We start from the raw sequence: 114,508 nt of genomic DNA on the forward strand, positions 1-114,508 counted from the left end.
CACCATCGTGCTCTCCACGAAGTGGGAGAACCGCGTCGGTGAGCTGCCCGAAGAGGTCCAGTAGCCGGGGCGTTACGGTGGGCGGGGCCGGCGCGTGCCGGGCGGAGCGGGCAGAAGCCCGGACGGCCGGCCAGTAGGGCCGGGCCGGCAGGTCCGGACAGTCGAGACAGTCAGGAAAGAGGGATCCGCATGGACGTCGGGCTCAAGCGCGAGCTGGAGGAGAAGGTCCGCTCCGGTGAGCGGCTGTCCCGCGAGGACGGCATCGCGCTGTACGAGTCGGACGACCTGGCCTGGCTGGGCGGGCTGGCGCACGAGGTGCGGACGCGGAAGAACGGCGACGTCGTCCACTTCAACGTCAACCGTCACCTCAACATGACGAACGTGTGCACCGCCTCCTGCGCGTACTGCTCCTTCCAGCGCAAGCCGGGGGAGAAGGACGCGTACACGATGCGGATCGAGGAGGCGGTGAAGCTCGCCAAGGCGATGGAGGCGGAGAACCTCACCGAGCTGCACATCGTCAACGGACTCCACCCCAACCTGCCCTGGCGCTACTACCCGCGCTCCCTGCGCGAGCTGAAGGCCGCGCTGCCGAACGTGTCGCTGAAGGCGTTCACCGCCACCGAGATCCACCACTTCGAGACCATCTCCGGGATGTCCGCGTCCGAGATCCTCGACGAGCTGATCGACGCCGGGCTCGAGTCCCTCACCGGCGGCGGCGCGGAGATCTTCGACTGGGAGGTCCGGCAGCACATCGTCGACCACCGCACCCACTGGGAGGACTGGTCGCGGATCCACCGGCTGGCGCACGAGAAGGGGCTGAAGACCCCCTGCACCATGCTCTACGGCCACATCGAGGAGCCCCGCCACCGCGTCGACCACGTGCTGCGGCTGCGTGAACTCCAGGACGAGACCGGCGGTTTCCAGGTCTTCATCCCACTGCGCTACCAGCACGACTTCGTGGACATGAAGGACGGCAAGATCCGCAACCGCCTTCAGTCCAGGACGCAGATGGCGACCGGCGCCGAGGCGCTGAAGACGTTCGCCGTCTCCCGTCTCCTCTTCGACAACGTCCCGCACGTCAAGGTCTTCTGGGTGATGCACGGCGTCAACACCGCCCAGCTCGCCCTCCAGCACGGCGCGGACGACATGGACGGCTCGGTCGTCGAGTACAAGATCACGCACGACGCGGACGACTTCGGCACGCCGAACAAGCTCACCCGCGACGACCTGCTGGACCTGATCCGCGACGCGGGTTTCCGTCCGGTGGAGCGCAACACGCGGTACGAGATCATCCGCGAGTACGACGCCGCCGACCCCGCCCGCCGCGAGTCCCCGCAGCCGATGCGGGTCTGAGGGAGAACCCCCGTTCCATGCCGCTGACCTTCACACTGGATCCGCCCGTCACCCCCGGACTCCGGGACGGAATCCTGGAGTTGTGGGTGGACGTCACCGAAGCGGGTGGAGCCGTCGGCTTCGTGCCGCCGGTGACCCGGGAGGACGTCCGGCCGGAGCTGGTACGGCAGTTCGTGGCGATGGAGGAGCAACGGTCCCGGCTGCTCGTCGGGTTCGACGAGGAGGGGAGGGTCGCCGCGACGGCGTTCCTCACCCTCAATACCCACCGCCTGATGACGCACTGGATCTGGCTGTACACGGTGATGGTCCACCCCCGTCACCAGGGCGAGGGGTACGGCCGCGACCTGCTCGCCGCCGCCGAACGGGCCGCCCGCGCCCTTCCCGGCATCGAGGCGATCCGGCTCACCTGCCGCGGCGGCCTCGGCCTGGAGCGCTTCTACGGCTCCTGCGGCTACAAGGAGGTCGGCCGGGTCCCCGGTGCGATCAGGGTGGCTCCCGGCGACGACCGGGACGACATCATCATGCTGCTGGCCCTGACCTGATCCCGGCTCCGGCCTCGGGGCGGCTCCGGCTCCGGACCCGGCAGGAATGTCATGTACGCGCCTGTGCGGGGACCCCGCCGAGGGTGTACGGGCGCGGGCGTGCTTCACTGGAGGTGTCCCATTGAGAACCCCTTGGGATACGTTCTGGCCGTTCGTCCGGGAGAGTGGAAGAAGATGCTCCGCTACACGTTGATGCGCTTCGGGATCTTCGTGGGCTGTCTCCTGGCCGTCTGGGGCCTCGTCTACTCCGGCCTCGCCCCGCGCGGCCTGGGCGACTCCAACGGGCTGTGGATCATCCTGCTCGCCCTGGTGTTCTCGGCACCGATCAGCTTCGTCGTGCTGCGCAAGCAGCGGGACGTGGCCTCCGAGAGCATCGTGCGCCGGGTCGACCGGGCGAAGGCCGGCCTGGAGGCCAACCGCAGCCAGGAGGACGACGTCGACGACGACACCCGCGGCACGCAGGGCCGGGCGCAGGACCAAGAGCAGGAGCAGGCGAAGGCCTCGTAGGACCCCCGTGGACAGGTGTCCGGTTCGGACGGGACGGGTTTCCCGCGTTTTCCGCGCAGGCGGGCGAGGATGCCGCCGCCCCGTAGGGTGCTCCGTATGGGTGCCGTGAAGAGCAAGCGGATGCCGCGTGCGGTCCGTGAACAGCAAATGCTGGACGCCGCCGTGCAGACCTTCGGCCAGCGCGGCTACATGGCCGCGTCGATGGACGAGATCGCCGAACTGGCGGGCGTGTCGAAACCGTTGGTCTACCTGTATCTGAACTCCAAGGAAGACCTGTTCATCGCGTGCATCCGCCGCGAGGCGAAGGCTCTCGTCGAGGCGGTGCGCGCCGGTGCCCGTCCCGTGCTCCCCGCGGACCGCCAGCTCTGGGCGGGGCTGACGGCGTTCTTCACCCACACCGCGCGGCACCCGGACGGCTGGGCCGTGCTGCACCTCCAGGCCCGTACGCACGGCGAGGTGTTCGCCGCCGAAGTCGCCGCGATGCGCGCGGACATCGTGACGTTCGTGACCGAGCTGATCCTCGCCGCCGCCCGGGAAGCACTCCCCCAAGCTCTCGGCTGCTCCCCCAAGCTCTCGACTTCGCTCGAGCAGGGGGGACCCCCACGAGCAGGGGGGACCCCCACGGACCCCCACCTCCCCGGCGGCGAGGTCGCCGGGCTGGCGGAAGCGCTGGTCGGCGCCGCCGAGGCGCTCGCGGACTGGGCCAACAGCACCCCGGGCGTCACCGCCCGGCAGGCGTCGGCCACCCTGATGAACTTCGCCTGGGCGGGACTGGGTGACCTGATGGCCGGCCGCCCCTGGTCACCGCCCGACGGCGAAGGCCCGGACACCGGTTCCGGTGCCGATATGGAAGACGCCGGGGCCGGCGCGGTCGTTCACGCCGGGCGGACCTCCCCGGCGAGGTGAAGGAGGCCGCCGGGACCGCGCAGCTCGAAGCGCCCGTCCCGCGCCCCGTACGTCACCGTGCCCGGCAGCAGGACCGGCGCTTTGAAGTCGGCCCGGACCGTCACCGCTTCCGGGGCGCCGTGCGCGGCGAGGCAACGGGCCACGGTCCACATGCCGTGCGCGATCGCGCGGGGGAAGCCGAAGAGCCGTGCGGCGAGCGGGTGCAGATGGATCGGGTTGCGGTCGCCGGACGCGGCACCGTACCGCCGCCCCGTGTCTCCGGCCAGCAGCCACGCGTCGACGACGGGCAGCGGCCGCGCCGTCACCGATTCCTCCTCCGGACGCGGGACGGGCCGGGCGGGGGAAGACGGCCCGGAGGCGCGGTGCCGGGCCAGATACGTGCTCCGCGATTCCCATACGAGGTCACCGCCGGGCGACCGCAGCCCGGTGACCACGGTGGCTTCTGTACCGCGCCGGTGCGATGCCAGCCCTTCGACGTGCACACCCAGTCGGTGCGTCCCGGTGACGGGCACGGTCCGGTGCCGGGTGATCTCTAGCGACGTGTGGACGAGCCCCAGCAGCGGCAGCGGGAAGTCCCGGCCGCTCATCAGCCGCACGGCCGCCGGGAAGCCCAGCACATGGGGATACGTCAGCGGCAGCGCGCCGGAGCCCTCCCCGGTTTCCCCTGTCCCTCCGGTTTTTCCGGTCTTCCCGGTCTCCGCGTTCCTCCTGTTCTCCTGTTTTTGTCCCGTTCCTGAGGTAGGGAAGCCGCACACTCGCTCGTACGCCGCCAGCCTCGCGGGGTCCACCCGCAGGGAGGGCAGGACGAGCCGGGTCCGCGGGAACGCGGCGTCGGGGTGGGGGCGTTTGACCGGCGACAGCAGCGCACCGCGTGCCAGCAGGGGGGCGAGGGCGGGGGAGCGGGCGAGGATCACCGAGGTCGGAGGTGCGGCGGGGGGTACGGAGGCCATGGCGGTCACGCCCCCAGCAGGCTCTGGCCGCAGACCCGTACGGCCTGTCCGTTGACCGCGCCCGAGGGTGGGTGGGCGAGCCTGGCGGTGGTCTCGGCGGCGTCCGCGTCGGTGAGGCGGACCAGGTTCGTGGCGCGGCCCCGGCCGATCTCCTTGCCCAGGGGGCGGGTGAAGTCCTCCAACGCCTGCTGGACGGCGGCCTGGTGGTGGTCGGCGGCGTCGAGCGGGGAGCCGAGCAGGACGACCCTGCCGCTCGCGGCGACCGACCGTGCGACGGGATGCAGGGCCGCGTGTACCCCGGCGAGGTCATCCATGTCGCGCACCCCGGTGGCGTCCAGGACGGCGGCGGCGGGGCGGCCGGTGTCGTTCGCGTCGCCGGGCTCGCCCGTGGAGAGTCCGGTGCGGGCGAGGACGGGAGCGAGGCCGAGGCCGGACTTGCCCGCGGTGAGGTGGAGCAGACCGCCGCCGAGGTCCGGCCGAGCCGCTGACCAGCGCTTCGGCGAGGCCGGCCGGGGGAGACCCGGCCGACGGCTCAGGAAACGGCCGGGCATGGTCCCGGTGAAGCTCAGACAGCGGTCGGCCATGTGCGACTCCCAGCCCTGGACACGTCCGGTGTGCGTCTGCGCGTACGTGCTGGTGCACGTGTTTCAGCAGAACTTACTCTGAAGTAAGGCTACCGGCGGTAATCCTACGTCGGTGTGAGGAGCGGATCGAGATGAGTCCTCGGGAACCGAGCGAGCCGCGCGAACCGCGCGAACAGGTGGAGCCGCGCGAACCGGTGGGGTCCGCACGGTCGGTGGAGCCCGCGCGGCCGACGCGGCCGGCCGCCGTGCGCCGCGAAGTGATCCTCCGCGACTTCGTGGAGGAGGTGGAGGGGTTCTACCCGGGCTCATGAACCGTCGGCGGCCGCGTGGTCCGGGGAGTGGCCGGCCGAGCGGCCGACGTGCGGTGTGCGGGCGATGAGGAACGCCTGGGGGGTCGACTCGCCCTGTTCCTCGTCCGCGGCCCGCTCGGAGCGCAGGACGAGCGTGAACCCGGCCGCCTCCAGGAGCTCGGCCATCCGGTCCGGGCGGCGTCGCCGGAAGTCCAGGATGACCGGGTGGCCGAATGGACGTTCGAGGTGACGGACTCCTTCGCCTGCCTGGAAGGCGAGCAGCAGGTAGCCCCCGGGCGCCAGGAGCCGGCGGAAACCGGCGAGGAGCGCCGGCAGCCCGTCCTGCGGGGTGTGGATGCTCGAGTACCACGAGACGATGCCGGCCAGCGTGCCCTCCGGGATGTCCGGCTCCAGCATCGAACCCTGCTCGAACCGCAGGCCCGGGTTCTCGCGGCGGGCGATCGCGAGCATGGATGCCGACAGGTCGAGGCCGAAGACGTCCAGGCCGCAGGAGGCCAGATGGGCCGTCACCCACCCGGGGCCGCACCCGAGGTCGGCGACCTCGCCGCCGGTACCGCTCGCTCGGACGAGCCCGGCGAATCCGGCCAGCAGCGCCAGCTCCAGGTGCTGGGCGGCGAAAACGTCGCGGAAGCGGTCGGCGTAGTCCTCGGCGATGGCGTCGTAGAAGGTACGGGTGGCGACGACGTGGTCGAGGGCCGGGGCGGTGTCCGTCATGGGCGGGCAGCCTAGCCGTGCTCACACCGCTCCGAGGGGGGCCCGCCGTGATTCAGCCAGGGTTCCGCCGTGGTTCAGTGGCGGTTCAGCGGTGGGAAAAGGCAGGAGCCCCTTTTCGCCTGACGGCGGGGGCTCCTTGGGTACTGCTAGTCGTTCCCGGATCGGAGAGGATTAGACCGGGGTGACGTTCTCCGCCTGCGGGCCCTTGGGGCCCTGCGTGACGTCGAAGGACACCTGCTGGTTCTCCTCGAGGGAGCGGAAGCCGCTCGCGTTGATCGCGGAGTAGTGGACGAAGACGTCGGGGCCGCCGCCTTCCTGGGCGATGAAACCAAAGCCCTTTTCGGCGTTGAACCACTTCACGGTTCCGGTAGCCATAAGCCCTCCTTGGGCCCAAAGGGTTGCCCTGCTCCAGAACCCAGCAAGTGTGAAGACCAATTCTGCACAATCGCATCCGTCTGAGAACGACGAGAGCCCGCGGTCACATGCTCCGCAGGCTCTGTACTGCAAGGGAAACCAAACTGCAACTTGCGGACGAGCCTAGCACGCGACCCCCCGCGCGCAATAGAGGTCAAGATCACTTCACCCGAAAGTTTGAACGTCGCTTCCGCCGTATGCGCCAGGGCGCCGGCCGGGCCGGTGGCGGGGCCGGAGAACCCGCCCCGCGGCATGAGGGCTAGCCTCGCGATGTGGACAATTCTCGCACCCGGCCGCGCGTCGGACACATTCAGTTCCTGAACTGCATGCCCCTCTACTGGGGGCTTGCGAGAACGGGCACTCTCCTCGACTTCGAGCTGTCGAAGGACACCCCCGAGAAGCTCAGCGAGAAGCTCGTGCAGGGAGATCTCGACATCGGGCCGATCACCCTGGTCGAGTTCCTCAAGCACGCCGACCAACTGGTCGCCTTTCCCGACATCGCCGTCGGCTGCGACGGCCCGGTGATGTCGTGTGTGATCGTCTCGCAGGTCCCGCTGGACCGGCTGGACGGCGCCCGGGTCGCCCTCGGGTCGACCTCGCGGACCTCGGTACGCCTCGCTCAGCTCCTGCTCGCCGAGCGGTACGGCGTGCAGCCCGACTACTACACCTGCCCGCCGGATCTCAGCCTGATGATGCAGGACGCCGACGCGGCCGTCCTCATCGGCGACGCCGCCCTGCGCGCGACCATGATCGACGGGCCCCGCTTCGGGCTCGACGTGCACGACCTGGGCGCGCTGTGGAAGCAATGGACGGGGCTGCCGTTCGTCTTCGCCGTCTGGGCGGCACGCCGTGACTACCTGGAGCGCGAGCCGGTCATCACCCGGAAGGTGCACGAGGCGTTCCTCGCCTCCCGCGACCTCTCCCTGGAGGAGGTCGGCAAGGTCGCCGAACAGGCGTCCCGCTGGGAGGCCTTCGACGAGGAGACGCTGGCCCAGTACTTCACCACCCTCGACTTCAGCTTCGGCCCGCCGCAGCTGGCGGCGGTCGAGGCGTTCGCGCGCCGGGTGGGACCGACGACCGGCTTCCCGGCGGACGTGAAGGTCGACCTGCTCCAGCCGTGAAAGCCGGCCCGCCGCACCCGTGAGGAGGCGGGAGCCTCCCACTTGCCCTGCTGCCAGACGCCCGCGTACGGGGGGGGGGGGGGGGGGGGGGACGGGGGAGGGGTGGACGGGGGGCCCCGACGGGGGGCGGCACCGGACCGGCGGATGGCGGCGGACCGGTGGGTGGCGGGGCGAGTGCCCGGGGCCCGGGACGCCCGCGGCTTCCGGTGCCGCTCACCCTGAAGCAGGTCACGGAGAAGCGGCTCGTCGCGACCTCCGTGGGGGCGAAGTCCAACCGCGGCGTCTGCAACCAGGCCCGCCACACCGTCCACCTCACCCCGACCGGCGACGACCTCGTCTACGAGTCGGACAGCAAGGACTCGGGCAGCCCGAAGTCGCGGCTGTCGAAGAGATCCGGTAGCGCCTCACCCCGGAACCACCACGGTCCGCAGTTCTCCGTCGCCGAGGTGCAGCATGCCCTTGCCGGGGACGACCTGGCCGCCGACCATGCTGCGGGACAGGCGTACGCCGATGAGGTCGCCGCTGGACGACTCCTGCGGAGAGAGCAGGATGCCGCGGCGGGCCTTCTTGGCGTCGACCTGCCAGCCGGAGAAGCCGCTGCACACGTCTTCCTCGTCACCGGCGATGACGAGGGCGAGACCGCGTTCGGCGCCGCGCGAGACGAGCTTCTTCATCTGGCTCCCGGCATCGCAGTCCTCGAGGATCTCCCCGTCGTCGATGAGAACGGCGATCGGCTCCTCGGTCGACGCCTCGTCGATGAGCTCCTCGAAGTCGTCCTCGTCGATGTCGTCACCGGTGAAGACCTTCAGCACGCCGTCCGTACCGTCGAGTCGACGCAGCGGCGACTGGCGCGGCGCCGCGACGACCAGACGGGTGCCGTGCGCGAGGAACGACTGGGCGATGTTCATCAGCACCGTCGAACGGCCCGACTTGGCCGGCCCCGCGACGACGAACGCCGGTACGCCTTCCGCGAGATCGGGGCCGAAGCCGACGATCTCGTCACCGCCGATCCCGGCCAGCGCCCACAGCTTGGAGCGCGACGCCTCCGGGTCCCGCAGCTCCCACGCCTCCGGGAAGGAGATCCGGCTGGGCAGACTGTCGACCCTGAACGGGCGCCGGGCCCGCGGCACGTCGGCGTCGCGGGCGGCGGCCGCCTCGCCGATCGCGGTCAGCGCCGCGGCCTGGCCCTGACCGGTGGTGTCCTCGGCGAGCAGCGCGAACTGGGTCTCCGTGCCGGCCTCGTTGCGGAAGGCGCGGCCCGGTGGAATCTCCTCGGGCACCTTGCGGGCCGGAATGCCGAGCGAGGAGAAGTCGCTGCGGTCGGCGAGCCGCAGACCGTACTTGTCCTCGGTGAGCGTGGCGATCCGGCCGACGAGCAGGGTGCGGTCACCGGTCAGGACCAGGTGGATGCCGACGCTCGCACCCTCCCGCATCATCGTCTGCAGCTCGTCGGTGAGCGAGCCGTGGTCGATCTCCCCGAGCGTGGGCACCCAGCCCTCCCAGCGGTCGAGCAGCACCACGATGTGCGGCAGTCGCTCGCCCTCGGCCGCAGCGGCCCGCTGCTCGCCGATGTCGGCGTACCCCTTGTCCGACAACAGGTCCTGACGGCGGGAGAGTTCGCCCTTGAGCCGGTTGACCAGCCGGATCACCCGCTCGGTCTGGTTCCGGCCCACGACCGCACCGCAGTGCGGCAGCCGGGTCAGCGCGTTGAGGGCGCCGTTGCCGCAGTCGATGCCGTAGAGGTGGACGTCGGCGACGGAGTGGGTGCGGGCGAGGGAGCCCGCGATCGTGCGCAGCACCTGGGAGCGGCCGCTGCGCGGGGCACCGCCGATCATCAGATGCCCGAAGGAGGAGAAGTCGACGGCGACGGGACGGCGGGCCTGGTCGCCGGGCAGGTCCTCCACACCGTACGGGGCGGGCGCCAGCCTCCCGGCGGTGAGTGCGACGGCCGGGACCTCGATGTCGTCGAGCAGCAGCGTCTCGTCGAGCGCGGGCAGCCACGGGCTGTGCTGGGCGGGGACGCCGAGCGAGCTGTTGGCCTCGCGCACGGCGTCCACGAGCACCTTGAGGTCGGTGATCTCGTCGTCCTCCCGGGCCTCGGACTTCGGCTTGGCCAGCGCGGCCCGGCCGAGATCCTCCCAGCTCAGCGGGCCCACCCAGGGTGCGAGCGAGGCCGGGTCCGCCGCCCCGGGCCGGCGCCCGCCGACCCGCCCCGACTGGAAGGGCACCAGGGAGGCGTGGCCCAGCCGGGCGTACGCGCGACCCGGAGTGTTCTTGGAGATCTGCCCGGCCTCGGGCGAGTCGATGACGTCGCTGGACTCACCGCCGTCCGTCACGCGCAACGCGATACGGAGGTTGGTGTTGGCCCGGATCTCGGGCGAGACGACACCGCTCGGCCGCTGCGTCGCGAGCAGCAGATGGATGCCGAGGGAGCGCCCTCGCTGCGCGATGTTCACGAGCCCGGTGACGAAGTCGGGCAGGTCGCGCACCATCGACGCGAACTCGTCGATGACGATGAGGAGTCGGGGCACGGGAGCGTGCGAGGGATCGCGGCGCACCAGGTCCTGGTAGTCCTCGATGTCCTTGGCGTCGGCGGCGGCCAGGATGTGTTCGCGCCGCTTCAGCTCCGCGCCCAGCGACTCCAGCGCCCGCTCGACGAGATGGGCGTCGAGGTCGGTCACCATGCCGACGGTGTGCGGCAGTTTGACGCAGTCCTTGAACGCGGAGCCGCCCTTGTAGTCCACGAGGACGAAGGTCATGTTCTCCGGCGTGTTCGCCACCGCCAGCGCCGCCACGATGGTCTGCAGCAGCTCCGACTTGCCGGAGCCGGTCGTACCGGCGATCAGACCGTGCGGCCCGTCCTTGCGCAGGTCGATACCGAACGGACCGTCGTACGACTCGCCGATCACCGCGAGCGTCGACTGCCCGCCCATCCGCCAGCGCGCCGCGATGGCGTCGCTCGCCGGCGGCTCCAGTTGCAGTACGTCGAGCAGTCGGCTGGAACCGGGCAGCGCCGAGTCCTCGGACTCCCCGCTGATGTCCCGCAGCGGGGACAGGGAACGGGCGAGACGCAGACACCAGGCCGCCGGGACGAAGTCGGGCCGTACGTCCTTGATGCGCTCCGCGCCCGCCTCCTCGACGCGCAGCCGCAGTTTGTCCGGCCGGGCGGCGCGGTCGGGTTCGGGCGTGGCCGTGTGCCACGCCTGGAAGGAGGGGAAGCCCCCGCTCGCCTGCTGAGGCTGCGCGTGCTGCCGGTCCCGGCCGCCCCGGCCGTGTTCCTCGGGGCGGGGCTCGGCGACGACGAACGCCTGGCACTCGCCGGGCAGGAACCGCTCCTCCGAGTCGAGACAGATCGCGTACAGGGACACGGCCGGCCCCTCGCGCAGCAGCCGCACCACCCCCGGCAGCGACCGCAGCCGCCGCGACCCGTCCCACACGACGACGATGTCCGGGTCGCTGAACGTCGTCCCCTGGGACCGGTTCTGTTCGGCGGCCTTCTTGCGGGCGTCGAGGATCTGCGTCAGCTCGCCGACACGGGCGCCGACGGTCTCGGCGTCGGTTCCGATGAGGACATTGACGTCCTGCCCGCTGGAGGGGCGGGCGTGCGGCAGCCACCGCACCCAGTCCCACGACGGCTGCGCCGAGTTCTCGCTCAGCACGTAGAACTGCACGTCCATCGGGCTGTGCAGCGCGGCGGTCTGCGCGACCGCCCAACGCCCCAGGGCCCGTGCGCAATCCCCGGGCCCGGCCATGCCGACGACGCCCAGGGCCCGCAGATCGAGCGCGACCGGCGCGTCCTCGATCTTCCAGGTCACCTGGCGCCGGTGGTCGTCCTGCTCGGGATCGTCGAGCACGACCTCGGAGGGCAGCTGCCCCGTCCCGACCCGGATCAGCAGATGATCCCGGTCGGTGCGCCGCCGTTCCCAGAGCCGGGTGCGCGGCCCGGTGCCGAGGGACAGCACAGCCGCGGGGTCGGGGATCGCGTGCCGCCGGTCGTCCCGCTCCTGGACCAGCGCGTCCTGTGCGTCCTTCTCGATCCGCTCCTTCTGCTCCTCGTACTCCTTGACCTGTTTGGCGTGGGACTTGCGCCCGTGCTTCTTGTCGTTGAAGTAGTTGGCGAAGAGCAGGATGGGGCTGAGCCCCGCCATGATCAGGTAGTACCAGCGCTGAAAGATCAGCACGGCGACGACGGCACCGACCAGCGGCGTCAGCGCCATCAGCCAGGGCAGCGGCCGCGGCTCGTACTCGCGGGGCGCCGAAGGCAGCCGGAAGGTGGTCTGCCGGGTCGGCGGCCGCAGCCGGGGCGGCCGGTTGTAGTCGAGCCCGACCCCGTCCTCGGACCACTTGAGGGCGGCGTTGGGCGGCGTGTACCGACCGAGCTCGAACAGCGTGTTCCCGACCCCGACCTGAGCCCCGAGGGGCCAGTCGTAGGTACCGGCGCTCGAGCTCTTCCCACCGCCGCTCTCCGCGCCGCCCTTGTTCCTGCCCCTGCCTTTGGCCCCCTTCTGCTTCTTCTCCTTCTTCTCCGCCTTGTCGTTCTCCTTCTGGCCGTCGCCCTCGGAATCCTGGATGGGCACCCCGTCAAGGGTGACGTGCTCCTGGTCCCGGTCCTGGTCCCGGTCCCGGTCCTGCTCCTGGCCGTCACCGTCACGATGGATGGTGACGCGGCACGTGCCGTCCTTGGCGACGGAAAGGGTGAGGGCTCGGGCGTCGACCTCGGGGTCGTCGACGCGGACGGCCGAGGCGGCCCCGCTGCCGATGTCGTACCGCCCGACCCCGAGCCGGTGGACGAAGCCGGCGGCGGGACCGCCGACGACGCGCAGCTCGACCAGCCCGGTGGGCTCTCCGGGCAGGCACCCGGAGGGATCCTGGAGCGAGACCACGGCCCCCTCGCGCAACGGCGACCCGATGACGGTCGCCGAGGGATCGACGGCGTACCCGTCCACGTACACGAGCGGCGCACTGCCGACCGGCCCCTGCCGCTGCTGCCCGATGGGAATCACCTGGGCGCCGCTGTGCCCGACCTGGGCGGCCAGCTCCGCCGCGATGTCCCCCACGGTGGACTCGGGATCGGCGTCGAGTACGACATCGGCTGCGTCCCCGCCGAACGGATCGACGACGGTCAGAGTCAGGCGCACGCTTGTCCTCCCCAGGCGGCCCTGTGTCCGCTTCCACCCCGCGAGCCACAGTCCTGGTGACGATATCCGCTGAGAACGGGACCGGGGCAGTGGGGAGGAGACACGACATTCCCCTTGGCAATGCCGTACACGACTTCACAACACCGCCTCCACAAAGCGGGTATGTGGCATCGCAGTTGCCCCCCGTAAGCTGCTGCCGCAAGAGCGGACGACCACACCGCTCGCCACAGGCGGCTCCTGTGTCGCAGGGGGCGCGGTGGCGGACGGGCAGTTCCGCACACAAGGGAGCCACGGGGGTTGGCCCTGCGGCGTTGCGAGAGGAAACGGCTTCATGGCCAAGGACCTTGACATCACATATCAGGACATGCGCGAGGCGGCCAAGCATGTCGTGAAGGAGAAGGAGAAGCTCCAGGAGAAGCTGGACGGCCTCCGCAAGTACATCAACAACCTGGTCAACTCCGGCTACGTCACGAAGAGCTCCTCCAAGGCCTTCGACGAGAACTTCGACGAGTTCACCAACGGCGCGAAGACCACGCTCGACGGCCTCGACGGCATGGGCGACTACCTGACCATGGCCGCCGACAAGTTCGAGCAGATCGACGACGAACTGGCGAAGGCCGCTCGCAAGTAGGACTCCGTCCCGACCTTGAGGTGCGGCGAGGCCACGGAGCCTTGCCGCACCGCCGGTCCGGGGGCGCGGGGGCGCGGGGGAGCGCAACGGGGATGGGAAGACGGGGGCGCCATGTCTGGTGAAGGTGACCACACTCGGGCTGATCTCGATGTGATCAAAGAGATGGGAACCGGGTTCAACAGCGTGAGGAAGGCCTTCGAAAGGCTGGAAAAGCTCACAGGGAAGTGCGGGGACGACTTCGGGCACCGGGATCTTGCGGGCACTTTCGAGGACTTCGTCGGCAGCTGGGAGATCAACCGCGAGAAACTGACCGATGAGGTCAAGGCGCTGGCCAAGCTCGCCAACGATGCGGCCAAGGTTTACGAGGACATCGACCACGCGCTGGCCGGGGCGATCCGGGGTGCCCAGAAGCCGAAGACGCCCAAAAAGGGGGAAGTGGGAGTGTCCGTACGGCCCCGTGATTGGCACCCGGTTGCCGATAGTGACCCTGTGCCCGGCGACCCTGAGCAGGTTGCCGCCCTCGGTCAACAACTCCGCCGGACCGCGGAGGAGTTGGACCGGCAGATCAAGAACCTCAGGGCGGTTGCCGAGGTGGACGCCTGGGACAGCAAGGCAGGATAGGAGTTCCGCGCGAAGGTAAAGGGCAACGTTCCGTGTCGACGCGCAGCCAGGAGCCGTCACGGAAACGGATCAGCAGTATCTGCGTCTCGAACTCACCGGAGAAGGGGTCGACCAGGGTGGCTTCGTCGGCGGACAGGCGGGCGACGACCTGCAGGTGCTTCTCCCGTCCCATGCTGACGCGCTGGGTCGGAGCCGCGAAGACGATCCCGTCCGGAGTGGCGAGCAGTAGTCGCTCGTGGTGGGTGGAGTGGCCGTACCAACACAGCAGGAACTGACCGGCATCGCCGTGCCAGTTCCCGTCGAAGACGTTGTCGAGACCTTGGTGGGCGATGGTGGCGTCCCGGCGCTTCTCATCCTCCTTCTTGGCCCGCCGCCGCTCCTTCACTTCCTTTACGTCGAGGAAACGCTTGACGGCTTTCTCCGCCTCCGCCAGAAGGCTCAGCAGCATGATGAGCGGTATGAAGGGTGTACCGAATACCACTCCGACCATGGCCAGTGGGGGGAGCCTGGCAGGGCGGAGCCGAGGGCTGCCCGCAGCCTGGAGGAAATCTGCGGGGGATGCGGGATCTTGCCGATCCAGCACCATTTGCCCGCTTCGGCATGGATGTCAAGGCGGTCCTCTGTCATGTGCTGCTTGGCCCTACGTGCCAAGCGAAACTCTCCGTATCAATGCGAAGAAGAAACGAGCCCGTACTTCCGTTCTCAGTTCTCTGGCGGAGGGAAAGCCCGTGAGGTAATTCGACCAGGGCGCGATACGAGACCAGTAAAGCCGGTGACAACATGCCAGTCTCTCCCTTGAAATTCTCATAGGTCGATTTGAGCGGCTTGTCGGGAAAGTATGACTTTCATCGAACGTCTTGTCGGCGACATCCGTGGTTGCGCCCGTCACTGCAGCACCTACCGCTACCTTGTAATAGGTCTCGGACTTCCCTGCCGCTGCTGCGGCACTGGGAAAAGTTTCACTGTTCCGACGGATTCTGTTGATCACGGAGCGGGCATCCGAATTCCCGAACCCGAGTTGCTCAAGGTGACTGGGACGAAGAGGCGTTTCATCGGCAACGCGTCTCGCATTCTGCGACCTTTCCTTCCGCATGCGATTAAGCGCTTGCCGTCCGATCAATGGGCCGCCTCAGGAATCCGGAGCGTCCGCGCGAAGTCGTCCAGTGCCTCCATTGCCGCGGCGATCACTTCCGGATCGTCGTGGTGCCCGCGGAGCAGGACGTCGGGGAGGCCGGGCGGGGTGTGCCAGTGGTACGTCACCGAGGTCATCATGATGGTGCTGTCCGCAGGGTAGGAGCGGGTGACCCGGACCCCGTCCGCGCCCAGGTGTGGCGAGGCGAACGGAATGCTGCCGGTTCGCTGCTGCCACTCGGGGATGTCCGGGTGCGGCACCGTGAGCGCGGTGATCCCCTCGCAGGAGGACGCGTCACGGGCCTCGCACCGGATGCGGGTGGCGTGCATCACCAGTGGCATGTAGGTCAGCGGAACGGGGTGGTAGACGAACGCCTCGTCGGCCTGGAGCTTGTCCCGGAGCGTGACGATCGTCTGCTCGTAGAAGCTCTTGTGGAATCGGCGGAGTTTGCGGGTGAGTTCGACCTCGTGGATGGTGGCCAGGCCGGTCAGGTGCAGGTCCAGCCATTCCTTGAAGATCTTCTTGTCGATCTGGAGGTGGAGATAGCCCCAGAGGTCTGGGTTGGCATCCGTGTCGATGTGGAGCGGGGCGCCGAGGTCGGTGCTCCACAGGGTGCCTTCGGACATGAGTGGTCTCTTTCTTCGGGGGGCACGGCAGAAGGGAGCCTTCAGGCATAGCTCCAGCGGAAGGTGCCCATCACGGCATCGAACAACTCCACGAGCATGTCGTAGAAGGCGGGATCCGAGCCGGGCGCGATCAGGGCGCTGAGAGCTCGTAACACGATCTTGTTGAGATGTCCTGGTCGGGCGTGACCGGTCGGGTGATTCGGCCGTTCGGGAGGGTGTGAGTACTCGGCCGTGGATCGTGGACGACGACTTGTGGGCGCTGATCGAGCCGCTGCTGCCGCCCTGGCCCGAGCGGGCGCCGGGGCCGCGGCCGGTGGACGACCGGCTGTGTCTGCAGGGCATCCTGTACGTCCTCCACAACGACATAGCCTGGCAACTTCTGCCGCTGGAGCTGGGGTTCGGCTCCGGACAGACCTGCTGGCGCCGCCTGGAACGGTGGCAGCAGGCCGGCGTCTTCGACCAACCCCACCGCATCCTGCTCGCCGAACTGAACGCCGCCGGCCAGCTCGACTGGTCCAGGGCGTGTGTGGACGGTTTCCACATCCGGGCGAAAAAAGGGGTGCCGACACCGGTCCGTCGCCGGTCGACCGGCGCAAGACGGGCAGCAAACACCACCTGATCCGCGACGGACGCGGCACCCCGCTCAAGGTCATCACCACCGCGGCCAACGTCAACGACGTCACCCAGACCCTCGCCCTGGTCGACGGCATCCCGCCGGTGGCCGGCCGCCCCGGCCGTCCTCGCAGACGTCCCGAAGCCCTGCTCGGCGACAAGGGCTAAGACTCCAACCCCAACCGCGACGAGCTGCGCAAGCGGCGGATCCTGCCGGTGATCTCCCGCAAGGGCGCCCCCAACATCAAGAGCATGGGCAGACTCCGCTACGTCGTGGAGCAGACCTTCTCCCTGCTCCACCAGTTCAAACGGCTCGCCGTGCGGTGGGAACGACGCACCGAACTTCACGACGCTTTCGTCTCCCTGGCCTGCAGCCTGATCTGCTGGCGCCGCCTCAAGAAGGCCTACTCATGATCGTGTTACGAGCTCTTATCGGAACCCACCGGTTTCGCTGCGTAGGCGGGTTCAGCGAGGACGAGGGTACTGAGGACCAGCGTCAGTGAACCGTTTTCATCCTGTCCTGCAGGGGTGAAATGGGCTGGTCAGCAGGGTGAGGTGACGAGACGAGGCTCCTGGTCGTTGCGGTGGTGTTCTCTACGCACCACGCCTCGTCCGAGGAGCCTCGCTTGGTCCCGTATCGTGCCACGCTCGACGTCCCCCATGAGCTGGTCGAGCATGTCTCGTGGCTCATCTACGCCCGAAGGTGTGAACGCGGCACGCGATGGCGCAAGTTGGGCTGCTTCCACCAGGCCCTGCTGGCGCTGGTGCACCTGCGCAAGAACGAGACGCTGCCCCAGCTCGCGGCGGGCTTCGGGGTCTCCACCGCGACCGCATGGCGGTATGTGGACGAGACCCTTGAGGTCCTGGCCTCCTGGGCACCTGGCCTGCACGAGGCGCTCGTCGGCCTGGGCGAAGGAGACTTCGTCATCGTCGACGGCACGCTCATCCCCATCGACCGCATCGCCGCGGACGAGCCGTACTACTCCCAGAAACACAAGAAGCACGGCATGAACGTGCAGGTCGTCGCCCGCCCGGACGGCACCCCGCTGTGGTTCTCCCGCGCGACGCCGGGCCGCACGCACGACCTGACCGCGGCCCGCGCTCACGGCATCGTCCAGGCCTGCCTCACCAGGCAGATCCTCGTGCTGGCGGACCGCGCCTACCAGGGCGCCGGCGCCACCTTCCGTACGCCCTACTACCACCACCATGAACAGCCACAGCAGTACCAGCAGTTCAACCGCGACCACGCCCGGCTCCGAGCCCCCGGCGAACGCGCCTTCGCCCAGCTCAAAACCTGGCGGCTGCTACAACGAGCCCGCTGTTCCACCCGCCGCATCGGCACAGCCGTCCAAGCCGTCCACACCCTGCTGACCTGCATATATTCAGGATGAAAACGGTTCAGTGAACCGTTTTCATCCTGTCCTGCAGGGGTGAAATGGGCTGGTCAGCAGGGTGAGGTGACGAGACGAGGCTCCTGGTCGTTGCGGTGGTGTTCTCTACGCACCACGCCTCGTCCGAGGAGCCTCGCTTGGTCCCGTATCGTGCCACGCTCGACGTCCCCCATGAGCTGGTCGAGCATGTCTCGTGGCTCATCTACGCCCGAAGGTGTGAACGCGGCACGCGATGGCGCAAGTTGGGCTGCTTCCACCAGGCCCTGCTGGCGCTGGTGCACCTGCGCAAGAACGAGACGCTGCCCCAGCTCGCGGCGGGCTTCGGGGTCTCCACCGCGACCGCATGGCGGTATGTGGACGAGACCCTTGAGGTCCTGGCCTCCTGGGCACCTGGCCTGCACGAGGCGCTCGTCGGCCTGGGCGAAGGAGACTTCGTCATCGTCGACGGCACGCTCATCCCCATCGACCGCATCGCCGCGGACGAGCCGTACTACTCCCAGAAACACAAGAAGCACGGCATGAACGTGCAGGTCGTCGCCCGCCCGGACGGCACCCCGCTGTGGTTCTCCCGCGCGACGCCGGGCCGCACGCACGACCTGACCGCGGCCCGCGCTCACGGCATCGTCCAGGCCTGCCTCACCAGGCAGATCCTCGTGCTGGCGGACCGCGCCTACCAGGGCGCCGGCGCCACCTTCCGTACGCCCTACTACCACCACCATGAACAGCCACAGCAGTACCAGCAGTTCAACCGCGACCACGCCCGGCTCCGAGCCCCCGGCGAACGCGCCTTCGCCCAGCTCAAAACCTGGCGGCTGCTACAACGAGCCCGCTGTTCCACCCGCCGCATCGGCACAGCCGTCCAAGCCGTCCACACCCTGCTGACCTGCATATATTCAGGATGAAAACGGTTCAGTGTCGCGGTGCCGAGGAATGTGCGAAGTGACCCCTTCACTGGCACTTTGTCGCCTTCGTCTCAACAAACACCTTGGACGCCTGCCACAGGCCGGTGCCTGTGGGGTACTTGACCATGATGATCTTGTAGTGGTCGAAGTCCTCGATGCTGGGCTCGGTCTCGAGGATCTTCTCGGTTTTGATTTCCTTGCCGTAGAATTTGCCCGAGTCCGCACAGAACGCCACCTCCACCGATGTGCCGTTCGCGGCGGACCGAGTGGTGGCGTCGTAGTGGCGCAATGTGCCGGTGGCGGTCCAGCCGCCCTCGATCCAGGCGTTGATCTGCGTTTTTGCGTAGTTCAGTCCCTCGCCGGTGGCATAGGCGGTCACGGACGCGTCCTTGGGCGTGCGCTTGTCGACGCCCCGGTAGATGGCGTGGAAGAAGTTGGCTGCGTCGTCCATGGCGGCCGCCTCGTTCTCGTCCTTCGGTTTCTCCCAGTCGAAGACCAGGTTCATGTCCGCGGGCAGGGACACGTCGACGCCGTCAGGCTTGTCCTCTGCCGGTGCTCCCGAGGGCTCCGCCGACTTCGTCGGCTTCTCTGTGCCCTGGTCGGCGCCGGCGATTTTGTCAGCGGCCTTCCCGTTGTCGTCCCCGCCCCCGCAGGCGGTCAGTAGCAGGGTTGCGGCGGCGGCGAACGCGGCAGCAACGGGCAAAGAGCAGCGCTTCACAGTGGGCTCCCCGTGAGATGAAAGTTCAATCGAGGGAACTGACGATATCGGTGGTGTTCTCGGTTTCGCCACAGCGAACTATCCGAGGAAAGGGGGGAAATGGAGGTTTCCGGGAAGGTCGATGGGCGCGTACGACGGGAGACTGAGCATTCTCAACACTGACGCTCCAGGGTGAGGAGGGCGGCGAAGATTGGCGACAGACGGTTCGGGCTGCATTGGGGCCTGCGGAAGATCCGCCGGGAATTGAATCCTGCGGCACTCCGTTCGACCGGTGCTCGCGCCGCCGACAACACCTGATTCATCGTGCGCTGGGTCGGTGTGAGTTCCCGGCTGGGCGGGCGTCTGACCGGTGTGGTCACCCAGGGGCCGACTCTGATGTAGGCGCGGTCGGCGAGGACGGGGACGCCTTGGCTTTCGCAGATCCGGATGATGCGGTGGTGCGGCCACGGTCAGGTCGTGGGTGCGTCCGGGCAGGGTGGGCGAGATCCACAGCAACTTGCCCGTGGGGTCGGTCACGACCTGCACGTTCATACCGCGGTGGCGATGCTTCTGGGAGAAGTCGGCCCGGCTGTCGCCGATGCGGTCGTACTCGGCGAGCGTGCCGTCGAGCAGGACGTGCTCGGGATCGGTCTCCCGAAGGACACGCAGCAGTCCGGGCACCCGGCGGGACAGGTGGTCGACGAGGGCCGTCACATAGGCGTGGGCGGTGCCGACGGATATGCCGAAGCTGGCGGCGATCTGGGCGAGCGTGTCGTGCCGACGAAGGTGGACCAGGCCGACGAGAGCGCGTCGGTGAGGCCGGCGCTTGCAGCGGCGGTCATCTTCGCGGGTGACGATGAGCATGGTTACCCACTCGACCAGGGTGTGAGGCAGGTCCAGTGCGGCAGCGTGGAGAACCAACGAGGCTCCTGCGCTGATGAGTTGAGACGCCGAACACCTCTCTCAATGGCACAGGAGCCTCGTGATTTGCGGACCCCGGACCGTCACCCGATCAGTGGCCACTCTGAAAACGCTCATTCGGTGGAGCAGGAGTCCGTGCCGGGGAAGAGCATCGCGGCCTCACTCTGTGTTGCTCACCCAGAGGCTCCTCGTGAATTCATCCACGATGTCCGTATAGGCGGCCATCCTTCCGGGGTCATCCCAGACCATGTAGAAACACAGGTCGACGCCGGACGCCTCGACTCGCCAGCCGTATCGGACGGTGACCATGAGCTGGCCGTCGGGAGTGGACCAGTAACGCGTGGACCGGAGTCCCTCGCCCAGCCGTTCCGTGGCGAACGGCTCGACCTCGACAGAGCGGACGACGCTCTCCGCGTCCGCTTGGACGATCTGCCGCAGAGTCGACTCCCGGTCCCCCTCGCACTCGGCCATGAGGATGAAGGCCGGCACGGGCACGTCGTCGGGCAGTGGAATGAACAAGAACGTCTGATCTGCCGGAGCAAGCTCTGACAGGACTTCCGCAAAGGAGTCCAACTGCTGGCGGACAGCCTTGATCCGTCGCCGTTTCGGCCTTTTCTCATGCGCGCTCAAAAGAGCGAGCGCGCACAATTCCGCCCACTCCTCACGTTCGTTGTCGCTGTTCCATCGCATATGGGTCGGGAACCATTGCAGTGTTTCCGAATCCGTTTCCACCAGCTTCATGCATAGCTCCATCGGAACGTGGTCATGACGGCGTCGAACAACTCGACCAGGATCTCTGCCATTTCGCTGTCCGGCCGCCCGTCCGCAATGGTGCTGAAGGAGACGGTCAACCACCTCGGGGTGGCGGAGTTGGGGATCTGCAGAATGTATTCGATCCGCCGTGACGGGTGCTCCACCTCGCGAGCGGAATCCGGCTGGGCCACGCCGTCCACACGGAATCCGGCAGCGCCGTCGATGGTCACCTCCTCGCTCTGCGAGGCGTCCGGGCGCAACGAGCTCAGCACCATTCCGGCGTCCATCCCCAGAGCCGGTGCGGACAGCGGCTCGGAAATAATGAAGGAGGCCGGAAGGGCCACTCCGTCGATGCGCTCCACCGGCAGATGCAGGTCCATCGCACGGGCCTCACGGGCCTGTCGTGCCACCTTCTTCAGGCGCTTGATCAGCTCCAAACGCGCCTTGGTGAGGTCATCTCGTGGGATGTCGGTAGGCAGTTCCTGCACGGAACCGTCCACGATCCGCTTGATCGCCTCGCTGGTGCCCTCGTGCAGCGGAATCATGTCCCAGCCCGGCGGCGGGACGAGCGTGTAACCGGTAGGCGCTTGTGCCGTGGTTTCGCCGGAGGTGGTTTCAGTGGTGCTGGACACGTCGAGCCCTTTCCCAGAAAGCGGAGCCGGCCACGAGGAGCGGCGTGATGAATGCGCCTAAGGCGCCCACCCAGTAGCTGGTCACGATGGCGGGAAGGACAAGTACGAAGGAGATGCCCATGGAGTGTGTGAGGCCCCCAGGACGCTGACTGGCCCGCGGGTGCTGAATGAAGATGACGAACAGGCATACGAGGGCGGCCGACACCACGCCCCGCTGGAGCCACACCCAGGCCCAGCCGAACGATTTGGGCACGAGGAAAGCGCCGCCGACGTACACGATGAGGTAGGCGAAGGGGATCATCACGCACAGACGTGCCAGCGCCACACTCCCCCCGCCCAGCCGGTCGATCAGAGAGCCGGAGCTATTCCCGGGTGATGTCACGTGATTTCAACTCCCCTTGCCGGTGGTCACCACGAGGATCCGATCGGAGCTTTCCACGTGTTCTCTTTCCAGTCGTTGTAGCCTTCGCTCGACCATTTGTCTGGGATTATTCCGTCGGTCGCCTTTGATGTAGCACTCCAGGCGTCGCTTTGCCCGAAGATCTTGTCTGTCGTGTCGACTCCGGCACCAGCGTAGATGGCGGCGAGAGAAATGCCGTACCCAGCCCGGGCTTTCGCCGTGTTGCCGACGGCCGCCTCCGGGAAAGCAGCCTTGTTCTTCGCAAACTGAGAGTAGACACCGTGGAGCTCACCGTCACCGAGATGCGCCCACTTGGCACCCGCGCTCGATTCGGTCGCCTCCTTGGCCACCCGTCCGGCATCGTCTGAGATCTTCTTGCGGGTGAAGGTCAACAGGTCCTTGTAGAACTTCTTCGCGCCTTCGTCGGTGGTGTTGGTGATGGCTCGCTGCAGTGAATTCATCATCGACTTGTGAGCACGCAACCCGGCCTTGAGACCGACCTGGCGGCCGGCGACGGCGCCTGCCTTGGTGGCGGCGTTGGCTCCCTTGAGTATCGTCAGTCCAGCCCGCCCGGCGCCCATCGTGAGCAGCCCGAGTGAATCCATGGCCACTTCCATCCAGCTGGCCTCGCCGGCCGCCGCCAGCAGGGCTCTTGCGCCAAAAATGATTCCGCCGAGAGCCAGGGCCAGGACGTTCAGACCGGGGATGAACAACGCGATGACACCGATGATGGTGGCCGCCCATCCCAAGGCATCCAACACGACCTTGATCGTGTCGATGTTGTCGTGGATCCAGCCCTTCAGGTCGTCCCACCAGCTGTCCTCGATGGCGTCATCGAGCTGGTCGCGGATCTTGCCCGCGTGGTGGCGGGCCCGTTCGTCCCGGTTGCCCTTGATGCGTTCGAGCTGGGCCCGGAACTCGTGCAGCGGGTCGCTTTCGGCACCGTTGGGCGACGGGTCGGGGGTTTTGTCCTCCCCGCCCCCGGACTCCTTCTTGGCCTTCTCGGCCTCGAGGAGTTCCTGCTCCTTCTTGGCGTTGGCCAGGACCTTGTCGGCCTCGGTCTGGAAGTCTTCGAGGTCGTTCGCCCAGTTGGTCAGGTGGCCATGGACCCGTTCATAGCGACTCGCCACCTGACCCAGGCGCTTCTCCAGGCCCTCGGCTCCTTCCTTGAGCTTTGTGGCGTACTTGCCCTTGAGCTCGTTGTCGTTGCCGATACCTCGCAGCAGCCTGACCTGTTCGCGTAGCGAACCGGCCACGGACTTCATGTGCTTGACCTCGCTGCGTACCTCCTCCGGGTCGCCCGGTAGGGGGTCGGATTCGGCGAGCGGGTGCCAGTCGCGGGGGCGAGACTTGGACGACGGTGTCACTTCTTCCTCGCCTTGCGAAGTTCCTCGGCCAACTGCGCGTCCGCACCGGAGAATCCGTCAATGGTGGACTTCACCAGTTCTCCTACGGTCTTGACGCTGTCGAGAAGTTTGCCGCGGTGGTCATCCCAGTTGTCGACGAATTCGCCCATGGCGTCGGCTATTTCGCCGCTGCCCCAATAGGGGCGCATGTCGTCCTTCCGGTTGTTGAGATCCTTCAACTCCTTCTGGATGCCTTTCAGTCGGGATTCCGACTCCACCAGGAGGTCGACGTTGACGATGAGGTCCGAGTCGCCAGCCATGCTGTCCTTGGGTCTTCCTGGTCTAGTTCTTCGAGGCGGGTGTGTGGTCGCTCCCTGTCGCTGGGGCGTCTCACCGGTTGACCGCCTGGATCTCCTGTACGACGACCTCTTGGCCGTTCCCGAAGGTGCCGTCGGGCAGGTCGCCGCCGGTGCCGCCGGTGCCGGTCCAGGCGATCTCCCACGTGACCGTGGCCTGGAGGTCGAACGCGCCATCACCGGAGCTGCGCAGGTAGGTGATTCCGCAGGGTGGGTTCTGGTCGGCCTTGCCCTTGGCGTAGGGCTCGCCGATGGAGCCGTCGGCGTTGATGGTGCACTCGCCGGAGGCGGGGTAGGTCTCGGCGTCGTCGGTGCCCGGCTCCAGTTTCAGGGACACCGGCTTGGCGGTCGTCGTGGCCTGGAGTGCGAAGCCGGGGGCGTTGATGGCCGCCGTGGCCTGGACCTCGTCGAAGACGGCCTTGTCGAGCCAGGCCCAGGTCGGCAGATTCACCTTGGTGGTCTCCTCGGGGGCGAGGCTGACCTCGGTGTCGGGAAGCTGCATGTGCTGGTAGGCGAGGGCGGCGAGTATCTCCGGGGTGATGGCCTCCTCGTACTGGGGCGGCGGGGCCTCGCCGTTGTCGACCCAGAAGGGGAGATCGTTGCAGGAGCTCCGCTTGAGCAGGTCGGGTTCGTCGGGGTTCTCGACGGCGGCCCAGAACATTCCCTCGCCGTCCTTGTCGACGTTGTAGTCCTTGTAGCCGGGGGTGTCGGTCCAGCCGTACTCGTCCTCGTAGTGGCGCTGCAACTCGCTGAGCGCCGCGCCTGCGTGGCCGCCCATGCCGGGCGCATTCATCTGGCCCTCGATGTCCTTGGACATCTCCTTCTTGAAGTCCTCGGCACCGAGGTACGGGGCGTACCAGCAGGGCGGTGGAGCCCAGTTGACGTCGGCGGACGTCACGTTGCCGGTGCCGCCGTTCTTGGCGACGGAGCCGGAGTACGTGATCCGGGCGGCTGCGTAGATGCCGGTTTCGTCGCCGCCCCCCGACTCCTCTGTGCCGTCACCCTTGCCGTAATCCACCGGTTCTGCCGCAGAGTTGGGAGCCGTGAGGATGAGGGCGCTGAACGCGATAGCCAGAGCAGCAGTGCTTGTGCAGAGGAGCGTGCGCCGTGATCCGGTCACTGGCACTTCTCCACCCCCGTCTCGACGAACACCTTGGACGCCTGCCACAGGCCCTCACCCGTGGGGACCTTGACCATGATGATCTTGTAGTAGCCGAAGTCCTTGAGACTGGGCTCGGTCTTCAGGACTTTCCCGGTCTTGACCTCTTTGCCGTAGAACTTGCTGGCGTCCGAGCAGAACGCGACCTCTACGGAGCTGCCGTTCGAGGCGGATCGTGTGGTGGCGTCATAGTGGCGGCGGGTACCGGTGGCGGTCCATCCACCCTTGAGCCACTCGTTGATCTGCACCTCCCCATAGTGGAGACCCTCGCCGGTGGCGTAGGTGGTCAGGGCCGCGTCCTTGGTCGTGCGCTTGTCGACACCCCGGTAGACGGCGCGGAGGTAGTTCCCGGCATCCTCCATCGCGGCAGCTTCGTTCTTGTCCTTCGGCTTCTCCCAGTCGAAGACCAGGTTCATGTCCGCGGGCAGGGACACGTCGACGCCGTCCGGCTTGTCCTCCGCCGGTGCTCCCGAAGGCTCCGCCGACTTCGTCGGCTTCTCTGTGCCCTGGTCGGCGCCGGCGATCTTGTCAGCGGCCTTCCCGTTGTCGTCCCCGCCTCCGCAGGCGGTCAGTAGCAGGGTTGCGGCGGCAGCGAACGCGGCAGCAACGGGCAAAGAGCGGCGCTTCACAGTGACTCCCCCGTGAGACAGATGCGTGGTCACGGGCAACGACGGTATCGGTGTGCTTCTTGGTTTCGCCACAGCGAACTCTGTGGAGATATCCGCACTTCTTGACGCAAGGGACTCGTAGCTGTGTTCAGCCTCTCGGTGGGATCCTCGGGGGCAGGGTTGACGTCACTCTCCTCGCCGGTCCCGATGTCCTCCGAGGGCAGCTCGGTGTGCCCGCTCACCCCAGCTTCGCGTTCTGCGCCTTCACCACCGCCGCCGGCAGCTTCGCGTCGCTCGGCCTGCTGTTGGCGAGGGCCATGCCGTCGACGGAGAAGTACACGGCGAGGACGTCGCCGCTGCGTACGGCCTGGGTGTGCACGGTGTGGGAGACGCCCCGGAACGTCAGTGTGGATCCGAACGCGAGGGACTCGTCGCCGGCCTCCGCCACGGGCTTCTCGGCGGTCACGGAGTCGTACGCGCTCGTGTTGCCGTTCGCCTCGGCGGTGAAACCTCCGCCGCAGGCGTCGACCGCCTTCGAAAGGTCGGCCATGGTGGACTCGGCCCGGCCGGACCCGTACGTCGTGAGCGTGACGTACGTGAACGCCTGGTTCGGGCCGCCGTTCACGACGCGAGTGAGGTCGGCCTGAGGTTCCCCGAGAGGGAGTTGGTTCATGGCGTAGGCCAGCGGGGCGCAGACCGGCTTCTTGACCGTGACCTCCTCCTGGGACGCGGCGAAGGCGAACTCGCTGTCGGTCTCGTCCACGTTCTTGCCGGACACATCGGCCTTCGTGACCATCAACTGCTTCAACTGCTCTGCCGGAGTGGCCTGCTTCTCCTCGGATGCGGTCGCCTTCGACTTGTCGGCTGCCGCGCCCCCGTTCGTGCCCGAGTCGGAATCCCCGCCGCAAGCGGTGAGCGTGGCGAGGGAGATCAGGGACAGAGCGGTCAGGACGGCCGACGCGGCGCGCTTCATGAGGTCTCCTCAAGGTGGGTGATGGGTAGTTGATGCCGGTTGACCGGCAGGGGGTTGATCTGCCGGTCGTCCTCCACCAGCTTCCGCGGGGCGTACGGCTTCCAGCGGCGGCGGCATCTGGGTGAGTGGGATGCCTTCTTCGCCCTGTCGCGGACGAAGGTCCAGCGGGGGCCTTCATGCCCTCTCCGTCGCCGATCCGACAGAAGATCATGGCACGTCCCCTCCCGGCCCCCGTGAGCGAATTGTGCGGTGTTCGTGGGTGAGGTGTGACGGATCGGGTGGTGGAGGGTGGGCAGTGGGGCGTTTTGAGGGTTCGCTGGCGCATAGGGGGTGAGCTGCGGTTCGGTGTTGCTGCCAACTGGGTTGTTCAAGAGTGAAATTGCAGATCAGTAACGGTGTGTCATGTGGTGTCCGTGACGTTGGGTGTGCCTTGAGGGGCTGATGTGTGACTGATACGGTGCCATGGCTTGACACTCACCCCGGCGCTGGATATCGGCCCAGGTCGGGCCGGTAGGTCCGGCGGCGTCCCGCATGTCTGTGTGCGAGTGGACGTGGGTGAAGTGTCTGAATTTCCGGGGTACTTGGCAGACATCGTCTTGGATGTACGGGGAGCGGTTGCGTGAAGATCCAGGAGCGTACGGGGGCGGGCGCGGGGCGTTCTGCCGCTCCGGCCCAACCGGCGGTCGGCGACCGGCTTCCCACTCCGCCTCGTGAGCGCAAACCCGCGTTGGCCGCGCTCGCGGTGCTGCTGATCCTCGTGGGCGCGCTCGGTGCCACGATGCTGGTGCTCCAGGTGGGGGACCGGATCGAGGTCGTGAAGGTCACCAAGGAGATCCCGGCGGGGCAGTCGGTCAGCGGCGGCAGTGTCGAGTCGGTGCTCGTCGTCGAGGATCCGGAGATCAACTACATTCCGTGGACTCAGCTGGACACACTGAAGGAACTCAAGGCCGTCAGCACCATCCCGGCCAACGTCGTCGCCGTCGGCGAGATGTTCGGCGACGAGGCCAAGGTCCCGGACGGCAAGTCCGTCGTCGGGCTGTCCCTCAAGGAAGGGCAGTACCCGGCCGGGATCGAGTCCGGCGACACCGTCGCCGCGTACCGCGTCGGCGGCAGGGCATCGAGTTCCGGGAGTGAGGCCGACGAGGACGGCGGCGCCGCGGCGGGCACCGGCGGTTCCGTGATCGTCGAGCAGGCTCGCGTGGCCTCCGCTCCGGAGCAGAAGGGCGGCGACGGCAGCATCGTCAGCAGCGCCAACCTGCCCGTGACGCTGGTCGTCGACAGCGCCCAGGCCGCCGCGCTCGCCCAGGCCGCCTCCAACGGCGAGGTGGCTCTCGTCCTCGTCCCTGGCAACTAGAAGGCGGCACCCCACTCATGGCCTTGATCGCCCTCGCCGCCGACAAGGGTTCCCCCGGCGTCACCACCGCGGCCGTCGCTCTCGCGGCGGTCTGGCCGCGGCGTGTGTTGCTCGCCGAGACCGATCCGGCGGGCGGTGACCTCGTCTACCGCAGCGCCGCCGCCCACGGCGGTCCGCTCAACCCCAACACCGGCATGCTGTCGATCGCCGCCACCGCGCGGCGCGGGCTCGTGCCCGACCAGCTGTGGGACCACGTCCAGCCGTTGAGCGGCGGCCTCGAAGTGCTCGTCGGACTCGGCAACTCCGAGCAGGCCGCCGGCCTCGCCGGGCTGTGGCCGACCCTCGGGCACGCCTTCGCCTCCCTCGCCGACTCCCCGCACGCCGCCGCCGACGTCATCGCCGACTGCGGGCGGATCAGCGGCGACACCCCGGCGGCCGAGCTGTTCCCGCACGCTTCCCTCGTCCTGCTCGTCTCGCGTACCGAACCGGAGGCGCTCGCCCGGGTCCGGGACCGTGCCGCCGCCCTGGCCGGCAAGCTGAACGGCGGTGCGCGCGTCGCCGGGCCGGGCAGCCCGATGGTCGGTGTCGTCCTGATCGCCGACACCGGCAGCGCCGCCAAGCTCGCCTCGCAGGTCAACGACATGCTTGTGCACGCCCAGACCGGCGCCCGCGTGGTCGGCACCCTCGCCGACGACCCGGCAGGCGCCGAGCAGTTGGCGGGCCGCAGGCGGGGGCGGCTCGACAAGTCGTTGCTGATCCGCACCGCCCGCAAGGTGACCGCCGACCTGTACCAGCAGTACGGCGCCGCCTGGTCCGCGTCCGCCCACGCCGCGCAGCCTCACCAACCCCATCAGCCTCAGCAGCCCCAGCACCACCAGTCCTCGCCTCAGCAGCAGGGTCGGTACGCACCGTCCGCCCAGCAGTACCAGCCGGGTCAGCCCGGTCAGCCCGCCCCGCAGGGCAGCCCGCAGGGCGGCGGCCGGCCGTCCGACGGTCGTGCCGCCGGAGCCGGACGATGACCGCTGTCGACCATCAACTGGTCAAGCGGTTCCGCCAGGACGCCGGTGACCGCATCTCCGAACAGCGCCGCCTCGACCAGGTCAGCGGCGTCACGCCGATGTCCACCGAGGACGAGCGCCAGTTCGCGCGGGCGGTCATAGCACAGATCCTCGAGGAGCAGGCCCGCTCCGAGATCAACGCGGGCCGTACGCCGCTGGACGCCGAGACCGAGGAGCAGTACGCGGCCGCCGTGCACGCCGCGCTGTTCGGCGTCGGGCGACTCCAGCCGCTGCTCGACGACCCCGAGGTCGAGAACATCGACATCAACGGCTGCGACCAGGTGTTCGTCGGCTATGCGGACGGCCGCGAGGTGCAGGGCGAGCCCGTCGCGGAGACCGACGAGGAGCTCATCGAACTCATCCAGGTGCTCGGCGCGTACTCCGGTCTCTCCTCCCGGCCCTTCGACTCCGCGAACCCGCAGCTGGACCTGCGACTGCCGGACGGTTCCCGGCTCTCCGCCGTCATGGACGTGACGAGGCGCCCCGCGCTGTCCATCCGACGGGCCCGCATGGGCAAGGTGTTCATCTCCGACATGGTCGGGAACACCACGCTCACACCGGAGTTGGGACACTTCCTGGCCTGTGCGGTGCGTGCCCGCAAGAACATCATGATCGCGGGAGCGACCAACGCCGGTAAGACGACGCTGTTGCGGGCCCTCGCCAACGAGATCCCGCCGCACGAACGCCTCATCACCGTCGAACGCGCCCTGGAGCTCGGCCTCGACTCGTTCCCCGAACTCCACCCGAACGTGGTGGCCTTCGAGGAGCGGTTGCCCAACTCCGAGGGGCAGGGGTACATCTCCATGGCCGAGCTGGTGCGCCGGTCGCTGCGCATGAACCCCTCGCGGGTCATCGTCGGTGAGGTGCTCGGCGACGAGATCGTGACGATGCTGAACGCGATGTCGCAGGGCAACGACGGTTCGCTGTCCACGATCCACGCCAACAGTTCCAGCGAGGTCTTCAACCGCATCTCGACGTACGCCCTGCAGGCGACGGAACGGCTGCCCATCGAGGCCAGCCAGATGCTGATCGCGGGCGCGGTGAACTTCGTCGTCTTCATCGAACGGCGCAACGAGTTCCAGAACGGCGGCCGGCTCCAGCGCATGGTCACCTCCGTCCGCGAGGTCAACGGCGTCGACGGACGCGTCCTGTCCAGCGAGGTGTTCGCCCAGTCGCCCGACGGCCGGGTCATGCCGCACGCACCCATCGCCTGCCTGGAGGAACTGATGGCCTACGGCTACCGCCCCAGCGGAACGTGGGGGTGACCCGGTGATCCGTACGACCACGGACCTCGCTGCCGCCACCGCCACCGCTGATGCCGCCGTCGCCGCCGCTGATCTCGCCGCCGGCTCGCTCGGCTCGATGGGCGGACTGTTCTCCACCACGGTGCTGTACGCGCTCGCGTGCGGCATCGCCGTCGGTGGCGGACTCGCCCTCCTCGTCGTCGCCGTACGCGGACTGCCCGCCAAGCCCGCGCACGAGAAGCAGAAGGCGAGCGCGCGGGCCGCCGAGCTGATCCGGTTCGCGGGGCAGCGGGGTTCCCTCGCCGCGATCGTCGGCCTCGTCGTGCTGCTGCTGACCCGGTGGACCGTCGCCGGAGTCGCCGCCGCCGTCCTCGTCTTCTTCTGGGACCGGCTGTTCGGCGGAGCCGCGGAGGAACGGGCCGCCATGCGGCGCGTGGAGGCCCTGGCCTCCTGGACGGAGTCGCTGCGCGACACCATCGCCGGCGCGGTGGGCCTCGAGCAGGCCATCCCGGCGTCGGCACGGGCCGCCGCGCCCGTCCTGCGCCCCCATCTCGACGCGCTCGTCGACCGGTTGCGTTCCCGTACCCCGCTGCCGGAGGCGCTCCAGCATCTCGCCGACGAGATCGACGACGCCTCCGCCGACATCATCGTCGCCGCCCTCATCCTCAACGCCAAGCTGCGCGGACCCGGTCTGCGGCAGGTGCTGGGCGCGCTGGCCAAGTCGGCGCGCGAGGAGGTCGACATGCGGCAGCGCGTGATGGCCCAACGGGCCTCCACCCGACGCTCGGTGCAGATCGTCGTCGCGGTGACGATCGCGTTCGTCCTCGGACTGGCAGTCTTCAACCGGGACTTCGTCGAACCGTACGGGACGGCCGTGGGGCAGCTCGTACTCGCCTGTGTCTGCGGGTTGTTCGCGCTCGGCTTCTGGTGGCTGCGCAAGCTGTCCACCATCGAGACACCCGAACGCTTCCTGGTGCGCGACGAGGCGGCGGTCCAGTTCGTACGTCCCCGTACTCCGGGGGTGGCGACCGCCGCGGGACAGCAGCAGACGGAATCGGGGACCGCACCGTTGCTGTGGCTCCCGCACCAGCAGGGCCGGGACCCGCAGGGCGGGGACCAGCAGGGCAGGGGGGTACGACGGTGAACGACGAACTGACGATGCCGGTGGTCGTCGGCGCGGTCCTCGGACTGGGCGTCTACGTCCTGATCCGGGCCCTGATGCCCACCAAGCGCAGCGCGGTCGCCCAGGTCGCCCGGATCGACGCGATGCGGGCGAGGGGCGCGGCGTACGAGTCGGCCCGCACGCAGAAGGACACCGGCCGGTTCGCGTCGCTGCGGGCCGAAGTGGGCTCGCGTATCGCCGAGTTCTATCTCCAGCAGGGCTGGGAGCAGCGCTCGCTGCGCGCCGATCTGGCCGTACTGGAACGGAGCTGGGAGAAGTTCCTGGCGACGAAGGTGCTGCTGGCGGCGGGCGGCATGTTCTTCGGGCCGTTCCTCTTCGCGGTCGTCTGGACGCTCGGCTTCAGCGAGAGCCCGATCGTCCCGGTCTGGCTGGCCCTGCTCTGCTCAGTCGTCTTCTTCTTCCTGCCCGACCTGGAGGTGCGCCGGGACGCCGCCGAGAAGCGGCGCGACCTGCGCCGGGTCATCGGCGCCTACCTGGACCTGGTGTCGATGAGCCTGGCCGGCGGGCGGGGCCTGCCCGAGGCGCTGATGGCGGCGGCCGAGGTCTCCGACGGCTGGGCGACGCAGCGCATCCGCAACGCCCTGGCCGACGCCCGGATCACCGGCGTCAGCCAGTGGCAGGCGCTCGGGCAGCTGGGTGAGGAGCTGGGCGTCGAGGAGCTGAAGGACCTCTCCGCCTCCCTCGCCCTGGTCGCGGACGACGGCGCCAAGGTCCGCGAGTCCCTCGCCTCCCGCGCGGAGACCATGCGGCACCGTGAACTCTCCGAGATCGAGGGCAGCGCGGGCGAGAAGTCCCAGTCGATGCTCGTGGCGCAGCTGCTGCTGTGTGCGGGGTTCCTCGTGTTCCTGATCTTCCCGGCGGCGATGAGGGTGTTCCAGGTGTGAGAACCGTGAACGGAAAGCCGTGGCGCTGTGAACCATGGGTCACACACGGCCCCTTGCGAACCGACAGTCGTGAACCGTACGTCAGAGCATCTGTGAACCGAACACGAGAGGACGAAGCGTCATGAACGGACGTACCTTCCACACCGGCATCCCCGCCGTGGACTTCCTGGTCACCTTCATGCGGGCCCGTGTGGAGCGCGCCCGCTCCGGCGAACTGGACCGCGGCGCCTCCGCGGTGGAGTGGGTCATCATCTCCGCGGTCGTCGTCGCGATCGTCGGCGTGGTCGCCGCCATCATCAACGCCGCGCTGAGCGAGGGCGCCAACAAGGTCGGCGACTGCATCAAGGGCGCGAACGCCGGTAGCACCTGCTGAGCGTACGTACACCGAGGTCGGGGACAGGGCTGGGACGGGACGGGGAATGCCGGTGCGCGTACGTCGCTGGGTACGCCGACGGGTGGAGGCCGCCTCCGCCCGCGGCGACTCCGGCATGACCGCGATCGAGTTCGTGCTGCTCACGCCCGTCCTGTTCTTCATGATCTTCGCGACGGTGCAGTTCGCGCTGTACTTCTTCGCGGACCACGTCGCCCAGGCGGCGGCGCAGGCGGGTGCGCGCAAGGCGCGTGCGACGGCGGACGCCCAGCCGGGCGGCTGGCGGGGCGAAGCGCGGGACGTGGTGGACAGCTACATCCGGCAGCTGGGCCCGCAGCTGGTGCTGTCGCCGGACGTGAGGATGCTCCAGCCGGAGCAGGACACGGTGGGCGTGGAGATCACGGCCCGCATCCCGACGGTGTTCCCGGGCTTCGACCTGACGGTGCACGCCCGGTCGGCGGGGCCGGTGGAGCGGTTCGTGGAAGAGGGGGAGAACTGAGTGGAAGCGCCCTCTTCCCGCATGCGGAGACACCTGAGTCAGGACGAAGGTGTCGGCGTCGGCGGTGTCGGCGGCGACCGCGGCCTGTCCACCGTCGAGGTGGTGATCCTCGCCCCGGTGATGATCCTGTTCATCCTGGTGCTGGTGGCGTTCGGCCAACTGGTGAGCGGTCGCGGCGCGCTGGACGGCGCGGCCCGGGACGCGGCACGCGCGGGCTCCATCCAGAAGGACCACGTACGGGCGATGGCCGAAGCACGCCAGGCGGCGGAGGCGAACCTCGCGGACATCTGCTCGGGCCCGGTGAACGTCGTACAGACCAGCCAGGGCTTCGAACCGGACACCCTCTTCACGGTCGAGGTGAGCTGCGAGGTCCGCGGCCTGGCCACCCTGGGCCTGAACATCCCGACGACCCTGTCCGCGAGCTTCAGCTCACCGCTGGACCCGTACCGGAGGACGGCGTGAGAGCACGTGTGCGCGGGCGGCTGGAGCAGTACCCGCCCCGTTTCGACGACCGGGGCTCGGGCGCCGGCGCGGTCATCGTCTTCGCGCTGGTCTTCATCTCCCTCGCGGCCTTCGTCATCGACGGCGGCCTCTCCATCTCCCAGCGCGAGCGCGCCGCCGACATCGCCGAACAGGCCGCCCGCTACGCCGCCCAAGACATCGACCGTGAGGCCCTGTACGAGAACGTGGACGAGCCCGCACCCATCAACTACGAGAACTGCGACGCCCGGGTGAAGGCATTCGCCCGCGAGATGGACATGTCCGGCGCGGACGTCGCCGGCACCCACTGCGTGGCGGCGAGCGCCCAGGGTGTCGAGGTCCAGGTCCAGTTGACGTACTCACCCGTCTTCACCGGTGTGTTCTACGGCGGTGACGTGGTGGTCCGCGGCCAGGCGGTGGCGGAGAACGAGGTGGGCTGAGCCGAGGGCGGGAGTGAGGGCGCGGGATGAGGGATGAGAAGGCGGGCACGGCCGCCCCGGTCTTGACGGTGTCGAGCCGGCTGCGCGGGAACCGCCCCGCGGTCGGCAACGCGCTGAACCACTTCACCGGCCGGACCGACGTCTGGGCCGACGCCACGGTCACCGGCGTCGCCGCTGACGCGGAGAGTGTCCACGGCAGGGTCGCCTCCCTCTGCGAAGGGGTCACCCGGTGATTCCCGAGCCCGCCCTCAGACCGGCCGCCTCGCGCGGCCCCGGCCTGGAACGGTGCCACGCCTCCCGGCTCTTCGCGCAGGACGGCGGTCTCGTCCTGCGCACCCGCGGTCGTACCCGCCGCTTCCCGGTCGGCGGGACCGCCGGAATCGCCCGTGCCGTCATCGTCGACGCGGCGGCCGGGGGCAGGACGCGCGGGGGACCCGACCTTCCCGGTTCCTGGGGAGAGGTGCAACTGCAGGACGGGAACGGGGCGCTGATCGGCCGCTTCGACATCCAGGACTGGCTGCCCGAGGCGCCCGCGCTGCCCGGACGGTCCGTGCAGGGGGAGCAGCTGCTCGCCCGGTCGGGCGTGGCCGGGCTGCTGCGGGCCGCGGGGGTGCCGCTGCACGTGGTACGGGACAGAAACGATCCTCTGGTGGCCTCGAAGGGCGCGGGCGCCTCCCTCGGCCCGGGAGGTTCCTTCCCGCTCTGGTACTGGGGAGTGCGCACCGTCGCCGGGAGCGTGTGGTTCGCCGTGTTCACGTGGGTCGTCTTCTCGGACACCACGGTCCCCTGGGTCGTCCTGCTGCTCGCCGCGACCGCCTTCTCCGCGCCCGTGGCACGGCTGGCGCTGCGGGCCTGGACCCGGCTGCGGGCGGGACGCCACGACCCCGTCGTCCGTGAACGCGTCCGGCCCAGTCCCGCGCGGGGGACCGGGGAGACGGTCAGGTTCCGCCGGGACACCGAGATCCGGATACAGGACCGGGACCTCGTCCTGCGCGACCTGGGCGGCCAGGAGTACTGGTTCGCGCTGTCCGGCCCGCACGCGGTCACCTCGCTGGTCCGGGTGGAGGACCGCGCGGGCCGACCGGTCGGTGTCGAGCTCCGGGGCCCCGGGGAGCAGGTACGGGCGGTGTTCCCGTGGGACCTGTGGTTCGGTGGCGAGGAGGGCGCCGACGGGTGGTCGCGGCTGCGCCGGGCCGCCGGGCTGGCGGTGTCCGAACGCCGCCTGGGCGGTAAGGGGCCCGGGGCCTGGCCCAAGGGCCCGGTCCTGGGCACGGGGCTGCTGCCCGGCTCCGGTGGGGAAGCCCGTCGCATGGCGCGGTTCCCCGGTACCGTCGCCGGGGTCTCGTCCACCGCGGTCATGGCTTTCGGCTCCCTCTTCTCCCTGATCCAGGGCCTGCGGATCGAGGAGACGGCCCCGGGACCGGCGGCCGCCGCGGTCCTCATGGGGGTTCTCGGCCTCGTCCTGCAGGCCGTGCCGTACGCGGTCCACCAGCTGCGCAGCCGGCTCCTGCTCGACCGGCCGACTCCGGAACGGACGACATCCAGGGAAGCCACTCGATGACACGCACCGAGAAGACCTCCCGGCCCGCCGACCACCGCCTGCTCCCGCCCAGGGGTCGGGTCCGGATTCTGCCGCACCCGGAGCAGCGGGACAGGTCGATCGACGCGCAGATGGACGGCATCGCGCGGATGCTGTCCATCTGACCCCGGAGACCGGGCATGCGGGGGTGGATTCCGGGCGCAGGGCGCGCGGGAGCAAGTGCATCGCGTTCCGGGATGCTCCAGTTCTGGAAGATCCCGATGATCTGCACACCGTTCACCGCGCAGTCGTACGACGGGCGCGAGACCTCACGAGATCCGGGGCAGCCGCGCCGTATTCCCCTCCCGGGCCGCCGACGGGCCGCTTTCGGACGTGTGCGAGTGAAGGAAGTGAGACGTTCGGCCGACCGCCTCACCACACTCGTGAATTCCACGGCGCATGGACGAGGAGCGCGGTCCGTACGCCGCTGGTCGCCTCATTCCCCGCGTGCTTTGATCGGGTCGCGCGGTTCGCCGATCGGCTGGTTTCCCGACGGGTAGTCCTGGGTTCGGGGATCGGGTGAACTCCGCGCCGCTCATTTCGGATACGAAGGGAAACGCCCGCCATGAACCTCGCCCCCCAGGTCGACACCGCCGAAATCCCCGACGCCGACCTGGACTTCATCTCCGGTGGCCAGGCGGGCGCCGGTGCCGCCGTGAACCTCGGTCTCGGGGTCCACGCCGAACCGGGCGCCCTCGGCGTCCACGTCGAGGCCGGGAACATCGGCATCACCGCAGGTGCGGACGCCTCCGTCTCCCCCGAGGGCCTCGCGGTGGGCGGCGTCCTCGCTGTCAGCCGGTACTGACAGGACATGCCCCGTGGGCCCCGGTTCCATCCTGGAGCCGGGGCCTACGACACATCCGTGGAACGGCGTACAGAGGCGTGGGGGGACGCTACTTGTCGCCCTTGCCGCCCCGCTCGTCCTTGACCTTCATCTTGTCGTTGACCTGCTTGGTGAGTTCGTCGTCGAGTTTCTTGAACTCGCGGACCACGGCGTCGGACATGCCGGCGAGGGCGTTGAGTTGCTGGGTGATGTCCTCGCGGCCGTCCTCCCAGTTGGACTCGAAGTCGGAGAGCGCGTCATTGACGCTGCCGTCGCCGATGTCGTCCCTGTAGGACTCGAAGAGCTTCTTGGTGTGGTTCAGCCGCGTCTTGAGCGACCGCAGCCGGCGCCCGTAGTCCTCCATCTCCGTCAGCGGGAGTGCGAGGTCGCTCTTGCCCATGGCCCGGAGTCCTCTCTGCGGATCGGCTCAGACGAAACGGAAGGTGCTGGTCACGGCGTCGAAGATGTCGTGGAACGCCTCGGCCAGGTCCAGCACCGGGCTGGCTCCGGAGATGAGAACGACCTGGGCGGTGGTTCCCGGGACGGGAACGTATGTCTGGGTCAGCACCATACGGAGGGTACGGCTGTCGCCCCGCGCGACGGGCACGTCCTCCACCCCGTAGGTCCGCGCGGCCGTGCCCACCTCGGGGATGTCGACGGTCGTGACCTTGCGCCAGGCATCGCCTTCGCGGCGCGGAGTGATCGTGCCCAGGCTCTCGGCGATGGCCCGGGGATCGGTGGAAAGGGCCACACCCTGCTTGTTCCTGGCGCCGAGCACGGACAGCGGCACCGTCCGGGACCGTCGATCACCGCCGATCCGCTGCTGCTGCGGATGATCCGCAGCAGCCACCTGCCCTCGTCGTCGGTGGTCTCCCGGACCCGCACACGTTCAGCCACGTGATCATTTCGACCGTCCGGCACCGCTCGTCGTAGCAACCGGGTGACACATCACCACGGGGCGAACGGTGCCTGATGCGGCCCTGGTCGGCACCGGTGACTTCCAGCCGACTTCGGGTGGGCCGGCGGCCGATCGGTGCGCTCGGGTGGCGCCGGCGCCGAAGATTCCCGTCGACCCATTACCAAGCGTTTACTGAGCAGATACCTTTCTCCTTGCCGGTGGCAGGGGAGGGCAGAGCGATCCGGCCGTTCCTGCCTGCCCGGAGTACCGCTGCACGTCGTTCGGCCTGTTTTCGGTTTTACGCCCATCCCTCATGGACCGCCGAAAGGAAGCGTTTTGAACGCTCGGAACCGCCGCACCACGGTAGCCGCCGTATCCGTCGCAGGGCTCATAGCGCCGCTGCTGCTGATCGGATCGAGCACCGCCTCCGCCCACAGCGACCCTGCCAAGGAGGCTGCCAAGCTCGCGAAGAAGCTCGTCAAGAAGAGCGACGCCAAGGATGCCCACGAGCATCTGAGACAGTTCCAGCGAATCGCCGACAAGAACGGGAACACCCGGGTGGCCGGGTCGGAGGGGCACCGGCAGTCGGCCAAGTACGTCGAAGGCCTGCTGCGGAAGGCCGGGTACTCGGTGACCCGGAACGAGTTCGACTTCCCGTTCACCGAGACGCTGGCGCAGAGCCTGCGGGTGGTGTCGCCGCAGCAGCAGGACGTCCCGGTGATCGCCATGACGTACTCCGCCAACAGCCCGGTCGGCGGCATCACCGCCCCGGTCGCGGTGGTGCCGGTCGACGACACCACCGGCTGCGAGCCGGAGGACTACGCCTCCGCGACGTTCACCGGCAAGATCGCGCTGATCAAGCGCGGCGGCTGCAGCTTCGCGGAGAAGCAGGAGACCGCCGCCGGTGCGGGAGCGGTCGGCGCGATCATCTACAACAACACCGAGGGCGCGCTCAACGGCACCCTGGGAGACCCGTCCGTCGCCAGGATCCCGGCAGGCGGCGTCACGCAGGCGGACGGCGAGGCGCTCGCGGCCAAGGCCGCCGCCAGCACCGTGACCGTCAACCTGGAGATCCGCACCTTCTCGGAGACCCGGCGCACCCACAACGTGATCGCCGAGACCAAGGGCGGCAAGGCCGACAACGTGGTGATGTTCGGCGCCCACCTGGACTCGGTGGCGGACGGCCCGGGCATCAACGACAACGGCTCCGGCTCCGCCGGCATCCTCGACGTGGCCCTGAACCTCGCCCACGAGAAGACCAAGAACAAGGTGCGCTTCGCCTGGTGGTCGGCTGAGGAGTTCGGCCTGCTGGGCTCGGAGGCGTACGTGAACGGCCTCTCGGCCGCGGACCGTGCGAAGGTCAAGCTGTACCTGAACTTCGACATGATCGCCTCGCCTAACCACGCCCAGTTCGTCTACGACGGCGACGACTCCGACCAGGTCGGCGCCGGCCCCGGCCCGGAGGGCTCGGCGCAACTGGAGCGGCAGATCACCGACTACCTGGACAGCCGGCGCACCCCGTACGAGGGCACCGACTTCACCGGCCGGTCGGACTACGGGCCGTTCATCGAGGTGGGCATCCCCTCGGGCGGCACCTTCACCGGCGCCGAGGGCATCAAGACGGCCGAGCAGGCAAAGCGGTACGGCGGTAAGGCCGGTGTCGCGTACGACGCCTGCTACCACGCCGCTTGCGACAACCTGAAGAACATCAGCATGAAGGCGTTCGACGTCAACGTCGACGTCATCGCCAACGCGGTGGGCCAGTACGCCTGGGACACCAGCCTTCTGAGCAAGCCGGTGGCGCCGCGGAACACCAAGGGCTCGGCGGGCAGCGGTGGTGGCCTGCACGAAGGCCACGACCACGAGGTCGCCGAGTAACTCCCGATAAACACAGAGGGGAGGGCCGGACTGTCCGGCCCTCCCCTTCGATGCTGCGGCGGGAGGCGCCGTCGCTAAGGTCCCTTGCGGAGGGAGACCCCGGCGGGTGCCTCCGCCCTGCGGCAGGCGCGCCGCACCCGCCGCCGCGAAGAAGATGCCGCCGCACGTCCGCATCTGGACCTGCGAGTAAGGAGTTGAGCCTGGGTCACCTGACGGTCGGCCACGCGGACCCGAAGGGCGAACTCGTGGATGATCGTCTCGTACGGCGGGAAAGCAGGCCACCGCCATACTGAAGCCGTTGGCTACCGCCCTGCGGACCATCGATGCCGAGAGCGCGGCGGTGTTCGTTCAGTTCGTCGACTCGTGCCTGGTCGATCCCCAGGCGAAGGAAATCTGGAGGGACCTGATGGCGGCGATCCACTACTTCTTCCGACACCCGGTGGCCGAACAGGTGCGCGAGGAGGGTCGGGAGGAAGGCCGGATCGAGGAGGGTGCCGAGATGACGCTCCGCATTCTGGAGTGGCGCGGCATCCCCGTCCCGGACGAAGTCCGGGAGCACGTGCTGGCATGCACCGACCTGGAGCAGCTCGAGGTCTGGGCGCGGCGGGCGGTGCACGCGGAAGCGGCGGAGGAGCTGCTTCGCTGACGGGGTTCGTGTGGCTGTCGGAACCGCTGCGCCTGAGCGGTTCCGGCGTATGACGTCGGGCACTTGAAGGTGTTGGAGGGTTGCGCGGGAAGTCTGGCGTGGTGAGGGTGAAGACGCCCTTCGGCGGGGCCGGTGCGAGTCAATAGGATCTCTGTAGGCTCAGTACGCTCAGTGCGCCCTTCATCACCTGATCCCGACTCACCCCACGCCATCACCACGACTCCTCCCCCACCACACGACCCGGGACACCCGCCATGCCACGACGCCGTAGTTCAAGCTCGTCCAGCGCGACGGGAGACCACAGCGGGGGTTCCGCCGCTCCGCGGAACCGGACGCCTCAGCCCGTGCGGATACGGAGGCGGACCTTCGGGGACTTCGTCAAGGCGTTCTTCGCGTTCGTGGCGCTGCTCGTGCTGGTGGTGGGGGTGCCGGCCGCACTCGCGATGGTGGCGGGCTGGCCGTTGCCGAGCACGTTCGAGCCCATGAAGTGGCTCAAGACGGAAGTCTCCGTCGAGACCTTCCAGAACATCCTGATCTTCTTCGTCTGGCTCGCCTGGGCCCAGTTCACCGCCTGCGTGCTCGTCGAGATGAAGGCCGCGCTGTCCGGGGTCGGGGTGCCGGGGCGGGTGCCCGGGGCCGGGCCCAGTCAGCTGCTCGCGCGTCAACTCGTGGCCGCGCTGCTGCTCGTCGGCGCCGCCGCGGCGAGTTTCACGCCGGGACTCTCGCAGTGGGGACAGGGCATCGAGGGGAACCAGCAGCCCACCGCCGCCACCGCCCAGCAGACGCCGGGGCTCTTCGCCCAGCAGCAGGAGCAGGCCGCCGGGACCGCCGCCGCTCTCGCCGAGCAGGCGTCCCACGCCGCCGCACAGGCCGAGGCGGGTGGCGGCACCGCCCGGCAGGACGACACGAAGTTCTACCGGATCCAGCCGCCCGAAGGCCGTCACCACGACTCCCTCTGGGAGATAGCCGAACGGCACCTCGGGGACGGGCGCCGCTACAAGGAGATCTTCGCGCTCAACAAGGACCGCACCCAGCCCGACGGTTCCAAGCTCTCCGAGGCCAGTCTCATCCGGCCCGGCTGGATCATGGAAATGCCCGGCGACGCGCGCGGCGGCGACCTGGTCGAGATGCCCGACGCGGCCCCCGAGGTCTCGCCCGAGGCGCAGCAGCAGATCCACGACTACGCCAGGACCGGCGACCACGCGCAAGGGGGCGGGGGAGCCGGAGCCCAGAGTGGCGGCGACGCCCATGTCTCCCTTCCCGAACAGCGGCCCGCACCCGCCCCGGCGAACCCGGCTCCCGCGCCTGCCCCCGCCCCCAGCGCCGGGCAGGAGCACGCCACACCTGCCGCCGAGGCCGGGCACTCCTTCGGCCTCCCCGAAGCCCTGCTCGCCGCCCCCCTGCTCGCCGCCGGCCTCCTCGGCGCCCTCGGGCACCGGCGTCGGCAGGCGCTGTGGCAGTCGGCGTTCGGGGCGGTCGGCGGGCGGCGCGGGATGGAGCCGCCCACGCCGGAAGGCGACGCCCAGGACATCCAGGACGCGCTGCTCGTCGGCGCCGACCCCGAGGGCGTACGGCTGCTCGACCGGTCTCTGCGCGGGCTCGCCGCCTCCCTCGCCGCCGAGTCGCGCGCCCTGCCGGTCGTCTACGCGGCCTGGCTCAGCGCCGGCGACCTGCACCTCCAGCTCGCCCAGCCGGCCGGCAAGCCCCCGGCACCGTGGCGGCTCGGGCAGGACCAGACGTTCTGGATGCTGGCCGAGGACGACGCCGGGCAGTACGAGGACGTCGACACCGCCGCCCCCTACCCCGGCCTGGTCAGCCTCGGCACCATGGACGACTCGCGGCTGCTCCTCAACCTGGAGTCGGTCCCCGGCATCGTCTCGCTGAGCGGCAGCGAGGCCGACCGGGCGGCCGTGTTCGCCTCCGTCGCCGCCGAGCTGGCGACCAACGGATGGTCGGACCGTATGACCATTACTCTCGTCGGGTTCGGCGAGGACCTGACCCCGCTCGCCCCCAACCGGCTCCGCCACCTCGACGACATCGAGGCGCTCCTCGAGACCATGGAGGCGGAGACGCGGCAGCGGCGGGGCGCGCTGGGCGCCGCCGGGCACGACTCCGTCCTCACCGGACGCACCGGCCCGGCCCAGCACACCCGCTGGGCCCCGCAGCTCGTCCTGCTCGCCGCCGAGCCGTCCGCCGAGGACGCCGTCAAGCTCGCCGAACTCGCCGCCGACGCGAGCCGCCTCGGCATCGGCTACCTCGTCGGCACCGGGAGCGGCGATCTGCCGGGCGCCGCCTGGGAGATGGAGATCACCGGCGAGGGCAAGCTGCTCGCGCCCCTGCTGGGTCTCGAACTCGACGCGCAGCTCCTGCCCGCCGCCCAGCAGCGCGCGGTCGTCGAACTCTTCGTGGAGGCCGACCCGGACCGCGGGCCCGACGGGCCGGTCAACACCCCGCCGTTCCTCGTCGACATCAGTGAGCAGGGCCGGCCGGCCGTGTACGCGCGACTCGTCGGACCGTACGAGATCATCGGCCTCGACACCCCGGACGGCGAGCGCAGCGCCCTGCTCCACGAGGCGCTCGCCCTGCTGCTCCTGCACCGCGAGGGCGTCCACCCGCGGGTGCTGTCGTCCGCGCTGTGGCCGCGCGGGGTCACCGACGACGTGCGCGAGGCGCTCCTGGACCGGCTGCGCGCCTGGCTCGGCACCGACACCGACGGCACCCCTCGCCTCGGCACCGACCGCACCGGCCGGCTCACCCTCGCCCAGTCCGTCGTCTCCGACCTGGACGTGCTGCGGTCGCTGTACCACGAGGCGACCCAGGGCAAGGGCGTCGACAGCCGGGCCGTGCGCGGACGGCTGCTCACCGACGCGCTGGTGCTGGTGCGCGGGCCGCTGCTCGCCGACCGGCCCGAGGGCCGCTACCGCTGGCTCACCCACGAGATCGTCGAAGCCCAGCTTCCGCTGCTCGTCGCCGACACCGGGCTGGCCCTCTCCGAGTTCCACCTGGAGAAGGGCCGCGCGGAGAAGGCCATCGAGGCGCTGAACGCCGCCCTGCGCACCGCCCCGGTCGACGAGCGGCTGTGGAACGAGCTGCTGCGCGCCACCCACGCCCTCGACGACCCCGCCCGGCTCACCGCCCTCGCCGCCGACCTCATCGGCCGCAGCGGCGCCCGCGGGCTGCCGCCGCGCACCGAGGCCCTGCTCGACGAACTGCTGCCGGCCTGGCGCGACGCGGTCGAGGCCGCGGCCGCGGGATGAGCGACCTGCCGGTGCCGTCGGTCGCGGTCGTCGTCCTGGTCGCCGCGCTGTGGGGCGCGGCGGCGGGCGCGCTGCTGCCCCGCGCGGTGTACCGGTTCGCCGTCCCGGCGGGGGAGGCGTGGCACGCCCGGTGCCCCGGGGGACATCCGCTGCGCGGGTGGCTCGGACGGGCCCGGTGCGGACAGTGCGCCCCGCGCGGGGAGGGCGCCGGGGACGCCGGGAGCGAAGGGGACACCGGGCGCAAGGCGGATGTCACGCGCGGAGACGGAGAGAGGACGGCCGGGACGTCGTACGGCACCGGACCCGTCGCCCCCGCAGTCGTGACCGCGCTCGTCTGCGCCGCCCTCGCCGTCGCCACCGGGACCCGGCCCGAGCTGGCGGTCTGGCTGCTGCTCGCGCCCGTCGGCGTGCTGCTGGCGGTCGTCGACTTCCGGGTGCAGCGGCTGCCCGACCCGCTCACCCTGCCCTTCGCCGCGGCCGCCCTCGCCCTGCTCGGCGTGGTCGCCCTCGTCCCCGAGCACGCGGGCGCCTGGACGACCGCCCTGCTGGGCGCCCTGGCGCTCGGCGCCGGCTACTTCGCCCTGTTCCTCGTCAACCCGGCCGGCATGGGCTTCGGCGACGTGAAGCTCGCCCTCGGCGCGGGGGCCGTCCTCGGCTGGTACGGCTGGCCGACCGTGATGCTCGGCACCTTCGCCGGGTTCCTGTTCGGGGCGCTGTACGGCGGTGCCCTCGTCGTCGCGCGGCGGGCGGGGCGCGGGACGGCCATCCCGTTCGGGCCGTTCCTGATCGCCGGGGCGTTCGCCGGGCTGCTGATCGGCGCGTACACGGCGTGACGCGTCCGGTGTCACCGACCGGATGCGTACCCGGGCCGAGGCGTACTCCCTCCGAGGCGTCCCCCCCCCCAGGCGTCACCCCCGACGGGTGTCCGGCCCGACGCGTGCCCGGCCGCCGCGTGACGCACATCCGGCAGCGGTGTGACGCACTCCGGCCGCCGCCGGCGCGTACACGATGTGACGGTTGGGCAGGTGCGACGGGGCGCCCATCGGCCTGACGTCGGGCGTCGTGGGCCGCTGGCGTAGGCTGGTTCAGCCCGTCCACAACCCTTACGAACCTTACGAAAGGGACGCCCGGTGACCGAGAAGGCCGACCTTCAGCCCATCCTCGACCGTGCCGCCGCCGGTGGGCGGATCACCCCCGAAGAGGCGCTCGACCTCTACCGCGACGCCCCGCTGCACGCGCTGGGCGCCGCCGCCGACGCCGTACGCAGGCGGAAGTACGCCGGCACCGAGCACATCGCCACGTACATCATCGAGCGCAACATCAACTACACGAACGTGTGCGTCACGGCGTGCAGGTTCTGCGCCTTCTACGCCGCGCCCAAGGACACCGCCAAGGGCTGGACCCGCGACCTCGACGACATCCTGCGCCGCTGCGCGGAGACGATCGAGCTGGGCGGCACGCAGATCATGTTCCAGGGCGGCCACCACCCGGACTACGGCGTCGAGTACTACGAGAAGCACTTCGCCGCCATCAAGAAGGAGTTCCCGCAGCTCGTCATCCACAGCCTGGGGGCGAGCGAGGTCGAGCACATGGCCCGGATCTCGAAGGTGTCGGTCGAGGAGGCCATCACCCGGATCCACGCGGCCGGGCTCGACTCCTTCGCCGGGGCCGGGGCCGAGCTGCTGCCCGAGCGCCCGCGCAAGGCCATCGCGCCGCTGAAGGAGTCCGGCGAGCGCTGGCTGGAGATCATGGAGATCGCGCACGGGCTGGGCGTGGAGTCGACGTCCACCATGCTGATGGGCACCGGCGAGACCAACGCCGAGCGCATCGAGCACCTGCGCATGATCCGGGACGTGCAGGACCGCACCGGCGGCTTCCGCGCCTTCATCCCGTACACCTACCAGCCCGAGAACAACCACCTGAAGGGCCGGACGCAGGCCACCCTCTTCGAGTACCTGCGGATGATCGCCATCGCCCGCGTCTTCCTCGACAACGTGGCCCACATCCAGGGCTCGTGGCTGACCACCGGCAAGGAGGTCGGCCAGCTCTCCCTGCACTACGGCGCCGACGACCTCGGCTCGATCATGCTGGAGGAGAACGTCGTGTCGTCGGCCGGCGCCAAGCACCGCTCCAACCGGCTGGAGATCATCGACCTGATCCGCCGTGCCGGGCGGGTACCCGCCCAGCGGTCGACCACCTACGAGCACCTCGTCGTGCACGACGACCCGGCCGACGACCCCGTCGACGACCGCGTGGCCTCCCACATCTCCTCCACGGCGATCGAGGGCGGCACAGCCCACCCGGAGCTGAAGCTCCTGGCCTCCAACTAGGCTCCGTGTGACGACACTTCACGCAGCCGACCTGCTGATCACGGGCGACGGCCGGCCGCCGGTGCCGCAGGGTGCGGTCCTCGTCGACGGGCGGACGGTCGCGGCCGTCGGCCCGTACGGCGAACTGGCGGCCGCACATCCCACGGCCCGGGTACGACGCTGGCCGGGACTGCTCACCCCCGGGCTCCTGCACCCGTACGGGCCCGAACTGCTGGAGCACGCCTACCATCCCGACCCGCGCGAGGCCGACGAACTGGGCACCGACCCACTCGTCGGCGAGGCGCTCGCGGCGCTGCCGATGACCGACGCCCGCTGGGGCGCGAGCGCGCGCCGCGGGGTGCAGCGGATGCTGGCGCACGGGACCGTCGCCGTCGGCGGGGAGCCGCGCCGGCCCGCCGTGGCGGACGCGGTGCGCCGGGCCGGGCTGCGCGTGGAGCCGAGGCCGACCGGAGTCCCTGCCGGGGCCGCCGGGGAGGGGGGCGTGTCCTGGGACGGCGTGCCGTGCCTCGATCCGCTGGGCGGCCGGTCTCCGGCCGAGGCGCTTGTGACACCGTTCCCGAACCGGGGCTCGGTGGCGACGTTCGCCGTGTTCGACGTCCCCGACGAGGCCGCGCTGGGCGAACGGGGAGCCGTCACGTGCGTGGCGACGGTCCTGGCGGGACGACTGGTGTACCGGCGCCGGTAGCCCGGCCTGTCGCCCGGCGGCCGGGGGCTCCGGGACCGTGGCGGGCCCGTCCTGCCACAATGGGCCCGTGACCCGCGCATCCCTGAACAAGCAGCCGCACGAAGTCGCCTCGATGTTCGACCACGTCGCGGAACGGTACGACCTGACCAACGACGTGCTGTCGCTCGGTCAGGACCGGATCTGGCGCAAGGAGGTGGCGAAGGCGGTCGGCGCACGCCCCGCGGAGAAGGTCCTGGACCTGGCGGCCGGTACGGGGACGTCCTCGCTGCCCTTCGCGCAGGCCGGAGCCTACGTCGTCCCCTGCGACTTCTCCCTCGGCATGCTCCAGGTCGGCAAACGGCGCCGGAACTGGCTGCCGTACACCGCCGGCGACGCGACCCGGCTGCCCTTCAAGGACGACGTCTTCGACGCCGTCACCATCTCCTTCGGACTGCGCAACGTCCAGGACACGGACGCGGCCCTGCGGGAGATGCACCGGGTGACCCGGCCCAGCGGACGCATCCTCATCTGCGAGTTCTCGCACCCCACCTGGACGCCGTTCCGCACCGTGTACACCGAGTACCTGATGCGCGCGCTGCCGCCGGTGGCCCGCGCGGTGTCGTCCAACCCCGACGCGTACGTCTACCTCGCCGAGTCCATCCGGGACTGGCCCGACCAGCCCGCCCTGGCCGGTCGGCTGCAGGACGCCGGCTGGACGAAGGTGGCCTGGCGCAACCTCACGGGCGGCGTGGTCGCGCTGCACCGGGGCCTCAAGGCGAGCTGAGGCGAGACGGTCCGGGTCCGGGAACGGTCCGGACCGGGGGTCGGTCGCGAAGGGCCGCGAAACGCGGCCCCGACCGGTCAGGGCGGGCCGGGGAAGGCCCCGACCGGTCAGGGCGGCCCGAGGGTCGCCGTCGCCGCGCGGGGGACGGCCGTGCCGGGGGCGCCGGGTTCGTCCAGTTCCCGCTGGAGGACGCCGCCGGGCGGTACGGGTCCGCGCGGCTCGCGCACGCCTCCGCCGCCGTCCCCCTCGCCGAAGTCGAACCACACGTGCACCAGGGAGTCCCGCGGCACCTCGGCACCGGGCGGCGGATACTGGCGCACGACGTACTCGACGACGGTCAGGTGGAAGTCCGGCCGGTCCGGCGCCTCGAGGTGCAGGCCGCGCGCACGAGCCGACTCGCGCGCGTCCACGGCCATCAGGCCGACCAGGCGCGGAACGCGCACCTCGGGTGTCCTGTCGAGTGTCCTGGGTGTCATACGCACGGACGTCACCCCCCAGCGGTACCGGCAGAGTAGGCACGGCCCCGCGCCGACAGGAAGCATCGCGTGGCTATCTGTGACAATCGGTCACATTGCGTAGCGAAAGTGGTGGCTTGTGCTTCCACTTGTGCCCGTGGGTCCGCTCTCAGAGGACCAGCCGGTAGCAGTGGCCCTCCCGGTCCGAGGCCGGGATCGGAAACGTCTCGGCGAGGCGCATCCCGAGCCGCCGGGTGACCGCCGTCGAGCGGGTGTTGCGGGCATCGACCATCGCGACCACGTCCCGCACGCCGGTGGCGCGCACCCGTTCCAGCGTCTGGTGCGCCGCGGCGGTGACGTACCCCTTGCCCCAGTGCTCCCGGCCGAGGCGCCAGCCAATCTCGATCTCGCCCGTCGGACCCCAGTCCCGCTCCCAGGGCTGGGCGCCCGTGAAGCCGATGACGCGGTCCGCCCCGTCGACCATGGTCCACAGGCAGAAGCCGAGTTCGGCGTCGTGCCGCCGCTGGCGGGCGGTGAGCTCCTCGTACACCGACAACTCCGCGGCCCTGCCGCCGTGGAACTCCATGACGTCCGGATCGGCGAAGATCCGGTGCCAGGCGAAGGCGTCCTCATGAGTGGGTACGCGAAGCCGTACAACGGGCAGAGCTCGGTGCATTGAGGCAGCCCTTCAGCCGGGTGATCAATTGTCCTGCATAGACTGCCCGTGTCCAGTGCCGGTCGGCACGCAGATTTCGAACTTGGGGAGATCCCGCCGTGACCGAGCCCCTCTCCGACAACACCGCCGATGTGATCGTCGTGGGCGCGGGGCCCGCCGGCTCCGCCACCGCGTACCACCTGGCCAGGTCCGGTCTCGACGTGCTCCTGCTGGAGAAGACCGCGTTCCCGCGGGAGAAGGTCTGCGGCGACGGCCTCACCCCGCGCGCCACCAAGCAGCTCGTGTCGATGGGCATCGACATCTCCGAAGAGGCGGGCTGGCTGCGCAACAAGGGCCTGCGCATCATCGGCGGCGGGGTCCGCCTCCAGCTCGACTGGCCGGAACTCGCCTCCTTCCCCGACTACGGCCTGGTCCGCAAGCGGGACGACTTCGACGAACAGCTCGCCCGGCAGGCCCAGAAGGCCGGCGCGCGCCTGTACGAGCGCTGCAACGTGGGCGCGCCGATCCTCGACGACCGCACCGGCCGCATCACCGGTGTGAAGGCCAAGCTCGGCGAGGAGAAGCGGGAAGTCACCTTCCACGCCCCGCTGGTGGTGGCCGCCGACGGCAACTCCACACGGCTGTCCCTGGCGATGGGGCTGCACCGCCGCGAGGACCGCCCGATGGGCGTCGCGGTCCGCACGTACTTCACCTCGCCGCGCCACGACGACGACTACCTGGAGTCCTGGCTGGAGCTGTGGGACCGCCGCGGTGCGCAGGACCGGCTGCTGCCCGGCTACGGCTGGATCTTCGGCATGGGCGACGGGACGAGCAACGTCGGCCTCGGGGTGCTCAACACCTCGGCCTCCTTCAAGGAACTGGACTGGCGCGAGATCCTGAAGGCCTGGTGCGCGTCGCTGCCCGAGGACTGGGGCTACACCCCGGACAACATGACCGGCCCGATCCGCGGCGCCGCGCTCCCGATGGCCTTCAACCGCCAGCCGCACTACACGCGCGGACTGCTGCTCGTGGGCGACGCGGGCGGCCTGGTGAACCCGTTCAACGGCGAGGGCATCGCCTACGCCATGGAATCCGGGCAGATCGCCGCCGAGGTCATCGTCCAGGCACACGCGCGGGCGACGCCGGCCCAGCGGGAGATCGCCCTCCAGCGCTACCCGCGCGTCCTGAAGGACACCTACGGCGGCTACTACACGCTCGGCCGCGCGTTCGTGAAGCTCATCGGCAACCCGAAGATCATGCAGATCGCCGCCCAGCGCGGACTGACGCACCCGATGCTGATGAAGTTCACCCTGAAGCTGCTCGCCAACCTGACGGACCCCACGGGCGGCGACGCGATGGACCGCGTCATCAACGGTCTGAGCAAGGTGGCGCCGAAGGCGTGAGGCGTCCCGCGCCCCCTGCGCGCCCGGGGGCGCGCGTCCCGTCGTGCGCGGACCCGGGGACGCGGGAGCCGTGAGGGGCGCTGTGGGCGGCCGGGGCCGGATGGATGGGCTCGCGGCCGCCGACGCGTGTCCGGGGCGCCGTGAAGGCCTGCCACGCGGCTGTGCGCGGTCCGGCCGGCGCGTACCGGCCCGTCAATCCCCGCGAAGCAGCCGACAATTCGGGCATGCGGGGTGATCTCGGTCGACCGGAGGGGTCGGCCGGGGTGAGGGAGAAGCGCGCGAACGGAAGGCGCGCGGGGGACGTGTGGGCGGGCGCGCGTGAGCACGGACGGAGAGAGCCGCTGCCCACGAGCGGCAGCGGCCCCTCGGCCCACGTCGGCCGGGCCCGTGCGAACCGGGCCCGGCGACCCGGACCGCCAGGGGTCCGGGTCCTTGTCCGGGTGCGTGCGGACGTCGCTCAGAGCACGCGCACGGCGCCCGACGCGGGGTAGCCGGAGAGGTCCTGGATGACGACGCCCTTGGACGGGTTGGCGGCGTCCAGGTACTGGCCGTCACCGATGTAGACACCCGTGTGGTACGCGGAGCCCTTGCCGCCCCAGTACAGGATGTCGCCGACCTGGAGGTTGGACAGCGAGACGTCGGTGCCGACCGTCGACTGGTCCTGCGAGACACGCGGGAGGTCCACGCCGACCTGCTTGAACGCGGCCTGCACCAGGCTGGAGCAGTCCCAGGCGTTGGGGCCGGTGGCGCCCATGACGTAGGCGTCGCCCACCTGCGCCTTGAGGAAGGAGATCACCGTCGCGACGCTGCCACTGGCCGGCGCGGAGACGGTGGTCGTGGTGGCCGCCGTGCTCGTGGTGCCCGCGTCGGCGGTGAGGGTGACACGCTCGGCATCGCGCGTGGCGCGCTCGGCGGCGGCCTTGCGGGCCTCCTCGGCGGCCTTCTTCTTCGCCTCGGCCTTCTCCTTGGCCTCGGCGAGGTCGGCCTTGGCCGTCTTGGCCGCCTTGGCGGCGGCGGCGTCACGCTCGGCCTGCAGCTGGTAGTTCGCGGCGGCCTGCTGGGTGGCCTCCGCGGACTGGGCGACCTGAGTGGACAGGTCGGCCGTCAGGGTGGGCAGGGAGAGGGTCTGGGTCACCGGCTCTGCGGCGACCGCCGAGGCCGACGCCCCGGCCACTGCCAGAGTGCCGAGGACGCCACCGGCCACTCCGGCCCGCATCGCCATCGTGGTCTGCGCGGTGCGGCGGGGTTTCCGGTGGCTTCGTATGTGAGCGGTGTGGGACATGGGAACAACCGGTACCAGGGGCTCCTTCATATCCACAAGAAACGTGTGCTGCGCCACAATTGTTCAATCGCGGCGCCGAATCCCGGGCGCGTCGCTCTTTATTGACGCCGTAACGGACATTGCGGGCGTGGCGTAATGGGCCCGTGATCACGGTCTTTCATCTTTACGTCCGAATTGCCCCCTGCCTACCATCGGTTGAAGTGATTGGCCAAGCCCTCTTCTCGCGCCCCGGCGGCGGATGTGGCGGAGGTCACGGAACGGTTACCCCTGTCGCCGCGTCCGGTGTGCGAGCTCCGGACGGATTGCGGACGGGTTGCGCCGGGATCGCGGCCGGGCCACGACGGGTCTCGCGGCCGGACCGCGACGGGTCTTGCGGCCGGGCTGCGACCGGGCCGTGTTCGGGCCGTGTTCGGCGCGGCGTCCGGGTTCGCGTGCGGCTCGCATTCGGGCGAGTCCGGGCCGCGCGCGGGGCGAGTCCGGGCATGGTCCGGGACGGCCGCCCTCGGGTCGGTTCCAGGGTGGACTCCGGGGCGGGTCCCGGGGCGGGTCCCGGGGTGGACTCCGGGGCGGGTCCCGGGGCGGGTCCCGGGTGGACTTCGGGGTGGGTCCCGGGGTGGGCCCGGGACGCGCTTGGGGTCGGGTTCGGGGGGAGCGTGCACCACCTTCGGTTCATGGCCGGGTTCGCGGGCGGGTGCGCGGGCGGGTGTGCGGCCGAGGTCGCGGCCGGCGGCAGTCGGGGTCGCGGCCGGCGGCAGTCGGGGTCGCGGCCGGCGGCAGTCGGGGGCGCGGCCGGATCCGGGAGGGGGTCGCGGCCGGACCCGCGACGGCTCCGTGCCGTCCGGACTTCGTGAACGCGCGCACACGTCCACATCGCGCCCCGCGTCCCCCCGATGTGTGAACGCGCTCTCTAGCAAGCGATCGAGTCCAGCACCAATTTGCATGCAGAGGAACCATCTTGATATGGAGACGCCTCTCTGGCCTGCAACGACGCGGCGGAATGTCACTTCTGGTGACCGCGCGGACGCTTCGCGTGCGAAGATCACCGCTCCTCCGGCTTCATGATCGTTCGTCAGGTGGTGGAGATCACAAAGCTTGTGCAATACCCCGTGTCGCAGATCACAGACTTGCGGGCATAGGATGCGGAGCGGTTGGGCTTGTGACCTGCTTCACATGTTCTCGATCTTCGCCGGGGCGGGCGTGGTTCGTGGGGCACGTGGGGCGCAAGTGAGCCCGACTCGCCAGCAGTCAGTGCCGACTGAGAGGAGCGAGGAGCGGTGAACGCGTATGCGCCCATCCTCGTACTGGGAGCCCTCGGGGCAGGCTTTGCGATCTTCTCCGTGGTCATGGCCACGCTGATCGGTCCGAAGCGGTACAACCGCGCCAGGCTCGAGGCCTACGAGTGCGGTATCGAACCGACCCCCACGCCGGCCGGCGGCGGGCGCTTCCCCATCAAGTACTACCTGACGGCGATGCTCTTCATCGTCTTCGACATCGAGATCGTCTTCCTTTATCCCTGGGCCGTCAGTTTCGACGCCCTGGGGATCTTCGGGCTCGTGGAGATGCTGCTCTTCGTGCTCACCGTCTTCGTCGCCTACGCCTACGTATGGCGGCGCGGCGGGCTGGAATGGGACTGAAGGGCCTTTGACCATGGGACTCGAAGAAAAGCTGCCGAGCGGATTCCTGCTGACCACCGTCGAGCAGGCCGCGGGCTGGGTGCGCAAGTCGTCCATGTTCCCCGCCACGTTCGGACTCGCCTGCTGTGCCATCGAGATGATGACCACCGGCGCCGGCCGCTACGACCTGGCGCGCTTCGGCATGGAGGTCTTCCGCGGCTCGCCGCGGCAGGCGGACCTGATGATCGTGGCCGGCCGGGTCAGCCAGAAGATGGCGCCGGTGCTGCGGCAGGTCTACGACCAGATGCCGAACCCCAAGTGGGTGATCTCCATGGGGGTCTGCGCCTCGTCGGGCGGCATGTTCAACAACTACGCGATCGTGCAGGGCGTCGACCACATCGTCCCGGTCGACATCTACCTGCCCGGTTGTCCGCCCCGCCCCGAGATGCTGCTGGACGCCATTCTCAAGCTCCACCAGAAGGTCCAGGGTTCCAAGCTCGGAGTGAACGCCGAGGAGGCGGCCCGCGAGGCGGAGGAGGCGGCGCTCAAGGCCCTGCCCACCATCGAGATGAAGGGGCTGCTGCGATGAGCGACGCGAACGACACCGCGGGTGACGGCGTGAACCCCGAGAAGGACCTCTCCGCCGAGAACCTCCCCGGCCAGCGGGGCGACGGGGGCGAGGAGATCCGCGTCCAGCGCGGCATGTTCGGCGCCGGCAACGGCGGTGACACCTCCGGTTACGGCGGCCTGGTCCGCTCGGTCCGGCTCCCGGGAGCGTCGAACCGCCCCTACGGGGGATGGTTCGACGAGGTGGCCGACGAACTGGAGGGCGCGCTGGAGGAGCAGGACCTGCTCCCCGGGAACGCCATCGGGAAGACGGTCGTCGACCGCGACGAACTCACCTTCCACATCGAGCGCGAGCACCTGGTCCGGGTCGCGACGACCCTGCGCGACGATCCCGCGCTCCGCTTCGAGCTGTGCACCGGCGTCAGCGGCGTGCACTACCCCAGCGACAAGGGCCGCGAGCTGCACGCCGTGTACCACCTGCGGTCGATCACCCACAACCGGATGATCCGCCTGGAAGTCAGCGCTCCCGACGGCGACCCGCACATCCCGTCGCTGGTCTCCGTCTACCCGACGAACGACTGGCACGAGCGCGAGACGTACGACTTCTTCGGCATCGTCTTCGACGGTCACCCGGCCCTGACGCGGATCCTGATGCCGGACGACTGGCAGGGCCATCCGCAGCGCAAGGACTACCCCCTCGGCGGCATCCCCGTCGAGTACAAGGGCGCCCGGATCCCGGCTCCGGACCAGCGGAGGTCGTACTCATGAGCATGCCGAACGCCTCCGCCGCCTCGGCGCGCGAGACCACGGAAGGCACCGTCTACACCGTCACCGGCGGCGACTGGGACGAGGTCGTCGAGACGGCGCAGCGCAGTGACGACGAGCGCATCATCGTCAACATGGGACCGCAGCACCCGTCCACGCACGGCGTGCTCCGGCTGATCCTGGAGATCGACGGCGAGACGGTCACCGAGGCCCGCTGCGGCATCGGCTACCTCCACACCGGCATCGAGAAGAACCTCGAGTACCGGACCTGGACCCAGGGCACCACGTTCGTGACGCGCATGGACTACCTGACGCCGTTCTTCAACGAGACGGCGTACTGCCTCGGCGTCGAGAAGCTCCTCGGCATCGAGGACCAGATCCCCGACCGCGCCTCGGTCATCCGCGTGCTCCTGATGGAGCTGAACCGGCTCTCCTCCCACCTGGTGTGCATCGCCACCGGAGGCATGGAACTCGGCGCCACCACGATCATGATCTACGGATTCCGTGATCGTGAACTCATTCTCGACGCCTTCGAGCTCATCACCGGCCTGCGGATGAACCACGCGTACATCCGCCCCGGCGGACTCGCCCAGGACCTGCCGCCCGGCGCCGTGGACCAGATCCGCGAGCTGGTGAAGAAGCTGCGCAAGAACCTCCCGGAGTACGACGCGCTCGCCACCGGGAACCCCATCTTCAAGGCCCGTATGCAGGACGTCGGCTATCTGGACCTGGCCGGCTGCATGGCCCTCGGGGCGACCGGCCCGGTCCTGCGCTCCACCGGCCTGCCGCACGACCTGCGCAAGGCGCAGCCGTACTGCGGGTACGAGACGTACGACTTCGAGATCCCCACCGCGGACACCTGCGACTCCTACGGCCGCTTCCTGATCCGGCTGGAGGAGATGCGCCAGTCGCTGCGCATCGTCGAGCAGTGCCTGGACCGGCTCCAGCCCGGACCGGTCATGGTCGCCGACAAGAAGATCGCCTGGCCCGCCCAGCTCGCCATGGGGCCGGACGGACTGGGCAACTCCCTCGACCACATCAAGAAGATCATGGGCACCTCCATGGAGGCCCTGATCCACCACTTCAAGCTGGTCACCGAGGGCTTCCGCGTACCGCCGGGACAGACGTACGCGGCCGTCGAGTCGCCCAAGGGCGAGCTCGGCGCGCATGTCGTCTCCGACGGCGGCACCCGCCCCTTCCGGGTCCACTTCCGCGACCCGTCCTTCACCAACCTGCAGGCCATGGCGGCGATGTGCGAGGGCGGCCAGGTCGCCGACGTCATCGTCGCCGTGGCATCCCTCGACCCCGTGATGGGAGGCGTCGACCGGTGACCACCACCCCTTCGGAGCGGGGCGTCAGCCTGGGCATGCCCCAACTGCCCGCGCCCGCCTACCCGGACGAGGTCCGGGCCCGGCTGGAGACCGACGCGCGCGAGGTCATCGCCCGCTACCCGGACTCCCGGTCCGCTCTCCTGCCGCTGCTGCACCTCGTGCAGGCGGAGGAGGGCCATGTCACGCGCACCGGGATGCGGTTCTGCGCGGACGTGCTCGGCCTGACCACGGCCGAGGTCACCGCCGTCGCCACCTTCTACTCCATGTACCGGCGCCGGCCGAGCGGCGACTACCAGGTCGGGGTGTGCACCAACACCCTGTGCGCGGTCATGGGCGGCGACGCCATCTTCGAGGAGCTCCAGGAGCACCTGGGCCTCGGCAACGGCGAGACCACCGACGACGGCAAGGTCACCCTCGAGCACATCGAGTGCAACGCGGCCTGCGACTTCGCGCCCGTCGTGATGGTCAACTGGGAGTTCTTCGACAACCAGGACCCGCAGAGCGCCAAGCGCCTCGTCGACGACCTGAGGGCCGGCCGCCCGGTGTCGCCCACGCGCGGGGCGCCCCTGTGCACGTTCAAGGAGACCGCCCGGATCCTGGCCGGCTTCCCCGACGAGCGGGACGGTGCCGTCGACGCCACGGGAAGCGCGGGACCCGCCTCCCTGGCCGGCCTGAAGCTGGCCAAGGGGGAGGCCGCCCCCGCACGCGTGGTGCACCCGCGCGGCGAGGCGTCCCAGGACACCCCGCCGCACGACCCGTCACCGGCGGAGCACCTCAGCTCGCACGACGCGCCGCAGGACACGTCGGCCTCCGACCCGGCGCATCCGGCCGGACCTGCCGCAGAGGAGGGGGAGTGATGACCTTGGCACCCGAACTCAAGGACACCGGCCCGGAGAAGCTGCTCGCGCCCGTGCTGTCGGCCTTCTGGGACGAGGACAGGTCCTGGACGCTGGACGTCTACAAGAGGCACGAGGGGTACGAAGGGCTCCGCAAGGCGCTCGCCATGTCACCGGACGACGTCATCGCGTACGTCAAGGAGTCCGGTCTACGGGGGCGCGGAGGCGCCGGATTCCCCACGGGAATGAAATGGCAGTTCATTCCCCAGGGAGACGGAAAACCGCACTACCTGGTGGTCAACGCCGACGAGTCGGAACCCGGAACGTGCAAGGACATCCCGCTCCTCTTCGCGAACCCGCACAGCCTCATCGAGGGCATCGTCATCGCCTGTTACGCCATCAGGTCGTCCCACGCCTTCATCTACCTGCGGGGCGAAGTCGTCCCCGTGCTGCGGCGGTTGCACGAGGCCGTGCGCGAGGCCTACGCGGCGGGCCTCCTCGGCGAGAACGTGCTGGGCAGCGGACTCGACCTCGAACTCACCGTGCACGCGGGCGCCGGCGCGTACATCTGCGGTGAGGAGACCGCACTCCTCGACTCGCTCGAAGGCCGCCGTGGTCAACCACGGCTCCGTCCCCCCTTCCCCGCCGTCGCGGGCCTCTACGCGTGCCCGACCGTGGTGAACAACGTCGAGTCGATCGCCTCGGTTCCCACCATCATGAACCGGGGCAAGGACTGGTTCCGCTCGATGGGCAGCGAGAAGTCGCCCGGCTTCACCCTCTACTCCCTCAGCGGCCACGTCGCACGCCCCGGACAGTACGAGGCGCCGATGGGCATCACACTGCGCCAGCTGCTCGACATGAGCGGCGGCATGCGGCCGGGACACCGCCTGAAGTTCTGGACGCCGGGCGGCTCCTCCACGCCGATGTTCACCGACGAGCACCTTGACGTCCCCCTCGACTACGAGGGGGTGGGCGCCGCCGGCTCCATGCTCGGCACCAAGGCCCTCCAGTGCTTCGACGAGACGACGTGCGTCGTCCGGGCCGTCACCCGCTGGACCGAGTTCTACGCCCACGAGTCCTGCGGCAAGTGCACGCCCTGCCGCGAAGGCACGTACTGGCTCGTGCAGCTGATGCGCGACATCGAGGCCGGCAAGGGCCGGATGTCCGACCTCGACAAGCTGAACGACATCGCCGACAACATCAACGGCAAGGCGTTCTGCGCCCTCGGCGACGGCGCCGCCTCGCCGATCTTCTCCTCGCTCAAGTACTTCCGTGAGGAGTACGAGCAGCACATCACGGGCCGGGGCTGCCCCTTCGACCCCGCGAGGTCGACGGCCTGGGCCGACCGCACGGAGGTGCACGCATGACCGTGACCACCAACGCTCCTTCGGGAGGGGGAGAGGCGGCGGTCCCCCCGGAGGACCTCGTCACGCTGACGATCGACGGCGCCGAGCTCAGCGTGCCCAAGGGCACCCTGGTCATCCGGGCCGCCGAACAGCTCGGCATCGAGATCCCCCGGTTCTGCGACCACCCGCTCCTCGACCCGGCCGGCGCCTGCCGCCAGTGCATCGTCGAGGTCGAGGGCCAGCGCAAGCCCATGGCCTCCTGCACCATCACCTGCACCGACGGGATGGTGGTGAAGACCCAGCTCACCTCGCCCGTCGCGGAGAAGGCCCAGCACGGGGTGATGGAGCTGCTGCTCATCAACCACCCGCTGGACTGCCCGGTCTGCGACAAGGGCGGCGAGTGCCCGCTGCAGAACCAGGCCATGTCCCACGGACAGGCCGACTCCCGCTTCGACGGAAAGAAGCGGACCTACGAGAAGCCCGTCCCGATCTCCACCCAGGTGCTGCTGGACCGCGAACGGTGCGTGCTGTGCGCCCGCTGCACCCGGTTCTCCAACCAGATCGCGGGCGACCCGATGATCGAGATGGTGGAGCGGGGCGCGCTCCAGCAGATCGGCACCGGCGAGGGCGATCCCTTCGAGTCGTACTTCTCCGGCAACACCATCCAGATCTGCCCGGTCGGCGCGCTCACCTCGGCGGCCTACCGGTTCCGCTCCCGCCCCTTCGACCTGGTCTCCTCGCCGTCGGTGTGCGAGCACTGCGCCGGTGGCTGCGCCACCCGCACCGACCACCGGCGCGGCAAGGTCATGCGGCGGCTCGCCGCCGACGACCCCGAGGTCAACGAGGAGTGGATGTGCGACAAGGGCCGCTTCGGGTTCCGGTACGCACAGCAGCGGGACCGGCTGCAGACCCCGCTCGTGCGCAACGCCGAGGGTGAGCTGGAGCCCGCCTCCTGGCCCGACGCGCTGCAGATCGCGGCCCAGGGCCTGCTGGCCTCCCGCGGCCGCACCGGCGTCCTGACCGGCGGCCGGCTCACCGTCGAGGACGCCTACGCGTACAGCAAGTTCGCGCGCGTGGCCCTCGACACCAACGACATCGACTTCCGCGCGCGCGTGCACAGCGCCGAGGAGGCCGACTTCCTCGCCGCGCGGGTCGCGGGCCGCGGACGTGACCTCGGGGGCGCGTCCGGTACGGACTCCGCCGACGGTGTCACGTACTCCTCGCTGGAGAAGGCGCCCGCCGTCCTGCTGGTCGGATTCGAGGCCGAGGAGGAGGCGCCCGGCGTCTTCCTGCGGCTGCGCAAGGCCTGGCGTACGCACGGGCAGCGGACCTTCTCGCTGGCCACGCACGCCACACGCGGACTGGCGAAGGCCGGCGGCACGCTGCTGCCGGCGGCTCCCGGCACCGAGACCGAATGGCTCGACGCGCTCGCGAGCGGGGTCGGCCTGGAGGGCGACGGGGCCCGAGCCGCCGAAGCGCTGCGGGCCGAGGGCGCGGTGATCGTCGTCGGCGAGCGGATCGCCGCCGTCGAGGGCGGCCCGACCGCCGCCGTACGGATCGCCACCGCGACCGGCGCCCGGCTGGTGTGGATTCCCCGGCGCGCCGGGGAGCGGGGCGCCGTCGAGGCGGGCGCGCTGCCGTCGCTGCTGCCGGGCGGGCGCCCGGCGACCGACCCGCGCGCACGGGAGGAGGTCGCCGCCGTCTGGGGCGTCGCCGCCCTCCCGCACCGCTACGGCCGCGACACCCGCGAGATCGTCGAGGCAGCCGCGACCGGCGAGCTGCAGGCGCTGCTGGTCGCCGGCGTCGAGGTCGCCGACCTGCCCGACCCCGCACGCGCGCGTACGGCACTCGCCGAGGCCGGGTTCGTGGTCTCGCTGGAGCTGAGGCCCAGCGAGGTCACCGAACTCGCCGACGTGGTGCTGCCGGTCGCGGCCGTCGTCGAGAAGGCCGGCGCCTTCCTCACCTGGGAAGGCAGGGTCCGGCCCTTCGCGTCGGCGCTCAAGCCCGAGCAGCTCACCCGTACCCTCCCGCCGACCGACGCGCGCGTGCTCCAGATGCTCGCCGACGCCATGGACGTGCACCTGGGTCTGCCGGACCTGCGCACCACCCGCGCGGAGCTCGAGCGGCTCGGCGCCTGGGACGGCCCGCGGGCCACCGAACCACTGGAGACCGCGGGCGCGCTGCCCCGGCCGGCCGCCGGAGAGGCGGTGCTCGCGGGGCACCGCCTGCTGCTGGACCAGGGACTCCTGCAACAGGGCGACGAGGCGCTCGCCGGCACCCGGCACGCCGCGCACGCGCGCCTGTCGGCCGCCACGGCCGCCGAGGTCGGCGTCAAGGACGGCGACCCGATCGCCGTGACCGGCCCCGCGGGGACGGTCGAGCTGACCCTGGGCGTCACCGAGATGCCCGACCGCGTGGTGTGGCTCCCGCTGAACTCCGTCGGCGGCGGGGTCGCCTCCGACACCGGGGCGCTGCCCGGCTCCCTCGTCCGAATCGGCCCGGCGGGACCCGCCGGCGAGGCCCTCAAGGAGGTGGAGGCATGAGCCCGTACTTCGCCGCTGAAGACCTCTCGATGTTCGGCCGCGACCCCTGGTGGCTGGTCGTCGTCAAGGCGGTGTTCTGCTTCGCCTTCCTCATGGTGACGGTGCTGATCGCCATCGTGATGGAACGCAAGATCGTCGCCTGGATGCAGCTGCGCGTCGGCCCCAACCGGAACGGCCCCTGGGGCATGCTCCAGTCGCTCGCCGACGGCGTGAAGCTGATGCTCAAGGAAGACGTCGTCGTCAAACGCGCCGACAAGGTGGTGTACGTCCTCGCGCCGATCGTCGCGGCCGTCCCGGCCTTCATGGCGATCGCGGTGATCCCCTTCGGGCCGTCCGGCAACGAGATCTCGATCTTCGGCCAGCGGACCACGATGCAGCTCACCGACCTGCCGATCGCGTTGCTCTACATCCTCGCGGTCGCCTCCATCGGCATCTACGGCATCGTCCTCGCCGGCTGGAGCTCCGGATCCACGTACCCGCTGCTGGGCGGACTGCGCTCGTGCGCGCAGATGATCTCCTACGAGATCGCCATGGGCGCCGCCTTCGCCTCCGTGTTCCTCTACTCGGGATCGATGTCGACGTCGGCGATCGTCGAGCAGCAGGCCGACCGCTGGTACATCCTGCTGCTGCCGGTCTCCTTCATCATCTACATCGTCACGATGGTCGGTGAGACCAACCGCGCCCCCTTCGACATGCCCGAGTCCGAGGGCGACCTGGTCGGCGGCTTCAACACCGAGTACTCGTCGATCAAGTTCGCGATGTTCATGCTCGCCGAGTACATCAACATGGTGACCGTCTCCGCCGTCGCCGTCACCCTCTTCCTGGGTGGCTGGCGCGCTCCATGGCCGGTCAGCACCTTCTGGGAGGGCGCGAACCACGGCTGGTGGCCGATGCTCTGGTTCATCGTCAAGGTCCAGCTGCTGCTGTTCATGTTCGTCTGGCTGCGCGGCACGCTCCCGCGCGTGCGCTACGACCAGCTGATGAAGCTCGGCTGGAAGGTCCTCATCCCGGTCTCCCTGGTGTGGCTGATGGCCGTCGCCACGGTGCGGGCCCTGAGGAACGAGGGCTACGGCTTCGCGGACCTGGCCCTCTACATCGCCGCCGGAGTACTCGTCCTGCTGCTGTTGTCCTTCGTCGCGGACATGTTCCGCTCGAAGGGCAAGGAGGCCGGGGGAGCCGGAGAGCCGGGCGGGGAACCGGCCTCCTTCGACCCGATGGCAGGCGGATTCCCCGTACCACCGCTGCCCGGACAGGAACTTCCGCCGGTGCCGCGACGCCGCTCGCGCCGGGAGCGGGAGCTCGTCGCCAGTGGCGGGACCGATACCCCCAGTGACGGATCTCTGGATGGAAAGGAGGCGTCCGATGACTGAGGAACCCAAGGAGACCAAGCCCGGTTTCCAGAACCCCGTGGCCGGCTTCGGTGTGACCTTCAAGGCCATGTTCAAGAAGCGGCTGACCGAGCAGTACCCGGAGCAGCAGAAGACCACGGCCCCGCGCTTCCACGGCAGGCACCAGCTCAACCGCCATCCGGACGGTCTGGAGAAGTGCGTCGGCTGCGAGCTGTGCGCCTGGGCCTGTCCCGCCGACGCGATCTACGTCGAGGGCGCGGACAACACCGAGGAGGAGCGCTACTCGCCCGGTGAGCGGTACGGCCGCGTCTACCAGATCAACTACGCCCGCTGCATCCTGTGCGGCCTGTGCATCGAGGCGTGCCCCACGCGCGCGCTGACGATGACCAACGAGTTCGAGCTGGCCGACTCCAGCCGCGCCAACCTCATCTACACCAAGGAGCAGCTGCTCGCCGGTCTGGAGGAGGGCATGGTGGACAGCCCGCACGCCATGTACCCGGGCACCGACGAGCAGGACTACTACCGGGGCCTGGTGACCGAGGCCGCCCCCGGCACGGAGCGGCAGGCCGCCCACTCCGAGGGCGAGGTCGTGCAGGAGGCCGACTCGACCTTCGGCGAGGGCGAACCGGCGTCGGAGAAGGTGATCCGGAAATGACCGAGTACCTCGCCGCCTACTCCACCTCCACCGGGGAGGCCGTCCAGTTCTGGGTCCTCGGCACGGTCGCCGTGATCGGCGCCCTGGGCACGATCCTGATGCGGCGGGCCGTGCACAGCGCGCTCTTCCTGGCCGGAACCATGATCGTCCTGGCGGTGTTCTACCTCGCCAACGGCGCCTACTTCCTGGGCGTCGTCCAGATCATCGTCTACACCGGCGCGATCATGATGCTGTTCCTGTTCGTGGTGATGCTGGTGGGCGTCACCGCGGCGGACTCCCTGAAGGAGACCATCAAGGGCCAGCGCTGGCTCGCCGCGCTGTGCGGGCTGGGCTTCGGCATCCTGCTCGTCGGCGGCATCGGCAACGCCGCGCTCACCGATTTCAACGGTCTCGGCCAGGCGAACGCGAACGGCAACGTGGAGGGCCTCGCCGCCCTCCTCTTCACCAGGTACGTCTTCGCCTTCGAGATCACCGGCGCCCTGCTCATCACGGCCGTCGTCGGCGCCATGGTGCTCACCCACCGCGAGCGCACCGAACGCGCCATGACCCAGCGGGAGCTGGCCGAACAGCGCGTCCGCGAGGGCAAGCACCTCCCGCCGCTGCCGGCCCCGGGCGTGTACGCCCGGCACAACGCGGTGGACATCCCGGGCCTGCTGCCCGACGGGACGACGTCCGACCTCACCGTCAGCAGCACGCTGCGCGACCGCGGCCAGATCCGGGACGTGTCGCAGGAGGCGCTCGGCGACCTGCGGGCGCTGGAGCAGCGCTCCGAGGAGCGGCTCGAGCGCACGGAGATCGAGCCGCCACCGTCGAGGCGGACCGAGGAGGCATCGAAGTGAACCCGGTCAACTACCTTTACCTCGCGGCCCTGTTGTTCACGATCGGCGCCACCGGTGTCCTCATCCGGCGCAACGCGATCGTCGTCTTCATGTGCATCGAGCTGATGCTCAACGCCTGCAACCTCGCGTTCGTCGCCTTCTCCCGCATGCACGGCAACCTCGACGGCCAGATCATCGCCTTCTTCACGATGGTCGTCGCCGCGGCGGAGGTCGTGGTCGGGCTGGCGATCATCGTGTCCCTGTTCCGTTCCCGCCACTCGGCCTCGGTCGACGACGCCAGCCTGATGAAGCTGTGAGGGGTCGCTGAATCGTGGAGAATCTGATTGCGCTGCTGGTGGCGGCGCCCCTGCTCGGAGCGGCGGTCCTGCTGTGCGGCGGCCGGCGGCTGGACGCCGTCGGTCACTTGATCGGCACGGTGCTCGCCGCCGCGTCCTTCGTGATCGGCGTCGTCCTCTTCGCCGGCATGCTGGGCGAGGCCGCCGCCGACCGCACCCTGACGCAGCATCTGTTCAGCTGGATCCCGGTGGAGGGGTTCCAGGCCGACGTCGCCTTCCGGCTCGACCAGCTGTCGATGACGTTCGTCCTGCTGATCACCGGCGTCGGCTCGCTCATCCACCTGTACTCGATCGGGTACATGGAGCACGACGAGCGGCGCCGCCGCTTCTTCGGCTTTCTGAACCTGTTCCTCGCGGCGATGCTGATCCTCGTCCTCGCCGACAACTACCTGCTGCTGTACCTCGGCTGGGAGGGCGTCGGTCTCGCCTCCTACCTGCTGATCGGCTTCTGGCAGCACAAGCCCAGCGCCGCCACCGCGGCGAAGAAGGCCTTCCTGGTCAACCGTGTCGGCGACATGGGCCTGTCGATCGCGATCATGCTGATGTTCCTGTGGTTCGGCACCTTCGCCTTCGGGCCGGTGCTCGGCAGCCAGGACGAGGCCGGGCTCGCGGGCGCCGCGGGTGAGGGCAAGCTCACCGTGATCGCCCTCATGCTGCTGCTCGCCGCCTGCGGCAAGTCCGCCCAGGTGCCGCTGCAGTCCTGGCTCGGGGACGCGATGGAGGGCCCGACCCCGGTCTCGGCCCTGATCCACGCCGCGACCATGGTGACGGCGGGCGTCTATCTGATCGTCCGCTCCGGTGCCATCTTCAACGGCGCCCCGGACGCGCAACTGGTCGTCACCATCGTCGGCGCGGTCACGCTGCTGTTCGGTGCGATCGTCGGTTGCGCGAAGGACGACATCAAGAAGGCGCTGGCCGGTTCGACGATGTCGCAGATCGGCTACATGGTGCTCGCGGCGGGCCTCGGCCCCATCGGCTACGTCTTCGCGATCATGCACCTGGTGACGCACGGCTTCTTCAAGGCCGGGCTGTTCCTCGGAGCCGGTTCGGTCATGCACGGCATGAACGACGAGGTCGACATGCGCCGCTACGGCGGACTGCGCAGGTACATGCCGGTCACCTTCGTCACCTTCGGACTCGGCTACCTCGCCATCATCGGTTTCCCGGGCCTGTCCGGCTTCTTCTCCAAGGACATGATCATCGAGTCGGCGTTCGCCAAGGGCGGCACCGAGGGCTGGATCCTCGGCGGCGTGGCCCTGCTGGGCGCCGCGATCACCGCGTACTACATGACGCGCGTGATGCTGATGACGTTCTTCGGCGAGGAGCGCTGGCGCAAGGCCCCGGAGCCGTCGCCGTCCTCGGCGCCCGGCGTGGAGCCGGCCGCCGCGGCGAGCGAGTACACCCCGCCGCACCCGCACGAGTCGCCGAGGAGCATGACGATCCCGATGATCGTGCTCGCCTTCGGCTCCGTGTTCGCCGGCGCGTTCTTCAGCATCGGCGACCGGTTCGTGCAGTGGCTGGAGCCCATCACCGGGTACGCCCACGGCCACGCGCCGATCAGCGCCCTCACGGTCACGCTGGCCACGGTGACCGTCATGGTCGTCGGCGTGGCGATCGCCTGGGGCCAGTACGGGCGCCGCCCGGTCCCGGCCGTCGCCCCGCGCGGGTCGCTGCTCACCCGGGCCGCCCGGCGCGACCTGCTCCAGGACGACTTCAACCACGTGGTCCTGGTGCGCGGCGGTGAGCACCTCACGCGCTCGCTGGTGTACGTCGACCACACCCTGGTCGACGGGGTCGTCAACGGAACGGCGGCCTCGTTCGGCGGCCTGTCCGGACGGATGCGCAAGCTGCAGAACGGCTTCGCGCGGTCCTACGCGGTCTCGATGTTCGGCGGCGCGGCCGTCCTGGTCGCCGCGACCCTGCTGATGAGGGCGGTCTGATACCGATGTCCTTTCCTCTGCTGACAGCGACGGCGGCGCTCCCGGCCCTCGGGGCGATCGCCACGGCCGCCGTACCGGCCACGAAACGCACCGCCGCCAAGTGGCTGGCCCTGCTGGTCTCGATCGCCACCCTGGCGCTGGCGGTCGTCGTCCTGGTGCGCTTCGACCCGGGCGGCGACCGCTACCAGCTCACCGAATCGCACGCCTGGATCGCGGACTTCGGAGTCCGCTACGAGCTGGGGGTGGACGGCATCGGGGTCGCGCTGATCGCGCTGACCGCCCTGCTGATCCCGTTCATCATCCTGGCGGGCTGGCACGACGCCGACCCCGTGGAAACCGGTAGCAAAAGGTGGCGGCCGACGCAGGGCTTCTTCGCCCTGATCCTGGTCGTCGAGGCGATGGTGATCCTCTCCTTCGAGGCCACCGACGTCTTCCTCTTCTACATCTTCTTCGAAGCCATGTTGATCCCGCTGTACTTCCTCATCGGCGGCTTCGGGGACCGGGCCCACGAGCACGGCGAGAAGGCGGCGGCGACACAACGGTCGTACGCGGCGGTCAAGTTCCTGCTCTACAACCTGGCCGGCGGTCTGGTTATGCTGGCCGCGGTGATCGGGCTCTATGTGGTGGCCGGGAACTTCTCGCTCACCGAGATCGCCGAGGCGCGGGCCAACGGCTCGCTCGAGATGTCGACGAGCACCGAACGCTGGCTGTTCCTCGGCTTCTTCCTCGCCTTCGCGGTGAAGGCGCCGATGTGGCCGCTGCACACCTGGCTGCCCAACGCCATGCAGGAGTCCACCGCCCCGGTCGCCGTGCTCATCACGGCCGTCGTGGACAAGGTGGGCACCTTCGCGATGCTCCGCTTCTGCCTCCAGCTCTTCCCCGAGGCGAGCAAGTGGGCGACACCCGTGATCATGGTGCTGGCGGTCATCAGCATCATCTACGGGGCACTGCTCGCGGTCGGCCAGCGCGACATCAAGCGGCTGATCGCGTACGCGTCGATCTCGCACTTCGGCTTCATCATCATGGGCATCTTCGCGATGACCAGCCAGGGCCAGTCCGGGGCGACGCTCTACATGGTCAACCACGGGATCTCGACCGCCGCCCTGCTGCTGGTGGCCGGATTCCTCATCTCGCGGCGCGGCTCCCGGCTCATCGCCGACTACGGCGGGGTGCAGAAGGTCGCGCCGGTCCTCGCCGGCACGTTCCTCATCGGTGGCCTGGCGACGCTGTCGCTGCCCGGACTCGCGCCGTTCGTCAGCGAGTTCCTGGTCCTGGTCGGCACGTTCACCCGCTATCCGGTGATCGGCGTCATCGCCACCTTCGGCATCGTGCTCGCCGCGCTCTACACCCTCGTCCTCTACCAGCGGACGATGACGGGCCCCCTGCGGCCCGAGCTCGCGAAGATGCCCGACCTGAGGGTGCGTGAGATCGCCGTGGCCGCGCCGCTGATCGTGCTGCTGGTCTTCCTGGGCGTCTACCCGAAGCCCGTCACCGACATCGTGAACCCGGCGGTGAAGCAGACCATGTCAGACGTCCAGCAGAAGGACCCCCAGCCCGAGGTGGAGGCGGCCAAGTGAGCGCATCAGCCGTCCACAGCCTGTGGACAAGTGCGGTCGACCCGATCGCGAAGATCGACGCGCCGAAGATCGAGTACGCGCAGCTCGCGCCCACCCTGATCGTCGTCGGCGCGGCGGTCCTGGGAATCCTGATCGAGGGCTTCGTACCGCGCAAATCCCGTTACTACGCACAACTGTTCGTCTCCTCGGTCGCGCTCGTCGCCGCGTTCGCCGCGGTCGTGGCACTCGCGGCCGACGGATACGGCACGACCAAGGCGGGCATCGCGGCCATGGGCGCGATCGCCGTCGACGGCCCCGCCCTGTTCCTGCAGGGCACGATCCTCCTGACGGCCCTGGTCGGCCTGTTCACCTTCGCCGAGCGCCGGCTCGACCCTCAGGTACACGGCAACCGGGTCGACTCCTTCGCCGCGCAGGCCTCTTCCGTGCCGGGCAGCGACGGAGAGAAGAAGGCCGTCAAAGCGGGGTTCACCACCACCGAGGTGTTCCCGCTGCTGCTCTTCGCGGTCGCGGGCATGCTCGTCTTCCCCGCGGCCAACGACCTGCTGACGCTCTTCGTGGCGCTGGAGGTCCTCTCCCTCCCGCTGTACCTGCTCTGCGCGCTGGCCCGCCGCAAGCGGCTCATCTCGCAGGAGGCCGCGGTCAAGTACTTCCTGCTCGGCTCGTTCGCCTCCGCGTTCCTCCTCTTCGGGATCGCGCTGCTGTACGGCTACGCGGGCTCGATGTCGTACGCGACGATCGCGCAGGTCGTCGACGGCACGATCGCGGAGGTCGACCCGGCGCTCGTCAACACCATGGGCAACGACGTGCTGCTCCTGGTGGGCTCGGGTCTGCTGATCATGGGCCTGCTGTTCAAGGTCGGCGCCGTCCCCTTCCACATGTGGACGCCGGACGTGTACCAGGGCGCGCCGACGCCGGTGACGGGTCTGATGGCGGCGGCGACCAAGGTGGCCGCTTTCGGCGCCCTGCTGCGGGTGCTGTACGTCCTGCTCCCCGGCCTGCGCTGGGACTGGCGGCCGGTCATGTGGGCCGTCGCGATCGTCACCATGCTGGGCGGCGCGATCATCGCGATCACCCAGACCGACATCAAGCGACTGCTGGCGTACTCGGCGATCTCGCACGCGGGCTTCATCCTCGCGGGTGTCATCGCGACCACGCCGGAGGGCATCTCGTCCGTCCTCTTCTACCTGGCGGCGTACTCGTTCGTGACGATCGGCGCGTTCGCGGTGGTGACGCTGGTGCGGGACGCCGGCGGTGAGGCGACGCACCTGTCCAAGTGGGCGGGGCTCGGCCGCCGTTCGCCCCTGGTGGCGGCCGTGTTCGCGGTGTTCCTGCTCGCCTTCGCGGGCATTCCGCTGACGTCCGGCTTCGCCGGGAAGTTCGCCGTGTTCAAGGCGGCGGCGGAGGGCGGCGCGGTACCGCTGGTCGTGGTCGGTGTGATCGCGTCGGCGATCGCGGCGTTCTTCTACATCCGGGTGATCGTCCTGATGTTCTTCAGCGAGCCGAAGCCCGAGGGCCCGACCGTCGCGGTGCCGTCACCGCTGACGATGATGGCGATCGGGATGGGCGTGGCGGTCACGGTGGTGCTGGGCGTGGCACCGCAGTACTTCCTGGAGCTGGCGGGGAACGCGGGAGTGTTCGTGCGCTGACCCGACACCCGCCGACGACAGGACGGCCCGGCACCCGCTCGGGGGGCGCCGGGCCGTCCTGTCGTGCCTGGCCGTGCTGGGGCGTGGTCGGTCGTGGTCGGTCGTGGTGTCGGTCACGGTTGTTCGGAGGGTGACCGGTTCGTGAACGCCGATGAGCAGAGGTGAGGGATGCGGAGCCCTGTGGACACCGTCCGGGGCGGCGGTCTGTGGACAACTCCGGGGATGTCGGTGAAGACGCCTATCGTGGGCGCAGTGGTCGAGAGCGGCCGCAGTGGACGCGGCGGCCGCGAGTGGTCGTACGGGGGGCGGGACGATGGGCGGGACGGGCGGTAGTGGTGGGATGGCAGTGAGGGAGAGCGAGGCGCTGGCGGCGCTGCACCGGGTGTTCGGATTCGACGCCTTCCGCGGTGAGCAGCAAGCGGTGATCGAGCATGTGATCGCGGGCGGGGACGCCGTGGTGCTCATGCCGACCGGTGGCGGCAAGTCGCTGTGCTACCAGATCCCGGCCCTGGTCAGACCGGGTACGGGAGTCGTCGTCTCGCCACTGATCGCGCTGATGCAGGACCAGGTGGACGCGCTGCGGGCGCTCGGCGTGCGCGCCGGGTTCATGAACTCCACGCAGGACTTCGAGGAGCGGCGCGTCGTCGAGGCCGAGTTCCTCGCCGGCGAGCTGGACCTGCTGTATCTCGCGCCGGAGCGGCTGCGGCTGAACAGCTCGCTGGAGCTGCTGTCGCGGGGGAAGATCTCCGTCTTCGCGATCGACGAGGCGCACTGCGTGTCCCAGTGGGGACACGACTTCCGGCCGGACTATCTCTCCCTGTCGCTGCTCGGCGAGCGCTGGCCGGACGTGCCCCGGATCGCGCTCACCGCGACGGCCACGCACGCCACGCACCAGGAGATCACCGAGCGGCTGGCCATGCCGGACGCCCGGCACTTCGTGGCGAGCTTCGACCGGCCCAACATCCAGTACCGGATCGTGCCCAAGGCCGACCCCAAGAAGCAGCTGCTGAGTTTCCTGCGGGAGGAACACGCGGGCGACGCGGGCATCGTCTACTGCCTCTCCCGCAACTCCGTCGAGAAGACCGCCGAATTCCTCAGCCGCAACGGCGTCGAGGCAGTGCCGTACCACGCGGGACTGGACGCGGGGACACGCGCCGCGCACCAGTCCCGCTTCCTGCGGGAGGACGGCCTGGTCGTGGTGGCGACCATCGCTTTCGGCATGGGCATCGACAAGCCGGACGTCCGGTTCGTCGCCCACCTCGACCTGCCCAAGTCCGTCGAGGGCTACTACCAGGAGACGGGCCGTGCGGGTCGCGACGGGCTGCCGTCCACGGCCTGGATGGCGTACGGCCTCAACGACGTCATCCAGCAGCGCAAGCTGATCCAGTCCGGCGAGGGCGACGAGGTCTTCCGGCGCCGGGCCGGCCAGCACCTGGACGCGATGCTCGCCCTGTGCGAGACGGTCCGGTGCCGGCGCGGGCAGCTCCTGGCCTACTTCGGCCAGGACAACCCCGACCCGGCGGGCTGCGGCAACTGCGACTCCTGCCTCACCCCGCCGGAGACGTGGGACGGCACCGTCGCGGCCCAGAAGGTGCTCTCGACGGTGGTCCGGCTGCAGCGGGAGCGCGGGCAGAAGTTCGGCGCGGTGCAGATCGTGGACATCCTGCTGGGCAAGCGCACGGCCAAGGTCATCCAGTTCGACCACGACCAGCTCTCCGTCTTCGGGATCGGCGATGATCTGGAGGAGAGCGAATGGCGGGGCGTCGTCCGGCAGCTGCTGGCCCAGGGGCTGCTCGCGGTCGAGGGGGACTACGGCACGCTGGTGCTGACCGAGGCCAGCGGGACCGTGCTGCGGCGCGAGCGGGAGGTGCCGCTGCGCAAGGAGCCGAAGAAGCCGGTGACCTCCCGGTCGGGGGCCTCGGGGTCGTCGGGCTCGGGGAAGGGGAAGGCCAAGGCCGCGGCGGCCGAGCTGCCCGAGGAGCTCCTCCCGGCCTTCGAGGCGCTGCGCGCCTGGCGTGCCGAACAGGCCCGCGAGCAGGGCGTCCCCGCGTACGTCATCTTCCACGACGCCACGCTCCGCGAGATCGCGACGGTCTGGCCCGGCTCGGTCGCCGAGCTCGGCGGGATCAGCGGAGTGGGCGAGAAGAAGCTCACGACGTACGGGGAGGGCGTGCTGGAGGTGCTCGGGTCGCTGGACGGGCCGCAGGGCGGAGCACCGGCTGGATCGCCGACTGGATCGCCGGCCGGGGCGCAAGGCTCGGGTCCGGCCGAGGGGGGCGGCGCGGGAGCCGGGCAGGACCCCGCCGGGTCCGTGTTCGACGACGACTGGCCGGAGATGGACGCCGAGCCGGAGCCCGAGGACTGGATGTAGCCGTCAGCCGTCAGCCGTCAGCCGTCAGCCGTCAGCCGTCAGCCGTCAGGGGCGCCGGCTGTCCGGCTTCGGAAGGCTACGGCAGGGCGGTGAGGCCCGGGGCGAAGGTGATCAGGAGGGGGAGGAGAGGGACCAGGGCGGCCGCTGTCGTCGTCAGGGCGCGGTCGCGGCGGCCGAGGCGGGGCGGGGGCTTCAGCAGACGGTCGACGCGCTCGCCGAGCAGGCGGTGGCTGGAGGCGCAGGACAGGACGCCCCGGTGCTGGTTGAGCTCGATCAGTGCCAGTGCCGTGGTCATGTGGCCGCAGCGGCGGGAGGCCGTGTCGTCGGCGGCCAGTTCGACCAGGCGGTGGGTCTGGTCGCAGAAGTGGGCGAAGAGCGGGACGCGGGGGAAGCCGGTGGCCAGGGCGGTGGAGAGGTGCAGCAGCCAGTTGTGGTGGGCGCGGGCGTGGCCGCGTTCGTGGGTGAGGACGGCGTCGATCTGGTGGTCGGTGAGGCGGCGCAGGGCGCCGGTGGTGACGATCAGCTGGGGCGGGCTGCCCGGCATCCACCAGGCGTCCGGGTACTCGTCCTCGAGTACCAGCAGGGGGCCGCGGGCCGCGGGGAGACCGGCGGGCAGGTCGGGGGCGCGCTCCCGCAGATGCGCCCGTGCCTGGGCCCGGCGCCGGCGGGCGTCGGCCAGTTCACGTCCGAGCATGGCCGTGGTCCAGGCCGCGCCGCAGGCCAGCAGCACGGTGAGGGCGGCCGTCCAGGGCGGGGCGGCGGACAGGTCGTACGCCGCGGTCACCGCGGGCGGGGCCGGAGCGAAGAGCTGGGCGCGGACCGTGCCGAAGACGGCCGCGGCGGCCAGGGCCAGGGCGGTCACGCAGCACAACAGGACCGTGGCGACCAGACACTGCCAGACCCACAGAGCGACCACCGGCTCCCGCTCCGGCCACTTCGCCCGGGTCAGCGCACGAGGGGCGGGCCCGGCGGCCGTCACGGCGACGACGCCCAGCAGGAGCAGGCAGAAGGTCATGCCACGGGCTCCGGATCCTGTCGGAAGAGGGAAGCTTCGGACGTGTGTGAGGGACGTGCGTGCGGTGCGTGCGGTGCGGGCCCTGCACGACGTGCGGAGGGCATGAGGCGTGCGCCGCGTGCCGCGCACCGTGCGGGGTACGGGTGGTGCGGGACGTGCGGGAGCCGCACACCGCCCGACGCCAGGTAAGTATGACGGCGAAGGGCGGTGCGCAGCAGGGGTGGGCGCGGATCGACGGCTTCGCCGACGTGGCCCGCGGGCCGGCCCGTCGGGTCAGCTCGCGGGGTCGGTCCGCGGGATCACCCGTCCCGTGACCTCGCCGAGGCCGACGCGGACTCCGCCCGGCCCCGGGGCCCAGGCCGACAGGGTCACCACGTCGCCGTCCTCCAGGAAGGTCCGCTTGCCGTCGGGGAGTTCGAGGGCGTCGCGACCGTTCCAGGTCAGTTCCAGCAGGGACCCGCGCTGCCCCTCGGCGGGCCCGCTCACCGTGCCGGAGCCGTAGAGGTCGCCGGTGCGCAGGGAGGCGCCGTTCACGGTCATGTGGGCGAGCTGCTGGGCGGCCGTCCAGTACATCGTGGAGAAGGGAGGTTCGGAGACGACGTGCCCGTTGACGGCCACGGAGATCCGCAGGTCGTAACCGCCGGGCTCCTCGTCCGCGTCGTCCAGGTACGGCAGCAGCGCGTGGGTGCGCTCCGGCGGTGCCACCCGGGCCTCTTCCAGGGCGTCCAGCGGGGTGACCCAGGCCGACACCGAGGTGGCGAAGGACTTGCCGAGGAACGGGCCGAGGGGGACGTACTCCCAGGCCTGGACGTCGCGTGCGGACCAGTCGTTGAGGAGGCAGAGGCCGAAGACGTGGTCGCGGAAGTCGCCGAGCGGCACCGGCCGGCCCAGTTCGGACGGCGCACCGACCACGAAGCCGACCTCGGCCTCGATGTCCAGCCGCACCGACGGGCCGAAGACCGGGACGGGATCGGTGGGCGCCTTGCGCTGCCCCGAGGGCCGTACGACGTCGGTGCCGGACACCAGCACCGTGCCGGAGCGGCCGTGGTAGCCGATCGGCAGGTGCTTCCAGTTCGGGGTGAGGGAGTCGGGGGCGTCCGGGCGGAAGATCCGACCGACGTTGCGGGCGTGGTTCTCGGAGGCGTAGAAGTCGACGTAGTCCGCGACCTCGAAGGGGAGGTGCAGGGCCACCGACGCCAACGGGTGGAACAGCGGCTCGACGGTCTCCCGGTGCGCCGGCACGGTCACCCAGGCCGTGAGGGCGCGCCGGACGTCCGACCAGGCCGTACGGCCCGCCGCCAGCAGCGGGTTGAGGGTCGGACGGGCGAGCAGGGAGGCGTACGGGGAACCCAGGGCGTGTGCGGCCGCGCCGGCGTCGAGGACGTGGTCGCCGAGCCGGACGCCCACCCTCCGCTCCGACGAGCCGGGGGGCGAGAACACGCCGTACGGCAGATTGTGCGGACCGAAGGGATCGCCCTCGGGGACATCGAAGGGGGGCATCGGGTGCTGCCTCGCTTTCGGGTGCGCAGGTGCTCTGGTGCTTCACGTGTTCGTGGTCGTGCCACACGTTACGGGTGCCGCGGTGGTCTTGGGCAGAGGCGGAAGGACGGGTCCGGGGTGCGGGAGGCGTGCGCGTCCCGCACGGCACGACACGTGCGCCGCTCCCCCTTGCGCACCGGAAGTCGTCCACGGGGCGGATACGCAATCTTGACGGAGCGGTGCGAACGGGGCGACTCTGGGCGGGTGCCGGAAGGCCTCGGGGAGGGGGCGTTCCGATGGCACAACAGGGGGACGGATGGCCATTGGGGAGGCCGGTCCGGGCTCGGCGCGTTCCGGCATGCGGCCGAAGAGGCTGGAAGATGCCATGCGCGACCGGCTCGGCCGGGAATGCGTGTATGTGCCGTCGTGCAGGTTCGGGCTGTTCGTGGCGCTGCGCCACTGGTGCCCGCCGGGCGGCAGGGTGCTGATGTCGCCGGTCAACGACGACGTCATCTTCTTCGTGGTGCTCGCGGCGGGCCTGCGCCCGGTGCAGGCGCCGCTCAACCCGTTCGACGCGTCCATCGACATCGACGCGGTGCCGGACGAGACATGGGGCTCGCTGTCCGCCGTACTGACCACGAACCTGTACGGCAACCCGGATCCGGCACCCGAACTGCGGGAGCGTTGTGATGCGTTGGGCATCCCGTTGTTCGAGGACGGGGCGCACGCCATCGGCAGCGAGGTCGGCGGGCGGCCGGTCGGGGCCTGGGGCGACGCCTCCGTTTTCAGCCTTTCCAAGCATGCCGGCGCCCAGACGGGGGGCATCCTCGCGCTGGCCGACCCGGACCGGAGCACGGCGGTGCGGGAGGCCTGTTCCGAACTGCTCGCCCCGCGCCGCATGGCGTCCGAACTCACCTACGCGATAAGGCCGTACGCCGAGGCCGCCGTGCGGCGGCTGGGGCTGCGCCGGGCCGCCTGGGCCACGATGGGGCTGCTGGGACTGACGGAGCGCGAGGGGATCCGGATGCCGCTGCGTCCGGACGCGCTGGCCGGCGCCGTGCGCTCCGCGCCGGACCTGGGCGCGCACGACCCCTGGGTGCGGGTCGACATGCACGACTACCGGCTGGAGCCCGGCCCCGTACGGTTGCGCCGCGTCCACCGCAGTCTCGGGCGGCTGGACGACGTCTTACGGGCCTCACGGGCGGGCACGGAGCTGCTCCTGTCGACGCCGTGGGCCCGGCCGCCGGCGGACGGCACGGTGCAGCCGCTGTTCCGGGTGCCCTTGCTGGTGGCGGACCGGGACGCGGCGATCGCGGCACTGGCCCGGCGCCGCATCGTGGTCGGCTACCTCTACGACCCGCCCCTGGACGACTACGCGGGAGCCGCGTTCACGGACCCGTCGCCCGCCCCCGGGAACGCCCGCTGGTTCGCGCGGCACGCGCTGCCGGTGGATCCGCTGCGGGCGCGTGAGGCGGCAGAGGCGCTGGAGCGGTCCGGGGCACGGCCCGCCGAGCCGCCGGAGCCGTCGGAGCCGCCGGGGGTGTCAGAGGCGCCGGAGGTATCGGCGTCGCAGCCACTGGAGCCGCCGAAGGGGGCCACGGCGAGAGGACTGGGGCCGCCTCGTGGCTGAGATCCAGGTGCACGAGCCCGCCGCGGTGCGCACAGGCGGCGGCGGACCCGAACCCGCCGACGACGAACCCGGCTCCGACAGCTCCGACTCGCTGTTCAAGAACGCCTACTTCCTGATGCTCAGCACCGGCGTGTCCGCCGTTCTCGGGCTGGGCTTCTGGCTCGTGGCCGCGCGCTACTACTCCGAGGACGCGGTCGGCCAGGGCTCCGCGGCCATCGCCGCGATGCGGCTGCTCGCCGGCATCACCGCGACCACGATGATCGGCGCCGTGGTCCGCTTCGTGCCGCGCGCCGGGCGTGAGACCGGGCGTCTCGTGTGGGGCGTGTACGGGGCGAGTTCACTGGTCGTCGCGCTGGCCGCGGGTGTCTTCCTGCTCACGCTCGACCTGTGGGGCGCGTCGTACGAGCCCCTCGGTACCCCGCTGGCGGGTGCGCTGTTCGTCGCGGCGTGCGTGGCGTGGGCGCTGCTCACCCTGCAGGACGGGGTGCTCACGGGCCTGCGCAGGACCGCGTGGGTGCCCGTCGGGAACGCCGTCTTCTCCACCGGGAAGCTGGTCCTGCTGGCCGTCTTCGCGAGCGCGCTGCCCGTGCTGGGCATCTTCGTGTCCTGGGCCGTCGCGATCGCTTTCTCCACGCTGCCGCTCGGCTGGCTGATATTCCGCCGGCTCATCCCGCGCCAGGCCGCCGCCGACCGCGACCGGGAACCGCCCAAGATCCGTGACATGGGCCGTTTCCTCGCCGGTGACTCGCTCGGCGCGCTGTTCAGCCTGGCGATGATCAACCTTCTGCCGGTGATGGTCGCGGTCCGCTTCAGCGCCGCCGAGAACGGCTACTTCTACGTGGCGTACACCGTCGGCGGCACCATGGAGTTCATGGCCATGAACATGGCCGCGTCCCTCACCGCCCACGCCTCGCACGATCCGCGCCGGCTCGCGGACGGGGTCCGTGGGGCGCTGCGCCGGATGACGCTGCTGCTGGTGCCGGTCGTGCTGGTCCTGGTGGTCTTCGCGCCGTTGATCCTCACGCCGTTCAGCGCGGACTACGCCGAGCACGGCTCGATGGTGCTGCGGCTGCTCGCACTCGGGGCGCTGCCCCGGGTGGTCGTGGAGCTGTACATCGGGGTGCTGCGGGTACAGGGGCGCACCGGTGTGCTCGCCGTGCTCCAAGGGGCCATGTGTGTGCTGGTCCTGGGCAGCGCGGCCGTGCTGTTCACCCCCGCGGGCATCGCGGGCGCCGGGTGGGCGGTGCTGATCGGCATGACGGCGGTCGCCGTCGTCTCGGTGTTCGGCCTGCGCTCGGCGCTGCGCGACACACGCGACGGGCTCGGTGGGCACGGCGGGCTCGTCGACCGGACGGGCGGGGCCGGTGGCAAGGACGGTACGACGAGGACGACGAGCGGGACGGGACGGACGGGGGGCGCCTTTGCCGGTCCCGCGTACGGCACGCGCTGGGCCCGGCTGAACGCCACCGCCGGGTACGGCACGGGCTGGGCCCGCCGGGCCGCCTACGAGGACGAGGGCCGGGAACAGGACGACGCGGACACCGTCACGCTGTTCATCGGCCGCCCCGGTTACGAACGGGAGGCCCTCCAGGCGGACACGATGGCGTTCATCGTCCGGCCCCGCCTCACGGACGCGGTCCCCGAGCCGGGGGTGGGCCCGGACGGGGACTCCGAGCCGGTCGCGGACGCGGGCGCCGGTGTGAGCGTCGGTCCGGGCGCCGAGCCCGGGAAGCAGCCGGGCGCCGAGGCGCACCAGCGCGAGGCCGAGGGTGATCGGAAGGCCGGCGATCACGCGGGGCCCCCTCCACGGAACGCACACGGACCGGTCCGGGACGAGACACCGCACGAGCGCGGTGAGCGGGACGCGCGGGCCGGTCGTACCGCGCAGGGCGAGCGCGGTGAGCGGGACGAACGGGGTGAGGAGGCCGAGGGCCGGGACGGCGCGGGTGCCGCCGAAGCGTTCGCGGGCACGGCCGGCCGTATCGCCCCGTCGTCGGCCGGTGTCGGGTCCGACCGACGGCTGCGGGACGTCCTCTGGGGGCTGCTCGGACTCGCCACCGTCGCCTTCTGGGCGTCGACACGCCCGCTGCACCGGCTCGGCGGACCGTCGCCGGAGGAACAGGGCGAACTGACGGGACGGCAGTTGCTGGAAGGGCTGCCGCTCGTGGCGCTCGCGGCGGGCGGAGTGCTGCTCCTGGTCTTCGTCGCCGCGGTGACGCTGTGCACGGCGCCCGATCCCTGGCTCCCCGGCACCGCGCTGGGTTCGGCCCTGCTCGCCCTGTACGCCGCACCGGTCGTGCTCGGCCGGGAACCCTCGCCGGTGGGCGGGGCGTGGTACGTCCGGACAGCCGAATTCCTCGCGGACGCGGTGGGAACCGACGGGCCGGAGCCGCTGCTGCGATGGGCGCCGCCGGTGTGCCAGTTGCTGTGCCTCGTCGCGTTGTGGCTGCTGATCGAGCGGGTGGGCGGCGACCGGCTGTCCTGGCCGGGGCGCTGGGGGGCGCTGTACCTCGTCGCCGTGGCCGGCTGGGTGTGGCGGGACGCGCTCGCCCCCGTGTCACCGCCGCTGCTCGCCGCACTGCTTCTGCCGCTGCTCCTTCTCCGGCTTCTGCCGCTCCGTCGTGGCGTACCGGTGCCGGGGCTGCCCGACCACAGACGACCGAACGGCTGAACCAGCGAACGAATCAAGCTTTCGGAGCCGAACCGCCAAGGGGGAACCGCCGTGCGTCCGCCAGCCACTCCACGCGAGAGATCCGCGTCCGAGCCCGCACCAGAGAGCGCATCGGCGCCCGTCCCCCCTGCGGGCACCTCCGCGGACACCCCCGTGGAACCGCCTTCGCGGACCGAGTCGCGGACCCACCCCTCCTCGGAGTCGTCGACCCCGGCCCGTGAACCCGTGACGGATCTCTCCGACCTGCCGCCCCTCTGGTCCGGGCGCCGTGCCCTCGGGCTCCGGCCCGTCCTGCCGCTGCTCGCGGCGCTCGCCCTGTGGCTGTACGCGGTACGGCACACCGATGTGTCGCGGCTCGACGACTACGGCCTGGTCACCGCGCTCCACCCGAGTTTCTGGGCCGGCCTCGCCGTCCTCACCGCCGGCTTCTGGTTCACGGTCCGGGACCGTCGCCGGCCCGGCGGCTGGCCGGCGGCGTACGTGCTCGGCCTGCTGGTGATGGAGCGGGCCACGCAGGCCGTGCTCTACCCGACCCCGCTGTACGCCTGGGCGTGGAAGCACGACGGTGTCGTCGACCACCTGCTGACCGTCGGCGGGCTCCAGAGCGCCGACCAGATCGGTGACATGGCGGTCTACGACCAGTGGCCGGGCTTCTTCGCCGCACAGGCGGCGCTGGTGCGGCTGCTGGGCGTGGACTCGGCCGCGATGTACATGGCGTGGTGGCCGCTGGCGTCCAGCCTGCTGCTGCTGTTCCCGCTGCTGCTGATCTACCGCACCTTCACCGAGGACCGACGGCTGATCTGGACCGCGGTCTGGCTCTTCTTCGTCGCCAACTGGGTGGGCCAGGACTACTTCTCCCCGCAGTCCGTCGCCTTCGCGCTGCACCTCGGAGTGCTGGCCGTGGTACTGCGCCGGTACGGCCGTTCCGGCACGGGCGGGGGCAGTGGGCGGCGGGGGCAGGCGGTCTGGACGGTCGTGCTCACCGTGCTGGTGATGGCGATGGTCATCTCGCACCAGCTCACCCCGGCCATGCTGGTCGTGTCGCTGCTCGCGCTGGTCCTGCTCCGCCGCCACCGGGACTGGGTGCCGGTGGCCACCACGGTCGTCATCTTCCTGGCCTGGTGCGCGACGGCCGCACTGCCCTTCCTGTCCGCCGCGATGCCGGACATGATCCGCGCCGTGGGCGACATCGGCGGCAACGTCGAGAGGGGGTACGGCGCCACCCCGACCGGCGCCGGGGCGCTCGCGACCTCGTGGGCGGCCAGGCTGCTCTCGGGCTCCGTTCTGCTGCTGGCGGCGGCCGGGGTCTGGCGACAGCCCGTACTGCGGTACCGCGCGATGCCGCTGCTGGTGATCACGGCGGCCCCGCTGCCGATGTTCGTGGCGAGCAGCTACGGCAGCGAGATGATCTTCCGGGTCCTGATGTTCATGCTGCCCGGCGTCGCCTTCTTCGCCGCCGCCGCGCTGTTGCCCAAGGTGCGCACCCTCGCCGCCGCGGAGGCGGCGGCGGAGGCCGGAGCCCGCCGGAAGACCGAGCCGCCCGCGCGCCGCGGCATCGGCGCCCGGCTGCGCGCCGGCTTCGGCATCCGGGTCTGGGGACCGCTGCTCGTGCTGCTCGCCGGGACCGCGGTGTTCGTCCCGAGCTACTCGGGCAAGGACCGGATCAACTACTTCCCGCCGCAGGAGGTGGCCCTGGTGGGGCAGCTCTTCGACGAGGCCCCCGAGGGCTCGCTGGTCGTCGCCGCCAACCGCAACTACCCGCTCGCCTACGCCTCGTACGGAAGCATCGACCACTACTGGTTCCTCGAGGACGACCGGAGCCACGTCGACGAGATCGTCCGGGACCCGGCCGGCACCCTCGCCACCGACATGGCGGGAGTGGACCGCCCGAGCCGGGCCTACTTCCTCTTCACCCAGGGCCAACTGGCGAACTCCGAAATGAACGGGCAGCTCACCGGCGCCCAGTTGAACAGCGTCCTGGAGTCCGTCGCCGCGTCCCCGCGGTTCCGGCTGGTGGCGGAGAACGGCGCGGGGGCGGTCTACGAACTGAGGCAGCCCGAGGAAACAGAGGGAACGGAAGGGAAAGGGCCGGTAGAGGGGACAGCGGTGGTAAAGGGGACAGCGGCGGTAGAGGGGACAGCGGGAGAAGGGGGAGGGGAGCGATGACACCGCAGGATCTCGTGATCCGGATGCTCCCGCCGTTCGCCGGCTGGCTGGCGCTCGCCGCACTCGCCCTGCCCGGCGGTTCGCCGCTGCGCGGGGCGGCCGTCGTCGTCTTCCTGACAGCGGGGCCGGGCGCGGCCCTGGTCGGCCTCTGCGGTCCCGCGCTGCGTGCACGGTCCGCACGGGGTCCCGTCGAGCGGCGCGACCCCGGCTTCGTCCGCCACTCCGACCTGCTGGAACGGATGATGCTGGCCGTTTTCGTCAGCATCGCCGCGGTGATGATCGTCGCGACGGTGCTGATCGCCACGCACACCTTCAGCGCCCAGCGGGTGCTGCTCGCCCTGACCCTGCTGACCACGCTCGCCGCGTTCTGCCCGCGGCTGCGCGCCTCCCCGCCGTCGAGGACACGGAAGGGTTCCGCCCTGTGAGGTTCGCTCGCCCTCTTCGCCGAGTCACCGCCGCCCTGCGCGGTGTTCGACCAGGAACCGGACCGGCCACCGGCCGCTCGACCACCCGCCCGGCCACCGAACCCCCTGCCGGCCCCGAATCCCGCGCGGATACCGGCGGCACAGGCGTCGGCGGCACAGGAACCGGCCAGCACCGCAAGCCGAAGGCCGGGCGGTCGGCCGCGAGCCGCCGTCGGGCGCTGATCACCTCGGCCGCGGTCGTCTGCGCGGTCCTGGTCGCCGTACTCGCGCTGCGGAACACCTCGGAGACCTCCGGGACGGACGAGCAGTGCCGGCCCACGGAGCTGCTCGAACCCCCCTGCGGCGCCTGGTTCGGAGCCTTCGTGCCGCACGAACGGGCCAACCTGGAGGAGAAGGTGAGGGACTACGAGGAGAAGGTGGGCCGCAAGCTCGACATCGTCTACACGTACCACGACATGTCCCTGCCCGAAGGAGACCGCAGAGAAGGGCAGTTGCTGAGCCCGGAGGAGCAGCGGGTCGGGGAGGACCGCATGCTGCTGCTGTCCTGGGAGAGCAAGTGGTGGGGCGGCACGAAGGGGCAGCAGCCGAGGTGGGCGGCGATAGCCGCCGGTGACCTGGACACGACCGTGATCGACGTCCAGGCGCAGCGCATCAAGGACTACGGGCAGCGCACGGGGAAGAAGGTCTTCCTCTCCTTCGACCTCGAAATGGACACGCGCACCCCGGCCAACGGCACCCCGGCCCAGTACGTGCGGGCGTACCGGCACCTCCACGACCGGTTCCGGGAACTCGGCGTGGACAACGTGGTGTGGACCTGGATCATCACCGGCTACCTGAACCACGGAGACCTGTTCAAGGACATGTATCCGGGGGACGAGTACGTCGACTGGATCGGCTACAACCAGTACAACTACTACCGCTGCCACAAGACGGAGTGGCTGACCTTCGAGCAGACCCAGACGGCCACGCACGAGTGGATACGCGAGAACATCTCCGCCGACAAGCCGCTGATGCTCTCCGAGTTCGGCAGCGCGGTCGATTCCACCCGGCCGGAACGACAGGCCGAGTGGTACGCACAGGTGCCGTCCGTGCTGAAAGGGCTGGAGGGCGTCAAGGCCGCGCTCCAGTGGAACTACCGAGACCCCGGGCCGCACTGCGACCTGGCCGTGGCCGACGAGGCGGCGTGGGAGAGCCTGCGCGAGGTGGCGGCCGACCCGTATCTGAACCAGCCGGCGAAGTGACCGGGCGGGCGACCACGACCGCCCGCCCGTCCACTCGATCCGTCCGACCTGCCGGATCAGCCCGCGAACCGGCCCGCGATTCAGCCCGCGAACTCCGGGCCGCGATTCAGCCCGCGAACTCCGGGCCGCGGATCGCTGCACGGGTGTGCCGGTACCAGCGCCAGGCGATCGTCCTCGGGCCGTCGCGGTAGGGGGCGACACGGGCGCCGTCGCCCGCCAGCCAGGCCCTGACGTCGGCGACGGTGTGGCTGCGGCGGACGATGAGCCGGGCGATGCGGTAGCGCTCGTCCCGCTCCGAGCTCAGCGCGTGCCGCACCGCGGTCGCCGTCTCGTACCCGGCACGGGACGCCATGGCCCTCACCCGGGGGCTGTTGTAGCCGTGCGGGTAGGCGAGATGGGGGACCGGATGACCGAGGGCGTCCTCCAGCACGGCTTTGGAGTCGAACAGTTCGGTGCGCAGTCGTTTCCCGGTCAGCGTGTCCAGTTGGGCGTGGCTGACCGTATGGCTGCCGATCTCCATGCCGGAACGCTCCAGCTCCGTCACCCGGTCCAGGGTCATCATCGGCGCCGGCGGGAGCAGGCTGCGGCCGCCCGGCGTGATGGCGCCGGTGGTGAGGTACGCGGTGGCCGGCAGGGAGCGCCGGGCCAGGAGGTCGGCGGTGGGACCGGGCAGGTCGGCGAAGCCGTCGTCGAAGGTGAGGAGCACCGGCCGGGGCGGAAGGGGCGCCCGCCCGGTGAGATGGCCGGCGAGGGTGCTGATGGTGACGGGGGTGCGGCCGCTGTCCTCGAGGGCGTCGAGATGCGCCGCGAACTCCTTCGGCGTGACGGTGAACTCGGCGATCCAGCCGGGCGGGTCGTCCATCACGGCGTGGTAGAGGAACACCGGGATGGCCGGACGCCTCGCGCCCTCCCCGCCGCCCTCGTCACCTGAGCCGTCCCCGGCTCTTCGCAGCGACGGATCCTGCGAGGACGACGCCGTCATCGCGCACCCCCGGCCGTCCGCCCGCCGGAGGGCTTCTTCCCCGTCGTGCCGTCCGCCGCCCGCCGGGCCCGCAGATAGCCGACGGGGCCGTACAGCATCCCCCTGCGCTGCAGCCGTGAGAGGCGGCGCGGCCAGGGATGGGTGGTGCGGGTGTCGTGGTCGCCCGGAGCGGCTGAGCCGGCCCCGGAGCCCTCGGTGTCCCCGGTCTCCCGTACGGCGGTGAGGCCGCGGGCGTGGGACAGGCCGCGGGGCAGCCGGGCGAGGAACGCGGGCAGCAGCGCGGGCCGGTTGACCAGGACCGCCGTGAGGTAGGCGGTGAGGCCGGCGCCGTAGCCGAACGCCTGGGTCTCCAGGTCGGCCCAGGTCTCCCGGTGGTGGTGCCAGACCAGCGCCCGGGGCGTGTAGTGGAGCCGGTGCCCCTGGGCGAGGACCCGGACGAACCCGTACAGGTCGTCGCCGCCCCGGGCGGGCGTCCCGGCGCCGGTGGCCGGATCGAAACCGCCGACCGCGCGCAGCACCTCCGTGCGGAACGCCATGTTCGCCCCGGAGCCGAACCGGCCCGCGGTGAAGGGGAACAGCGGTTCGTCGCGGGGCGGGTTCCGCGGGTCGTACGTCGTCGGCGTGAACCCCTTCGCGAAGCCGCCGTGGCTCTCCAGCAGGACCTGGGCCGGGGTGCGCAGCCGGGCGGGCAGGATCAGGCCGGTGGCACAGCCGAGTTCCGGGTCGGCGGCGAAGGGCGCGGTCAGCTCGGTGAGCCAGCGGGCGTCGGCGACGACGTCGTCGTCGGTGAACGCGGTCACCTCGCCCCGGGCGTGGGCGAGCCCGGTGTTGTGCGCGGTCGCGAGCCCGGGGACCGGCTCGCACACGTACCGCACGCGCTCCCCGTACTTCCGGTGCACCAGGTCGTGTGTCCCGTCCGTCACGGGCGCGTTGTCGACGACGACGATCTCGAAGTGTGGATGGTCCTGCGCGAGGAGCGAGTCGAGGGCGCGGGCGAGCTGTCCGGCCCGCTCCCGGGTGGCCACGACGACCGAGGTGAAGGGCGGCGGCGCGGTGGTCCCCCCGGCCGCCTCCGCCGTGTCGGGACCTTGCCCCTGCGCCTGAACCTGCGCCTGCGCCTGAACCTGCGTCTGCGCCTGCCGTGCGAGCGACGCCAGGACCGTCGTCGGATCGCCCCCCTCCGGGACCCTTCCCAGCAGTGTTCCCACCGGCAGGCCGTCTCTCCTGACCAGCAGGAACACCTCGCCGTGCGTCACCGGTGGACTGCCCGGACCGGGTCTCAGGGCGGCTTCCTCACCGCTCAGGTCCAGTTCGGCGACCTGAACCGCGCCGACGTCCAGGAACCGCCGTATCTCCTCCTGCGTACGTGCTGTGCGGGACATGAGCCCTCCCCTCCTCACGAACGGTTGAACCATCGAACGGTTGTCACGAGCGGTCGTCGCCGTCCCCAGCGGTTCTCGCGGTCTCGCGGCCGGGAACCGCTCACGGCCGGCGCAGCCGGGCCGCCCCCTTCAAGGTCCGCGACGCCAGCGAGGCGAGACGCGGCCGGGCGACGACGAAACCGTGCGCGCGGCGGGCGGGCTCGCGGCGCAGCAGCTGAAGCGCGGCGCCCAGACCCGGACGCGTCGCCTCTCCCTCGTAGACGGCGCGTTCGCCCGTCTTCAACGAGTCCTTGTACTCGGCCGGGCCGCGGCCCATGTCGAGCAGGCCGATGCCCTCGCCGGCCGCCGCCTCGGCCATCCGCAGATGCAGTACGAGCCCCGGCGAGAACTTCGCGAACTCCGGGTCGTACGCCGGGAACCAGCAGGCCAGCACCGAGGCCGAGCGCAGACCGAAGTGGGCCGCTACGGGACGGTCCCCGGCGTACAGGACGGACAGCGTGCCCGTGCACTCCGGAGCCCGGGTCCCGGCCAGGCGGCCCACGAGCCGGGTGATCCACTCCTGCGCGAACCGGTCGCGGCGCCCGGTCCTGCGGTACTGCGCCGACTTCCACCCGATGAGCGCGCGGAGCGCGGCCGGTTCGCGTTCGTCGAACACGAACCGCACCGGTCCGGCCTGGCGGCCGAGCCGGCGCTCCTTGGCCAGGGTGGTCTTCAGGAACTTCGGCGACTGGCCGCGCAGTACGGACTCGTAGGTCTCGTAGCCCTTCTCCACGTCGATGACGAAGGTGGCGTGCTCCTCGGCCGCGTGCGGGACGAACAGGGCCTGGTCCGCCTCCAGGTTGTCGAAGGCGAAGCTCGACACCGAACAGGCACGGAGCAGTTCACCGGCCTCCAGCGCCAGACCCGGACGCAGCACGGCGCCCTGGCAGTCCGAGACGCCGAGCCCGATCGCCCGGCCCTGCCCCAACGCGCCCCGCTCGTAGGGCAGGAACCCGGCCGGTTCGGCGGACGCCCCCTCGTACAGCACCGCCACCCGGGCCCCGGGCCGCACTCTGGACACGGCGGCGGCGAACTCCGGTTCCATGAAAGGGCTGCGCGGTGCCTCCGTCGCGGCACGCAACTCACGCCACCGTTCCCGCTCCCCCTCGCCGAGCTCCTCGAGCCTCAGCACACGTGTGCGTCCACTGCTCACCTGACCCCCCGATCAAGTCCCCCCTGGACACTTGGAAGGTACCGCCCAAGACCACAAGGGCGGTAGGTAGCGGAGCATGTTGTTGCCAAGTGGTACAGAGGCCGCGGATGGTGCCCCGGGCGCGGCACCTCGGGCGAAGCAGGGGGAGCCGGTCCGGACGGAACCGGCGGGACGGGGTGAGACGGGCCGGGCGGGGCCGGGCGTGGTGAGTCGGGCGGGCGCGGTATCCGTATTCTCTGATCATGGCCGCACCCCCCGATTGCTCGCTCATCGCCACCGACCTGGACGGGACGCTGCTGCGCGGCGACGACACCCTCTCCGACCGCTCCCTCGCCGCGCTGGCGCTGGCGGCGCGGGCCGGTGCCCGGCACCTCGTGGTGACGGGGCGCCCGGCGCCCCGAGTGCGGCCGCTCCTGGACGACCTGGGCGCCACCGGGCTCGCGGTCTGCGGACAGGGCGCGCAGGTGTACGACGCCGGCGCGGACCGGCTGCTGTGGTCGGTCACCCTGGACCGGGAACTGGCGGAGACCGCGCTCGGCAAGATCGAGGCCGAGGTCGGGGAGCTGTACGCCGCGGTCGACCAGGACGGGGTGGACGGACTCACCCTGATCGAACCGGGCTATCTGATGCCGCACCCGACGCTGCCCGCCGTGCGGGTCGAACGACGGGACGATCTGTGGGTCCGGCCGATCAGCAAGGTGCTGCTGCGCCATCCCCACCTGACCGACGACGAGTTGGCGGCGACGGCCCGTTCGGCGGTCGGCTCGCTGGCCACGGTCACCATGTCGGGTCCGGGCACCGTGGAACTCCAGCCGTGCGGTGTGACCAAGGCGACCGGTCTCGCACTGGCCGCCGAGCACCTGGGGCTGGAACCCGGGCGGACCGTCGCCTTCGGCGACATGCCCAACGACATCCCGATGTTCGACTGGGCGGCCCACGGGGTCGCCATGGCCAACGCGCACCCCGAGCTCAAGGCGGTGGCCGACGAGGTCACCACGTCGAACGAGGACGACGGGGTGGCCGTCGTCCTCGAGCGGTTGTTCGGCGGAGCGGAACCGTACGTGCCCCCACACGTCCTGCCCCGCCCCAGGTCCGGGAGGGTGCCCCGGTAGGCCTCGGTGCCGCCGGTGTGGCCGGTGCCCCCGGCGTTCCGGTGTCCCGGCGTCCCGAGGGGCCCGAGGGGCCGGGCGTCTCAGTAGGCGCCGAAGACGTTGTCGATGGAGCCGTAGCGGTCCGCCGCGTAGTTGCAGGCCGCCGTGATGTTCGCGACCGGGTCGAACGGGTCGAAGGTCGTGCCGGGTACGTGGTACGCCCGGAAGGTCGGGTCGATGACCTGCAGCAGGCCCTTCGACGGGGTGCCGGCCTTGGCGTTGGAGTCCCACAGGTTGATGGCCTGCGGGTTGCCGGACGACTCGCGCAGGATGTTGCGGTGGATGGAGTCGTAGCTGCCGGGGATGCCGTGCTGCGCCATGACGGTCAGCGACTCGCGGATCCAGCCGTCGAGGTTGTCCGGGTACGCGGTCACGGTGCCGGCGGCGGACGTCGTGGCAGCGGCGGGCGCGGCGGAGGCGGCGGTGGCGCCGAACAGTGGGAGGGCGACCGCCGCGACACCGGCGACGGCGACGGAGCGGACGAGGCGGGAGCGGCCGAAGCGGCGGGGCAGACCGGATGCGGTCATGTCTGTGTTCCTCTCCTACGCCTGCGAGGTGAGCTGTCGGGTTCGGGCGGGAGAGTGCCCGGCCGTGCCCCTGCGGGCATGGCTTCACCCCGAGCCGTTCCGGGTGCGAACCGGTCCGGCGGCTTACCTGGGTCCCCCGCTCCTGCCGTGAGTGGGTTCATCGATGGGTGGCGCGGGCGGTGGCAGGATTCGGCGTCCGCCCGACAGGCCGGGAACGTATGCGAGTGCACTTGTCGGGAACAAGTGCGCCCGTCACAGAACGCGCTGCTTGATCTTGTATCGGGGTGTTTGCGGCACTTGGCCCTTTGCGGGCGCCAAGGGTCAACTCGCTTTCGGGGCAAGGGGAAACGTCGACGGGCGCGAGGGGTGAGCGCACCGAGGGGTACGTGACTCACTTCACTGGCCGCACCGCGCGTTCACATTTGCCACCAGGAGGGATGTACTTGGTAATTGCGGCAAATCGGGCGCCTGGGCGGGCAGGATGGTCTGCGTGCCGGATCGCGCGCCGGATCACGTGCCGGATCGTGGTTCGGGTGTGCCCCGGGAGTGGATTCCGGGGGTGGGTCGTCATGCCCGAAAGGCGTTGAATATCCTTTGTTGTCAACTGATCAGAAAAGATCGGATTGTGATCCGATATTGGAGGGTGCCGTGAGACGCCGTGCACGCGTGCGCAGGTGAGTCCGGGGAATGTGGGTGCTGGCGGTGATCGAAACATGACCGGATACGCTGACTCGAGTGATGTCAGCGACCTATCGACAAACTGTGCAAGACGTCTAAGCGCCAGTGGACACCAGCAGACAGGAGACCCCTCGTGACCGTCGTCGGGCCGTTCGGGCTGAGCGTGCGGGACCAGGCTCTGGAGACCGATGTCCTGGCCGGAATGACGGCTGTCGAGGAAGGGCTGCTCGAGGCCACGAAGAGTGAGGTCCCCTTCATCACCGAGGCCGCCCAGCACCTGGTGCGGGCCGGCGGCAAGCGGTTCCGGCCGCTGCTCGTGATGCTCGCCGCCCAGTTCGGCGACCCCTACGCTCCCGGTGTCGTGCCGTCCGCCGTGGTCGTGGAGCTGACCCACCTGGCCACGCTGTACCACGACGACGTGATGGACGACGCCGCCGTACGGCGCGGGGTGCCCAGCGCCAACACCCGCTGGGGCAACTCCGTCGCGGTCCTCACCGGCGATTTCCTGTTCGCGCGCGCGTCGCACATCCTGGCCGACCTCGGACCGGAGGCCGTACGGGTGCAGGCCGAGGCGTTCGAGCGGTTGGTCACCGGTCAGATCCTGGAGACCGCGGGGCCGCAGGACGGCCGGGACCCGGTCGATCACTACCTGGACGTCCTCGGTGGCAAGACCGGCTCGCTGGTCGCCGTCTCCTGCCGGTTCGGCGCCATGATGTCCGGTGCGGACCGCACGGTCGTGGACGTGCTGACCCAGTACGGCGAGCGCCTCGGGGTGGCCTTCCAGCTCGCCGACGACGTCCTGGACATCGCCTCCGACTCCCACGAGTCCGGCAAGACCCCGGGCACCGACCTGCGCGAGGGCATCCCGACGCTGCCCGTGCTGCGGCTGCGCGAGCGGGCGGCCCGGCTGGGGCTGGCCGAGGACATCGCCCTGTGCGAGCTGCTCGGCTCCGACCTCAGCGACGACGCCCGGCACGCCGAGGCGCTGCGGCTGCTGCGCGCCCACCCCGCGCTGGAGCAGGCCCGCCGGGACACCGTGCGCTATGCGGAAGAGGCGCGCTCGGCGCTGGCTCCGTTGCCGGCCTGCGAGTCGAAGACGGCCCTGGTCGAGCTGTGCGACGCGGTGGTGCACCGGGCCGGCTGACCCCGCCCGCCCGTTCCTGCCCGCTGCTTCGGTGTTTCCCGCAGAGGCCCGCAGGGGCCGCACCGGTCGTCCGCCGGCCCTTACGGTATTTCCTCCACCCCCTACTGGTCGGGGAGCGGAACAGCGCCCCGTGTCATACCGCAGCAGTACACGGAGTTGCGTCCGGGGGCTGACGCATCTGCCCGCAGGGTTTGGTCAGATGGAACACGACGGACATCACCACTCCTCACCGATTCAGGTGAGAATGGCGGCTCAGGGTGTGACTGGTGCGAGCGACACGAGACGCAGGCCGCCGCCGACCACGGAGGTAGGGCACACATGGCACCGTACGAATCCGACGACACGACGACCGCTCGTGAGACCGGCGAGCCGGGCGCACGCCGGAACAGGGCCGCGCGGTACATCGTCCCGGTCACGGTGATGGGAGTGGCGGCCGCGACCATCGGGCTCGTTCCCGCGCTCGCCGACTCCGGCGACCCGGACCTGCCGAAGATCACCGCCGCGCAGCTGATCGAGAAGATCGCCCAGTCGGATGTCGAGCAGCTCTCCGGCACCGTGAAGATCACCACTGACCTCGGGCTGCCGGACCTCGGCGGCCTGGAGAGCAGCCTGGCCTCCGGCGCCATGGGCCAGGGTGAGGACGGCGGTTCCTCCGCCGACCCGACGGCCAAGCTCACCGAGCTGGCCTCCGGCACGCACACCCTGCGCATCGCGGCCGACGGCCCCGACCGGCAGAAGGTGTCGCTGCTCGGGAACGCCTCCGAGTACAGCCTGATCCACAACGGCAAGGACGTCTGGGGCTACGACAGCGAGTCCAACGAGGTCTTCCACAGCACCACCGAGGAGTCCGCCGGGGACAAGGACCGGGAGCACCAGCCCCCGGCCACACCCAAGGACTTCGCCGAAGAGGCGCTGAAGTCGGTCGACGACACCACGTCCGTCACCGTCGACGGCACCGCGCAGGTGGCCGGCCGGGACGCGTACAAGCTGGTCGTCAAGCCCAGGCAGTCCGGCTCCACGGTCGGCGCCATCAGCATCGCGGTGGACCACAGGACCGGTACGCCGCTGAAGTTCACACTGACCCCGGCGAGCGGCGGTGCCGCCGTCGTGGACGTCGGCTTCACCAAGGTCAGCTTCGACCGGCCGGCCGCGTCGACCTTCGACTTCACCCCGCCCAAGGGCGCCAAGGTGACCGAGGAGGGCGAGCTGGACGGCGGTGAGAAGGGCCGCGGTGAGAAGGACGGGGAGCACGGGAAGCCGGAGCGCGCCCCGAAGTCCGAGGAGGACCTGGCCAAGGGCCTCGACGGGCTGAAGGTGCTCGGCGAGGGCTGGAACTCCGTCGCCACCTTCGACACCGGCGGCGAGGGCGGTCTGCCGACCGGCTCCGGAGGCGGCGACCTCGACGGCTTCCTCGGCTCGCTCGGCGACCGGGTGAAGGGCGAGTTCGGCACGGGCACCGTGTTCAGCACCCGCCTGGTCAACGCCCTGTTCACCGAGGACGGCAAGGTCTACGTGGGCGCCGTCACCCAGGACGCGCTGGTGAAGGCGGCCAACGAAGGGAAGTAACCCGGGGAACGGCACCGGGGGAACAGCACCGGGGGAACAGCACGACAGGGAACGAGGGAGCCGATGGGCGAGGCGTCCGCCACGCAGAGCACGGGTGACGGCGTCATCGTCACCCGTGCGCTCACCAAGCGCTACCGCGGCGGACAGCTCGCCGTCGACGGTCTCGATCTGACTGTCCCGGCGGGCAGCGTCTTCGGTTTCCTCGGTCCCAACGGCTCCGGCAAGACCACCACCATCCGCATGCTGATGGGCCTGATCGAGCCCACCTCGGGCACGGCGCACGTCCTGGGCCGGCCCATGCCGCGCTCCGTGCGCGCCGTGCTTCCGCAGGTGGGGGCCCTCATCGAAGGTCCCGCCCTGTACGGCTTCCTCTCCGGCCGCGACAACCTCCTGCGCTACGACGCCGCCGACCCGACCGCCGATCCGCGCACCCGGCACGCCCGCGTCGCCGCCGCCCTGGAACGGGTGGGCCTCACGGCCGCCGCGGGCAAGAAGGCGAAGGCGTACTCCCTCGGCATGAAGCAGCGTCTCGGGCTGGGGGCGGCCCTGCTCCAGCCCCGCCGACTGCTCGTCCTGGACGAGCCGACCAACGGACTCGACCCGCAGGGCATGCGGGAGATCCGCGCCCTGGTAAGGGAGTTGGCGGCGGACGGCACGACCGTCTTCCTCTCCTCGCACCTGCTCGACGAGATCGAGCAGGTGTGCACGCATGCCGCCGTGATGGCGCGCGGTCGGCTGCTCACCCAGGGACCCGTCGCCGACCTGGCCGCGGGCAGCCGCGGCCGACTGGTGGTGACCACACCGGACCCGGCGGACGCGGCGCGGGTGCTGAAGGAGCAGGGCATCGGCGACGTCGTGGTCACCGACGACCGGGTGACCGGCGAGGTGCCCGAGCGCGACCTCGCCGAGGTGAACGCCGCGCTGGTGACGGGCGGCGTCCGGGTGCGCGGCTTCGGGGTCGAACGGGCCTCGCTGGAGGACGCGTTCGTGGCGCTGACGGGGGAGGGCTTCGATGTCGCGGGCTGAGACCGTCCGGGAGCCGGAGGGGACAGCGGGGCCGGAACCGCGGGAAGCGCCGGGCGAACGGGACAGGCCGGAGACGCGGACCGTGCGCGTCCTCGGGGCCTTCGGCCTGTTCCGCAGCGAACTGCTGACCACCTTCCGGCGCTGGCGCACCCTCGCCCTGCTCGGGGTCCTGGCCGCCGTTCCGGTCCTGGTCGGGATCGCCGTGAAGATCGAGACCGGTGACGGGTCCGCGTCCGGCGGCGGGGGAGGGGGCGGTGCGGGGCCGGCCTTCATCTCGCAGATCACCAACAACGGCCTGTTCCTGGTCTTCACCGCGCTGGCGGCCACGCTGCCGTTCTTCCTGCCCATGGCGATCGGCGTGGTCGCGGGCGACTCCCTCGCCGGCGAGGCGAACGCCGGCACCCTCCGCTACCTCCTCGTCGCCCCCGCCGGCCGCACCCGGCTGCTGCTCACCAAATACGCCGCCGTCCTCGCCTTCTGCCTGGCCGCCACTCTCGTGGTGGCCCTCTCCGCCCTGGCCGTGGGGGCCCTCCTGTTCCCGTTCGGCGACCTCACGACCATCTCCGGCACCCGGATCGGCTTCGCGGAGGGACTGGGCAGAGCCCTGCTGATCGCCCTGGTCGTCGCCGCCTCACTGATCGGAGTGGCGGCGCTCGGCCTGTTCGTCTCCACGCTGACCAGCAGCGGCATCGCGGCGATGGCGACGACGGTGGGGCTGCTGATCACCGTCCAGATCCTCGACCAGATCCCGCAGCTCGACGCCCTCCACCCGTACTTCTTCTCCCACTACTGGCTGTCGTTCGCCGATCTCCTGCGCGACCCGGTGTACTGGGACGACCTGGTGAAGAACCTCGGCCTCCAGTCCCTGTACGCGCTGGTGTTCGGCTCGGCGGCCTGGGCGAGGTTCACGACGAAGGACATCACCGCGTAGACCCGGCTTCGTAGGGGAAGCGGGCGAGCGGGGTGGGGGCGTCCGGTGCGAAGAACGTCTTCGCGCGGGCGAGGGCCTCGGTGTCCTTCAGGACGTCACCGGGCCTGCTGCCGTTGCCGAGCAGTACCCTGCCATGGGGGTACCACCCACGCCCTTAAGGCAGTGGGGGAGCATGCCCAGGTATGCGGCGGAGTGGTGGAGCGTGCCGACCAGCGGATCGGCGACCACCGGCTCGTCGTCCGCGAACGCCGTGACACCCCAGAGCGTGCGCCCCGCCATCGTCGCCTTGAAGTCCAGACCGGGGGTGCGCAGCCAGCCCGACCAGTGGTCCAGATAGCGCTTGGTCTGCGCGGACACCGAGTACCAGTAGAGCGGCGAGACGATCACCAGGTCCGTCGCCGCGACGGTGGCGTCGAGCAGCAGGGCGACATTTCCCTCCGCGGGGCGGACGGGGTCGCTGTCGTGGCGGAGGTCCTCGAACTCGGGCAGAGGATGCTCGGTGAGGTCGATCCAGTGCTGTTCCGTGCCCGCGGGCAGTTGTTCGGCGGCCCGGCGGGCCAGCGACGCGGAGTTGCCGTCGCGTCGGGCGCTCCCCAGAACGAAGAGGAAACGGCGTGTCATGGTCATCCCCCAGATAATCGGCGTACGCCGATTACAGGCGCATGAATCATATGCGCATGCAAGTAAATGTCCAGGGGGTTCAGGCGACGGCCCCGGCCCCGAGGGACGCCTTTCAGCCACTCGGCCCTTTCAGCCGCTCAGCCTCTCCGCTGCCCCCGCCACGGCGAGCAGCAGTGCCTCCCGCCCGTGCGGTGCCACCAGGTGGAGCCCGGCCGGGCAGCCATCGGTGCCGAACCCGGCGGGCAGACTCAGCGCGGGGTGCCCGCTCAGGTTGAACGCCCAGGTGAGCGCGGTGGAGTAGACGTCACCCGGCCCTTCGTGGCCGTGCGGCGCGGTGGGCGCCGTAGGCGTCAGCAACAACTCGGCGCCGGCGAAGAGGCGGGCCAGGCGCCGGTTGTTCTCCGCCCGGACGAGGTGGGCGTCGGCGAGGGCGGCGGGGTCGCTGCCGGGGTCGCGCAGGGCCGACCATGCCGAGGCCGGGTCCAGGAGCAGCGGCGGCGCCGGCGGCCGTACGAGCCGTACGACCCCGGCGTCGACGAGCCGGTCGACCGCTGCCCGGGCCAGCGCGACGGGCTCCGGGTCGGGACCGGCGAAGCCGAGGTCGGGGGACCAGACAGCAGTGCGCGGGAGGGACGGCCGCGCGTCGGCGGCGGTGGTCGGCGGTGACACCGCCCGCCACCAGGCCGCCGCGTCGGCCGCCGTACGGGCGAGGACTCCGGGTGCCGCGAGACCCGTACGGTCGCGCGACGGGAGCAGACCGTTGGTGGCCTTGAGACCGACGACCCCGCACCACGCCGCCGGGATGCGCACCGACCCCGCCCCGTCGCTGCCCGTCGCCAGCGGCACCAGACCGGCCGCCACCGCGACCGCGGCCCCGGCCGAGGAACCGCCCGGCGTACGGTCGGCCCGCCACGGATTGACGGTGCGTCCGTGTGCCCCGAGACCCCAGGTCTGCCAGGGGGTGCCGGGCGCGGGCACCGCGGTGGCACCCACCGCGACACCACCGGCCGCGAGCAGCGGTCCCGCCGCCCGTAGCCCGTGCCGCCCCTTCACGGCGACCGGCACCCCGGCCAGCGGCAGCCACGCGCGGGCCCCGGGACCTTCGCCCCCGATCGGACCGGACGGACGCACCGGACGCGGCGGACCCGCCTCGACCAGGGCGTCCACCTCACCCGCCCGCCGCAGTGCCTCCTCGGCCCACACCTCGGTGAACGCGCACAGCACCGGATCGGCCCGCCCGATCCGCTCCAGCGCCTCCGCGACCACATCGACGGCCCGCACCGTCCCCGCGTGTACCGCGGAGGCGATCTCCGCCACTGAGGCGGACGTCCGAGCCCCGGCTCCCTCACTGCTCAGCGCATCGATCCCATCGGTCCCCACCCAGCTCCACCGGTCTCCTCATCAGGCTCATCAGGCTCATCAGGCTCACCAGACTTTCCAGGGCGGACGGTTGGGGGCCCCGACGAAGCCTGCCCAGGTCGCGCTGCCGATACGCTGGAGCCGAGATGCGAATGAGGGGTGGGTGCGCGGGGGATGGGGTCCCGCATCCGAGCTTCTCAGCGCGTCGACCCCGTCAGCCGGGCCAGTAGCTCGGCCTCGCGCGGCAGGCGGCCGCTCAGGTTGCCCAGACGCCACTCGGGCACCCACGGCACGCGGTAGACGTCGATCACCGACTCGATGCGCCGGATCCGCTGGGAGAGGGGACGGGGGAGGCGGCCCGGAGCGTCCGCCACCAGGACCACGGCATCGAGATCGAGACCGTACGGGGCCTCCCCGCGCCGGAACATCTCCACGGCCGGGACGACGGTCTCCAGCCCGGACGCGTGGGTCCGGGCGACGAGCAGCACCGACTGCGGATCGCCCGGTCCGGGCCAGGCGCGGCCGCTGTCGTGACCGCCGTGCACCGCGGCGAGCGTGGAGACCCCGGCACCGCCGTGGGTGCCGACCCAGGAGAAGCGCCGGGCCGGCGCATGGACGTGGGCGGGCTCCGGCGGGCCCGGTTCCGGCACTCCCGCCGGCCCTCGGATCCAGATCTCCGGTCCCTGTCGCATGCCTGTACGCATGCCCACTCTCCTGCCTCACCATCCCGCCCACCATCCCGGTTCTCATGACGGCGGACAGCGGACACGGGAAGAAGGGCACGAGGAGAAGGGCACGAGGAGAAGGGCACGAGGAGGGGCCGAATGGGGGACGGCCGTTGGGACGAGCCTGTGACAACGCGGTGACGTGAGAAGCCGGGCTCAGCGGACAGACTGGTCGGTAGGTTCACGACCCGAATGAGGGGACGATGGCGCGAATCAGCCGCGAGAAGAAGCAGGAACAGCAGCAGGCCGCACATGCGGCGGATCTTGCGGCAGTGCCGATCGACGTCCATATACCCGTCGCCGTGGGGGGCGGCGCGGGCACGCGGAGGGCATCGGTCGGTGGGGTACTGGTGGTCGCCGGACCCGGTGAGGAAGTTCAGCAGGCCGTGCTGAACCGGCTCCACCGCATCGCCGTCGCCTCGGGACACGCCGTCCTGGCCACCATCCACGACGAACGCATCGGCTACGTCGTCCCGCTCCAGGTCGACCCGGACGGCGCCAGTCGCTTCACGGGGGAGCCGGCGCCGATGACGCCGGAGCCGGATTCGGAGCCCGAGTCGGCACGGACGCCGGGCCGGAACGTAGCCCAGAAGCGACCGGTGGCCGCGCCGCACGACGACGCCCCGCCCTTCTCTGCAGTCCCGGGCCCGGCTGCCGTCCCGTCACCGCGCCCCGGGCACGACCGGCCCACCCACGTCCTGCGCCCCGTACCGGACCCGACCTCGAACCCGATCCCGACCTCGATCCCGGGCCCGACCCCGATCCCGGCAGCAACCCCGATCCCGGGCTCGATCCCGGCATCAACCCCTGCCCCGGATTCGGCACCCGACCTCGTACGGGACTCCGCCCCTGACTGCCGGCCGCGTCCGATGCCCGGGGCCGCGGGAGCGATACCCCTGGGGACGGTCGCGCCGCCGACGGGTGAGTTCGGCCCGCCCCCTTCCATGGACGCGCGGCCGCACCCCGCCCCCGAGGCCGACGGCCGCTCCTGGATCCCGCCGGCGCCCCCGAGGCCCCCGGCGTCTCCCCTCTCTCCGGCCGACCGGATACCGAGCCCCCTGCCCGCGACGGCCGCCCCGGCACCGAAAGCGGTTCGTCCCCGGACGCCCGCGCCGCGCCCGGAGGCCGTGCACGGCACCGGCACCGACCTCGATTCCAAGCCGACCCCGCCCCGCGGCTTCGACGCCGTGGCGGAGGCGGTGCTCGCCGACGAGCCGTCGGCCGTCCCGGGTGAGACCCACCTGGCGGAGCCCATGGGCCGGATCAACGACGCCGTCCGGGCGGGCCGGATCGACACGGCGGCGCGACTGGCCGGGGAGACGGTGACCGAGGCCTCGCAGACTCTGGGGCCCGAGCACCCCGAGGTCCTCCGGCTGCGTGAGCTGACCGCGTACATCGCCTACCTGGGCGACGAGCCGCTGCACGCCTTCCGGCTCTCCCTCGAACTCGCCGGGATCCACCGCCGGGCGGGCGACGCGGAGGCCGCCTACGGCAACGTCCGCAGCGCGGCCACCGCCTGGCGCGCGGTGCGCGACCCGCTGCGCGGGCTGGAGCTGGGACGCGACCTGATCGAGCTGTGGACCGCGCTTGCCGCCGAGGACGGTCCGGCCGCCGACGAGATCGAGGAACTGGAGTCCGCCCGCGCCCGCATGGGCCGCCTGACCGACCGCGCCCGCGCCCAGCACGGGTGAGTGCGTCAGTGCACGCAGTACTCGTTGCCTTCCGGGTCCGTCATCACGTTCCATGAACCGGACGGTTCCCGCACGTGCCGGAGCACCCTCGCGCCGAGCCGCTCCAGCCGCCGCACCTCCTCCTCGCGGCGCCCCTCACCGGGGTGCAGGTCGAGGTGGAGCCGGCTCTTGACCGTCTTCGCCTCCGGCACCCGCTGGAAGAGCAGCCGCCGTCCCAGACCCGTGCCGCTCTCCTCCTCGTACGGGTCGTCGGGATGCCGCACCGCGATCAGGTCCCGGAAGGCGCGACGGCCGTGGTGCTCGACGGTGAGGTCGGCCGTCACGGCGCCCAGACCGAGCAGTTTCTCGATGAGCGGGCTGTTGTCCTCGACCGTGTACCCGAGGGCGGCAGCCCAGAAGTCGGCCTGTGCATGGGGATCGGCCGCGTCGATGACGAGCTTCCAGTGGAGGGGAGCGACGGCAGTCACAGGACTGTCGGCGGTCTCGGGCGGGCCGGGCGTGGGTGATGTCGGTGGTGGCTGCGTCATGGAGCCATTCAACGTGCTGGGAAGCGTTAAGGCCTGACCTTCGGCGCATCCACCGAGTCCCCTGCGTCCACCGCGTCCAACGGGTTCGCCAGGACCACCGGGTTCGCCACGACCGAGGGGTCCACCGGGCCGACCGCCGCGCCGGCCGCCGCTGCCGCCGCCACCTTCGCCCGCTCCCTGGCGAGCGCGCGGGCGGTACGGCGGGCGGTGCGCAGTGCGTCCCAGGTCAGCAGCATGAGCGCCAGCCACACCAGCGCGAATCCGGCCCAGCGCTCGGGCGGCATGGCCTCCTTGAAGTAGAGGATGCCGAGCAGGAACTGGAACACCGGGGCCAGATACTGGAGCAGTCCCATCGTGGACAGCGGCACACGGATCGCGGCGGCACCGAAGCAGACCATGGGGAGCGCGGTGACGATCCCGGTGGCGGCGAGCAGCGCCGCGTGTCCCGCGCCCTCGGCGCCGAACGTGGAATCGCCCCGGCTGCTCAGCCACAGCAGATAGCCGAGTGCGGGCAGGAACTGGATGGCCGTCTCGGCGGCCAGCGACTCGACGCCGCCGAGGTTGACCTTCTTCTTCACCAGCCCGTAGACGGCGAAGGAGAAGGCGAGGCAGAGCGAGATCCACGGCGGGCGGCCGTAGCCGATGGTGAGGACGAGCACTGCGGCGAAGCCGACCCCGACCGCCGTCCACTGCACGGGGCGCAGCCGTTCCTTGAGCAGCAGCACGCCGATGGCGATGGTGACCAGCGGGTTGATGAAGTAGCCGAGGGAGGCCTCGACGACGTGCCCGGCGTTCACCGACCAGATGTAGACGCCCCAGTTCACGGTGATGACCGCCGCGGCGACCGTGACCAGAGCCAGTCGGCGGGGTTGCCGCAGCAGTTCCCCGAGCCAGGCCCAGCGGCGTATGAAGAGCAGGGCGGCGCCCACGAAGAGCAGCGACCAGACCATCCGGTGGGCCAGGATCTCCACGGCCCCTGCGGGCTTGAGCAGGGGCCAGAAGAGGGGGACGAGTCCCCACATGCCGTACGCCGCGAAGCCGTTCAGCAGTCCCTTGCGTCGTTCGCCGGCCGACTTCTCGGTCACGGGCCCTCCCTCTCACCTGATGCACCGGACGTACTAGACGCGTCCGACGCACCCGGCGCGTGCCCTGCTGCGAACGACGCCCGGCGCCCGCCCGGACGACGGTAACGCCGGACGCCCCCGCATGTCATGCCCGTATCGCAACACGGTCATGACATGCGGGGGCGTCCGGGCCGCAGTTCTGCGGGGAGGTCAGCCCTTCAAGGCGGCGGTGACGGCGTCCGCGAGCGGGGTGGTCGGGCGGCCGGCCAGACGGGCCAGGTCGCCACTGGTGACGACCAGCTCACCCTTCTCGATGGAGACGTCCACGCCGGCGAAGACGGCGGCCACGGGCTCGGGCAGTCCGGCACCGGTCAGGATGCCGGTGAGCTCCTCGACCGTGGCCTGCCGGTAGGCGATCTCCTTGCCGGTCTGCCGGCTCAGCTCGGCCGCGTACTCGGCGAGGCTCCACGCCTCGTCGCCGCCCAGCTCGTACGTCTTGTTCTCGTGACCCTCGCCGGTGAGTACGGCGACGGCGGCCGCGGCGTAGTCGGCGCGCGCGGCGGAGGAGATACGGCCCTCACCGGCGGCGGCGACGACCGCGTTGTGCTCCAGCACCGGGGCGAGGTTCTCGGTGTAGACCTCGTGGTACCAGCAGTTGCGCAGCAGGACGTACGGCACGCCGGAGTCCAGCAGAGCCTTCTCGGTGCCGCGGTGGTCGTCGGCGAGCGCGGCGGTCAGCGCCTTGGGGGCGCTGGTGTAGGCGAGCAGGGCGACGCCGGCGGCCTTCGCGGCGTCGATGACGGCCGTGTGCTGCCCCACCCGGTCCGCGCCGACCTCGCTGCCCGAGATCAGCAGTACCTTGTCGCCCGCCGCGAACACGCCGTCGAGGGTCTCGGGAGCGTTGTAGTCGGCGACCGCGAGCCGGACACCGCGCTCCGCCAGATCGGCGGCCTTCTCCGGGCTGCGTACGACGGCGGTCACCTGCTCGGCCGGAACCTTCTCCAGCAACTGCTCCACGACGTGGCGGCCGAGGTTTCCGGTGGCTCCGGTGACGACGATGCTCATGCTCAGAACTCCTTGTGGGGGTGCGATGGCACCAACGCTACGACTTACGCTAACTTTTTGTAAGTACCCACTTTGAAGTAAGGTACTGGCATGACGGTAAGTGAGGGTGTGTTCGCGTCCCGGGCGCCCGTTCCCGGTCCTCTGCTGAGCGAGCGGGAGGCGATGTGCCCGCACCGCTTGGTCCTGGAGCATGTGACGAGCCGCTGGGGCGTGCTCGTGCTGATCCGGCTCCTGGAGCGACCCCACCGCTTCAGCGAGCTGCGCCGGGCGATCGGCAGGGTCAGCGAGAAGATGCTCACCCAGACCCTCCAGACGCTGGAGCGCGACGGCCTCGTCCACCGTGATGCCAAACCGGTGATCCCGCCGCGCGTCGACTACTCCCTCACCGACCTGGGGCGCGAGGCCGCCGAACAGGTACGCGCGCTGGCCTTGTGGACCGAGCGGCGCATGGACGGCGTACTGGCCGCCCGCCAGGCGTACGACGAAGCCCGGCGGACGCACGCCGAAGCCCTGCGGGCAGGCCACGAGGCCCGGACGCTCTGAAGCGTCCGGGCCTCGTGCGGGGCGTTCCGCGTGCGGTCGTCCCCGGAGCGGTTGCACCTCGGGCGGCCGTGCACCGGTGGCTGCTCAGCCGACGACCGTCCAGGTGTCGGTGCCCGCCAGCAGCGCGCCGAGTTCGCCCTTGCCGTGCTGCTCGACGGCGGTGTCCAACTGCTCCGCCATCAGCGTGTCGTAGACCGGACGGTCCACGGAGCGGAAGACACCGATCGGGGTGTGGTGCAGGGTGTCCGGATCGGCGAGCCGGGACAGCGCGAACGCGGTGGTCGGGGACGCCGAGTGCGCGTCGTGGACCACGATCTCCGCCTCGTTCTCCGGAGTCACCGCGACCACCTCCAGGTCCCCGGTGGTCCGGTTCCGGACGACGCCCTTCGCACGGTCCGTTCCGAAGCGGATCGGGCTGCCGTGCTCCAGCCGGATCACCGCGTCCTCGGCCTGCTGCCGGTCCTTGAGGACCTCGAAGGCGCCGTCGTTGAAGATGTTGCAGTTCTGGTAGATCTCGATCAGGGCGGTGCCCGGATGGGCGGCGGCCTGCCGCAGCACCTCGGTCAGATGCTTGCGGTCCGAGTCGACCGTACGGGCCACGAAGGACGCCTCCGCGCCGATCGCCAGCGACACCGGGTTGAAGGGCGCGTCCAGCGAACCCGCCGGCGTCGACTTGGTGATCTTGCCGATCTCGGAGGTCGGCGAGTACTGGCCCTTGGTCAGGCCGTAGATCCGGTTGTTGAACAGCAGGATCTTCAGATTGACGTTACGGCGCAGCGCGTGGATCAGATGGTTGCCGCCGATGGACAACGCGTCCCCGTCACCGGTGACGACCCATACGCTCAGGTCCCGCCGGGACGCCGCCAGGCCCGTCGCGATCGCGGGGGCGCGGCCGTGGATGGAATGCATCCCGTAGGTGTTCATGTAGTACGGGAAGCGGGACGAACAGCCGATGCCGGAGACGAAGACGATGTTCTCCTTCGCCAGCCCGAGCTGGGGCATGAAGCCCTGCACGGCGGCCAGGACGGCGTAGTCGCCGCAGCCGGGGCACCAGCGCACCTCCTGGTCGGACTTGAAGTCCTTCATCGACTGCTTGGCCTCGGCCTTGGGCACCAGGGCGAGCGCGTCGCCGAACGGGGAGTCCCCGTGGGAGGAGGGCCCGCGGGGGGAGTCGCCGAGGGAGGACGGGCCGTCTGCCAGTGTCTCAGTCATCGATGGCCTCCTTCAGCACCTCGGCAAGCTGCTCCGCCTTGAACGGCATGCCGTTGACCTGGTTGTAGGAGTGGGCGTCGACCAGGTACTTCGCCCGGATCAGAGTGGCGAGCTGGCCGAGGTTCATCTCCGGTACGACCACCTTCTCGTAACGCTTCAGGACCTCCCCCAGATTCCGCGGGAAGGGGTTGATATGGCGCAGATGGGCCTGCGCGATTGCGCCCCCTGCGCCCCTGATGCGCCGTACGGCCGCGGTGATGGGCCCGTAGGTGGACCCCCAGCCGAGCACGAGCACCCTGGCGTCGCCGTCCGCGTCGTCGACCTCCACATCGGGGACGTCGACGCCGTCGACCTTCGCCTGCCGGGTGCGCACCATGAAGTCGTGGTTGGCCGGGTCGTACGAGATGTTGCCCGTGCCGTCCTGCTTCTCGATGCCGCCGATCCGGTGCTCCAGACCCGGGGTGCCCGGGATCGCCCACGGCCGGGCCAGCGTCCGCGGGTCCCGCTGGTACGGCCAGAACACCTCGGTGCCGTCGTCCATCGTGTGGTTGGGCCCCTGTGCGAACCGCACCCTCAGGTCGGGCAGCTCCTCCGGATCCGGGATGCGCCACGGCTCGCTGCCGTTGGCCAGATAGCCGTCGGAGAGCAGGAACACCGGCGTCCGGTACGTCAGCGCGATCCGGGCCGCCTCGAGCGCCGCGTCGAAGCAGTCGGCCGACGTGCGCGGCGCGACCACCGGGACCGGCGCCTCGCCGTTGCGCCCGTACATCGCCTGGAGCAGGTCCGCCTGCTCGGTCTTGGTGGGCAGGCCCGTGGACGGGCCGCCGCGCTGGATGTCCACGATCAGCAGCGGCAGCTCCAGCGACACCGCGAGACCGATCGTCTCGGACTTCAGCGCCACCCCCGGACCCGATGTCGTCGTCACGGCCAGCGAACCGCCGAAGGCCGCCCCCAGCGCGGCGCCGATGCCGGCGATCTCGTCCTCGGCCTGGAAGGTCCGCACACCGAAGTTCTTGTGCCGGCTCAGCTCGTGCAGGATGTCCGACGCCGGTGTGATCGGGTACGACCCCAGGAACAGCGGCAGGTCCGCCTGCCGGGACGCCGCGATCAGCCCGTACGCCAGGGCCAGGTTGCCGGAGATGTTGCGGTACAAGCCCGGCGGGAACGCCGTGGCGGCCGGAGCCACCTCGTAGGAGACGGCGAAGTCCTCCGTCGTCTCACCGAAGTTCCAGCCCGCGCGGTACGCGGCGATGTTGGCCGCCGCGATGTCCGGCTTCTTGGCGAACTTCGAGGTCAGGAACTTCTCCGTGCCCTCGGTCGGCCGGTGGTACATCCAGCTCAGCAGGCCGAGCGCGAACATGTTCTTGCTGCGCTCGGCCTCCTTGCGGGTGAGGTCGAACTCCTTCAGCGCTTCGATCGTCAGCGTCGTCAGCGGCACCGGATGGAGGCTGTAGCCGTTGAGCGAGCCGTCCTCCAAGGGGTTGCCCGCGTAGCCGACCTTCTGCAGCGCCCGCTTGGTGAACTCGTCCGTGTTGACGATGATCTCCGCACCGCGAGGCAGATCCCCGATGTTCGCCTTCAGGGCGGCCGGGTTCATCGCCACCAGCACGTTCGGCGCGTCACCCGGGGTGAGGATGTCGTGGTCGGCGAAGTGGAGCTGGAAGGACGAGACACCCGGCAGGGTGCCGGCCGGGGCACGGATCTCGGCGGGGAAGTTCGGCAGGGTCGACAGGTCGTTGCCGAAGGAGGCCGTCTCCGAGGTGAAGCGGTCACCGGTGAGCTGCATACCGTCACCCGAGTCTCCCGCGAACCTGATGATCACTCGGTCCAGACGGCGGACGTCCTTCCCACCCGCCGCTTTGCGCTGCTCTCCTAGGACTGTTCCGTCGGCCTGCTCCGCTGGGCTGCTGACCTGGTTGGTCACTGAACTGGACCTCCTCGAGGGCGGCTGTCCGGGACCGGCCCTCCCTCGGGCCGTCCCTGGATCAACCCTACGTCCGTAAGGGTCGCCTTCCTCGAGTCATTCGCATCTTGGACACGACTTCGCGACGTCCCGCGCGACGCCGGCACGACATCCGGAGCACCGACGTGTCCCGCCTCCTGCCCGGATTCCCCCTGGTCGCCGACCCACCGGCTCCTGCCCTCCAGGACGCCTCCCGCCCGCCGACGGTTCGGCCGGGGCGTGCTGACGTCACCCGAAGGTGGGTCAGGGGTTCCGGCGCAGGTGCGCAGGTGCGCAGGTGCGCAGGTGCGCAGGTGCGCAGGTGCGCAGGGGGAGCAGGAACGCAGGGGCAGGAGGCGGGAGGGCAGGGGCGACGGGTATGCAGGCAGGGTTTCAGGAGTTGAGGTAGGTGAGGACCGCGAGCACCCGACGGTGATCGCCGTTGCTCGGGGAGAGCCCCAGCTTCAGGAAGATGTTGCTGACGTGTTTCTCCACGGCTCCGTCGCTCACCACCAACTGCCGGGCGATCGCCGAGTTCGTCCGCCCCTCGGCCATCAGTCCCAGAACCTCCCGCTCACGCGGGGTGAGTCCCGCGAGAACGTCCTGCTTGCGGCTGCGGCCGAGCAACTGCGCCACCACCTCGGGGTCCAGTGCCGTACCGCCCTCGGCCACGCGCACCACCGCGTCCACGAACTCCCGCACCTCGGCCACCCGGTCCTTGAGCAGGTAGCCGATGCCCCGGCTGGAACCGGCGAGCAGTTCCGTGGCATAGCGCTCCTCCACGTACTGCGACAGCACCAGCACCCCGACACCCGGATGCGTCTTGCGCAGCTGGACGGCGGCCCGCACCCCCTCGTCGGTGTGCGTCGGCGGCATCCGGACGTCGGCCACCACGACGTCCGGCAGCTCCCCTTGATCGTTCAGCTCGGTGATCGTCTTGATCAGCGCGTCGCCGTCGCCGACCCCCGCCACGACATCGAGCCCCCGGTCGGTCAGCAGCCGGGTCAGGCCCTCCCGCAGCAGCACTGAATCCTCGGCGATGACCACGCGCACCTTGTCCTCCATGATTCCTCGGCCCCCACGCCCCTCCTCCGTGCCCGCCCGTGCGGCGGGCCCGGATGACGGGACCAGCATCCCAGCATCCGGTGGGGGATGCGGAGGGGCACAGGAGAGAAGTCTTCGCGGGCAGGGGCCCGCACCGGTCGCAGGGCCATGTCCTGGCACAGGGCAGGGGCGTTTCCCGGCACAGGAGTGTGTGCGGGTACGGGCCCATCGCCCGTACCCGCACACCTGTCGGTCGCTTCCTCGTCGTCAGCCGCCGCTCACCCGCTCACCCGCTCACTCGCCGGTCGGCCGGCCTGCTGGTGTACCGACCGTCGGCCTGTTCATCCACCGGCGCGCTCACCCGGTCACCGCGTCTGCTCCGCCCGCCAGGGCAGTTCCGCCGTCACCCGGGTCGGGCCGCCGGCCGGTGAGTCGACCACCAGGATTCCGTCCACCGCGTCCAGCCGCTCCGCGAGACCGGCGAGTCCGGAACCCTCGGACACGTCGGCGCCGCCCACGCCGTTGTCCTCGACCTGCACCATCAGCCGGTTCTCCGTCCGCCACACCTCCACGGTCGCCCGGGTCGCCCGCGCATGCTTGCTGATGTTCTGCAGCAGCTCCGAGACCGTGAAGTACGCGATGCCCTCGATCGCCGGCGCCGGGCGCTCCGTCAGATCCACCTCGACCTGCACCGGGGCCGTGCACCGGGAGGCCACCGACGAGAGTGCTGCGTCGAGACCGCGGTCGGTCAGCACGGCCGGGTGGATGCCGCGCGCCAGGTCCCGCAGCTCCTGCAGCGCCGTCTTCACCTCGCCGTGCGCCTCGTCGACCATGTGCGCCGCAGCCCGCGGGTCCTCCCTCAGCTTCTCCTTCGCCAGCCCCAGGTCCATGGCCAGCGCCACCAGCCGGGCCTGCGCCCCGTCGTGCAGATCGCGCTCGATGCGCCGCAGGTCCGCCGCTGCCGTGTCCACCACGGCGCCCCGGTCGGACTCCAGCTCGACCACCCGCGTCGCCAGCCGCGACGGCCCGAGCAGTCCGTGCACCAGCAGCCGGTCCACCATGGTCAGCGCCCGCACGATCCACGGCGTGGCGAGGGTGAACAGCAGTCCGATCAGCGCGGTCACCGTGATCTCGAACGGGTTGTCCAGGTAGATCTGGTGCTGCCCGTCGCCGTACAGCTGTATCCCGTCCTGACCGGCGTACATCGGGAACACCCAGAACCACAGGGGGTACGTCAGCAGCGACCAGCCGATCGACCAGACGGTCACCGCGACGGTGAAGGCGAGCACCGCCCACGGCAGGTGCAGCACCGCGTACAGCAGCGACCGCCACGAGGCGCCGTTCTTCAGCACCGCCCCCATCCAGGCCACGAACCCCTGGCGCTTCATCCGCAGCGGCTCCGGCTCGGCCACGTCCAGGCCCAGCAGCCCCCGCGCCCGCATCCGCTCCAGCGCCCCGAACCCGCGGCATCCGGCGAGCCCGGCGGCCAGCACCGGTACGCCGAGGAACGTCACCAGCAGACCGGCCCCCAGCGACACCATCGTGACCGCGTAGGTGAAGAGCAGAATGCTGATCGGCAGACTCAGCAGGACGTACACCAGCTCGCGCCAGGTCCGTCCCTCGACCGGTGCCCGCAGCACGGCCGGCACCCGGTGCCGCCGCTCACCGGTCCTCCCGGGGTGCCCGGTGGGCGTGCTGTAGAGCCCGTAGCCCTGTCCGTACTCGGTGGCCATCGACGTCGTCCTTCTCCTCGTCCGGCGGCTGTGCTGTCGTATCTCCAGACTCCTCCGCGGCAGGCCGGTGGACCATGGAGTACGTCGCAGTCTTGGACGGGGGGTTTTCCCTACCTCCGACCGGGGTGGACGGCTGTGCGCGCAGGGGTGCGTCAGGCGCGGCCGTGTGGGACGCGGCCGTGTGGGGTGCGCGAGGCGGGCGCGGCTGCGTCGGGCTCGTTACGTGGTCGGCTGTACGGAGTCCTGCGTGGGCATGGGCGTGGGCGTACGTGTGTCCTCGGCGAGGGCGCCGGAACGGTCCCGCCACGGCAGCTCCGCCGTCACCGTCGTAGGCCCGCCCTCCGGCGACTCCACGACGAACAGACCGTCGACCGCGCCCAGCCGGTCCGCGAGACCCCGCATCCCCGTACCGCCGTCCAGGCTCGCGCCGCCGTGGCCGTCGTCCTCCACCTGGATGAGCAGGCGGCCCTCCGAACGCCACACCTCGACCGAGGCCGTACGTGCCGCACTGTGCTTGCTGACGTTCTGCAGCAGCTCGGAGACGGTGAAGTAGGCGATGCCCTCGATGGCCGCGGCCGGCCGCTCGGTGAGATCGACCGTCACCCTCACCGGCACCGTGCAGCGCGAGGCGACCGACGAGAGCGCCGCGTCGAGACCGCGGTCGGTCAGCACGGCCGGGTGGATGCCGCGCGCCAGGTCCCGCAGCTCCTGCAGCGCCAGTTTCACCTCGCCGTGCGCCTCCTCGACCATCGACGCCGCCGCGTCGGGATCCTCCAGCAGCTTCTCCTTGGCCAGGCCCAGTCCCATGGCCAGGTTGACCAGCCGGGCCTGCGCGCCGTCGTGCAAGTCGCGCTCGATCCGCCGCAGATCCGCCGCGGCCGTGTCCACCACGACCCCCCGGTCGGACTCCAACTCGGCTATGCGCCGCTCCAGTTCGTCGGACGGCGACAGCAGGCCGCGCACCATCGCCCGGTCCGCGTTGGCCAGCCCCCGCGCGATGAACGGCAGCACAGGCCACAGCACGAACAGCGAGGTCAGCGTGACGGTGAAGGTGACGATGCCCCACGGCAGGCGTATCACCTCGTACAGTGCCGTGCGCCAGCCCACCGGGTCCTTCAGCGCCATCCACAGCCGCGGCAGGAACCCTCCGGCACCGTGCAGCGGCAGCCGGCTCGGTTCCTCCACCCGCACCCCGAGCAGCGCCCTGGCCCGCGCCCGCTCCCCCCTGCCCAGCAGCCGCGTCCCCATCAGACCGGCCGCGAGCAGCGGGAACCCGACCACCGTGACGGTCAGCCCGAGCCCCAGGAACAGCACGGTCACGACATAGGTGAAGCCCACCAGCGACACCGGAAGGTTCGCCAGGAGGTGGGCGATCTCCTTCCAGGTGTGCCGGTCATAGGCGAAACGCGCCGGTGGCGGGCGGTCGGCGGGAGAAGGGAAGGGCTCGGTCATGTGTCATAGCGTGCACGGCCCCGGGGGGCCCACGCCATGAGGTGGGCCCCTGATATCCACTGGGGAAATCCCCACCCCCCGTGCCAGGGGTGACGGGCTGCTTACGGGGCACTTATCAGGGCCTAGACTCCCGTGCGTACAGATCGTCGAACAGCGAGGGGCGGACGTGCGGCAACCGACCGTCGTCGATCCGACCGGCTTCGACCCGACCGGCGTCGATCCGGCAGGCTTCGGCATGACCGGCAGCGATCCGGCTGCCGCGATCGCTTCGCACCAGGTCGCGGCGGCAGAATACTTTCAGGCGTATTCGGTCGTCGGACTGCTCGCCGTCGTCGGCGTGCTGTTCGTCGCCTTCGCCTTCGGCGCGGGACGCCTGCTGCGGCCGGTGGTCCCCACACCGGAGAAGCTCATGACGTACGAGTGCGGAGTCGACCCCGTCGGCGAGGGCTGGGCCCACACCCAGGTCCGCTACTACGTCTATGCCTTCCTCTACGTGATCTTCGCTGTCGACTCGATCTTCCTCTTCCCCTGGGCGACCGTCTTCGCCGCCGACGGCTACGGCGCGACCACGCTCGTGGAGATGTTCATCTTCCTCGGCTTCCTCGCCGTCGGACTGCTGTACGCATACAAGAAGGGCGTCCTGACATGGACGTGACTCCCACCGACTCACCGGGCGCCGCCACCCCGTCGGGCGCGGGTTCGGTCCCGGCCCCGGGTTCCGGACCGGTGCTGCTGCCCGAGCCCGTCGTGCTCCCCACCGAAGGCAGCGGAAAGCTCGGCGCGCTCGCCCGGCTCGCCCCCGAGCCGATGAAGGTGATCCTCAACTGGGGCCGCCGCTACTCCCTCTGGGTCTTCAACTTCGGCCTCGCCTGCTGCGCGATCGAGTTCATCGCCGCGTCGATGGCCCGCCACGACTTCATCCGCCTCGGCGTCATCCCCTTCGCACCGGGACCGCGCCAGGCTGACCTGATGGTCGTCTCCGGAACGGTCACGGACAAGATGGCACCCGCGGTGAAACGTCTGTACGAGCAGATGCCCGAGCCGAAGTACGTCATCTCGTTCGGCGCCTGCAGCAACTGCGGCGGACCGTACTGGGACTCCTACTCCGTCACCAAGGGCGTCGACCAGATCATCCCGGTCGACGTCTACGTCCCCGGCTGCCCGCCGCGGCCCGAGGCACTGCTCCAGGGGATCCTGAAGCTCCAGGAGAAGATCGCACGGGAGTCGCTGGGGGAGCGGTACGGGGCCGGCGGGCGAGGTGCTTCGGCGGCGGCGCTGCAGAGCGGGCTGGTGAAGCCGCCGGCGCCGGGGGAGCCCGGTGCGGTGAAGCCCGGCCGGGGGGAGGACCGATGACCGCGGCCGGCTGGCTCCCGGCCGACGCCGAGGAGCTGTTCGGTACGGAGGCCACGGCCGAGGAGTCGTACGACGTCCTCACCGTCGACGTCCCGCCCGCCTCCTGGCTCCCGGCCCTGGAGACCGCGCGCGACCGGCTCGACTGCACCTACTTCGACTGGTTGAGCGCGGTCGACGAGCCCGGCACGGGTTTCCGCGTCACCGCCCATGTCGTGGCCCTCTCCCCGGTACGGCGCCTGCTCCTGCGTACGACCGTCCCGCACGAGGCCCCGACACTGCCCTCCGCGGTAGGCGTCTACGCGGGGGCCGCCTGGCACGAACGCGAGACGCACGAGATGTTCGGCGTCGACTTCACCGGCCACCCAGCACTCGACCACCTGCTCCTGCCGGACACCTTCGAGGGCCACCCCCTGCGCAAGGACTTCGTCCTCGCCGCCCGCGTCGCCAAGGCCTGGCCCGGCGCCAAGGAACCCGGCGAGCCCGAACAGGGCGGTCCCAAGCGCCGTCAGATGCTTCCCCCGGGGGTCCCCGACCCCAATGAGTGGGGCCCCCTGAAGGGCCAGCTCCCCCCGGCCCCGTCCCGTCCGGCCCGGGGCGCGGGCAGGGCGGCCACCGGCACCGGTCCCGCCGCAGGACGAGCACCCGGCGACCGTCCGCTGCGCCGGACCCGTACGGCGGCGGAGGGTTCCGCGAGCCAGTCGGCCCCCGCGGGGACGGAGGGCGAGGGCCGTCCCGCCCCGCCGCCGCGCCGGAACCGCACGGCGGCCGAGGGCTCCGCGAGCCAACAGGCCGCGCGCACTCCCGAGCCCCCGGCCGCCGACACCGCGGCACAGTCCGGGACACCCCCGCCGGCCACCCCCCGGGCGCGCCGTGCCCGGAGCGCGAGCGAGGGCTCGGCATCCCAGCGCGAGCGGTCGACGGCAGCCGCGTCCAAAACGTCCGAGGAGGCGGAGAAGGCCGCGGAGGACACGGTCGGCTCTGCTGCCGGTCCCGGTTCCGGCACCGACGCACCCGAAGCGCCGGCCGTCGGACGCCGCACCCGAAGCGCATCCGAAGGCTCCGCGAGCCAACGACCCCAGGCGTCACCATCGAAGCCCACCGATGAACGGCGTCCCCGCCGGGCACGCAGCGCTTCGGAGGGCTCCGCAAGCCGTCCGACCACGTCGCCGGATGCAGCCGGGACGCCGGACACCACCGGGGGGCCGGACACGACCACGTCGCCGGACACGACCGGGACCTCAAAAGAGACGGAGGCGCCGGACCGGACCGGAGCATCGGGCGCCAAGCCCTCCACCGCACCACGCAGTCCGGACGCCCCTTGGCACCATGCCCGCCCGGCCCACGCCGAGCCCGAGCCCGACGCGGCAGACGAACCCGAGGCCGAACCCGAACCCGAGGCCGAATCCGAGGCTGAAGCGCGGACCGAACCCGAGTCCGCCCCAGCCCCGGACCCCGACCCGGAGTCGGGCTCCTCGGACCCCGGGGCCCCCGACACCCCCTCGGGAGGCCCGCGGTGAACGACGTACTCGACGTCGCCCTGCGACTCCTGATCGTTTTCGTCGTCTTCCTCACCTTTCCTCTGATCGTCGGTCAGACCGAGCACAAGGTGATGGCGCACATGCAGGGCCGCCTGGGCCCGATGTACGCGGGCGGCTTCCACGGCTGGGCCCAACTCGTCGCCGACGGCGTGAAGTTCGCGCAGAAGGAGGACGTGGTCCCGGCCGGTGCCGACCGCCGTGTCTTCCAGATCGCCCCTGCCGTCGCCCTCCTGCCGTATCTCCTCGTCCTGCTCGCTATCCCGATCGGACCGGGCGAGGGCGCCGTCGGGCAGGTGCTGGACGCGGGCGTGTTCTTCGTGCTCGCGGTGATGGGCGTGGGCGTCCTCGGCTCGCTGATGGCCGGGTGGGCCTCCGCCAACAAGTTCTCCCTCCTCGGCGGCCTGCGCACCGCCGCTCAGCTCCTCGCCTACGAACTGCCGATGCTGCTCACCGCCGCCTCGGTGGCGATGGCGGCCGGCACCGTCTCGCTCATCGGCATCCTCGACGCGTTCGAGTGGTGGTGGCTGCCCTGGCAGATCGTCGGTGCGATCGTCTTCTTCGTCGCCGGCCTCGCCGAACTCCAGCGGCCGCCCTTCGACATGCCTGTCGCCGACTCGGAGATCATCTTCGGCGCGTACACCGAGTACACCGGCCTGCGGTTCGCGCTCTTCCTCCTCGCCGAGTACGCCGGGATCGTCGTCCTGTGCGGCTTGACCACCGTCCTCTTCCTGGGCGGCTGGCACGGCCCGTGGGGCGCCGACGGCCTCGGTTGGGTCTGGACCCTGCTGAAGGCCGCGGTCCTCGCCTTCGTCGTCATCTGGCTCCGCGTCACCTATCCCCGCCTGCGCGAGGACCAGCTGCAGAAACTGTCCTGGACCCTCCTCGTCCCCCTGGCCCTCGCCCAGATCGCCCTCACCGGCGTCGTCAAGGTGGTGATCTCCTAGCCATGTCCCCTCTTCCTGGCTTCCCCGGTTCCGGCCTGGCCAAGGGCCTGGCCGTCACGCTGCGGACGATGACGAAGAAGTCCGTCACCGCCCAGTACCCGGACACCCAGCCCGACCTCGCACCCCGCACCCGAGGGGTGATCGGTCTGTTCGAGGAGAACTGCACGGTCTGCATGCTGTGCGCCCGCGAGTGCCCGGACTGGTGCATCTACATCGACTCCCACAAGGAGACCGTCCCGGCGACGACGCCCGGCGGCCGTGACCGCAGCCGCAACGTCCTCGACCGGTTCGCCATCGATTTCTCCCTGTGCATGTACTGCGGTATCTGCATCGAGGTCTGTCCTTTCGACGCTCTGTTCTGGTCACCCGAGTTCGAGTACGCCGAGACCGACATCCGCGAACTCACCCACGAACGCGACAAGCTCCGCGAGTGGATGTGGACGGTCCCGGCCCCGCCGGCCCTCGACCCCGCCGCCGAGGAACCGAAGGAAATCGCCGCCGCCCGCAAGACAGCCGACAAACTGTCCGCCGCCCAGCCCGACCCGCAGGCAGACCCGAAGGGGGCGGACTCGTGACCTTCGCCGCCGCCGGCACGGTCGCGCACGCCACGACCACCACCGTCACCACCGCCGCCGAGGCGCAGGGCTTCCTCTCCCCGACCGGTGTGGAGATCGCCTTCCTCCTGGTCGGCCTGGTCACCTTCGGTGCCGCCGTCGTCACCGTCACCACCAGGCAGCTGGTGCACGCCGCCCTGTGGCTGGTGGTGGCCCTGGGCGGGCTCGCCGTCGAATACCTCCTCCTCACCGCCGAGTTCATCGCCTGGGTGCAGGTCCTGATCTATGTGGGTTCGGTCGTCGTCCTGCTCCTGTTCGGCCTGATGCTCACCAGAGCGCCCGTCGGCCGCTCCCCGGACGCCGACTCCGGCAACCGCCGGGTCGCCCTCGCCGTGGCCGTCGCCGCGGCCGTCGCCCTGGTCTGGGTCGTCGTCGACGCCTTCCGCACGACCTGGATCGACCTGGACGGCACGCCCGCCGGCTCCACCGACGTGACCGGCGCCAGCCTCTTCCAGCACTGGGTCCTCCCCTTCGAGGCCCTCTCCGTCCTCCTCCTCGCCGCCCTCGTCGGCGCGATCGTCCTCTCCCGCAGGGCGAACACGGCCGCCGCGGCACGGGAAGCCGCGACACGGGAAACGGCCACCGGAACCGCCGACGGACCCCCCTCGGGATCAGCTTCGCAACCAACCCCTGGGCCGGCCTCTGGACCGGCCCGCGCGTCGACCGCCCGCCGCCGCGACGCGGAAGGGAACCGCTGATGCACCTCGCCTATCCCGTCGTGCTGTCGGCCCTCCTCTTCTGCACCGGCCTGTACGGAGTGCTCGCCCGCCGCAACGCGATCCTGGTCCTGATGTCGGTCGAGCTGATGCTCAACGCCGTCAACCTGAACCTGGTCGCCTTCGACGTCTGGCTCAGCAGGGCCGCCGAGGAGACCCTGCACTCCGGTCAGGCCCTCGCCCTGTTCACCATCGCCATCGCCGCCGCCGAGATCGGCATCGGTCTGGCGATCGTCCTCGCCGTCCACCGCAACCGCGGCACCGCCGACATCGACAAGCTCCGCGACACCGCCGAGGGCCACGACCCCGACGGCACGGGCGACTCCGTATCCGACAGCGACGCCGACGCCCCCACGACCCGGGCGGCCGTCACGAAGACCGAGGCCACCGCGTGACCACGACCACCCTCGCCGTCCTCGTCCCCCTCCTTCCGTTCCTCGGCGCGATCGCCGGACTGCTCCTGGGCCGAATGGCCCCGGGCCTCGTCCGCCCGCTCGCCGTCCTGCCCACGCTCACCGCCCTCGCACTGGCCGTCGTGGTCGCCGTGCGCCAGGGCGGCGGCCGGGCCGTCGACGCCGCCACCGAGCTCACCCCCACCGGTTCCGTCCCCATCGACCTCGCCCTGTACATCGACGGTTTCGCCGCCCTCACCGCCGTGGTCGTCGGTGTCGTCGCCACCTGCGTGCAGATCTACTCGACGGGCTACCTCCGCGACGACCCGCGCTACCCCTCCTACGCGGCCCTCGTCTCCCTGTTCACCTCCGCGATGCTCCTCGTCGTCTACTCCGGCGACCTGATGGTGCTGTTGGTCGGCTGGGAGGTCATGGGCATCTGCTCCTACTTCCTCGTCGGCCATTACTGGGAGACCCCCGAGGCCCGAGCCGCCTCCCTCAAGGCCTTCCTGGTGACCAAGCTCGGCGACGTCCCCTTCCTCATCGGCCTGTTCGCCCTCGCCGGCGAGACGGGCTCCTTCCGGATCACACACGTCCTCGACGCCGTCGCGAACGGCGGCATCGAGCACCCCACCCCGATCGCCCTGCTCCTCCTGGCGGGCGTGGCGGGCAAGTCGGCGCAGTTCCCGCTGCACACCTGGCTCCCCGACGCGATGGCGGGCCCGACCCCCGTCTCCGCGCTGATCCACGCTGCGACGATGGTCGCCGCCGGTGTCTACTTCGTGGCCCGTCTCCTCCCGCTCTTCGCGTCCTCCCAGGCCGCGATGACGGTCCTCGCCGTCATGGCCGCCGTCACCATGGCCGGCTCGGCGCTCGCCGCGCTCGCCCAGGACGACATCAAACGCGTCCTCGCCTACTCGACGATCGGCCAGCTCGGCTACATGACCGGTGCCCTCGCCGTCGGCGAACGCGGAGCCGCCGTCTTCCACCTCCTGTCCCACGGCGCCTTCAAGGCGCTGCTGTTCCTCGCCGCCGGCGTGATCATCCACGCCGTCGGCACCAACTCGCTGGCCGTCATGTCCCGCATGAGCCACCTGCGTGACCGCGTCCCCGACGCCTACTGGACGATGACCGTGGCGCTCCTCGCGCTGGCCGCGATCCCGCCGTTCAGCGGCTTCTTCTCCAAGGAGGCCGTCCTCGGAGCCGCCGAACACGTCGTCACCGGCCACACGGAGCGGGCCCCCGCCGCGGCGGGCTGGATCGTCCTCCTCGCCGGCCTGGTCACCACCCTGCTCACCGCGGCGTACGCGACGCGGCTGTGGCTGCTGGCCTTCCGCGGACACGGCACCGAGGCACCCGACCACGGCAGGCAGCCCCTCAGCATGACCGCCGTGCTGTGGGTGCTCGCGATTCCCTCCCTCGCGCTGGGCGGCTTCGCCTTCCGCGTGCTCCCCGACTGGTTCGACGGCCACGACCTCACACCGACCCTCACCACCTCGGTGCTCGGCACCGGCATGGCCCTGGTCGGCGGCATCGTCACCTACGCCACCTGGCGGCACACCACCGCCCACGCCGCCCACCTCGCCCTCGGTGCCGTCGCCGCACACCCGGAACGCGGCGCCGGACAGGTCGAGGCGGAGGCGATCGCCAGTCACGAGCCCGTCTACGGAGACATCGCGTCCGCACCCGACCCGTCGGACCCCGGACGGCTGCTGCTCGGCCCCCTGCACCGCCACGCGGCCACCGGCTTCCACCTCGACGCCGTGTACACGGCCCTCCTCGTCCGGCCCGTCCAGGCCGCGGCCGGACTCGTCCGGTTCCTCGACCGCGAGGTCGTCGACACCTATGTACGCGGCGCGGGAACGCTGCCCCGGTGGCTCGGCACCGCCGTACGACGTGCCCAGACCGGCAATCTGCAGACCTATGTGAGCGTGCTGCTCGCCGGCACCGTCGTCCTCGCGGTCGCTGTCGTCCTCGCCGCCACGGGAGCGTGACCAGACGTGATCGATATCAGCGAGTCCGTGATGCAGGTCCTTCTGGCGTTCCTCGTCGTCGGCCCGCTCCTGGGCGCCGCCGCCGCTCTCCTCCCGGCCCCGCCGGGACTCAAGGGAAAGTCACCCGACCAGGCCGTGCTCCGGCACGGCGTGACCGTCACCGGCGCCGTCCTGGTCGCGGCGATCGTCCTCACGCTCGGCTTCGACCACGACCAGCCGGCGAAGATGCAGGCCACGACCGACATCAGCTGGATCCCCGCACTCGACGTGCGGATCCACCTCGGCACCGACGGCATCTCCCTCCCCCTTCTGGTCCTGACCGCGCTGCTCACCTTCCTCAGCGCGCTCTACACATACTTCAAACCGCCCGCGGGCCCGTCCCCGAAGGCCTTCGTCGCCCTGCTGCTCGTTCTCGAGTCCGGCACCCTCGCGGCCTTCGCCGTCCTCGACCTGATCCTGTTCTTCCTCGCCTTCGAGATGGTCCTGATCCCGATGTACTTCCTCATCGCCCGCTGGGGCGGCGAGGGCCGGGCCGGGGCCGCCTGGAAGTTCATCCTCTACACGCTGCTCGGCTCCGTGGTCATGCTGCTCGGC

Annotated in this window: 103 protein-coding genes, 5 pseudogenes and 1 riboswitch (2 of these 109 cut by a window edge); of the genes and pseudogenes, 69 read left to right on the forward strand and 39 right to left on the reverse strand. The window is 70.7% G+C overall.

What is annotated here, in order from left to right; all coding sequences use genetic code 11:
* The 5 genes from OHB56_RS24465 to OHB56_RS24485 all read left to right on the forward strand — a co-directional run.
* Positions 1-64 carry the final stretch of an Lrp/AsnC family transcriptional regulator gene (locus tag OHB56_RS24465; protein ID WP_055595914.1) on the forward strand. The gene continues 395 nt to the left of window position 1, outside the view, so 64 of the gene's 459 nt are visible here — the last part of the coding sequence; its start codon lies off the left edge, out of view; it ends in the stop codon at positions 62-64.
* 125 nt (positions 65-189) lie between these two features.
* Positions 190-1,353, forward strand: a complete 1,164-nt coding sequence (mqnE, locus tag OHB56_RS24470; RefSeq protein ID WP_326754161.1) for an aminofutalosine synthase MqnE — start codon at positions 190-192, stop codon at positions 1,351-1,353.
* A gap of 17 nt (positions 1,354-1,370) precedes the next feature.
* Positions 1,371-1,895, forward strand: coding sequence for a GNAT family N-acetyltransferase (locus tag OHB56_RS24475; RefSeq protein WP_326754162.1), 525 nt, complete (start codon positions 1,371-1,373; stop codon positions 1,893-1,895).
* Between the two features lie 174 nt (positions 1,896-2,069).
* Complete coding sequence (locus tag OHB56_RS24480) at positions 2,070-2,402, forward strand: DUF4229 domain-containing protein (protein WP_326757123.1); 333 nt, start codon at positions 2,070-2,072, stop codon at positions 2,400-2,402.
* 96 nt (positions 2,403-2,498) lie between these two features.
* Positions 2,499-3,308 (forward strand): TetR/AcrR family transcriptional regulator, encoded by an 810-nt coding sequence (locus tag OHB56_RS24485; protein ID WP_326754163.1) that lies wholly within the window; start codon positions 2,499-2,501, stop codon positions 3,306-3,308.
* On the opposite strand, the gene OHB56_RS24490 is transcribed toward OHB56_RS24485, so the two are convergent.
* Entirely contained in the window at positions 3,278-4,258 is a 981-nt protein-coding gene (locus tag OHB56_RS24490; protein WP_406355657.1) for a MaoC family dehydratase, read from the reverse strand. The two genes, OHB56_RS24485 and OHB56_RS24490, sit on opposite strands and share 31 nt — an antisense overlap.
* A 32-nt stretch (positions 4,259-4,290) precedes the next feature.
* A pseudogene (locus OHB56_RS24495) lies at positions 4,291-4,842 on the reverse strand (short chain dehydrogenase); the annotation flags it as partial.
* A gap of 131 nt (positions 4,843-4,973) precedes the next feature.
* Between OHB56_RS24495 and OHB56_RS24500 the strand changes: the two are divergent.
* Positions 4,974-5,153 carry a hypothetical protein gene (locus tag OHB56_RS24500; RefSeq protein WP_406355658.1) on the forward strand — a complete coding sequence of 60 codons (180 nt, stop codon included), beginning with the start codon at positions 4,974-4,976 and terminating at the stop codon, positions 5,151-5,153.
* Here the strand turns inward: OHB56_RS24500 and OHB56_RS24505 are convergent.
* Positions 5,148-5,867, reverse strand: a complete 720-nt coding sequence (locus OHB56_RS24505) for a class I SAM-dependent DNA methyltransferase (RefSeq protein WP_406355660.1) — start codon at positions 5,865-5,867, stop codon at positions 5,148-5,150. The two genes, OHB56_RS24500 and OHB56_RS24505, sit on opposite strands and share 6 nt — an antisense overlap.
* Positions 5,868-6,038: 171 nt before the next feature.
* Complete coding sequence (locus OHB56_RS24510; RefSeq protein ID WP_003992177.1) at positions 6,039-6,242, reverse strand: cold-shock protein; 204 nt, start codon at positions 6,240-6,242, stop codon at positions 6,039-6,041.
* Positions 6,243-6,553: 311 nt separating this feature from the next.
* Between OHB56_RS24510 and OHB56_RS24515 the strand changes: the two genes are divergently transcribed.
* Positions 6,554-7,402 carry a menaquinone biosynthetic enzyme MqnA/MqnD family protein gene (locus OHB56_RS24515; protein WP_055597694.1) on the forward strand — a complete coding sequence of 283 codons (849 nt, stop codon included), beginning with the start codon at positions 6,554-6,556 and terminating at the stop codon, positions 7,400-7,402.
* 404 nt (positions 7,403-7,806) lie between these two features.
* On the opposite strand, the gene OHB56_RS24520 is transcribed toward OHB56_RS24515, so the two are convergent.
* Positions 7,807-12,540 carry an FtsK/SpoIIIE domain-containing protein gene (locus OHB56_RS24520; protein ID WP_406355662.1) on the reverse strand — a complete coding sequence of 1,578 codons (4,734 nt, stop codon included), beginning with the start codon at positions 12,538-12,540 and terminating at the stop codon, positions 7,807-7,809.
* Between the two features lie 331 nt (positions 12,541-12,871).
* Here OHB56_RS24520 and OHB56_RS24525 point away from each other — a divergent pair, with 331 nt between their 5' ends.
* Entirely contained in the window at positions 12,872-13,171 is a 300-nt protein-coding gene (locus OHB56_RS24525) for a WXG100 family type VII secretion target (protein ID WP_006133193.1), read from the forward strand.
* A 150-nt stretch (positions 13,172-13,321) separates the two neighbouring features.
* Positions 13,322-13,792, forward strand: a complete 471-nt coding sequence (locus OHB56_RS24530; RefSeq protein ID WP_326754168.1) for a hypothetical protein — start codon at positions 13,322-13,324, stop codon at positions 13,790-13,792.
* Here the strand turns inward: OHB56_RS24530 and OHB56_RS24535 are convergent.
* Both OHB56_RS24535 and OHB56_RS24540 read right to left on the reverse strand, forming a co-directional pair.
* Complete coding sequence (locus OHB56_RS24535) at positions 13,746-14,240, reverse strand: hypothetical protein (protein ID WP_406355665.1); 495 nt, start codon at positions 14,238-14,240, stop codon at positions 13,746-13,748. The genes OHB56_RS24530 and OHB56_RS24535 overlap by 47 nt on opposite strands.
* Positions 14,241-14,908: 668 nt before the next feature.
* Positions 14,909-15,550, reverse strand: a complete 642-nt coding sequence (locus OHB56_RS24540; protein ID WP_326754169.1) for a hypothetical protein — start codon at positions 15,548-15,550, stop codon at positions 14,909-14,911.
* Positions 15,551-15,767: 217 nt separating this feature from the next.
* On the opposite strand from OHB56_RS24540, the pseudogene OHB56_RS24545 reads away from it, so the two are divergent.
* From OHB56_RS24545 to OHB56_RS24555, 3 genes and pseudogenes are all read left to right on the forward strand, one after another.
* Positions 15,768-16,576, forward strand: a pseudogene (locus OHB56_RS24545) (IS5 family transposase).
* 212 nt (positions 16,577-16,788) lie between these two features.
* Positions 16,789-17,553 carry an IS5 family transposase gene (locus OHB56_RS24550; RefSeq protein ID WP_326754170.1) on the forward strand — a complete coding sequence of 255 codons (765 nt, stop codon included), beginning with the start codon at positions 16,789-16,791 and terminating at the stop codon, positions 17,551-17,553.
* Between the two features lie 137 nt (positions 17,554-17,690).
* The gene (locus tag OHB56_RS24555) at positions 17,691-18,455 is read left to right on the forward strand and encodes an IS5 family transposase (RefSeq protein WP_326754170.1); all 765 of its coding nucleotides are present in this window, start codon (positions 17,691-17,693) and stop codon (positions 18,453-18,455) included.
* 46 nt (positions 18,456-18,501) lie between these two features.
* On the opposite strand, the gene OHB56_RS24560 is transcribed toward OHB56_RS24555, so the two are convergent.
* The 10 genes and pseudogenes from OHB56_RS24560 to OHB56_RS24605 form a co-directional block, all read right to left on the reverse strand.
* Positions 18,502-19,173 (reverse strand): hypothetical protein, encoded by a 672-nt coding sequence (locus OHB56_RS24560; RefSeq protein WP_326754171.1) that lies wholly within the window; start codon positions 19,171-19,173, stop codon positions 18,502-18,504.
* A 152-nt stretch (positions 19,174-19,325) separates the two neighbouring features.
* Positions 19,326-20,073, reverse strand: a pseudogene (locus OHB56_RS24565) (transposase family protein).
* 159 nt (positions 20,074-20,232) lie between these two features.
* Positions 20,233-20,814 carry a hypothetical protein gene (locus tag OHB56_RS24570; RefSeq protein WP_406355667.1) on the reverse strand — a complete coding sequence of 194 codons (582 nt, stop codon included), beginning with the start codon at positions 20,812-20,814 and terminating at the stop codon, positions 20,233-20,235.
* Positions 20,811-21,458, reverse strand: coding sequence for a hypothetical protein (locus tag OHB56_RS24575; RefSeq protein ID WP_326754173.1), 648 nt, complete (start codon positions 21,456-21,458; stop codon positions 20,811-20,813). The genes OHB56_RS24570 and OHB56_RS24575 overlap by 4 nt, the downstream gene beginning before the upstream one ends.
* On the reverse strand, positions 21,442-21,783 hold the full coding sequence (locus OHB56_RS24580) for a hypothetical protein (RefSeq protein ID WP_406355669.1): 342 nt from the start codon (positions 21,781-21,783) through the stop codon (positions 21,442-21,444). Before OHB56_RS24580 ends, OHB56_RS24575 begins: the two co-directional genes overlap by 17 nt.
* 83 nt (positions 21,784-21,866) lie before the next feature.
* A complete protein-coding gene (locus OHB56_RS24585; protein ID WP_326754175.1) occupies positions 21,867-23,123 on the reverse strand; it encodes a hypothetical protein in 1,257 nt (418 codons plus the stop codon).
* A 98-nt stretch (positions 23,124-23,221) separates the two neighbouring features.
* On the reverse strand, positions 23,222-23,524 hold the full coding sequence (locus OHB56_RS24590; protein WP_055628705.1) for a WXG100 family type VII secretion target: 303 nt from the start codon (positions 23,522-23,524) through the stop codon (positions 23,222-23,224).
* Between the two features lie 70 nt (positions 23,525-23,594).
* Positions 23,595-24,680, reverse strand: a complete 1,086-nt coding sequence (locus tag OHB56_RS24595; RefSeq protein WP_406355671.1) for a hypothetical protein — start codon at positions 24,678-24,680, stop codon at positions 23,595-23,597.
* Positions 24,677-25,348, reverse strand: a complete 672-nt coding sequence (locus OHB56_RS24600) for a hypothetical protein (protein WP_326754177.1) — start codon at positions 25,346-25,348, stop codon at positions 24,677-24,679. Before OHB56_RS24600 ends, OHB56_RS24595 begins: the two co-directional genes overlap by 4 nt.
* Before the next feature lie 217 nt (positions 25,349-25,565).
* Positions 25,566-26,300 carry a hypothetical protein gene (locus OHB56_RS24605; RefSeq protein WP_406355673.1) on the reverse strand — a complete coding sequence of 245 codons (735 nt, stop codon included), beginning with the start codon at positions 26,298-26,300 and terminating at the stop codon, positions 25,566-25,568.
* 619 nt (positions 26,301-26,919) lie between these two features.
* On the opposite strand from OHB56_RS24605, the gene OHB56_RS24610 reads away from it, so the two are divergent.
* The 13 genes from OHB56_RS24610 to OHB56_RS24670 all read left to right on the forward strand — a co-directional run bounded on the left by OHB56_RS24610 (position 26,920) and on the right by OHB56_RS24670 (position 36,196).
* Positions 26,920-27,654, forward strand: a complete 735-nt coding sequence (locus OHB56_RS24610) for a hypothetical protein (RefSeq protein ID WP_326754179.1) — start codon at positions 26,920-26,922, stop codon at positions 27,652-27,654.
* Between the two features lie 17 nt (positions 27,655-27,671).
* Positions 27,672-28,673, forward strand: a complete 1,002-nt coding sequence (locus tag OHB56_RS24615) for a hypothetical protein (RefSeq protein WP_326754180.1) — start codon at positions 27,672-27,674, stop codon at positions 28,671-28,673.
* Positions 28,670-29,977 (forward strand): ATPase, T2SS/T4P/T4SS family, encoded by a 1,308-nt coding sequence (locus OHB56_RS24620; RefSeq protein ID WP_326754181.1) that lies wholly within the window; start codon positions 28,670-28,672, stop codon positions 29,975-29,977. The genes OHB56_RS24615 and OHB56_RS24620 overlap by 4 nt, the downstream gene beginning before the upstream one ends.
* A 97-nt stretch (positions 29,978-30,074) precedes the next feature.
* Positions 30,075-31,100 carry a type II secretion system F family protein gene (locus OHB56_RS24625; RefSeq protein WP_406359211.1) on the forward strand — a complete coding sequence of 342 codons (1,026 nt, stop codon included), beginning with the start codon at positions 30,075-30,077 and terminating at the stop codon, positions 31,098-31,100.
* 14 nt (positions 31,101-31,114) lie between these two features.
* Positions 31,115-32,023: a type II secretion system F family protein gene (locus OHB56_RS24630; protein ID WP_406359212.1), complete on the forward strand. Its 909-nt coding sequence runs from the start codon at positions 31,115-31,117 to the stop codon at positions 32,021-32,023.
* Positions 32,024-32,144: 121 nt separating this feature from the next.
* Complete coding sequence (locus OHB56_RS24635; RefSeq protein WP_055594189.1) at positions 32,145-32,396, forward strand: hypothetical protein; 252 nt, start codon at positions 32,145-32,147, stop codon at positions 32,394-32,396.
* 46 nt (positions 32,397-32,442) lie between these two features.
* Positions 32,443-32,892, forward strand: a complete 450-nt coding sequence (locus tag OHB56_RS24640) for a TadE family protein (protein ID WP_055594190.1) — start codon at positions 32,443-32,445, stop codon at positions 32,890-32,892.
* A gap of 21 nt (positions 32,893-32,913) precedes the next feature.
* Positions 32,914-33,354: a TadE/TadG family type IV pilus assembly protein gene (locus tag OHB56_RS24645; RefSeq protein WP_406355675.1), complete on the forward strand. Its 441-nt coding sequence runs from the start codon at positions 32,914-32,916 to the stop codon at positions 33,352-33,354.
* Complete coding sequence (locus OHB56_RS24650; protein ID WP_055628699.1) at positions 33,351-33,812, forward strand: Tad domain-containing protein; 462 nt, start codon at positions 33,351-33,353, stop codon at positions 33,810-33,812. The genes OHB56_RS24645 and OHB56_RS24650 overlap by 4 nt, the downstream gene beginning before the upstream one ends.
* Before the next feature lie 26 nt (positions 33,813-33,838).
* A complete protein-coding gene (locus OHB56_RS24655; RefSeq protein ID WP_406355678.1) occupies positions 33,839-34,045 on the forward strand; it encodes a hypothetical protein in 207 nt (68 codons plus the stop codon).
* Positions 34,042-35,373 carry a hypothetical protein gene (locus OHB56_RS24660; protein ID WP_326754184.1) on the forward strand — a complete coding sequence of 444 codons (1,332 nt, stop codon included), beginning with the start codon at positions 34,042-34,044 and terminating at the stop codon, positions 35,371-35,373. Before OHB56_RS24655 ends, OHB56_RS24660 begins: the two co-directional genes overlap by 4 nt.
* Positions 35,370-35,516 (forward strand): hypothetical protein, encoded by a 147-nt coding sequence (locus OHB56_RS24665; protein WP_406355680.1) that lies wholly within the window; start codon positions 35,370-35,372, stop codon positions 35,514-35,516. The genes OHB56_RS24660 and OHB56_RS24665 overlap by 4 nt, the downstream gene beginning before the upstream one ends.
* Positions 35,517-35,956: 440 nt before the next feature.
* Positions 35,957-36,196, forward strand: coding sequence for a hypothetical protein (locus OHB56_RS24670; protein ID WP_326754185.1), 240 nt, complete (start codon positions 35,957-35,959; stop codon positions 36,194-36,196).
* Positions 36,197-36,284: 88 nt separating this feature from the next.
* Here the strand turns inward: OHB56_RS24670 and OHB56_RS24675 are convergent, their stop codons facing one another.
* Both OHB56_RS24675 and OHB56_RS24680 read right to left on the reverse strand, forming a co-directional pair.
* Complete coding sequence (locus OHB56_RS24675) at positions 36,285-36,614, reverse strand: hypothetical protein (protein ID WP_326754186.1); 330 nt, start codon at positions 36,612-36,614, stop codon at positions 36,285-36,287.
* Positions 36,615-36,641: 27 nt separating this feature from the next.
* Positions 36,642-37,064 carry a hypothetical protein gene (locus OHB56_RS24680; RefSeq protein WP_326754187.1) on the reverse strand — a complete coding sequence of 141 codons (423 nt, stop codon included), beginning with the start codon at positions 37,062-37,064 and terminating at the stop codon, positions 36,642-36,644.
* A 384-nt stretch (positions 37,065-37,448) separates the two neighbouring features.
* Here OHB56_RS24680 and OHB56_RS24685 point away from each other — a divergent pair, with 384 nt between their 5' ends.
* The 7 genes and pseudogenes from OHB56_RS24685 to OHB56_RS24715 all read left to right on the forward strand — a co-directional run bounded on the left by OHB56_RS24685 (position 37,449) and on the right by OHB56_RS24715 (position 46,671).
* Complete coding sequence (locus OHB56_RS24685; RefSeq protein ID WP_326754188.1) at positions 37,449-38,990, forward strand: M28 family metallopeptidase; 1,542 nt, start codon at positions 37,449-37,451, stop codon at positions 38,988-38,990.
* Positions 38,991-39,258: 268 nt separating this feature from the next.
* A pseudogene (locus OHB56_RS24690) lies at positions 39,259-39,636 on the forward strand (hypothetical protein); the annotation flags it as partial.
* A gap of 254 nt (positions 39,637-39,890) precedes the next feature.
* Positions 39,891-42,893: a BTAD domain-containing putative transcriptional regulator gene (locus OHB56_RS24695; RefSeq protein WP_406355683.1), complete on the forward strand. Its 3,003-nt coding sequence runs from the start codon at positions 39,891-39,893 to the stop codon at positions 42,891-42,893.
* Positions 42,890-43,726: a prepilin peptidase gene (locus OHB56_RS24700; protein WP_406355684.1), complete on the forward strand. Its 837-nt coding sequence runs from the start codon at positions 42,890-42,892 to the stop codon at positions 43,724-43,726. The genes OHB56_RS24695 and OHB56_RS24700 overlap by 4 nt, the downstream gene beginning before the upstream one ends.
* Before the next feature lie 297 nt (positions 43,727-44,023).
* Complete coding sequence (gene mqnC / locus OHB56_RS24705) at positions 44,024-45,223, forward strand: cyclic dehypoxanthinyl futalosine synthase (protein ID WP_055595538.1); 1,200 nt, start codon at positions 44,024-44,026, stop codon at positions 45,221-45,223.
* A 7-nt stretch (positions 45,224-45,230) separates the two neighbouring features.
* Positions 45,231-45,908 (forward strand): imidazolonepropionase-like domain-containing protein, encoded by a 678-nt coding sequence (locus tag OHB56_RS24710; RefSeq protein WP_406355685.1) that lies wholly within the window; start codon positions 45,231-45,233, stop codon positions 45,906-45,908.
* A 67-nt stretch (positions 45,909-45,975) separates the two neighbouring features.
* Positions 45,976-46,671 carry a demethylmenaquinone methyltransferase gene (locus OHB56_RS24715; RefSeq protein WP_406355687.1) on the forward strand — a complete coding sequence of 232 codons (696 nt, stop codon included), beginning with the start codon at positions 45,976-45,978 and terminating at the stop codon, positions 46,669-46,671.
* A gap of 107 nt (positions 46,672-46,778) precedes the next feature.
* Here OHB56_RS24715 and OHB56_RS24720 read toward each other — a convergent pair whose 3' ends face one another.
* Together OHB56_RS24720 and OHB56_RS24725 are read right to left on the reverse strand one after the other, a co-directional pair.
* Positions 46,779-47,147 (reverse strand): PASTA domain-containing protein, encoded by a 369-nt coding sequence (locus tag OHB56_RS24720; protein ID WP_406355689.1) that lies wholly within the window; start codon positions 47,145-47,147, stop codon positions 46,779-46,781.
* A gap of 148 nt (positions 47,148-47,295) precedes the next feature.
* A complete protein-coding gene (locus tag OHB56_RS24725; RefSeq protein ID WP_406355690.1) occupies positions 47,296-47,802 on the reverse strand; it encodes a GNAT family N-acetyltransferase in 507 nt (168 codons plus the stop codon).
* Positions 47,803-47,900: 98 nt separating this feature from the next.
* On the opposite strand from OHB56_RS24725, the gene OHB56_RS24730 reads away from it, so the two are divergent.
* Positions 47,901-49,184, forward strand: a complete 1,284-nt coding sequence (locus tag OHB56_RS24730) for a geranylgeranyl reductase family protein (RefSeq protein WP_406355692.1) — start codon at positions 47,901-47,903, stop codon at positions 49,182-49,184.
* A gap of 457 nt (positions 49,185-49,641) precedes the next feature.
* On the opposite strand, the gene OHB56_RS24735 is transcribed toward OHB56_RS24730, so the two are convergent.
* Positions 49,642-50,496 carry a C40 family peptidase gene (locus tag OHB56_RS24735; protein ID WP_326754196.1) on the reverse strand — a complete coding sequence of 285 codons (855 nt, stop codon included), beginning with the start codon at positions 50,494-50,496 and terminating at the stop codon, positions 49,642-49,644.
* A 1,244-nt stretch (positions 50,497-51,740) separates the two neighbouring features.
* Here OHB56_RS24735 and OHB56_RS24740 point away from each other — a divergent pair.
* From OHB56_RS24740 to recQ, 15 genes are all read left to right on the forward strand, one after another.
* On the forward strand, positions 51,741-52,100 hold the full coding sequence (locus OHB56_RS24740; RefSeq protein ID WP_055570452.1) for an NADH-quinone oxidoreductase subunit A: 360 nt from the start codon (positions 51,741-51,743) through the stop codon (positions 52,098-52,100).
* A gap of 13 nt (positions 52,101-52,113) precedes the next feature.
* Positions 52,114-52,668, forward strand: a complete 555-nt coding sequence (locus tag OHB56_RS24745) for an NADH-quinone oxidoreductase subunit B family protein (protein ID WP_055595532.1) — start codon at positions 52,114-52,116, stop codon at positions 52,666-52,668.
* Entirely contained in the window at positions 52,665-53,414 is a 750-nt protein-coding gene (locus tag OHB56_RS24750) for an NADH-quinone oxidoreductase subunit C (RefSeq protein WP_055626583.1), read from the forward strand. Before OHB56_RS24745 ends, OHB56_RS24750 begins: the two co-directional genes overlap by 4 nt.
* On the forward strand, positions 53,411-54,742 hold the full coding sequence (locus OHB56_RS24755; protein WP_055595530.1) for an NADH-quinone oxidoreductase subunit D: 1,332 nt from the start codon (positions 53,411-53,413) through the stop codon (positions 54,740-54,742). The genes OHB56_RS24750 and OHB56_RS24755 overlap by 4 nt, the downstream gene beginning before the upstream one ends.
* Positions 54,739-55,599 carry an NADH-quinone oxidoreductase subunit NuoE gene (nuoE, locus tag OHB56_RS24760; protein ID WP_055595529.1) on the forward strand — a complete coding sequence of 287 codons (861 nt, stop codon included), beginning with the start codon at positions 54,739-54,741 and terminating at the stop codon, positions 55,597-55,599. Before OHB56_RS24755 ends, nuoE begins: the two co-directional genes overlap by 4 nt.
* Positions 55,599-56,945, forward strand: a complete 1,347-nt coding sequence (nuoF, locus tag OHB56_RS24765) for an NADH-quinone oxidoreductase subunit NuoF (protein WP_055595528.1) — start codon at positions 55,599-55,601, stop codon at positions 56,943-56,945. The genes nuoE and nuoF overlap by 1 nt, the downstream gene beginning before the upstream one ends.
* Positions 56,942-59,467, forward strand: a complete 2,526-nt coding sequence (locus tag OHB56_RS24770) for an NADH-quinone oxidoreductase subunit G (protein ID WP_406355695.1) — start codon at positions 56,942-56,944, stop codon at positions 59,465-59,467. Before nuoF ends, OHB56_RS24770 begins: the two co-directional genes overlap by 4 nt.
* Positions 59,464-60,837 (forward strand): NADH-quinone oxidoreductase subunit NuoH, encoded by a 1,374-nt coding sequence (gene nuoH / locus OHB56_RS24775; RefSeq protein ID WP_406355697.1) that lies wholly within the window; start codon positions 59,464-59,466, stop codon positions 60,835-60,837. Before OHB56_RS24770 ends, nuoH begins: the two co-directional genes overlap by 4 nt.
* Complete coding sequence (gene nuoI, locus OHB56_RS24780; RefSeq protein ID WP_055595525.1) at positions 60,830-61,471, forward strand: NADH-quinone oxidoreductase subunit NuoI; 642 nt, start codon at positions 60,830-60,832, stop codon at positions 61,469-61,471. Before nuoH ends, nuoI begins: the two co-directional genes overlap by 8 nt.
* Complete coding sequence (locus OHB56_RS24785) at positions 61,468-62,310, forward strand: NADH-quinone oxidoreductase subunit J (RefSeq protein ID WP_406355699.1); 843 nt, start codon at positions 61,468-61,470, stop codon at positions 62,308-62,310. The genes nuoI and OHB56_RS24785 overlap by 4 nt, the downstream gene beginning before the upstream one ends.
* Positions 62,307-62,606 carry an NADH-quinone oxidoreductase subunit NuoK gene (gene nuoK, locus OHB56_RS24790; protein WP_003974374.1) on the forward strand — a complete coding sequence of 100 codons (300 nt, stop codon included), beginning with the start codon at positions 62,307-62,309 and terminating at the stop codon, positions 62,604-62,606. The genes OHB56_RS24785 and nuoK (OHB56_RS24790) overlap by 4 nt, the downstream gene beginning before the upstream one ends.
* 14 nt (positions 62,607-62,620) lie before the next feature.
* Positions 62,621-64,585, forward strand: a complete 1,965-nt coding sequence (gene nuoL / locus OHB56_RS24795; RefSeq protein ID WP_406355701.1) for an NADH-quinone oxidoreductase subunit L — start codon at positions 62,621-62,623, stop codon at positions 64,583-64,585.
* Positions 64,586-64,590: 5 nt separating this feature from the next.
* The gene (locus tag OHB56_RS24800) at positions 64,591-66,162 is read left to right on the forward strand and encodes an NADH-quinone oxidoreductase subunit M (protein ID WP_055595522.1); all 1,572 of its coding nucleotides are present in this window, start codon (positions 64,591-64,593) and stop codon (positions 66,160-66,162) included.
* Positions 66,159-67,808, forward strand: a complete 1,650-nt coding sequence (gene nuoN, locus OHB56_RS24805; protein ID WP_364739688.1) for an NADH-quinone oxidoreductase subunit NuoN — start codon at positions 66,159-66,161, stop codon at positions 67,806-67,808. Before OHB56_RS24800 ends, nuoN begins: the two co-directional genes overlap by 4 nt.
* Before the next feature lie 313 nt (positions 67,809-68,121).
* Complete coding sequence (gene recQ, locus OHB56_RS24810; RefSeq protein ID WP_406355703.1) at positions 68,122-70,179, forward strand: DNA helicase RecQ; 2,058 nt, start codon at positions 68,122-68,124, stop codon at positions 70,177-70,179.
* 76 nt (positions 70,180-70,255) lie between these two features.
* On the opposite strand, the gene OHB56_RS24815 is transcribed toward recQ, so the two are convergent.
* Both OHB56_RS24815 and fahA read right to left on the reverse strand, forming a co-directional pair.
* The gene (locus OHB56_RS24815) at positions 70,256-71,194 is read right to left on the reverse strand and encodes a M56 family metallopeptidase (protein WP_326754203.1); all 939 of its coding nucleotides are present in this window, start codon (positions 71,192-71,194) and stop codon (positions 70,256-70,258) included.
* A 273-nt stretch (positions 71,195-71,467) separates the two neighbouring features.
* Positions 71,468-72,694, reverse strand: a complete 1,227-nt coding sequence (gene fahA, locus OHB56_RS24820; RefSeq protein ID WP_326754204.1) for a fumarylacetoacetase — start codon at positions 72,692-72,694, stop codon at positions 71,468-71,470.
* A 364-nt stretch (positions 72,695-73,058) separates the two neighbouring features.
* Between fahA and OHB56_RS24825 the strand changes: the two genes are divergently transcribed.
* The 5 genes from OHB56_RS24825 (at position 73,059) to OHB56_RS24845 (ending at position 80,806) form a co-directional block, all read left to right on the forward strand.
* Positions 73,059-74,303 (forward strand): DegT/DnrJ/EryC1/StrS family aminotransferase, encoded by a 1,245-nt coding sequence (locus tag OHB56_RS24825; protein WP_326754205.1) that lies wholly within the window; start codon positions 73,059-73,061, stop codon positions 74,301-74,303.
* Entirely contained in the window at positions 74,296-76,974 is a 2,679-nt protein-coding gene (locus OHB56_RS24830) for a lipopolysaccharide biosynthesis protein (protein WP_406355705.1), read from the forward strand. Before OHB56_RS24825 ends, OHB56_RS24830 begins: the two co-directional genes overlap by 8 nt.
* A gap of 225 nt (positions 76,975-77,199) precedes the next feature.
* A complete protein-coding gene (locus OHB56_RS24835; RefSeq protein ID WP_326754207.1) occupies positions 77,200-79,140 on the forward strand; it encodes a glycosyltransferase in 1,941 nt (646 codons plus the stop codon).
* Positions 79,137-79,565 (forward strand): hypothetical protein, encoded by a 429-nt coding sequence (locus OHB56_RS24840; RefSeq protein WP_326754208.1) that lies wholly within the window; start codon positions 79,137-79,139, stop codon positions 79,563-79,565. The genes OHB56_RS24835 and OHB56_RS24840 overlap by 4 nt, the downstream gene beginning before the upstream one ends.
* A complete protein-coding gene (locus tag OHB56_RS24845) occupies positions 79,562-80,806 on the forward strand; it encodes a glycosyl hydrolase (protein ID WP_326754209.1) in 1,245 nt (414 codons plus the stop codon). The genes OHB56_RS24840 and OHB56_RS24845 overlap by 4 nt, the downstream gene beginning before the upstream one ends.
* A 106-nt stretch (positions 80,807-80,912) precedes the next feature.
* Here OHB56_RS24845 and OHB56_RS24850 read toward each other — a convergent pair whose 3' ends face one another.
* From OHB56_RS24850 to OHB56_RS24860, 3 genes are all read right to left on the reverse strand, one after another.
* Positions 80,913-81,668: a polysaccharide deacetylase family protein gene (locus tag OHB56_RS24850; RefSeq protein WP_326757126.1), complete on the reverse strand. Its 756-nt coding sequence runs from the start codon at positions 81,666-81,668 to the stop codon at positions 80,913-80,915.
* Positions 81,669-81,784: 116 nt separating this feature from the next.
* Entirely contained in the window at positions 81,785-83,170 is a 1,386-nt protein-coding gene (locus OHB56_RS24855) for a glycosyltransferase (protein ID WP_406355707.1), read from the reverse strand.
* A gap of 100 nt (positions 83,171-83,270) precedes the next feature.
* Positions 83,271-84,341 (reverse strand): GNAT family N-acetyltransferase, encoded by a 1,071-nt coding sequence (locus OHB56_RS24860; RefSeq protein WP_406355708.1) that lies wholly within the window; start codon positions 84,339-84,341, stop codon positions 83,271-83,273.
* 263 nt (positions 84,342-84,604) lie between these two features.
* On the opposite strand from OHB56_RS24860, the gene OHB56_RS24865 reads away from it, so the two are divergent.
* Positions 84,605-85,474 carry an HAD family hydrolase gene (locus OHB56_RS24865; protein WP_326754212.1) on the forward strand — a complete coding sequence of 290 codons (870 nt, stop codon included), beginning with the start codon at positions 84,605-84,607 and terminating at the stop codon, positions 85,472-85,474.
* 80 nt (positions 85,475-85,554) lie between these two features.
* Here OHB56_RS24865 and OHB56_RS24870 read toward each other — a convergent pair whose 3' ends face one another.
* Positions 85,555-86,040, reverse strand: a complete 486-nt coding sequence (locus OHB56_RS24870) for a transglycosylase SLT domain-containing protein (RefSeq protein WP_326754213.1) — start codon at positions 86,038-86,040, stop codon at positions 85,555-85,557.
* A gap of 5 nt (positions 86,041-86,045) precedes the next feature.
* Positions 86,046-86,208: riboswitch (cyclic di-AMP (ydaO/yuaA leader) on the reverse strand.
* 643 nt (positions 86,209-86,851) lie between these two features.
* Here OHB56_RS24870 and OHB56_RS24875 point away from each other — a divergent pair.
* The 4 genes from OHB56_RS24875 to OHB56_RS24890 all read left to right on the forward strand — a co-directional run bounded on the left by OHB56_RS24875 (position 86,852) and on the right by OHB56_RS24890 (position 91,385).
* The gene (locus OHB56_RS24875; protein WP_326754214.1) at positions 86,852-87,862 is read left to right on the forward strand and encodes a polyprenyl synthetase family protein; all 1,011 of its coding nucleotides are present in this window, start codon (positions 86,852-86,854) and stop codon (positions 87,860-87,862) included.
* A gap of 318 nt (positions 87,863-88,180) precedes the next feature.
* Positions 88,181-89,428 (forward strand): DUF2092 domain-containing protein, encoded by a 1,248-nt coding sequence (locus tag OHB56_RS24880; RefSeq protein ID WP_326754215.1) that lies wholly within the window; start codon positions 88,181-88,183, stop codon positions 89,426-89,428.
* A 63-nt stretch (positions 89,429-89,491) separates the two neighbouring features.
* Entirely contained in the window at positions 89,492-90,454 is a 963-nt protein-coding gene (locus OHB56_RS24885) for an ABC transporter ATP-binding protein (protein WP_326754216.1), read from the forward strand.
* Positions 90,441-91,385, forward strand: coding sequence for an ABC transporter permease (locus OHB56_RS24890; RefSeq protein ID WP_406355711.1), 945 nt, complete (start codon positions 90,441-90,443; stop codon positions 91,383-91,385). The genes OHB56_RS24885 and OHB56_RS24890 overlap by 14 nt, the downstream gene beginning before the upstream one ends.
* Here OHB56_RS24890 and OHB56_RS24895 read toward each other — a convergent pair.
* The 3 genes and pseudogenes from OHB56_RS24895 to OHB56_RS24905 all read right to left on the reverse strand — a co-directional run bounded on the left by OHB56_RS24895 (position 91,375) and on the right by OHB56_RS24905 (position 94,069).
* A pseudogene (locus OHB56_RS24895) lies at positions 91,375-92,006 on the reverse strand (flavodoxin family protein). The gene OHB56_RS24890 and the pseudogene OHB56_RS24895 sit on opposite strands and share 11 nt — an antisense overlap.
* 129 nt (positions 92,007-92,135) lie before the next feature.
* Entirely contained in the window at positions 92,136-93,323 is a 1,188-nt protein-coding gene (locus OHB56_RS24900) for an amidase (protein WP_326757127.1), read from the reverse strand.
* A gap of 239 nt (positions 93,324-93,562) precedes the next feature.
* On the reverse strand, positions 93,563-94,069 hold the full coding sequence (locus OHB56_RS24905) for a DUF6668 family protein (RefSeq protein WP_326754218.1): 507 nt from the start codon (positions 94,067-94,069) through the stop codon (positions 93,563-93,565).
* Between the two features lie 224 nt (positions 94,070-94,293).
* On the opposite strand from OHB56_RS24905, the gene OHB56_RS24910 reads away from it, so the two are divergent.
* A complete protein-coding gene (locus tag OHB56_RS24910; protein ID WP_406355713.1) occupies positions 94,294-95,781 on the forward strand; it encodes a tetratricopeptide repeat protein in 1,488 nt (495 codons plus the stop codon).
* A 5-nt stretch (positions 95,782-95,786) separates the two neighbouring features.
* Here the strand turns inward: OHB56_RS24910 and OHB56_RS24915 are convergent, their stop codons facing one another.
* The 3 genes from OHB56_RS24915 to OHB56_RS24925 form a co-directional block, all read right to left on the reverse strand.
* Positions 95,787-96,308 (reverse strand): VOC family protein, encoded by a 522-nt coding sequence (locus OHB56_RS24915; RefSeq protein ID WP_406355715.1) that lies wholly within the window; start codon positions 96,306-96,308, stop codon positions 95,787-95,789.
* Positions 96,309-96,334: 26 nt separating this feature from the next.
* Positions 96,335-97,393: an EamA family transporter RarD gene (gene rarD / locus OHB56_RS24920; protein ID WP_406355717.1), complete on the reverse strand. Its 1,059-nt coding sequence runs from the start codon at positions 97,391-97,393 to the stop codon at positions 96,335-96,337.
* Positions 97,394-97,582: 189 nt separating this feature from the next.
* Entirely contained in the window at positions 97,583-98,437 is an 855-nt protein-coding gene (locus tag OHB56_RS24925) for an SDR family oxidoreductase (RefSeq protein ID WP_326754222.1), read from the reverse strand.
* Between the two features lie 162 nt (positions 98,438-98,599).
* On the opposite strand from OHB56_RS24925, the gene OHB56_RS24930 reads away from it, so the two are divergent.
* Positions 98,600-98,980, forward strand: a complete 381-nt coding sequence (locus OHB56_RS24930) for a helix-turn-helix domain-containing protein (RefSeq protein WP_326757128.1) — start codon at positions 98,600-98,602, stop codon at positions 98,978-98,980.
* Positions 98,981-99,064: 84 nt separating this feature from the next.
* On the opposite strand, the gene OHB56_RS24935 is transcribed toward OHB56_RS24930, so the two are convergent.
* The 5 genes from OHB56_RS24935 to OHB56_RS24955 all read right to left on the reverse strand — a co-directional run bounded on the left by OHB56_RS24935 (position 99,065) and on the right by OHB56_RS24955 (position 106,363).
* Positions 99,065-100,066 (reverse strand): 2-oxoacid:ferredoxin oxidoreductase subunit beta, encoded by a 1,002-nt coding sequence (locus OHB56_RS24935; protein WP_055597640.1) that lies wholly within the window; start codon positions 100,064-100,066, stop codon positions 99,065-99,067.
* A gap of 118 nt (positions 100,067-100,184) precedes the next feature.
* Positions 100,185-102,116, reverse strand: coding sequence for a 2-oxoacid:acceptor oxidoreductase subunit alpha (locus tag OHB56_RS24940; protein WP_326754224.1), 1,932 nt, complete (start codon positions 102,114-102,116; stop codon positions 100,185-100,187).
* A 411-nt stretch (positions 102,117-102,527) separates the two neighbouring features.
* Positions 102,528-103,199: a response regulator transcription factor gene (locus tag OHB56_RS24945; RefSeq protein ID WP_055597634.1), complete on the reverse strand. Its 672-nt coding sequence runs from the start codon at positions 103,197-103,199 to the stop codon at positions 102,528-102,530.
* Positions 103,200-103,543: 344 nt separating this feature from the next.
* A complete protein-coding gene (locus tag OHB56_RS24950) occupies positions 103,544-104,911 on the reverse strand; it encodes a sensor domain-containing protein (RefSeq protein ID WP_326754225.1) in 1,368 nt (455 codons plus the stop codon).
* Between the two features lie 219 nt (positions 104,912-105,130).
* Positions 105,131-106,363 carry a sensor domain-containing protein gene (locus OHB56_RS24955; RefSeq protein WP_326754226.1) on the reverse strand — a complete coding sequence of 411 codons (1,233 nt, stop codon included), beginning with the start codon at positions 106,361-106,363 and terminating at the stop codon, positions 105,131-105,133.
* 235 nt (positions 106,364-106,598) lie between these two features.
* Here OHB56_RS24955 and OHB56_RS24960 point away from each other — a divergent pair, with 235 nt between their 5' ends.
* The 9 genes in view from OHB56_RS24960 to OHB56_RS25000 are tightly spaced (at most 6 nt apart) and all read left to right on the forward strand, a layout consistent with a single transcriptional unit that may run on beyond the window.
* Positions 106,599-107,018 carry an NADH-quinone oxidoreductase subunit A gene (locus OHB56_RS24960; RefSeq protein WP_326757129.1) on the forward strand — a complete coding sequence of 140 codons (420 nt, stop codon included), beginning with the start codon at positions 106,599-106,601 and terminating at the stop codon, positions 107,016-107,018.
* A complete protein-coding gene (locus OHB56_RS24965) occupies positions 107,009-107,716 on the forward strand; it encodes an NADH-quinone oxidoreductase subunit B (RefSeq protein ID WP_406355719.1) in 708 nt (235 codons plus the stop codon). The genes OHB56_RS24960 and OHB56_RS24965 overlap by 10 nt, the downstream gene beginning before the upstream one ends.
* Positions 107,713-109,233, forward strand: coding sequence for an NADH-quinone oxidoreductase subunit C (locus tag OHB56_RS24970; RefSeq protein ID WP_406355721.1), 1,521 nt, complete (start codon positions 107,713-107,715; stop codon positions 109,231-109,233). The genes OHB56_RS24965 and OHB56_RS24970 overlap by 4 nt, the downstream gene beginning before the upstream one ends.
* The gene (locus tag OHB56_RS24975) at positions 109,230-110,198 is read left to right on the forward strand and encodes a complex I subunit 1 family protein (protein WP_326754229.1); all 969 of its coding nucleotides are present in this window, start codon (positions 109,230-109,232) and stop codon (positions 110,196-110,198) included. Before OHB56_RS24970 ends, OHB56_RS24975 begins: the two co-directional genes overlap by 4 nt.
* Before the next feature lie 2 nt (positions 110,199-110,200).
* Complete coding sequence (locus OHB56_RS24980; RefSeq protein WP_326754230.1) at positions 110,201-110,773, forward strand: NADH-quinone oxidoreductase subunit I; 573 nt, start codon at positions 110,201-110,203, stop codon at positions 110,771-110,773.
* Complete coding sequence (locus OHB56_RS24985; RefSeq protein ID WP_326754231.1) at positions 110,770-111,510, forward strand: NADH-quinone oxidoreductase subunit J; 741 nt, start codon at positions 110,770-110,772, stop codon at positions 111,508-111,510. The genes OHB56_RS24980 and OHB56_RS24985 overlap by 4 nt, the downstream gene beginning before the upstream one ends.
* The gene (gene nuoK, locus OHB56_RS24990; protein WP_055595895.1) at positions 111,510-111,923 is read left to right on the forward strand and encodes an NADH-quinone oxidoreductase subunit NuoK; all 414 of its coding nucleotides are present in this window, start codon (positions 111,510-111,512) and stop codon (positions 111,921-111,923) included. The genes OHB56_RS24985 and nuoK (OHB56_RS24990) overlap by 1 nt, the downstream gene beginning before the upstream one ends.
* A complete protein-coding gene (locus OHB56_RS24995; protein ID WP_406355724.1) occupies positions 111,920-113,914 on the forward strand; it encodes an NADH-quinone oxidoreductase subunit L in 1,995 nt (664 codons plus the stop codon). The genes nuoK (OHB56_RS24990) and OHB56_RS24995 overlap by 4 nt, the downstream gene beginning before the upstream one ends.
* Before the next feature lie 6 nt (positions 113,915-113,920).
* A protein-coding gene (locus OHB56_RS25000) for a NuoM family protein (RefSeq protein ID WP_406355726.1) crosses the window boundary here: on the forward strand, positions 113,921-114,508 show its 5' end (the start). 987 nt of this gene lie beyond the right edge of the window; only the first 588 of its 1,575 coding nucleotides appear in the window; its start codon is at positions 113,921-113,923; its stop codon lies off the right edge, out of view.

Source organism: Streptomyces sp. NBC_01635 (assembly GCF_045209715.1).
In the GTDB taxonomy this organism is placed as follows: Bacteria; Actinomycetota; Actinomycetes; order Streptomycetales; family Streptomycetaceae; genus Streptomyces; species Streptomyces hirsutus.

Coding starts and splice junctions, on each gene's coding strand:
- OHB56_RS24655 (WP_406355678.1), top strand. CDS start 33,839: ATGAGGGATGAGAAGGCGGGCACGGCCGCCCCGGTCTTGACGGTGTCG.
- OHB56_RS24950 (WP_326754225.1), bottom strand. CDS start 104,911: ATGGCCACCGAGTACGGACAGGGCTACGGGCTCTACAGCACGCCCACC.
- OHB56_RS24670 (WP_326754185.1), top strand. CDS start 35,957: ATGAACCTCGCCCCCCAGGTCGACACCGCCGAAATCCCCGACGCCGAC.
- OHB56_RS24980 (WP_326754230.1), top strand. CDS start 110,201: ATGTCCCCTCTTCCTGGCTTCCCCGGTTCCGGCCTGGCCAAGGGCCTG.
- OHB56_RS24500 (WP_406355658.1), top strand. CDS start 4,974: ATGAGTCCTCGGGAACCGAGCGAGCCGCGCGAACCGCGCGAACAGGTG.
- OHB56_RS24955 (WP_326754226.1), bottom strand. CDS start 106,363: ATGACCGAGCCCTTCCCTTCTCCCGCCGACCGCCCGCCACCGGCGCGT.
- OHB56_RS24905 (WP_326754218.1), bottom strand. CDS start 94,069: ATGCGTACAGGCATGCGACAGGGACCGGAGATCTGGATCCGAGGGCCG.
- OHB56_RS24745 (WP_055595532.1), top strand. CDS start 52,114: ATGGGACTCGAAGAAAAGCTGCCGAGCGGATTCCTGCTGACCACCGTC.
- OHB56_RS24885 (WP_326754216.1), top strand. CDS start 89,492: ATGGGCGAGGCGTCCGCCACGCAGAGCACGGGTGACGGCGTCATCGTC.
- OHB56_RS24725 (WP_406355690.1), bottom strand. CDS start 47,802: ATGCACCGAGCTCTGCCCGTTGTACGGCTTCGCGTACCCACTCATGAG.
- OHB56_RS24535 (WP_406355665.1), bottom strand. CDS start 14,240: ATGCTGCTGAGCCTTCTGGCGGAGGCGGAGAAAGCCGTCAAGCGTTTC.
- OHB56_RS24585 (WP_326754175.1), bottom strand. CDS start 23,123: ATGAAGTCCGTGGCCGGTTCGCTACGCGAACAGGTCAGGCTGCTGCGA.
- OHB56_RS24635 (WP_055594189.1), top strand. CDS start 32,145: ATGAACGGACGTACCTTCCACACCGGCATCCCCGCCGTGGACTTCCTG.
- OHB56_RS24750 (WP_055626583.1), top strand. CDS start 52,665: ATGAGCGACGCGAACGACACCGCGGGTGACGGCGTGAACCCCGAGAAG.
- recQ (WP_406355703.1), top strand. CDS start 68,122: ATGGGCGGGACGGGCGGTAGTGGTGGGATGGCAGTGAGGGAGAGCGAG.
- OHB56_RS24590 (WP_055628705.1), bottom strand. CDS start 23,524: ATGGCTGGCGACTCGGACCTCATCGTCAACGTCGACCTCCTGGTGGAG.
- OHB56_RS24510 (WP_003992177.1), bottom strand. CDS start 6,242: ATGGCTACCGGAACCGTGAAGTGGTTCAACGCCGAAAAGGGCTTTGGT.
- OHB56_RS24880 (WP_326754215.1), top strand. CDS start 88,181: ATGGCACCGTACGAATCCGACGACACGACGACCGCTCGTGAGACCGGC.
- OHB56_RS24910 (WP_406355713.1), top strand. CDS start 94,294: ATGGCGCGAATCAGCCGCGAGAAGAAGCAGGAACAGCAGCAGGCCGCA.
- OHB56_RS24840 (WP_326754208.1), top strand. CDS start 79,137: ATGACACCGCAGGATCTCGTGATCCGGATGCTCCCGCCGTTCGCCGGC.
- OHB56_RS24485 (WP_326754163.1), top strand. CDS start 2,499: ATGGGTGCCGTGAAGAGCAAGCGGATGCCGCGTGCGGTCCGTGAACAG.
- OHB56_RS24505 (WP_406355660.1), bottom strand. CDS start 5,867: ATGACGGACACCGCCCCGGCCCTCGACCACGTCGTCGCCACCCGTACC.
- OHB56_RS24965 (WP_406355719.1), top strand. CDS start 107,009: ATGGACGTGACTCCCACCGACTCACCGGGCGCCGCCACCCCGTCGGGC.
- OHB56_RS24605 (WP_406355673.1), bottom strand. CDS start 26,300: ATGAAGCGCGCCGCGTCGGCCGTCCTGACCGCTCTGTCCCTGATCTCC.
- OHB56_RS24570 (WP_406355667.1), bottom strand. CDS start 20,814: ATGAAGCTGGTGGAAACGGATTCGGAAACACTGCAATGGTTCCCGACC.
- OHB56_RS24960 (WP_326757129.1), top strand. CDS start 106,599: ATGACCGGCAGCGATCCGGCTGCCGCGATCGCTTCGCACCAGGTCGCG.
- fahA (WP_326754204.1), bottom strand. CDS start 72,694: ATGCCCCCCTTCGATGTCCCCGAGGGCGATCCCTTCGGTCCGCACAAT.
- OHB56_RS24540 (WP_326754169.1), bottom strand. CDS start 15,550: ATGTCCGAAGGCACCCTGTGGAGCACCGACCTCGGCGCCCCGCTCCAC.
- OHB56_RS24695 (WP_406355683.1), top strand. CDS start 39,891: ATGCCACGACGCCGTAGTTCAAGCTCGTCCAGCGCGACGGGAGACCAC.
- OHB56_RS24720 (WP_406355689.1), bottom strand. CDS start 47,147: ATGACACCCAGGACACTCGACAGGACACCCGAGGTGCGCGTTCCGCGC.
- OHB56_RS24865 (WP_326754212.1), top strand. CDS start 84,605: ATGGCCGCACCCCCCGATTGCTCGCTCATCGCCACCGACCTGGACGGG.
- OHB56_RS24620 (WP_326754181.1), top strand. CDS start 28,670: ATGACCGCTGTCGACCATCAACTGGTCAAGCGGTTCCGCCAGGACGCC.
- OHB56_RS24930 (WP_326757128.1), top strand. CDS start 98,600: ATGTGCCCGCACCGCTTGGTCCTGGAGCATGTGACGAGCCGCTGGGGC.
- OHB56_RS24870 (WP_326754213.1), bottom strand. CDS start 86,040: ATGACCGCATCCGGTCTGCCCCGCCGCTTCGGCCGCTCCCGCCTCGTC.
- OHB56_RS24735 (WP_326754196.1), bottom strand. CDS start 50,496: ATGAAGGAGCCCCTGGTACCGGTTGTTCCCATGTCCCACACCGCTCAC.
- nuoF (WP_055595528.1), top strand. CDS start 55,599: ATGACCTTGGCACCCGAACTCAAGGACACCGGCCCGGAGAAGCTGCTC.
- nuoK (WP_055595895.1), top strand. CDS start 111,510: ATGCACCTCGCCTATCCCGTCGTGCTGTCGGCCCTCCTCTTCTGCACC.
- OHB56_RS24925 (WP_326754222.1), bottom strand. CDS start 98,437: ATGAGCATCGTCGTCACCGGAGCCACCGGAAACCTCGGCCGCCACGTC.
- OHB56_RS24640 (WP_055594190.1), top strand. CDS start 32,443: ATGCCGGTGCGCGTACGTCGCTGGGTACGCCGACGGGTGGAGGCCGCC.
- OHB56_RS24970 (WP_406355721.1), top strand. CDS start 107,713: ATGACCGCGGCCGGCTGGCTCCCGGCCGACGCCGAGGAGCTGTTCGGT.
- mqnE (WP_326754161.1), top strand. CDS start 190: ATGGACGTCGGGCTCAAGCGCGAGCTGGAGGAGAAGGTCCGCTCCGGT.
- OHB56_RS24615 (WP_326754180.1), top strand. CDS start 27,672: ATGGCCTTGATCGCCCTCGCCGCCGACAAGGGTTCCCCCGGCGTCACC.
- OHB56_RS24700 (WP_406355684.1), top strand. CDS start 42,890: ATGAGCGACCTGCCGGTGCCGTCGGTCGCGGTCGTCGTCCTGGTCGCC.
- OHB56_RS24850 (WP_326757126.1), bottom strand. CDS start 81,668: ATGGACGACCCGCCCGGCTGGATCGCCGAGTTCACCGTCACGCCGAAG.
- OHB56_RS24665 (WP_406355680.1), top strand. CDS start 35,370: ATGACACGCACCGAGAAGACCTCCCGGCCCGCCGACCACCGCCTGCTC.
- OHB56_RS24815 (WP_326754203.1), bottom strand. CDS start 71,194: ATGACCTTCTGCCTGCTCCTGCTGGGCGTCGTCGCCGTGACGGCCGCC.
- OHB56_RS24855 (WP_406355707.1), bottom strand. CDS start 83,170: ATGTCCCGCACAGCACGTACGCAGGAGGAGATACGGCGGTTCCTGGAC.
- OHB56_RS24630 (WP_406359212.1), top strand. CDS start 31,115: ATGCCGGTGGTCGTCGGCGCGGTCCTCGGACTGGGCGTCTACGTCCTG.
- OHB56_RS24625 (WP_406359211.1), top strand. CDS start 30,075: ATGGGCGGACTGTTCTCCACCACGGTGCTGTACGCGCTCGCGTGCGGC.
- OHB56_RS24785 (WP_406355699.1), top strand. CDS start 61,468: ATGACCGAGTACCTCGCCGCCTACTCCACCTCCACCGGGGAGGCCGTC.
- OHB56_RS24800 (WP_055595522.1), top strand. CDS start 64,591: ATGTCCTTTCCTCTGCTGACAGCGACGGCGGCGCTCCCGGCCCTCGGG.
- OHB56_RS24490 (WP_406355657.1), bottom strand. CDS start 4,258: ATGGCCTCCGTACCCCCCGCCGCACCTCCGACCTCGGTGATCCTCGCC.
- OHB56_RS24825 (WP_326754205.1), top strand. CDS start 73,059: ATGCGCGACCGGCTCGGCCGGGAATGCGTGTATGTGCCGTCGTGCAGG.
- OHB56_RS24480 (WP_326757123.1), top strand. CDS start 2,070: ATGCTCCGCTACACGTTGATGCGCTTCGGGATCTTCGTGGGCTGTCTC.
- OHB56_RS24755 (WP_055595530.1), top strand. CDS start 53,411: ATGAGCATGCCGAACGCCTCCGCCGCCTCGGCGCGCGAGACCACGGAA.
- OHB56_RS24525 (WP_006133193.1), top strand. CDS start 12,872: ATGGCCAAGGACCTTGACATCACATATCAGGACATGCGCGAGGCGGCC.
- OHB56_RS24645 (WP_406355675.1), top strand. CDS start 32,914: ATGCGGAGACACCTGAGTCAGGACGAAGGTGTCGGCGTCGGCGGTGTC.
- nuoH (WP_406355697.1), top strand. CDS start 59,464: ATGAGCCCGTACTTCGCCGCTGAAGACCTCTCGATGTTCGGCCGCGAC.
- OHB56_RS24675 (WP_326754186.1), bottom strand. CDS start 36,614: ATGGGCAAGAGCGACCTCGCACTCCCGCTGACGGAGATGGAGGACTAC.
- OHB56_RS24945 (WP_055597634.1), bottom strand. CDS start 103,199: ATGGAGGACAAGGTGCGCGTGGTCATCGCCGAGGATTCAGTGCTGCTG.
- OHB56_RS24770 (WP_406355695.1), top strand. CDS start 56,942: ATGACCGTGACCACCAACGCTCCTTCGGGAGGGGGAGAGGCGGCGGTC.
- OHB56_RS24915 (WP_406355715.1), bottom strand. CDS start 96,308: ATGACGCAGCCACCACCGACATCACCCACGCCCGGCCCGCCCGAGACC.
- OHB56_RS24890 (WP_406355711.1), top strand. CDS start 90,441: ATGTCGCGGGCTGAGACCGTCCGGGAGCCGGAGGGGACAGCGGGGCCG.
- OHB56_RS24935 (WP_055597640.1), bottom strand. CDS start 100,066: ATGAAGGACTTCAAGTCCGACCAGGAGGTGCGCTGGTGCCCCGGCTGC.
- OHB56_RS24475 (WP_326754162.1), top strand. CDS start 1,371: ATGCCGCTGACCTTCACACTGGATCCGCCCGTCACCCCCGGACTCCGG.
- nuoI (WP_055595525.1), top strand. CDS start 60,830: ATGACTGAGGAACCCAAGGAGACCAAGCCCGGTTTCCAGAACCCCGTG.